The sequence below is a fragment of the Delftia lacustris genome (genome assembly GCF_040267515.1).
Taxonomy (GTDB): Bacteria; Pseudomonadota; Gammaproteobacteria; order Burkholderiales; family Burkholderiaceae_C; genus Comamonas; species Comamonas tsuruhatensis.
On the sequence record NZ_CP141274.1, the window covers coordinates 5032501 to 5144408 of the forward strand.

Consider the following 111908-nt stretch of genomic DNA (forward strand, 5'->3'; position numbering starts at 1 on the left):
TGGATGATCACATCGACTTCGATGTTGGCGTCGGCCACCGGGCCCAGGATGCCGTAGGCGATGCCAGGGGTGTCGGGCACGCCGAGAACGGAGATCTTGGCTTCGCCGCGGTTGAATGCGATGCCGGATACGACGGCCTTTTCCATTTTTTCGTCTTCCTCAAAAGTAATCAGCGTGCCGGAGGTGGACTCTTCCTCCAGGTCGATGTCCCAGGGCGTGAAGCTGGAGAGCACACGCATGGGCACCTTGTACTTGCCGGCAAATTCCACGGAGCGGATTTGCAGCACCTTGGAGCCGAGGCTGGCCATCTCCAGCATTTCCTCGAAGCTCACGGTGTTCAGGCGCTTGGCAGCCTGCACCACGCGCGGGTCGGTGGTGTAGACGCCGTCCACGTCGGTGTAGATCAGGCATTCGGCCGCCTTCAGCGCCGCAGCCACGGCCACGGCCGAGGTGTCGGAGCCGCCACGGCCGAGCGTGGTGACGTGACCGTTGGGATCAATGCCCTGGAAGCCGGTGATGATGACCACGCGGCCAGCGTCGAGTTCGGCGCGAACGCGCTTGTCATCGATGGACTCGATGCGCGCCTTGGTGAAGCTGCTGTCCGTGCGCACGGGAACCTGCCAGCCCGAGAAGCTGATGGCTTCCAGGCCTTCGGCCTGCAGCGCAATGGCCAGCAGTGCCGACGACGCCTGCTCGCCCGTGGAGGCGAGCATGTCGAGTTCACGGTAGTACGCCGTTTTGGCCGAGCTGGGAGCCAGCTCGCTGGCCAGGCCCAGCAGACGGTTGGTTTCGCCACTCATGGCGCTGGGGACGACCACCATCTGGTGACCGGCCCTAGCCCACTTGGCCACGCGCTTGGCAACGTTGCGGATGCGCTCTGTCGAGCCCATCGAGGTGCCGCCGTATTTATGAACGATCAGTGCCATTGGATATCAGGGTGACGAAACTGCTAGGCACGGCGCTGTACGACAGGGGGTGCTTGTGCAAGCCAGGTGCTCAAGAGGACTGCGCATGTAGCGAAATGTCCGTCCAGACCCGTCTTGCGCAAGCCATTTGGTTTTGGCGCGCCGCCGGTTTTCGTGCAAAGTTGGACCAAAACCTGTCAATTGTACCAATCGAGCACTGACCCCAGGCGCCGCACAAAACCCCTGCCCATCTTGAGATGGATGCGGTGGCCTCGCGTACGGCAAACGCCGACCTGCGCGAGCAGTTGATCGAGCTGCGCGGCGCTCGGGGTGGTGGCATGCACGCTGCGCAGCCAGTGGCGCAGCACATTGGCCTGGCGCGCCGGGCTCAGCGCCTGCAATGCAGCGATGCGGGGCGGGTTGCCCACCGCACCCAGGTCGGCCTGGGCCATCTCCTGCAGGAGCTCGGCCGCTTCGGCGCAATGCCGGCTGCTGCGCGCAAAGGTGGCGCGAAACTGGGGGAAGGCCTGGTGCAACGCCGGCAGCAACTGGGCGCGGATGCGATTGCGGGTGTAGCGGGCATCGGCATTGGAAGGGTCTTCCACCCACTCCTGGCCGCGCGCAGCAAGCCAGTCCCGCAATACCTGGCCAGGCAGATCAAGCAGCGGTCGATACCACGCAAGTCCCGCCCTGCTCCACTGCGCCGGCATGGCGGCCAGCCCCGCAACGCCGGCGCCGCGCGACAGTGCCAGCAGCAGCGTCTCGACCTGGTCGTCGGCATGCTGCGCCAGGGCCAGGCTGCGAACGGCAGGCATGGGCACACCGCCCTGCGCAGGCCAGGGCTCGTTGGCCGCCTTGATCAACGTGGCGTAGCGCAACTGACGCGCCGCATCCTCAGGGCTTTGGCCCGGCGCGTGGCGCGCATCCACGCGGCAGATCTTCAAGGGGACGGCATGCTGCGCACAGGTTTTTTCACACTGGAGCACAAAGGCATCGGCGGCCGACTGCAAACCGTGGTGCACATGGATGGCGACGACCTGGCCCGGCCAGCGCTCGGCGCAGGCCAGCAGCAACGCAGTGGAGTCCGCTCCGCCGCTGAAGGCAACGGCCAGCGGCAGCGGTGGCGCAAAGCGCTGGATGGCAGCACCCAAGGCGGCGCCTGACGCGACGTCTGACGCGGCGTCTGATGAGGTGTCCGGCAGGTTCTGCGGCAGGTCGGTGATCGGCATTTCCACAGGCTTGGATCAGGTATGGCAGGACTCAGGCCGAGTCCCGGCGCAAAAAGAAAACGGCTCCCAGGGGGAGCCGTTCAGTGTGCCAGAGCGTGGCGCCGGCCTTCAGCGATTGTCTGCCTTGGTATCGGCGAAACGGCCGTAGCTTTGCAGGCGCTCGTAGCGGCGGTCCTGCAGTTCCTTGGGCTTGAGGTCGGCCAGCTGGCGGTAGGCATCGCCCAGCGCACGCTTGAGGAAGGCGGCCATTTGCTTGGGGTCGCGGTGGGCGCCGCCCACGGGCTCGTTGACGATCTTGTCCACCAGGCCCAGGGCCTTGAGGCGGTGGGCCGTGATGCCCATGGCATCGGCCGCGTCCTGGGCCTTTTCGCCGGTCTTCCAGAGGATGGAGGCGCAGCCTTCCGGGCTGATCACGGAGTAGACGGCGTATTGCAGCATCAGCACCTGGTCGGCAACGGCAATGGCCAGTGCGCCGCCCGAGCCGCCTTCACCGATGACGGTGGTGATGATGGGGGTCTGCAGCTGTGCCATTTCGTAGATGTTGCGGCCGATGGCTTCGGACTGGCCGCGCTCCTCGGCCTCGATGCCGGGGAAAGCGCCGGGCGTGTCCACGAAGGTGAAGACCGGCAGGCCGAACTTCTCGGCCGTCTTCATGAGACGCAGGGCCTTGCGGTAGCCCTCGGGGCGCGTCATGCCGAAGTTGCGCAGCGTGCGCTCCTTGGTGTCGCGGCCCTTCTGGTGGCCGATGACCATGCAGGACATGCCATTGAAGCGCGCCAGCCCGCCCACGATGGACTGGTCGTCGGCAAAGTGCCGGTCGCCGTGCATCTCGATGAAGTCGGTGAAGCAGTCGCGCACATAGTCCAGCGTGTAGGGACGCTCGGTATGGCGCGCGATCTTGGTGATCTGCCAGGGCGAGAGGTCGCTGTAGATGTCCTTGGTCAGCTGCAGGCTCTTTTTGCTGAGCTGCTCAATCTCTTCCGAGATATCGACTGCGCTTTCGGTCTGCACGTAGCGCAGTTCCTCGATTTTGGATTCGAGCTCGGCGATGGGCTGCTCAAAATCCAGAAAGTTCTTTTTCGCCAACTTGTTTCTCCTTGTCCCAGCCAGGCACGGTGCATGCGTTCCGGCCGGAAAACGGGGGTTGATCGGGTGTGATCGGTTTGTCTTCAGGCGGCAGGCTGCGTCTCGAGCGAGCGCCAAATATACCAAGTCGCCACGGTGCACCACGGCTTCCAGGCCTCGGCAACCTCGCGCGCCTCGCTGCGGCTGACGGGGTCGCCTGAAAAATAGTTCTGGCTGATGCCCGAGATCAGGCCTGCATCGTCCAGCGGCAGCACATTGGGCCGCTGCAGGTAGAAGATGAGGAACATCTCGGCCGTCCACCGGCCCACGCCGCGGATGGACATGAGCTCGGCCACGATGGCTTCGTCGCTCATGCCCTGCCAGTCGTCCTGGTGCAGGCGGTGCTCGGTGAAATGCATGGCCAGGTCCACCAGGTAGTCCACCTTGCGGGCGGACAGGCCCACGGCGCGCATGTCGTCCACCTTGAGCTTGAGCACCAGGTCAGGCGCCATCCGCGCAGGCAGGCGTGCGAACTTGTTCCACAGCGTCTGCGCGGCCTTCATCGAGATCTGCTGGCCCACGATGGAGCGCGCCAGCGTGGCAAAGGCATCACCACCGGGCTGCAGGGCCAGGTGGGCAAAGCGCGGGATCAGGCGCTTCATCACGCGGTCGCGCCGCACGAGCTGGCGGCAGGCCTCAGCCCAGTAGGCAGGCGCGCCTTCGGGCGGCGCGGGCAGCGATATCTTGGCCTTGGGCGTGGCGGCAGCGGCCGCTGCGGCGGCAGGCGGCGAGCCTGCGCGCGCGCCCAGCGTCACCACCGGCAGCGGGGCCGGTTGCTGTTCGGGCACGGGCAGATCGGCCACCAGCGGCAACTGCTCGAAATCCATGGTGTCCAGGGGTTTGGCGGAGGCCATCAAAGCACCTCCCCGCACCTGGCGCGGCACATCTGGCAAGGCATACGGATCAGCCCTTGGCGGCTGCCTCCCAGGTCGTGCCTGCAGGGGAGTCCTTGAGCACGATGCCCTGCTCCAGCAGGGCCTTGCGGATGCGGTCGGCCTCGGCCCAGTCCTTGGCCGCCTTGGCAGCTGCGCGTGCGGCAATCTGCGCCTCGATGGCGGCGGCATCCACATCTGCCGCTCCTGCCTGCAGGAAGGCCTGGGGGTCGCCCTGCAGCAAGCCCAGGCATCCGGCCAGGGCCTTGAGCAGGCCCGCCGTCTCGGCGCTCTTGCTGCGATTGACTTCTGCAGCCAGCTCGAACAGCACGGCCACGGCCTCGGGCGTGCCGAAGTCCTCGTCCATGGCAGCCTTGAAGCGCGCGGCAGCGGGATGATTCCAGTCGATGGCGACCTCGGCGGGGGCCACCAGGCTCAGCGCCGTGTACAGGCGCTTGAGCGCGCCGCGCGCATCGTTCAGATGCACGTCGCTGTAGTTCAGCGGGCTGCGGTAGTGGCTGCGCACGACGAAGAAGCGAACGGTCTCTGCGTCGTACTCCTTGAGCACGTCGCGGATGGTGAAGAAGTTGCCCAGCGACTTGGACATCTTCTCGTTGTCCACGTTGATGAAGCCGTTGTGCATCCAGACCTGCGAGAAAGGCTTGCCGGTCGCGCCTTCGCTCTGGGCAATCTCGTTTTCGTGGTGCGGGAACTGCAGATCGGCACCGCCACCGTGGATGTCGAAGCTCTCGCCCAGCATCTCGCAGCCCATGGCCGAGCACTCGATGTGCCAGCCCGGCCGGCCCGCGCCCCAGGGGCTGGCCCACTTGACCTCGTCGGGCTCGCTGGGCTTGGCGCTTTTCCACAGCACGAAGTCCAGCGGGTCCTGCTTGCCGTCCTGCACGGCCACGCGTTCGCCGGCCTGCAATTCGTCCAGCGACTTGCCCGACAGCTTGCCGTAGCCGGGGAACTTGCGCACGGCAAAGTTCACGTCGCCATCGCTGCCCTGGTAGGCCAGGCCCTTGTCCTGCAGGCGGCCGATCATGGACAGCATCTGCGGCACGTATTCGGTGGCGCGCGGCTCATGCGTGGGGCGTTCGATGCCCAGGGCGTCGGCGTCCTGGTGCAGCGCGTCGATCATGCGGTCGGTCAGCGAACGAATGGTCTCGCCGTTCTCCACGGCACGACGGATGATCTTGTCGTCGATATCGGTGATGTTGCGCACATAGGTCACGCGATTTCCGCTGGCCCGAAGCCAGCGCTGCACCACGTCGAAAGCGACCATGGAGCGCGCGTGTCCCAGGTGGCACAGGTCGTACACGGTCATGCCGCACACATACATGCGCACATGGCCCGGTTCGATTGGCGAAAACGCTTCCAATGCACGCGACAGCGTGTTGTAGATACGCAAACTCATGGATGTTCATCAGGGGAGAAAGGGCCGCTGCAGGGGGCGCGTCCCACGCGCCGCCGGACCCTTGGCGCCGATGCAGGCATGCTCAGCAGGGAGCAGGAGCGGCAGGCGCAGAGCCCGTGTGACCCAGCACACCCCTCAGCTACAATTCACAGCAGTATAAGCCCGCGCCGCGGGGCGTTTCCCCGAGGCCCCGAAAGCACCTACATGCCTCTACGCAACTCGTTTCGCTCCGCCCTGCGCCTCGCGGCACTGGCGGCCCTGCTCGCAACAGGCCACGCCCACGCCGACGACTATACGGAAGTGAACCAGTTGCTGCGCAACGGCAAAAGCACCCAGGCCCTGGCACGCGCCGAAGCCTATCTTGCCAAGAACGCACGCGACCCCCAGATGCGCTTTCTCAAGGCCGTGGCCCTGACCGACAGCGGCAAGACCGACGAGGCCATCGCCGCGCTGAACCAGCTCATCGAGGACTACCCCGAGCTGCCCGAGCCCTACAACAACCTGGCCGTCATCTACGCAGGCCAGAACCAGCTCGACAAGGCCCGCTCCGCCCTGGAGTCGGCCGTGCGCAACAACCCCAACTACGGCGTTGCCTACGAGAATCTGGGCGACATCCACGCCCGCCTGGCCTACGAGGCCTACGGCAAGGCACAAGGCCTGGACGGCCGTGCTGCCAGCGTGCGGCCCAAGCTCAAGCTGCTGCGCGAATTGCTGGCTCCAGTCACCGGCACCAAATAGAAGACACGGCCCGCACGCGCACCCCGGCGCCCAGGCACGGCGGTCTGCGCGCCATTTGGGTCTTGCCACGCCTGCGCGCACGCGCAGGAACCTGCCCCGGTTTTCCCACTCCATCCCCCAGCCCTTTGGCTTTCTCAGGAGATTTGCATGACCACACGCCGCATTGCGTCGCTTTCCCTGGCCGGCATGGCCCTGGCCGCTTCCCTTTGCACCGCCCTGCCCGCCATGGCGCAGAACGCCACACCCAAGGTGCAGCTCAAGACCAGCATGGGCGACATCGTGCTGGAGCTGAACGAGGCCAAGGCCCCCAAGACCGTGGCCAACTTCATGCAGTACGTGCGCGACAAGCACTATGACGGCACGGTGTTCCACCGCGTGATGGACGGCTTCATGATCCAGGGCGGCGGCATGGATGCCAGCCTCAAGGAAAAGCCCACGCGCGCGCCGATTCCGCTGGAAGCGGACAACGGCCTCAAGAATGACCGGGGCACCATCGCCATGGCGCGCACGGGCAATCCCAACTCGGCCACCTCGCAGTTCTTCATCAACGTGGTGAACAACGACATGCTCAACGCACCCAAGCCTGACGGACACGGCTACGCCGTCTTCGGCCGCGTGGTCCAGGGCATGGATGTGGTGGACAAAATCCGCACGGTGGCCACGGGCAACCAGGGCATGCACCAGAATGTACCCACCAAGCCGGTGACCATCCTCTCGGCCACCGAAGTCAAGTAAACCGCGCGCCGCGCCCAGCGTGGCACGCCCCTGCCCTCCACCCAACAAGGAATCGCCATGAGCAATCCCCAAGTCGAACTCCACATCGCCGACCACGGCGTCATCACCCTCGAACTCGACGCCGCCAAGGCCCCCAAGAGCACCGAGAACTTCCTGGCCTATGTGAACAAGGGCCACTACGACAACACCATCTTCCATCGCATCATCGATGGCTTCATGATCCAGGGCGGCGGCTTCGAGCCCGGCATGAAGCAAAAGGGCACCGATGCGCCCATCGAGAACGAGGCCAAGAACGGCCTGAAGAACGACAAGTACACCATCGCCATGGCCCGTACCGGCGACCCGCACTCGGCCACCGCCCAGTTCTTCATCAACGTGGCCGACAACGGCTTCCTGAACCACACCTCGCCCAGCGCCCAGGGCTGGGGCTATGCCGTGTTCGGCAAGGTGGTCAAGGGCACCGAGATCGTGGACAAGCTGCGCGGCGTGAAGACCGGCCGCAACGGCGGCCACCAGGACGTGCCCAAGGATGACGTGATCATCGAAAAGGCCGTGGCCCTGTAATCAGGCGCCCTTCCGACAAGGCGGCTGCCCCCTTGGCGTGCAGCCGCCCTGTTGTCCATGCTCATGGCCCGCCCCTGGCCGTGCCCATGGACAACAGCCCTGCTCCAGAGCCCTCCCAAGCCTTCATGCAGCGCCCTTGCCGGGCGCGCACCCGCCCATGGCCCAGACTGCCGCACCTCGCCCTCCCTGCGTGCCGCCCATTGCGGCCGAATGGACACTGCCCGCGGCCTGGCGCACGCTGGACTTCATCTCCGACCTGCACCTGCAGGCCTGCGAGCCCGCCACCGTGCAGGCCTTTCGCCGCTACCTGCACGCCACGCAGGCCGATGCCGTCTTTCTGCTCGGTGACCTGTTCGAAGTCTGGGTGGGCGACGACGCCTTGCTGGAGCCCGGCAGTTTCGAGGCCGATTGCGCCGCCACCCTGCGCGAGGCCGCCGCCCGCAGGCCGCTGTTCTTCATGCAGGGCAACCGCGACTTCCTGACCGGAGCGCAGTTCGATGCGCTGTGCGGCACGACCACGCTGGCCGACCCCACCGTACTCGACTGCGGCGACCAGCGCATCCTGCTCAGCCATGGCGATGCCCTGTGCCTGGACGATACGGACTACCAGCGCTTTCGCGCCATGGCGCGCTCCGCCGCGTGGCAGGCGGCCTTCCTGGCGCAGCCGCTGCCGCTGCGCCGCGAGCAGGCACGCGGCATCCGGCAGGAGAGCGAATCGCGCAAACGTGAATCGGCCGGAGCGGACGCAGCCGCCCCCTCCGCCAGCCACACCGCCGCCATGCCCACCTATGCCGACCTGGATGCCGAGGCCACGCGCAGCTGGCTGCGCGCCGCACGCGCCGCCACCCTGGTCCACGGCCACACGCACCGCCCGGCCGACCATGAACTGGGCGATGGCCTGCGGCGTGTGGTGCTCAGCGACTGGGATTTGGCAGCCGCCGTGCCGCGCGCCGAAGTGCTGCGCTGGGAGCAGGGCCAGGGCCTGCGGCGCCTGCCGCTGTCCGAAGTACTTGAACAGGCGCCCCAACGATGAGCCTCTGGCGACAACTGGGCCACTGGGTCCGGCGGCTGGGCCGCCGCGCACGCTCCGCCGTCTCGCCGGTGCCCGAGATACCAGCGCCGCTGTGGCTGTCCACGCTGGCCGCCTACCCCTTTCTTTCCTCGCTGACGCTGGAGGAGCAATCGAAGCTGCGCGCACTGGCCGCCGTCTTCCTGCAGCGCAAGCGCTTCCACGGCGCGCACGGCCTGCAAGTGAGCGACGCCATGGCGCTGGAGATTGCCGCCCAGGCCTGCCTGCCACTGCTGCACTGGGGCGAGCCGCAGGGCGCGCTGTCCTGGTATGACGACTTTGTCGGCATCGTGGTGCACCCGGGCGATGCCGTGGCACGGCGCCAGAGCATGGACGAGGCCGGCGTCATCCACGACTACGACGAAGTGATCATGGGCGAGGCCATGCATGGCGGCCCCGTCATGCTGAGCTGGCAGGCCATCGGCGCAGGCCGCGGGCCGCATGCCAGCCACCACGGTCACGGCGGCCAGGCCGCCAACGTGGTGATCCATGAATTCGCCCACAAGATCGACATGCGCAACGGCGGCGCCGATGGCTGCCCGCCCCTGCCGCCCGGTTTCATGGGCAGCGGCTCCGCGCGCCAGGCCCGCGAGATATGGCAGGCCGCCTGGGCGCCGGCCTACGACGCCTTCCGTGAGCAGATCACCATCGCCGAACGCTTTGGCGGCGAATGGCCCTGGCTGGACGGCTATGGCGCCACGGCGCCCGCCGAATTCTTCGCCGTGGCCTGCGAAGCCTTCTTCGTGGACCGCGCCCGCTTTGCCCTGGAATTCCCCACGCTGGAGCCGCTGCTGGCTGCGCTCTTCAAGCCGGCCACCCGTCACCCCTGATCGGAGCAAACCTCCTTCAGGGCCTGGGCAAACAGGCGCTGCTCCTCGTACTGGCCGCCCGCCTTGCGCTCGAACAGGGTGATGGGTGGCAGGGTCCAGCCGAAACGGTGGCGCACGATGCCCACGCCCGCGATGCGCACCAGTTCCTCGGCAATGTCGGCCGGCACGATGGACACGGCCCGCTCATTGGCCGCCACCAGCTCGCCGATCACCTTGGCCGAGAGCGTTTCCACAAACGGCGGCGGCGGCTCCACGCCCGCGCGCAGAAAAAAGTCGGTGATCTGCTCGCGCATGGGCGTGCGGCGCTGGCCCAGCACCCAGTCAAGCCCCGTGAGTTCGGCCCACTGCAGAGGCCGGCGCCCCAGCCGCGTGGCCAGGCTGCGGTGGGCGATCAGGCGAGGCTCCTGCTCATAAAGCACGCTGTGCCGTATGCCGCTCATGTCCAGCACGGCCGAGGCGCGGCCAATCACGCAGTCCAGCTCATGTGCGCGCAACTTTTGCAGCAGGCGGTCGCTGGTGTCCTCATGCAGCGTGACCGTGATGCGCCGGCCTTGCGGCCGCGTCCTGCCGATGGCATCGGCCAGCATGCGCGCAGGCAGGAAGGGGATGACACCCACCTGCAGGTGCGCCGCACGCTGCTGCCCCACGGCCTCGATGTCGTGGGCCCAATGGTCCAGGTCGGCCAGCATGCCCCGGGCGCGCGCCAGCACCAGCGCGCCCAGCTCCGTAGGCTCCATGCCGCGCGCAGAACGCAGGAACAGCGGCGCGCCGAACAATGACTCCAGCTCGGCCAGGGCCTGGGTCACGGCGGGCTGGCTGGTGGCCATGCGCTCGGCCACGCGGGTCAGCGTGCCCAGCTCGCTGATGGAGCGCAGCAGCAGCAAATGCTTCATCTTCAGGCGCGTGGCCATGCGGTGGGCCAGTTGGGCAGCGGTCGATGCAGTGGGGTGTTGCGGCATGGCTTCAGGCGTGGCGCGTCATAAGCAAAACCATATTGAATAATAAAAACAAACGAATTTCTGCTTATGCATGCGTTCCAGAATTCCGGCGTCTTGCACACCCAGAACGAAAGGACCAGGCAGACCATGGATGGCATGTTTTTCATAATCGCGCTGGGCGCGGCGGCGGCCGGATTCGTGCAGGGCCTGTCGGGCTTTGCCTTCGGCATGGTGGCCATGTCGTTCTGGGCCTGGGTGCTGGAGCCGCGCGATGCAGCCGTGCTCACCGTCTTCGGCTCGCTGCTGGGCCAGGTGCTGTCGGCCATCACCGTGCGGCGCGGGTTTGCGCTGGCAAAGCTGCTGCCCTTCATCCTGGGCGGTCTTGTCGGCATTCCCCTGGGTGTCTTGCTGCTGCCGCACCTGGACATGGCCTGGTTCAAGGCCTTGCTGGGCGGCATGCTGGTGCTGTGGTGCCCGGTGATGCTGCTGTCGGCCCGCCTGCCCAGGCTGGCGCGCGGCGGCAGTGTGGCAGACGGCGCCGTGGGCCTGGCGGGCGGCGTGATGGGCGGACTGGGCGGCTTCACGGGCACGCTGCCCACGCTGTGGTGCACGCTGCGCGGCTACCCCAAGGATGAGCAGCGCTCGGTCATCCAGAACTTCAACCTGTCCATGCTGGCCGTGACCATGGCCACCTACCTGGGCACCGGCATGGTCGCGCGCAGCATGCTGCCGCTGTTCGCCATCGTGGCGCCGGCCATGCTCATTCCATCGCTGCTGGGCTCCAGGCTCTATATCGGCATCAGCGAGATGCGTTTCCGGCAGATCGTGCTGGGCCTGCTGTGCCTGTCCGGCGTGGCGCTGCTGGCCTCCTCGGTGCCGGTGCTGCTGCAGCGCGCGGGCTGAGCGCGCCGAACGCGCTGCCGGGAAGGCCTGGAACCAAGCCTGCGGGCTGCAGCAGATGACCAGGCAACGGCAGCAACACGTGCAGGGGCTGGGCAATGAACTGGCCGCCGCCAAGAAGGATCTGCAGCGCGCGCAAGACTGGGCACTGCCTTCGAAAAAAGGCGGGGCAGGAATCGCTCCCTGCTCCGCCTTCAGGCGCCCGCCGCGTGGCGGGAACGCCTTCTTCTCCCTCGATGGCGCATCAGTACCGCGCGTCGGCCGGCTTCTTGTCCTTGGGCCAGTCCTTGTGCTTGTTGGCAAAGTCCGGGCGCGGCTGGTGGCTGAAGTACTCGGCCACGTCCACGGCCTCCTGGTCGCTGAGGCCGCCCTGGCCCAGCGGGAAGTTGCCATGGAAGGCGATGGGCATGTTGCGCTTGACGAAGGCCGCTGCCGTATAGGTGCGCGCCATGCCTGCACCGATGTTGAAGGACTGGTCACCCCACAGCGGCGGATAGACCCACTGGCCCTTGGCATTTTTCACGCCTTCGCCCTCGCCGCCATGGCAGACCGCGCACTGGGCCGCATAGATCTTCTTGCCGTTGTCCACGTTGGGCACGATGGACTGGCTGATCTTGCCCACGCCCCGGCCTTCGACCTTGTCCTCGGGCTTGGTTTCGCGGCGCATCCAGTCGAAGTAGGCGACCATGGCCTTGATCTCGTCGGACTCCAGCGGCAGAGGCTTGCCGTTCATGGAGCGCAGGAAGCAGCCATTGATGCGGTCCTCCAGCGTGATGACGCGGCCCGCGCGCGGCGCATAGCCGGGGAAGAAGGCCGAGACACCGATGTAGGGCGAACCATCGGCCACCGTGCCCGCGTTCAGGTGGCAGCTGGCGCAGTTCAGCGCGTTGCCCACATTCCTGGGCAGCAGGTCGCGCGTCTCAATGTTCAGGCGGGCGCCGTAGACCAGTTGCTTCGCATTGGATTCGTCCAGCATGGCGGCCAGGCGCGGCGTCTCGAAGGGGCGTGCGCTTTCGCCCTTGGCATCGAGCTGCTTGCGCATGGATTGCACCTCCCTGGCATGGATCTCGCGCGCATCGGCACGGCCCCAGCTCCTGCGGGCGAAGTTGAGGATGTCGGCGATCTCCGCATCCTTGAGCTGTGCGAAGGCCGGCATGGTCAGCGGCCGTGCATGGCTTTGCGTGACCGGCGCCTTCCAGCCCGCCAGCATCAGATGGATCAGCGTGGACGGGTCCTGCGACTGCAGCGAAAAATTGCCGGCCAGTGGCGGGAACACGTCCTTCACGCCGCCGCCATCGGCACGGTGGCAGTCGGCGCAGAACTGCAGATAGCCCAGGCCGCCCCGGCTGGCGTAGAGATCGGCAGGCACGTCGGAAGACACTGCCGACGTGGCGGACGGCGCATGCCCGGAGGCCTGCGGCGCCGGATGCGGGGCGATGACCGGCCCCGGCCCTTGGGCCACCTGCATGGGCAGGTCGTTCTTGCCTGCGGGCAGCGACTTCAGATAGATGCCGATGGCCAACAGGTCCTCGTCACTCATGTACTGGGTGCTGTGCTGGACCACATCGACCATGTTGCCGGAGACCGTGCCGTGGCTGTTGCGCCCGGTCTTGAGCAGTTGGGCGGTCTCCTCGGGTGTCCACAGGTCGCGCAGGCTCAGTGCGCGCCAGTTCTCCACGGTCTCGCCGGCCAGGAAGTACTCGCCCTTGCGGCCCTCGCCGGTCATGGTCTTTTCCTGGAAGCCCACGCCGCGCGGCGTATGGCAGGCGCCGCAGTGGCCCAGGCCCTGTACCAGGTAGGCGCCCCGGTTCCACTGGGCAGTTTGCTGCGGTTGGGGCTGGAAGGGCGCGTCATCCAGAAACACCCAGTTCCACAGCGCCAGGCCCCAGCGCTGGTTGAAGGGAAAGCCCAGGTCGGACTCCTTGTTGGCCGCCTTCACGGGCGCCACGCCCTGCAGCAGATAGGCGTACAGGGCCTGCATGTCCTCGGCCGTCATCTTGGCGTAGGAGGGATAGGGCATGGCCGGGTACATGTTGCGGCCATCGGCTGCCACGCCCTTGCGCATGGCGCGGTCGAACTGCTCGAAGCTGTATTTGCCCATGCCCGTATCGGCGTCGGGCGAGATATTGGTGGAATAGATCTTGCCGAATGGCGTCTCCAGCGCCAGGCCACCGCCCATGGGCTGTGTTTTATTTCCGGTATGGCAGGCCACGCAATCACCGAGTCGCGCGATATAACGGCCACGGTCTACCAGGGTTCTTTGCTCGGCGGTCAGGTCCGCCGCATAGTCGGCGGGCAGGTCATCGATGATCTGCGGCATTTGCGCATGATCCACCTCGGGCGCCGGCGCCGAGATGGCGAGCTGCCATGCGGCAGCCGACAGCACGGCCACGCACAGCAGGCCTTGCTTGAGCGAGAGTTTCATCGTCTTCTATCCCGTGAAATAAATTATTATTGAAAGAGAAAATCGGATATTGACGAGATATTCCACCCAACGCATGCAACCATTGCAGCAAATATCAATCTCTTTGCGCAATATCTTCTTATATATACAAATTCTAGTGGAATCACCCTATTTTTTGATGCAAGCCGACGAAAAAGATAAGCCACTTGCGCATTTAACGCGGGCTTAATCCATCCACAGGAAAAGTGGCGGCGCAAATGGGGGCGCAGCCATGCAAAGCGGCCCCGCGAAGGGGCCGCCATGTGTACATCCCGGGGATGCCGGGTGCGTGGAAAGGCTCGGCTCAACCTGGCTGGATCATCCGGCGCGCAGCCTGCGCCACGCTGTGTGCATCCACCCCAAAGTAGCCGCGCAGCGCCGCACGCGTGTCGCTGCGGCCGAAGCCGTCCGTGCCCAGCGTGAGGAAACGGCGGCCTGCGGGCAGGAAGGCGCGCACGGTCTCGGGCACCGCGCGCACATAGTCGGTGGCGGCAATCACCGGGCCCTGCGTACCGTGCAGCAGCTGCGCGATCCAGGGCTGGCCAGGTGCCTCGCCCGCCAGCATGCGCTGCTCGCAGGCCACGCCATCGCGCGCCAGCTCGCTCCAGCTGGTCACGCTGACCACGGTGGCGGCCATGCCCTCGCTGGCCAATTGCTCGGCGGCCTTGAGCACTTCGGTGAGGATGGCGCCCGATCCCAGCAAGGTGACATGCTGCGTGGCACGGTCCGCATCGCCAAAACGGCTGAACACATAGGCGCCGCGCAGCACGCCTTCGGCAGCGCCTGCGGGCAGGTCGGGCTGGGCATAGTTCTCGTTCATCAGCGTGACGTAGTAGAAGACATCGCGCTGCTCGACCAGCATCTCGCGCATGCCGGCGTCCAGGATCACGGCGAGTTCGCCGGCATGCGCAGGGTCCCAGGCCTTGCAGTTGGGAATGGTGGCCGCCACCAGATGGCTGGAGCCGTCCTGGTGCTGCAGGCCTTCTCCGCCCAGCGTGGTGCGGCCCGAGGTGGCGCCCAGCAAAAAGCCGCGCGCCCGCTGGTCGGCCGCCGCCCAGATGGCGTCGCCCACGCGCTGGAAGCCGAACATGGAGTAGTAGATGTAGAACGGAAGCATGGCCAGGCCGTGCACGCTGTAGCTGGTGGCCGCCGCCGTCCAGCTGGCGACGGCACCGGCCTCGCTGATGCCCTCCTCCAGGATCTGGCCGTCCAGCGCCTCGCGGTAGGACAGCACCGAGCCGATGTCCTCGGGCGCGTAGCGCTGGCCCAGGCTGCTGTAGATGCCCACCTGCTTGAACAGGTTGGCCATGCCGAAGGTGCGCGCCTCGTCGGCCACGATGGGCACGATGCGCGGACCCAGCTGCGCATCCTTGAGCAGGCCGCCCAGCATGCGCACAAAGGCCATGGTGGTGCTCATTTCCTTGCCGGCAGGCGCCAGCGCGAACTGGGCGTATTGCTCCAGCGCTGGAACGGGCACGCGGTCGCACACCGTTTCGCGGCGCGGCAGTGCGCCGCCCAGGGCCGTTCGGCGCTCGCGCAGGTACTGCATCTCGGCACTGTCATCGGCAGGCTTGTGGAAGGCCAGGCCCTTGGCCTGCTCGTCACTGAGCGGCAGGTTGAAGCGGTTGCGGAACTCGATCAGGTCGGTCTCGTCCAGCTTCTTCTGGCTGTGCGTGGTCATCTTGCCCTGCCCGGCCGAGCCCATGCCGTAGCCCTTCTTGGTATGGGCCAGGATCACCGTGGGCTGGCCGCGATGGGCGGCAGCCGCTGCATAGGCCGCATGGATCTTCACCAGATCATGGCCGCCGCGCTTCAAGCGGTCGATCTGCTCGTCCGTCAGGCCCTGGGCCAGGGCGGCGAGCTCGGGGTTCTGTCCAAAGAAATGCTCGCGGTTGTAGCGGCCGTCCTTGGCGGCGAACGTCTGCATCTGCCCGTCCACCGTGCCGCCCAGCGTGCGTGCCAGGGTGCCGGTGATGTCGCGAGCCAACAGCCCGTCCCAGTCGCTGCCCCACAGCAGCTTGACCACGTTCCAGCCCGCGCCGGCGAACAGCCGCTCCAGCTCATCGACGATGCGGCCGTTGCCGCGCACCGGGCCGTCCAGGCGCTGCAGATTGCAGTTGACCACCCACACCAGGTTGTCCAGCCCCTCGCGCGCGGCCAGCGTCAGGGCGCTCATGCTTTCGGGCTCGTCCATCTCGCCGTCGCCGAACACGCCCCAGACCTTGCGCTCCTGGCAGTCCAGCAGGCGGCGGTGCGTGAGATAGCGCATGAAGCGCGCGTGGTAGATGCTGCTGATGGGGCCTATGCCCATGGAGCCCGTCGGGAACTGCCAGAAGTCGGGCATCAGCCAGGGATGGGGATAGCTGGACAGGCCTTGCGCGCCAGCGGCCGGCGCGCTGATCTCCTGGCGATAGTGCTGCAGGTCCTGCTCGCTCAGCCGCCCTTCCAGGAAGGCGCGCGCATACACGCCGGGGGCGCTGTGCGGCTGGAAGAACACCAGGTCGCCCCGGTGCTGGCCCGGCGCCAGCCCCTCCCGGGCATGGAAGAAATGGTTGAACCCGGTCTCGAACAGGTCGGCCGCGCTGGCGTAGCTGGCGATGTGCCCGCCCAGCTCGCCATAGGCCTGGTTGGCGCGCACCACCATGGCCAGCGCATTCCAGCGCATGATGGACGCCAGCCGCTCCTCCATGGCCAGGTCGCCCGGAAACACCGGCTGCTGCTGCGCGGCCACGGTGTTCACATAGGGCGTATTCAGGTCGGGCTGCCAGCCCAGGCGCTGCTCGCGCGCCATGCGCGCCAGCTCTTCGAGCACGAAGCGCGCGCGCTGCGGCCCCTCGGCGGCGACCAGGGCCGCGAAGGCCTCCCGCCATTCGGTGGTTTCCTGGGGATCGGTATCGATATCGGCCAGCGTGGCCAGCGGCGTGGGTGCGTTCATGCCCGCCACTTTAGGACTGGCGGACCGGCATGAGCAGCCGTTCATGGATAAGGGAAACGCCATATTCCAGCATTTCATGCCGGCATCTACATAAAATCCGGCACATGAAACTGGACACCATCGACTTGCGCATTCTGGCCGAGTTGCAAACGGACGGCTCGCTTTCCAACGTGGAACTGGCGCGCCGCGTGCATCTGTCACCCTCGCCCTGCCTGGCGCGCGTCAAGGCACTGGAGAAGGCCGGCGTGATCGCGCGCTATGTGGCGCTGGCCAATGCGTCGGCGCTGGGGCTGGGGCTGAATGTGTTCATCAACATCAGCCTCAAGTCGCAGGCCAAGGAATCGCTGGCCGACTTCGAGCGCCGCATTGCCGAGCACGACGAGGTCATGGAGTGCTACCTGATGAGCGGCGACGCCGACTACCTGATCCGCGTGGCCCTGGCCGACATCGGCGCGCTGGAGCGCTTCATCGTGGAGCAGCTCACGCCGATTCCGGGCATAGAGAAGATCCGCTCCAGCTTCACGCTCAAGCAGGTGCGGTACAAGACCGCCCTGCCCCTGCCGGCCGCAGGCTGAGGCGGATGGAGACTGGCCTCAGCCCGCAGGCTTGGCCATCTCGCCGGTGGCGATGCGGCGGCGCAGTTCGCCCAGCACGGCCTTGAGGCGGCGCTCGTTGTCCAGCCCCACGCGCACCAGCATCTTCTGGCCGCTGGACAGGGCCTGCAGCTCCGGGTCGGCGTATTCGTAGCGCACCCAGGGCTGGACGGAGGGCACCTCGCCCTCCACTTTGGTCAGCCTGACCTGCACCGGACCCGCGGGCTCGGGCGCGGCGCGCAGATGGTCTATGACGGCAATGAGACGATCGTTGAAATAGCGGCTGGGATAGCCCAGGTCTTCATAGGCGGTCTGGAACAGGGGATACAGCCGGGCATAGAGCTTGACGGCCCCGTCCATGGGAATGGACTCGGCGAAGGCCACGAAGGCCTTGTAGCGTGCGGCGTTGGCGGGGGAGATGGCCTGTGCCTCCCCGGTCTCCGCCGCGCCCTCCACCGTGAAACGCTGCGGCGCGGGGTGCACGGGCCAAAGCCGTGCAGGGGCCTGGGAGCGGGTCAGGTTGTCCACGGTGGCCACGGCGCGGCGCACAAAGCCGTCCATCTGCAGAAAGCTGCCTGCCTTGTCACGACCCAGCAGGCCGTTGAGGGCCTGGGCGACATGGGCGTCGGAGTCCTGCAGCGCGGGCAGGCCGGGCGCGGGTGGCTCCAGCGCATCGACAGGGTTCTGGGGCTCGGTCAGCTCGGGCGCGGGGACGGGTTCAGGCTCGGCAGGCTGGGCGGGCGCCTCTGCCACTTCGGGCGGCGCCTCGGGCACGTCGGCGGGACGCCACCAGTACCACCAGGCTGCGCCCCCCACGGCGGCAGCCGCCAGTACCGCTGCGGCGATGCCGAAAGCCGATGGGCCGGAGGATCTGGCGCGGGGGCGGAAGTCTTGGGGGTCGCGTTCTGGCATGGATGGGTCCTTTGGCTTGGGCAGGGGCTGGCAGCACAGTTGCCGCAGGACGTGCGACAGCAAAGCACAACCGGGGTTCCCGGGCTTTCCTGACACCAGCCCCTGACTGGCGTTTATAAGCCGCCCCGCTGCCCGCGCAGGCCCTTGTGCGCGCCAGGCAACAAGGCGTTACCCGGCTTACGCGGCCAGCCTGCGCACAAGAAGGGGGCGGTGCAGCAGGCTCAGCCCTGCGTGCCCAGATCCTGGAGCCAGGCCATGGCGGCCTGCAGCTCGTCGGGGCGGATCTCATGCATGCTCGGGTATTCGTGGTAGCTCAGTTGCAGCGGCAGGCGCTGCACGTGGCTGCGAATGGCGTGGGCGCTGGTCAGCGGAATGACGTTGTCGTAGGTGCCGTGGCTGACCCAGAGCGACTTGCCGTCGAAGGCCGCGTCAGGGGCCTGGTGCGGCAAGGCCTCGGGCAGCAGGCGGCTGTGCCAGCACATGGCGGCGCGCAGCAGCGCGGGCTGGGTCAGCAGCAGGCTGAGCGCCATGATGCCGCCCTGGCTGAAGCCGCCCGCCACGGTACGCTGGGCAGGAATGCCCAGCCGCGCGCCGGCCTGCTGCACGGTCTGGGCCACCAGGGCGCGGCTGTGCTCTTCCTGCGATGCGTGGATGTGGCGCGTGCCGTTGGCATCCACCGTGAACTGGAACCAGGCATGGGCACTGGGCCCCATGGAAAACGGGGCACGCAGGCTGAGCACGTGGAACTGCGGCGGCACGAACGATGCGAGGCCGAATAGGTCCTGTTCATTGCTGCCAACGCCATGCATGAGCACCAGCAGCCAGGGCTGCTGCCCCGGTGCGGGTTGTGCGGGGCGCTCCAGCGCCAGCAGGGGCAGGTCGATCATCACGGACTCCTTGGTTTTTAAGCGATTTCCGGGACCGGGGTGGTCCCGGGCAACGCGCCATTGTGGCGCCTCGCCAAGTCCGCGGGGGCAGGAGGTTATGCCGCCTGCGCGTCCTCGAAGGCCATCGCATCCATGGCCAGGATGGAGTACATGACTTCGCGGCTCAGATACCGAGGCCGCGCCGTGGCGCCGGCCGCGCCCAGGGCGAAGTACAGCGGCATGAAGTGCTCTTCGCTGGGATGGGCGCGCCGGGCCGAGGGAGCGCGTGCGCGGTAGTCCAGCAGCGCGGACAGGTCCTGCGCCTGCAGGCGCGACTCGATCCAGCGGCTGAAATCCTGCACGTAGGGCGAGGAGGCGCTGGAGCCGCCGACGGCATGGTCGTCCTGCAGGCCATCCTGGCTGCGCAGGGCCTGCACGGCGTCGTCCACCCGCACCGTGGCCTCGCCCGTGCCGCCCCGGAATTCGCCCAGGTTGTGCGTCATGCTGCCGGAGCCGACGATGAGCACGCCCTCATCGCGCAGCGCCGCCAGGGCCGCGCCCAGCGCATGGGTTTCGGCCGGCCCGGCCGAGGCGGGAAGGGACAGCTGGACCACGGGCAGGTCGGCATCGGGCAGCAAATGCATCAGCGGCACCCAGGCGCCGTGGTCGAAGGGCCGCTGCGCGTTGGCGCTGGCGGCAATGCCTGCGGCCTGCAGGCGGTCCATGACTTCCTGCGCCAGCTGGGGCGCGCCGGGGGCCGGGTACTGCAGTTCGTAGAGCGCGGGCGGGAAGCCGCCGAAGTCGTGCCAGGTGGAGGGCGAGGCTCCGGTCATGACTTCCACGCCATGCGACATCCAGTGCGGCGACATGATGACCACGCCGCGCAGCGGGCCGTGGGCCTGGCGCAGCGCCCTGCCCCATTGCGCGAGCACGGGGCCGGTTTCGCCCGGCTCCAGCGCGAACATGGGCGAGCCGTGGGAGACATAGAGCACGGGCAGCCGAGTGCCGGCCGAAGCGGCTATGGAGGAGGCGCCGGAATCGAGGGAAGCGTGGAAATCTTGCATTCCCCTAATGTAGGGACGCAAGCGGGCCGCGCCAAGCCGCCAAAGGCGGCACACATTGTTGCGCTGGCCGGCTCAATCGTCGCGCGGGCGGCCCCGCAGGGCCTTGGTGGCGCTGTGCCGGCTCTTGCTGTCCAGGCGCCGCCGCTGCGATCCCAGCGTGGGCCGGGTGGCGCGGCGAAGAATGGGTTCGGGATAGGCGGCGGCCACCAGCGCGTTGAGCCGCTGCAGCGCGGCGCGCAGGTTCTGCTCCTGCGTGCGGTATTGCTGGGCCTTGATGACGACCACGCCCTCGTTGGTGATGCGGCCGTCGCGCAGGGCCAGCAGGCGCTGCTGCACGGCCTCGGGCAGGCGCGAGGCGCGCACGTCGAAGCGCAGGTGCACGGCGCTGGAGACCTTGTTCACGTTCTGGCCGCCCGCGCCCTGGGCGCGCATGGCGGTCCACTGCACCTCGTGCAGCTCGATGGGGCGCATGCGCTCAGGCATCCAGCGCAGCGGCCAATGCCGCCACAAAGGCATCGGGACGCTCATGCATGACCCAGTGGCCCGCGCCAGGCACCAGGGCCAGCCCCCGGAAGTCGCGCGCATGGCGTGCAAAGGCCTGGGCCAGTTCCTGCATCATCGGGCCCGGATAGAGCGCGTCGTGCTCGCCATAGATGGCCCATACGGGGCCGTCCACGGCCTGCAGGGCGCGGGCCAGCACATCGGTGTGCGAGAGGCGGCGGCGCGGAAGGCGGTCGCGCTCCACATTGAGCACATGCAGGGCCAGCGTGTCCTCGTCGATGAGGCTGGCGTCATGCAGCATCAGCGCCTGCAGGTTGTAGCGGTGGGCCACGGCCTGCGCCCCGGGCGTGGCCAGGTGGCGCCAGCCCTTGAGCCGCACGGCCAAGCCCTTGCCCACGCCCATGCCGGGCGCCCCGGCCAGCACCAGGCGCCGGGCCAGCGTGCCGTCGGCAGCCGCCAGCATGCCGGCCGTCATGCCGCCAAAAGAGAAGCCGACCAGATCGCACAGCGGGGCGGCGGGCGCTGCGCCATCGGCCAGCAGTTGCCGCAGGCCCTGGCGCAGCGGCTCGACCAGGGTGTCGGCATCCTGGCCGCCCGGTACCCCATCGGAATCGCCAAAGCCCGGCAGGTCCGGTATCCACAGCTGGCGGCCCTGGGCCAGCAGAGCGTCCATGCAGCGCAGCCAGTGCGTCCAGCTGCCGCTGCCGCCGTGCAGCATGACCACCGGCAGCACGCCCGCGCGCGCCTCGCCCCAGACATGCCAGACCATGTGGCCGTCTTCGGGCCGCGCGGCAGACAGCGGCGTGGTCAGGCGCCGCGCACGGGCGCGCAGGCGCTCTATGGCGACAGGCGTGTTCACCACTGGGCCACGGCGTCGATGGCCAGGCCGTAGCCGGCCACACCAAAGCCGCACATCACGGCGCGCGCCGCAGCCGACAGGTAGGAGTGGTGGCGGAAGCTCTCGCGCGCATGCACGTTGCTGATGTGCAGCTCCACCAGCGGCACGCCCGTGCCCTTGACGGCATCCAGCAGGGCCACGCTGGTGTGGGTGTAGGCGGCGGCGTTGAAGATCAGGCCGGCCAGGCGGCCTTCGGCGTGCACGCGGCCGGCCTCGTGGATCCAGTCCACCAGCTCGCCTTCATGGTTGCTCTGGCGGAACTCCAGGGCCAGACCGTAGCGCGCACAGGCGGCTTCGCACAGCGCACGCACATCGGCCAGGGTCTGGGAGCCATAGATGGCGGGTTCACGCAGGCCCAGCAGGTTCAGGTTCGGGCCATTGAGGACATAGACGGTTTTCACGGCGGGGACACTCCAGGTTTCCAACGGGCTGGATTATGCGGGCCATCCCGGGCCCGGCCGCAACGCTGGCACCACGGAAAAAGCCGCCCCGGAGGGCGGCACAAGTCAATCCAGCCCGGTCCGGCTCAACGGCGCCAGTGACCGTGACCATGGCCATGGCCATGACCATGGCGGTATCCGCCACGGTAGCCGCCGCGATAGCCGTATCCATAGCCGGGAACGACCACGACGGGCGGCGCACGGTAGACGGCGCGCGGCGCGTAGTAGACCGGAGGCGGGGGAGCGTAGTAGATGGGCTGGGGCGGCGCCACATAGACGGGGGCAGGCGCGACATAGACGGGCGGGCCATACATGCCCGGCGAATTCAGGCTGATGGACCAGTGCACATCGCCCCGGGCCTGGGCGGCGCCCGAAGCCACCAGGGCGGCCAATGCGAGGCCGGCTGCTGCTGCTCTTGCAACCCACGGGGAAGCTGTCGTTGTCATGGTGTCTCTCCTCGAAGTTGGACAGGCGTGGCAGGCATTGCCGCTGGTACCGCCTTCCCGCACTTTGGCACAGGGGGACGGCATACGCCCTGCATTCTCAACGCGCGAGAGGGGTCTACGGATGGCAGGCTTTTATACAAGTTTGTTTCCAAATGCCTCAACCCTTGGCTGGCGCGGCTGTCCGAAAGCCGTCCGGAGCGGGTCGGCAGGCGCGCGCCTACAATGCTGCGATGAGCTCTGCTGACGCCTCCCCCATCTCCAAAGATCCGGTCAAACCGAGTAACTTTCTGCGCCAAATCATCGAGGCCGACCTGGCCAACGGTACCTACGCCCAGCGCCGCTGGGGTGGAAGCCCCGGTGATGGCGACCACCACAACCAGGGCCAGGTGGACGTGGCGAAGATCCGCACACGCTTCCCGCCCGAGCCCAACGGCTACCTGCACGTGGGCCACGCCAAGGCCATCTGCCTGAACTTCGGCCTGGCGCGCGACTACCAAGGCGCCTGCCACCTGCGTTTCGACGACACCAATCCCGAGAAGGAAGACCAGGAGTACGTGGACAGCATCATCGATGCCGTCCATTGGCTGGGCTTCGGCTGGAAGGAAGCCGACGGTCACGAGAACCTGTACTTCGCCAGCAACTACTTCGACTTCATGTACCGCGCGGCCGAGTACCTGATCGAGCAGGGCCTGGCCTATGTGGACGAGCAAAGCGCCGACGACATGAAGGCCAACCGCGGCGATTTCTCGCGCCCCGGCGTGGACAGCCCGTTCCGCAGCCGCACGGTGGCCGAGAACCTGGCGCGCTTTCGCGAAATGCGCGACGGCAAGCTGCCCGATGGCGCTGCCGTGCTGCGCGCAAAGATCGACATGGCATCGCCCAACATCAATCTGCGCGATCCCGCCATCTACCGCGTGCGCCATGCCGAGCACCACAACACCGGCAACCAGTGGTGCATCTACCCGATGTACACCTTCGCCCATCCCATCGAGGACGCGCTGGAGCACATCACCCACAGCATCTGCACGCTGGAGTTCGAGGACCAGCGCCCGTTCTACGACTGGCTGCTGGACCACTTGCGCGCAGGCGGCCTGATCGCCGCGCCGCAGCCGCGCCAGTACGAGTTCTCGCGCCTGCACCTGACCTATGTGATCACCAGCAAGCGCAAGCTCAAGCACCTGGTGGACAACGGCATCGTCAGCGGCTGGGACGATCCGCGCATGCCCACCATCGTCGGCCTGCGCCGCCGTGGCTACACGCCGCAGAGCATCCAGGCCTTCTGCGAGCGCATCGGCGTGACCAAGGACTACGCCTGGATCGACTACTCCACGCTGGAAGGCTGCCTGCGCGAAGACCTGGAGAACCAGGCCCATCGCGGCATGGTGGCCCTGGACCCGCTGAAGCTGGAACTGACCAACTGGGCCGAGGTCTTCGGCAGCGCCGACCACCTGGAAGCCTGCGAGCTGCCCGCCCTGCCCCACGCCGCCGAAGGCCAGCAGGTGCCGGTGCGCCGCTTCACGCTGGGCCGCGAGGTGTGGATCGAGCGCGAGGACTTCGCCGAAGTGCCGCCCAAGGGCTACAAGCGCCTGTTCCCGGGCAACAAGGTTCGCCTGAAGGGCGGCTACGTGATCGAGTGCACCGGCTGCGAGAAGGATGCCGAGGGCAACGTCACCAAGGTGCTGGCCACCGTGGTGCCCGACACCAAGAGCGGCACGCCGGGCGCCGACAGCGTCAAGGTCAAGGCCGCCATCACCTGGGTGGGCGCGGCCGACGGCGTGCAGGCCGAAGTGCGCCTGTACGACCGCCTGTTCACCGACCCGCAGCCCGATGCGGGCGGCAAGGACTTCCTGGCCCTGCTCAACCCGGACAGCCTCAAGGTCGTGACGGCCTACGTGGAGCCGTCGCTGGCCCAGGCACAGCCTGACGACAAGTTCCAGTTCGAGCGCTTCGGCTACTTCGTGGCCGACCGCAAGGACCACGCACCGGGCAAGCCCGTGTTCAACCGCGCAACGGGTCTCAAGGACTCCTGGGGCAAGTAGGCGCACGGCCCGCTGGCGGGCACCTGCACCGCTCCCCCGAAGATGGCCCACCATCCTGCTTTGCAGGGGTGGGCCATCGCACATCGGCGCTTTTGCAGTGACCATGGCCTCAGCACAATTCCAGGCCATGAACCAAGCCTTGCCACAGGCGGCTTCCGCCGCCAAGTTCGACACCTCCCGCGCGGCCGAGTACGAGACGCAAAGCCGCATCGCCCTGGCCGGCTACGACGCCTGCCACGAGCTGGCGGCCTGCCTGCTGGCAGCCAGCCTGGATGCCGGGCCGAAGTCCGTGCTGATTGGCGGCGCCGGTGGCACGGGCCAGGAAATCCTGGCCACGGCGCGGCTCAGGCCGCAGTGGACATTCACGGCCGCCGACCCTTCGGCCCCCATGCTGGACCAGACCATGGACCGCATCGCAGCCGCCGGCCTGTCGGCCCAGGTGCGTGCAGCACCCTGTGCGGTGGAAGACCTGCCCGCCGGCACGGTGTTCGACGCGGCCACGCTGATCGGCGTGCTGCACCACATTCCTGACGATGCGGACAAGCTCAGGCTGCTGCAGGCCCTGTCGGCCAGGCTGGCGCCGGGTGCGCCCTTCATCCTGGCCTGCAATCGCCATCGCTACGACAGCGAGCCGCTGTTTCTCGAAGCCTGGGCCATGCGCTGGCGCATGGCAGGCGCGGACGAGGCCGCCGTCCATGCGAAACTCGGCAAGATCCGGCAGGGCGCGGTTCCACCCGCCTCGGAAGAGGCAGTGGAGCAGATGCTGGCCCAGGCCGGCTTCGTTCAGGCCAAGCGCTTTTTCTCCAGCCTGTTCTGGTGTGCGTGGATTGCCGCCAAGGCCTGATCGTCCCGAGCCGATCGTTCTTTCTCCGCCTTCCTTTCTTTGATTTGCCTTTCAGCATGAACTTCTCCGCACGCCTTCAGCAACTGCCCACCGTCACCCACCTCGCCGCGCTGCAGCTGGCCGATGCCCAGGGCCAGGTCGTGGCCACCATCGAGAACAAGCCCGGCCAGACCGGCTCCCTGGCCGTGTACCACGCGCTGGCCGCCCTCTACGGCGGCAGCATCACGCCGGCCGCCGCCGAACTGGGCCTGGAGTGGTATGCCGAGCACACGCAGGACGCCATCGCCTTCCCCGGCAAGCACCCCAACATCGACCGCCTGCTGGCCTGGTCCAAGGGCGCCGAGAGCTACCAGGCCCGCCTGCTCGCGGCTTGATCGCAGCCTGATTCCGCCTGGGTAAACACCGCGTCACAGAAGTTGCGCGGACTGGGGGCATCGGCTGACACGCCGGTGTCAACGCAGCGTGCACTTTGGCGTTCAAATGACATGTGCCTTGCCGCTTCGGCGCGCAAGGCGTTCCTGCCCAGGAGAACGCAATGCCGCAATCCGCCGTGCCCAGAGCACGCACCATGGCCCCCTCAGCTTCCCACGCCGGCGCCCTGCGCCTGAGCGTGCTGGGCCTGGCCGCCGCCCTGGCGCTGAGCGCCTGCAACGAATCCCAGGACAAGCCCCCGCAGGCCGCCAGCGCGCCGCTGCCGCCTGCCACCGAAAGCGCCCAGCCCGTCGCCACGCCCGTGGCCTATGTGCCGCCGTCGGCCGAGACGCTCTACCAGATGGTGGCGCCCATTGCGCTGTACCCCGACAAGCTTGTGGCCCAGGTGCTGGCCGCCTCCACCTATCCCGACCAGGTCGGCGCCGCCGAGGTCTGGCTGGGGCAGAACCCGGGCCTCAAGCCCCAGGAACTGCAGGACGCCGTCAACGGCCAGGACTGGGACCCGTCGGTCAAGTCCCTGGCCCAGTTTCCCAACGTGCTGGCGCAGCTGTCTTCCAACATTCCCTGGACCACGGCCCTGGGCAGGGCCTACTACAACGATCCGGCCGACGTGATGAACGCCATCCAGGTGATGCGCCAGCGCGCCTACAAGGCCGGTACGCTCAAGGACTCCAGCCGGCTCAAGGTGGCCGTGGCCGCGGCCGATGCCCCGCCGCGCGATCCCCAGCCAGCGCCCCAGGACATGGGCGAGCCCCTGTCGTCCATGCTGCCGGTGCCGGTGATCGATGCGCCCTCGCAGTTCATCGAGATCACTCCCGCCCAGCCCGACACCGTCTATGTGCCGCAGTACGACCCGGGTGTGGTGTATGGCGAGCCGCTGCCGGTGTATGGCGGCTACCGCCCCATCGTGGCGCCGCAGCCCGTCTACGTGGGCAGTTCGGCCGCGCCCGTGGTGGCGGGGCTGATCGGCTTTGGCGCAGGCGTGATCCTCGCCGAGTCCGTGGACCGTCGCCCCTGGGGCTGGAACTCCTGGGGCATGCGCTGGGGCGAGCCCGGCTACCGCTGGCACCGCAACGAGCCGCCGCCACCGCCCTCGCGCCGGCCAGCCGTGATCTACAACAACAACACCTATGTGACACGCTCGACCACGGTGGTGCAGAACATCCGCAACACGCAGATCAACAACGGTGGCAACGTCACCCACATCGCGAACAACCCGCACGTCGAGCCCCGCCCTGCCGGCAACCCGCCCAACCCGCCACAGGGCGGCGATCCGCGCCCGGGCGGCATGGCCGCGGCGGCCCTGGCCGGCGCCGCCGGCATGGCAGGCGCGGCCGCCGCCGCGCATGGCGGCATGCCGCAGCGGCTGGGCCTGAGGCCACCGCAGGGCGGCCCGCCGGCGTCTTCCCAAGGCATGCTGCCGCCCGGCGCCACGCAAGGATCTGCCCGGCATGACGGCGCCGATCGCGGCCGCCCGGGCCTGCGGCCCGATGACCGGCCGCAGGCAGCGTTGCAGCCCAGGATGAACCCGGTGCCGGCCTCGCAGCCGGGCCAGTTCGGCAAGTGGCCGCAGGCTCCGCATTCGACCCAGGCTGCAGGGGTGCAGCGCCCGCCAGCCGCCCTGCCCGCTGCCGCCATGCCGGGCGAGCGGGGCCGCGATTCCCGCGTGCCTTCGTGGTCGTCTGCCGCCGCGCAGCAGGGCACGCGGCAGCAGGACCGGCAGGACCGCGACCGTTCCATGGCCGATGCCGCGCGCATGCGCCAGCAGCAGCAACAGCAGATGGAGATGCAGACCGCCCGCCTGCGTGGCGAGGAGCAGTCGCGGCAGCAACAGCAACAGCAACAACGGCAGCAACAACAGGCCCAGCGCCAGGCACAGATGCAGATGCAGATGCAGGCCAGGGACCAGGCCCGCGAACAGGCGCAGATGCAGGCCCGCCAGCAGCAGTTGCAGCAACAACAGCAACAGCAACAAGCCCGTGCGCAGGAACAGATGCAGGCCAGAATGCAGGCCCAACAACAGGCGCAGCAGCAAGCGCAACGACAGGCCCAAATGCAGGAGCGTCAGGCGCAGCAGCAACGCATGCAGCTCCAGCAGGCACAGCAGGCCCAGGCGCGCGCCCAGCAGCAGCAGGCCCGCGCGCAGCAGGAGCAGCGCCAACAGCAGCAGCGCATGGCCAACGCATCCCGCCCGCAGGAACGGCGCGGCGGACGTGACGAACGCCGGGACCGCTGAACGGCCCGGCAGAGGTTTGGCTTGGCGCACGCTTGGCGGACAATGGGGCGATCGATAACGGCCCCATGCCGGCGCCAAGCCCGCCGCTTCATCCATGCAGATACCGACGACGAATCCCCGCTCCCGCCGACTGTTCGTGCAATCCCTGTGCGCCTCGGGCGCGGGCCTGATCCTTCCCTCCTGGGCCGCCAAGGCCGCAGCGCCCTCCAGCGAATCCCCCTGGCCCCATGACAGCCGCGTGCCCGGCGGCGTGGCCCGCCTGTCGCTGGGGCCCGCATCCCAGCGGCCCCAGGTACTGGCCGGCGACGTGCCCGTGCTGGTGGTGGGCGACATGATCGAATGGACGGCCGTGGTCGGCATTGCGCTGTCGGCCGCACCTGGCACCCACAGCGTGACCGTGAAGGGCGAAGGCGCAGCGCGCTCCCTGGCCTACGAGGTGCGTGACAAGAAGTACACCGAGCAGCGCCTGAAGGTCTCGCCCAAGACCGTGGACCTGTCGCCCGAGGACGATGCGCGCTACCAGCGTGAGCGCGCCCACCAGCAGACCATCATGGCGCTGTTCACCGAGCCGCCCGCACGCCCCGGCGACCTGCGCATGCGCCAGCCCGTGCCGGGCCGGCGCAGCAGCAGCTTCGGCCTGCGCCGCGTGTTCAACGGCCAGCCGCGCAATCCGCACAGCGGCATGGACATCGCGGCAGCCACCGGCACCAACGTCGTCGCGCCGCTGCCGGGCAAGGTGGTGGACGTGGGCGACTATTTCTTCAACGGCGGCACCGTGTGGCTGGACCACGGCGGCGGCCTGCTGAGCATGTACTGCCACCTGAGCAGCGTGCAGTGCAAGCTGGGCGATCAGCTGGACACGGGAGAGGCCTTCTGCAAGGTCGGCGCCACGGGCCGCGTCACCGGCCCGCACCTGCACTGGGGCGTGATGCTCAACCGCAGCATGGTGGACCCGGCGCTGTTCCTGGCGGCGTGAACGGGGCTGTGGCGCCCGCCGGCGTCAGTGGTCGGCCGAGGGAATCGTGTTCTGCGGCGCCACCGGCGTGGGCACGGCGATGGAGTCGCGGTCCTGCGCCAGGTAGCGCGAGACCAGCTCGAAGAAGCTGTCGTAGAAGCCGCTCTTGGCAATCGTCTCGCTGCCCACCTTGACCATGGAGTCGCTGCCCGAGGAGAACGGCAGCGACACGGACCCCAGCGCACCCACGCCCAGGCTGGCCGAGTTGGCGCTCTTCTTCAGGGTATAGCGGTCCTGCAGCGCCGTGACAAAGCCGATGCTGACCTGGCCGTCGGCGGTCTCCGGCACGCAGACCACGCGGATGTTCATCTGCAGGTTCAGCTCCGGGTCGGGCTGGAAGCTCTTGCTGCCTTCTATGAGTTCGGCCGTGCGCGCCATGGCGATGTAGCCCTGGCTCAGCAGCGCGCGGCGCGCGGCCTCGCAGGTCTGGGCCGGCGAGGCATCGAACATGCGCGAGAAGGTCTCGGTGGAGCCGAAGCTCTCCTGCACCGGCACATGCTGGGGAATCGTCGAGCCGCAGCCCGCCAGCACCATGATGACGGCCAAAGCCCCTGCGCAGCGCATGCCACGCACCCTGTTTGCTGCACTCCAACGTCGATACACGAACCTGCTCCTTGCTCCGGTGCTGCTGCCTGCGGATGGCATGGCGGCTGGCCGCCTATTCTCACCCGAGCGCAATGCAATGGCCGGCAACTTTGCAGCAATCGGTTTTTCCGTCTGCATTAAATAGATGCAAACGAATGTGAATAGCGCCCCGTTCTGACAAGCGCCGCCGCGCATCTGCGTTATGGTGCCCCGGTTCGGCCAGGGCCGGTGCGGCTCATGCCGCACCCGGGCTGCCCAAGCCTGCCGCCGCTGCGCCTGTACCTGTACCCATCAACCAAGGAACTCAACATGAAGCCAAGCTGGACCTGGTGCCTGCCCGTGATCGTCACCATGGGGCTCGGCGCCTGCAGCCATATCGACAAGGGCGGCAACGCCGAAGACGGCGCCAAGCCCCAGGTGTCGGCTCCTGCCGGCCCGCCCGGTGACGCCCAATCGCTGACCGCCTACCACTGGAGTCTTCGCCAGGCCTTCACGCCCCAGGGCACCGAGGACCAGAGCTGGTTCCTGACGGCCGCCTCGCGCAAGCGGCCCCTGCAACTGGAGTTCGCCGACCAGCGCCTGGCCGTCAAGAACCTGTGCAACGTGGTGACCACGGGCTACCGCACCGAAGGCAACCGCATCGCCACCCAGCGCGCCGCCAGCACGCTGATGGCCTGCGATGACGACCAATTGATGGCGCTGGAGCAAAAGGTGGCCCGCATCCTGCCCACGGCCAAGCAATGGTCCGTGCAACTGGGCGAAGGCAAGCTGCCTGCGCGCCTGACGCTCACCTTCATCGACGGCACGCGCTGGCAGCTCGACGGCTCGCCCACGGCCCAGACCCAGTACGGCAGCGCAGGCGAACGCATCTTCCTGGAAGTGGCGCCCCAGCGCACGGCCTGCAACCACCCGCTGATCAAGGACTTCCAGTGCCTGCGCGTGCGCGAGATCCGCTACGGCGACAACGGCGTGAAGACCTCCACCGGCGAGTGGGAGAACTTCTACAGCGAGATCGAGGGCTACAAGCACGAGCCCGGCATCCGCAACGTGCTGCGCATCCAGCGCTACAAGCGCCAGAACGTGCCGGCCGACGCATCGGCCTACGCCTATGTGCTGGACATGGTGGTCGAGAGCGAGCGCGTGGGCCGCTGAGCGCGCCTGCTGCCCCACAGCCCTGAAGGCCTGCACTGCGCAGGCCTTTTTTGTGGGCTGCGCCTCACAGCACCGGACTGAGCATCGCCAGCAGGTTGTTCCAGATGCGCCGGCCCCAGGGCCAGGCGTGGACCTGGGCGGCGGTGATGCGGTCGGACTGGCGGATGTAGTCGGCCTGGCGCCGGCGGATGGCCTGGGTCACGGCCTCGTCCTGCAGCAGCACATTGTTCTCGAAGTTCAGGTCGAAGCTGCGCAGGTCCAGGTTGGTGGAGCCCAGCAAAGCCACCTGCCCGTCCACGCACAGGGTCTTGGCATGCAGCAGGCCGGGGCGGAATTCATGGAGCATGACGCCGGCACGCAGCAGGTAGCGGTAGGTGCTGCGGCTGGCCGCGCCCACGATCCACGAATCGTTGCGCGCGGGCAGGATGAGACTGACCTGCACGCCGCGCCAGGCGGCGGCGCACAGGGCCTCGAGCACCGTGGCGTCGGGAATGAAGTAAGGGGTGGAGATCACGACCTCGTGCCGTGCGCTGGCCAGCAGCGTGGACACGAGCTGCGAGGTGGAGCGGGGCCGCTCGGCCGGGCCTTCGGCAATGACGACGGCGGCAAAGCCGCCTGCAGGCCTGTCGGGCAGACCGTTTGCGGACCGGACAGCCAACGGCATGGGAGGAACCTGGGCGACGCTGCGTGCCTGCGCCCAGTCGCTGGCGAACACCTGCTGCATCTGCGCCACCACGGGACCCTGCATGCGCAGCATGACATCGACCCAGGGCGCATAGCGGGCCTTGACGGCAAAGGCTTCATCCGCGCAGTTCTGGCTGCCGCAGTAGGTGATGCGCTGGTCGATCACGGTGATCTTGCGGTGGTTGCGCAGGTCCAGGCGGCTGGTGAACATCACGCGGATCGGATGGCTGGTGGGCAGGGCCACGGCCAGCTGCACGCCCGCCTGGGCCATCTGCTGCCAGAGGTCGGTGCGCAGCAGCGCGCGCGAGCCCAGGCCGTCCACCATGGCGCGGCAGACCACGCCACGCCGTGCCGCGCGCACCAGCGCCTGGGCCACGGCCGTGCCCGTGTGATCAGCCAGCCAGATGTAGTACAGCACGTTGATTTCATGCTGGGCGGCGTCCATGTCGGCCAGCATGCGGGCGCGGGCCTCGGCGCCATCGGCCATGAGCTGCGCGGTGTGGCCCGGCTGCGCGGCAAAGCGGTTGATGGAGGCCGCATAGCCGAAGGCAGCCTGCCACTGCGGGGCGATGCCCGCTATCGGCACGGCGGCGCCGTGGTCCATGGCAGCGCCTGCGGCGAAGTCCTGCACCTTGCGGTACCGGGCCCGGCCGCGGCGGCGCAGCGTGACTTCGCCAAACAGGTAGTACAGCGCGCAACTGACGTAGGGCAGCAGCACGATGACGGTGAGCCAGCCCATGCGAACGTCGGGGCGCACATCGTCACGCAAAAGGATGCGCAGGCCGAAACCCGCGATGAGCAGCAGATGCAATGCGATAAGCAGCCAGGTCATGCGGCCAGCATAGCGGCGGCATTGCGGACCTGTTTCTCAGGCGCGCAATGTTTCACGGGGGCACGGGCCTTGATCTGCGGCGGGCGGCTACCCCCCCGGCCATGGATACAGGAACAGAATTCCACGAAAAACCTGAATCATGATGAAAGTACACGCACACATCCCACGAAATTTTTCCGTTGGATGAAGAAAATGACGATGGCGTGACGGTTATGCCCAGCGACTGTGGGCCTGCCTGTGGACAAGCTTCGGGACAACCCGTGTTTGCGGCGCCAGCCTTGGCTTTGCCGGTGGCGCTCAAAAAACAGGCATGTTGCGCCGCCGCCGCAATGTTTCACGCAGCACCGGCAGGGTTCTCAGCGAAAGCGGAAACGGCCTTCGACGAACATGGAGGACCGGTGGCCGCCCTCGCTGGCCGGATCGGCAAAGGACCAGAAGGCCTGCACCGTTCCCTGCGCCGTGTCTATGACCTGGCTGACGGTGAAACCGGTTTTCTCGATCCAGTTGAGGAAGTGCAGGCTGTCGCTGACCTGCAGGTAGCTGAGCCGTTCGCAGCCGTCGGACACATGGCCCAGGGAATCGACCACATGCCAGACCATCTGGCCCTGCGGCGTGTACCGCACATCAGCCTTGCTATCGGGGAAATCGATGACCGCTTCGCGCCCGATCAAGGTGCCGGCGTATTGCATGGACAACATGGACATGGTGTGTTGCTCCTCTGATGCGGGGTTCTGGCCTGACCCGTGATGGCATGTTCACGCGCCGCGTCCCCGCTGTTTGTGGGAGCAGGCCGCATGCCTTCGTCGGCAGCATGGCGCAGGCGGTTCGGCCTGCAGGGCGGCGGCATTTCGCAGATACTGCGCGTGCTCTGCCACGGACTTCCGATCTTGCCCTCCTCCCCGCTTCCCCCCTCTTCGGCCGACAGCCCCGCCGCCGGCCTGCGCAACAGCGCCTTCGTCCCTTTCGTCATAGCGCGCATGCTGTCCATGTTCGCCCAGCAGATGCAGGCCGTGGTCGTCGCCTGGCAGGTCTACGACCTGACGCGCGACCCCATGTCCCTGGCCTATGTGGGACTGGCCCAGTTCCTGCCCATGCTGGCGCTGCTGATTCCGGCAGGCGACCTCAGCGACCGCATGAGCCGCAAGCGCCTGCTGTCGGGCAGCTGGGCCGTGGCGGCGCTGTGCTCCCTGCTGCTGCTGTGGCTGTCCTGGCACGAGGGCGCTGCCGCGCACGATGTGCACTGGATCTACGCCGTGCTGGTGCTGTTCGGCTGCAGCCGCGCCTTCACGGGGCCGGCCCTGCAAAGCCTGCTGCCGCAGATCGTGCCGCGCGAGCAACTGGCCCAGGCGCTGGCCACCAACAGCATGCTGATGCGCACGGCCGCCATCGCGGCGCCCGTGCTGGGCGGCCTGCTCTACGCCTGGGGCGGCGCTGTGCTGACCTATGCGGTCTGCGGCGTGTCCCTGGTGCTGGCCGTGCTGCTGCTGGGCACAGTGCCCGTGCGCTATGCCGAAGCCATGGCGCCGGCCGGCGGCTCGCTGTGGCTGCGCTTTGGCGAAGGCATCCACTTCATCCGCACGCGCCCCATCATCCTGGGCACGATTTCGCTGGACCTGTTCGCCGTGCTGCTGGGCGGCGTGGTGGCCCTGCTGCCCGTGTACGCGCACGAGGTGCTCAAGGTTGGGCCCGAAGGCCTGGGCCTGCTGCGCTCGTCCATGACCGTGGGCGAGGTGGCCATGGGCCTGTGGCTGTCGGCCCGCCCCATACAGCGCCATGTGGGCCGCGTGATGTTCGCCGCCGTGGCCATCTTCGGCGTGGCCAATCTGGTGTTTGCGCTGTCGCACTGGTTCTGGCTGTCCATGGCGGCGCTGATGCTGGCGGGTGCGGCCGACATGGTGAGCGTGTACATCCGCTCGGCCCTGGTGCAGTTTTCCACGCCCGACTCCATGCGCGGGCGCGTGAACGCGGTGAACATGCTGTTCATCGGCTCGTCCAACGAACTGGGCGAGTTCCGTGCCGGCACCAGCGCCGCCTGGCTGGGCGCGGTGCCCGCTGCCGTGGTGGGCAGCCTGTGCACGCTGGGCGTGGTCGGCAGCTGGATGACCCTGTTCAAGCCGCTGCGCGACGTGGACCGGCTGGAAGACGCGGCCCGCGTGGGCCAGGGCTAAAGCAGCTCGGCCCGCAGCTGCTGCGCAGTTTTGGGCGACAGCAGGCCGGGCGCGACGTCAAAGACGGTCCTGCAGCCCGTCTGCCCCGATTGCTGCAGCCGGTGCACGGCGCGCGCATAGGCCACGAGCACGCTGGCCGTGAACTCCGGGTTGCTGTCCAGCTGCAGCCGGTATTCGATGGAATGGCGCAGCCCATCGGAGCTGCTGCCGCTGCGGATGACGAAGCCGCCATGCGGCATGGCCGCATGGTCACGGGCCAGCTCCTGCGCGCTGATGAAGTGCACCGTGGTGTCGTACTCGTCGAAGTAATGCGGCATGCCGGTGATGGCCTGGCGCACGCCGTCGGCATCGGCCCCATGCTCCAGCACCACAAAGCACTCGCGCCGGTGCCGCTCGCGCGCAGACAGTTCGGGCCGCACGCCGCTGCGCACGCGCTGCACGGCCTCGTCCACGGGAATGGTGTACTGCACGCCGCCGGCCACGCCGGGAATGCGGCGGATGGCGTCGGAGTGACCCTGGCTCAGGCCCTTGCCCCAGAAGGTGTAGGTGGCGCCATCGGGCAGCAGGGCCTCGCCCATGAGGCGCTGCAGGGAGAACATGCCCGGGTCCCAGCCGGCCGAGATCAGCGCCGTGGTGCCCGCCGCGCGGGCCGCCGCGTCGACCAGCTCGAAATGCCCGGGAATGCGCGCATGCGTGTCAAAGCTGTCCACCAGGCTGAAATGCGCGGCCAGCGCGGGGGACTGCTGCGGCAGGTCGTCCTTGGAGCCGCCGCACAGCACCAGCACGTCGATGCCTGCGCGATGGGCCAGCAGGCTGTCCATGCCGTGCACGGGCGTGCCGGGCTGCAGCGGACGCAGCTGCGCCGGATCGCGGCGGGTGTAGATGCCGGCCAGCACCATGTCGGGGTTGCGGGCAATGGCCGCCTCCACGCCACGGCCCAGGTTGCCGTGGCCGACGATGGCGATGCGGATGGGAGCGGTGCTGCGATGGTCCATGCGGTGCGGTGCCTTTGCGATGAGGTTCAAAAACTGCGGCTCGAAAATGAGGTCCATGCGCCAGCGCAGAACCAGGCGCGATCTTGCATCGCCAAGGAGCCGCCAGTCGTGCACTGCCGGGCAGCACTGCGTTGCCCTGCGCGGGGGTACTGAGCGGCGATATTGGGCAGGGGCATTGGGAGAGGGTCGTGGGCCGTGGTGGACAGCAGCGCCTACACTCACGCCCTCATGTCCCAGCCCTCATCCCCCATCGCCCAGCCGCTGCCCTCGGAGCGCGGCGACGCACCGCTGCACATCCTCTGGCGCGACGAGCACCTGGTGGCGGTCTACAAGCCCGCAGGCTGGCTGGTGCACCGCACGGGACTGGACGCGCACGAGACGCGCTTCGTGCTGCAGACCCTGCGCGACCAGCTGGGCTGCCATGTGCACCCTGCGCACCGGCTGGACAAGGGCACCTGCGGCGTGCTGGTGATGGCCCTGCATGCCCAGGCCGCGCAGCGGCTGGGCCAGGCGTTTGCCGGGCAGCAAGTGCGCAAGCAATACCTGGCGCTGGTGCGCGGCTGGCTGCCCGATGCGGTGGAGGTGGACCATGCCCTCCGACCCGACGATGCGCCCGAGGACGCGCCAGCCCAGCCCGCACGGACTTCGCTGCGCTGCCTGGCGCGCCTGGAATGGCCCGAGGCCTTTGATCCGCGCCATGCGGCCACGCGGATTTCGCTGGTCCAGGCGCTGCCTGCCACGGGCCGGCGCCACCAGATACGCCGCCATCTCAAGCATGTGGCCCATCCCATCATTGGCGACGCCACGCACGGCAAGGGGCCGCTGAACCGCTGGTGGGCCGAGCGCCTGGGCCTGCAGCGGCTGTGGCTGCATGCCCATGCGCTGGAGCTGGCGCACCCGATGACGGGCGAGCCGCTGCGCTTGGAGGCCGACTGGAGCCGGCTGGGCCATGTGCCCGATGTGCAGCAATGGCGCGCGCTGTGCGCCCTGCCCGGCTGGCAGGCCTGTGCGGGCCTGCCGGCGACGGCCGGGCTGGATCAGGCAGCTTCGGCAGGCGCGCCCGTTTCAGGCTGCTCCATCAGCGGCGCGGCCACGTAGGCGTAGTCGGCCGAGGCATCGGCCTTGAGCACGCCCGACAGCAGCTCCACCAGGCGCTCGTTGCCCATCTTGAAGCCGCAGGCCTGGGCATGGCCGCCGCCGCCGAAGCTTTCGGCCAGCGCAATGCAGTTGAACTCCGAGCGCGATCGCAGCCCGACCTTCACCCCCTTGGTGCTGGCATGCCACATCAGCGCGAAGCTGCCGCTCTGGCGCGCCAGCAGGTCGCCGACCTGGCTGTGGAACATGCCGGGGCAGTTGACCATCAGGCCCTGCATGCCGTTGAAGACCAGGGGCTGGGCGGACTCGGAAATGTCGGCGCACAGCTTCTGGAATTTCTCGTCCATGGCGCCGCCGCGTGCCATGAAGGCAGCTTCCTGCTCGGGCGTGAAGGCCGCGATCTCGGCCCAGCGCTCGAAGCTGCGCGGCTCCATGTCCAGCGCCGCGAGAAAGCCCGCGCTCTCGGCGAACTCCCACTTCCAGATGTCGCGGTCCTCGATGAAGCGGATCAGGCCCGGCACGGGCTTGTCGGCCTGGAAGAACTCCCAGGCCAGGCGCGCGCCGGACTTGTTCATGTCGAAGTGCACGACGCCGCAGCGGCACTGGTAGCCGGTGAGCTTTTCGGCAGCGCTCTTGTGGTGGTCCAGCACCACGAGCTTGGACACGCGCGACTCGATCTCGGCCATCAGCTCGGGCTCGAAGGCGAAGTCCAGCACGTAGACCGCGCGGCCGGCCAGCTCGCCCAGGTCGTCGGCCGTCTGGATCTCGCCATGGTCCAGCCCGCGGAATTCGGCCTGCCCGCCGTAGAACAGCCAGGCCGCCAGCGCCGCGCCATAGCCGTCCGGGCAGCGGCGGCCGTGGTACAGGATCAGGGGCTGGGGATCGTCATGCTCGGGACGCACGAACAATTGCAGGGGCAGGATGGTGTTTTTCATGATGGGGGCGATTGTCGGTCCTGGCGCCATTCCCCTGCATCTGCGCCAACTCCCGGGCCAGGGCATTGCGCGGGCAGCTATCAAAGAACGTAGCGCAAAGCCTCGGCAGCACAAGGCCTATCGGCGCGGCAGACGGCATAGGCAAACCCCAGGACCTATCATGTCCGCCTTGTCATTGAATTGCTGCGACCGCCTGCGGACCCGCTTGGCGTGCAGGCCGTCGCGGCCCCTGTATGCGATCCACACCCGACATCACCCCCCATCTCGGCTCCCTGCTGAAGTTCCGCCACGACCTGCATGCCCACCCCGAGCTGCGCTACGAGGAGCACCGCACCGGCGACAAGGTGGCGGCCTATCTCCAGGCGCTGGGGCTGCAGGTGCATCGCGGGCTGGGCAGGACCGGCGTGGTGGCAAGCATCCACGGCCGGGGGCGCAGCGCCGCCAACCCGGGCCGCAGCCTCGGCATCCGTGCCGACATGGATGCGCTGCCGGTGACGGAACTCAATGCCTTCGGCCACGCCAGCCGGAACCCGGGCTGCATGCATGCCTGCGGCCATGACGGCCATACCACCATGCTGCTGGGTGCGGCCACGCTGCTGGCGCAGCAGCCCGATTTCGATGGCACGGTGCACCTGATCTTCCAGCCCGCCGAGGAAGGCGGCGCAGGCGCCAAGGCCATGATGGACGATGGCCTGTTCGAGCGATTCCCCTGCGAGGCCGTGTTCGCGCTGCACAACTGGCCTGCCCTGCCTGCCGGCGAAATGGCGGTGCGCGTGGGGCCCATCATGGCGTCCACGCTGCGTTTCGAGATCCGCGTGCACGGCAAGGGCGGCCACGCTGCCATGCCCCACACCACGCTGGACCCGATTCCCGTGGCCTGCGCCATCGTCGGCCAGCTGCAGACCCTGGTGTCGCGCAGCACCGATCCGCTGGACAGCGCCGTGCTCACCGTGGGCAAAATCACCAGCGGCACGGTGGAAAACATCATTCCCGACGAGGCCAGCATCTTCGGCACGGTGCGCGCCCTCAGGACCGAGACGCAGCAGATGTTCATCGAAGGCATGCAGCGCATCAGCGAGCATGTGGCGGCCGCCCATCTGTGCCGCGCCGAGTTCATCCTCAAGCCCGGCTACCCCAACACCACCAACCACGCGCACGAGGCCCGCTTCATGGCCGATGTGATGCGCGAGGCGGTGGGCGAGGACCGCACCCACGCCGACATCCTGCCGGCCATGACGGCCGAGGACTTCGGCTTCATGCTCGAGGCCGTGCCCGGCGCCTATGGCTGGATAGGCAACGGTCCCGCCACGGGCCAGCCCGGCGTGGGCCTGCACAATCCCGGCTACGACTTCAACGACGACAACCTGGGACGTGGCGCACGCTTTTGGGATCTGCTGGCGCGCCGCTGGCTGGAGCAGCCCGCCAACCAGGCCAGGGACTGAGACAGGCCGCGCCAGGGCCGCGACCCTGGCGTGCCTACGGCCTCAGACGCCGGCCGCCCCCACTTGAAGATCCACCCACTCGGCGGCAGGCAGCGGCCGGCCGTAGTGGTAGCCCTGGAACAGCACATCCTGGTTCCAGGCGCGCAGGGTGCCGGCCTGCTCCTCGGTCTCCACGCCTTCGGCCACCACGCGCAGGTGCAGGCGACGGGCCATGAGCAAAATGGCTTCGACCATGGCGGCATTGCCGGGCGAGGCATGGCAGTCCTGCACAAAAGACTTGTCGATCTTGAGTTCACGGAACGGCAGCCGCTGCAGATAGGCCAGCGATGAATAGCCGGTGCCGAAGTCGTCCAGCCCCATCTCCACGCCCAGCAGCTGCAGCTCGGTCATGCGCTCGCGCGCCTCGTCCACGTCGCGCATGACCACGCTTTCCGTGACCTCCAGCGTCAGCCGGCGCGGGTCGGCGCCGGTGGTGGCCAGGATGCGCTTGAGCTTGTTCACCACATCGGGCTGGCGGAACTGCCGCCAGCTGACGTTGACCGACAGCCGCCAGCCGTGCTGCACGAATTCGGGCCGCACCAGCATGCGGCAGGCCTGCTCCAGCATCCAGTCTCCCAGCTGCACGATCAGGTCCGACTCCTCTGCCACGGCAATGAAGTCGCCGGGCTCGACCATGCCCAGGCGCGGATGGTTCCAGCGCACCAGCACCTCGGCGCCCACGCAGCGCCCCATGCGGTCCACCTGGGACTGCAGGTAGGGCTGCAGCTCGCCGGCAGGGATGGCGCGGCGCAGGTCTTTTTCGATGCGAAAGCGCTTGCCCACGGCCTCGGCCATGTCGGGCTGGAAGATGACGACCTGGCCCAGACCGGCCTGCTTGGCCTGGTGCAGGGCCACGCCGGCGCGGCGCAGCACGTCATGGCCGCCGCTGTCGGTGCGCGAGGCGGCAAAGCTGGCCGCGCCGATGCTGCAGCTGGCCTGCACTTCCTCGCCGGTTTCCTCCAGCCACAGCGGCCGCTCCAGCGCGTCCTGCAGCACCTGGGCCAGGGCGCGCATGTGCTGGTCGACCTCGGCGGCCTCGTGGCCTGCCTTCTCCAGCAGCACGGCGAATTCGTCGGCGCCCATGCGGGCCAGCAGCACGCCGTCGGGCAGGGCATCGGCCAGGCGCAGCGCCAGCGCGCCCAGCAGCGCGTCGCCGCGCACCGTGCCGCGCACATCGTTGAAGGCCGTGAAGCGGTCCATGTCCAGCAGCAGCAGGCCGTGGCGCGGCTCGCCCCCCTTGCCGCCCTCGCGGAACTCGCGCGCCAGCGCGCGCAGCCGCTGGGTCAGCGACAGGCGGTTGGGCAGGCCGGTGAGCGCATCGAAATGCGCCAGCGCATGGATCTGGCGCTCCGCGCGCATGCGCTCGGACAGGTCCTGCTTGAGTTCCACGTAGTTGACGATGCTGCCGTCCGAGGCCCGTATCGGCGCCACGAGCACGGCCTCGGGCAGGTCCTCGCCCTGGCGCGTGCGGTTGGTCATCTGGCCACGCCACAGCGCGCCCCGGCCCAGCTGGTGCAGCGCCTCTTCCCAGGCCGGAGCATCCAGCCCCATGGTGGAGTAGCGGTGCGTGGGCTGGCCCAGGACTTCGTTGCGCGCAAAGCCCGTGCGCTGCAAAAAGGCCTCGTTCACATAGACGATGTTCTGGTGCACGTCGGTGATGACGATGCTCTCGGGGTTCTGCTCCACGGCGCGGTAGAACTTGCGCAGATCGTCCTGGTGCTGCTCCAGCGCGCCCAGTGTGTCCTGCAGCTCCTGGGCGCGGCGGATCAGGCTGCGCCGCGCCATCAGCGTGACCGTGCCCGTCAGCCCCAGCATGCCCACGAAGTAGAGCATGGAGAACACGGGCGAGGTCTCGCGCTGGCCGATCCAGTCAACGCCTTCCCGGCCCGCCACCCAGAAACCGGCCATGGTCAGCACGGACAGGACCAGCATGACCAGCGTGGTGCGCACGCCCAGCACCCAGGCGCACATGACCAGCAGGGCAGGAAAGGCCAGCACCGAGCCGCTTTGCACGCCGCCCGTGGCGGCCACCACGGTCACGGCCGCCGTCCAGGTGCCCCAGACAAGCACATTGGAGGCCAGCCGCCAGTGCCGGCGCCAGCCCAGCAGCACGGCACCGAAGCTCACGCCTGCGGCAACCAGGTTCAGCCGCACGCTGAGCCAGGGAACGGGGTCCTGCATCAGCAGCGCCATGGCCAGCATCACGGTGAGGCTGGTGATCCATATGCTGCCCACCAGGACCACCCTGCGCAGGGACAAATGGGTTTCCGCCTCGACTCGATGACGCCGCATGAAAAAGCCCCAACAGAGAAAGAACACTCAACATGCTAGCGGTCGGCGCCGCCTGCGGCTGTGGTGGTTGTGCCACCGCCCCGGTCGGACGCGCTCTTGCACCAAACAGGGTATGCGGGCGCCGGTTCAGGGCGCGCTTTTGCGCTCGCGCGGCGGCCGCTTGCGCGCCTTGACGGCGTCCTTGCGCGCCTGGCGCTCGGCATCGCGTTGCTGGCCCACGGCCAGCCATTGCGCGTACTCCTCGGGAGTCTCCAGCGTGATGCGGCCCAGGACCGCTGCGCGGAAATCCGTGAGCACCAGCTCGGCCGCCTTTTGCACATTGACACGTCCGCCGCCCATCATGGCGCCGCGGCGCCGGCCGATGGCGTCCAGCAGCTCGTCGTCGTGCAGGGCGGCGATGCGTTCGTTGTCCAGGCCCAGCTTGTAGCGCGCCTCCAGCATGTCCGCGTAGTTCTTCTGCAGATAGCCCAGCAGCTCCAGCGCCACCAGTTCCTCGTCATAGGCGTTGCGGCCGACGGCGCCGCTGGCGGCCAGGTTGTAGCCGCTTTGCTCGACGATGATGCGCGGCCACAGCATGCCGGGCGTGTCCCAGAGGTAGAAGTCGTCGGCCAGCACGATGCGCTGCTCCAGCTTGGTGATGCCGGCCTCGTCCCCCGTTTTGGCCTGCCGCTTGCCGCTCATGGAGTTGATCAGCGTGGACTTGCCCACGTTGGGGATGCCGCAGATCAGCACGCGCATGGGCTTGGCCATGCCGCCACGGTTCGGCGCCAGCAGCTTGCAGGCCTCGATCAGCCGGCGCGTGGGCGCGGGCTCGGAGGCGTCCAGCGCAATGGCGCGCGTGTCGCTCTGGGCGTTGTACCAGTCCAGCCACAGCGGCGTGCGCGCGGCATCGGCCAGGTCCTGCTTGTTGAGCACCTGCAGGCGCGGCTTGTGGCCCGTCAGCTCCTGCAGCAGCGGGTTGCTGCTCGACCCCGGCAGGCGCGCATCCAGCACTTCGATGACCACATCGATTTCCTTGACGCGCTCGGTGATCACCTTGCGCGTGAGATTCATGTGACCGGGGAACCACTGTATGGCCATGGGATTACTTTCTGGGAAACGGGGGGACTGGCAGGGGCGCAAGGATAATTCATGGCTTGCGCAGACAGGATGCAACAACGCGCGGCGCCCCGGCGCAACCCGCAGACTTCCATTTTTCTTGCGCAAGCCGCAATTGTCCCCCGCTTTTACGCCCAGCCTCACTGCCCATGTCCTTGCCCGATACCCCCTCGTCCCGCTCCGCCTCGCGCAAGGCAGACATCGAACTGCTGATCAAGGGCGTGACCTGCGCCGTGATCGGGCTGGTGATTCTGCTGGCGCCACAGTTCATGGCGCCCGGGGGCATCGTGCAGATGATGGCCCAGTCGTACCTGGTCGGCTGGTTCGCCCTGCTGCTGGGCACGGCCTTCATCGTGCTGTTTGCGGTGCGCCGCCGCAAGGCGCGGCGCTGAGCATGGTGCAGGGGCCGCTGGAGCAGGCGCTGTCGCAGATCCAGCTGTGGCAGCAGCGCGCCCAGGCCGCAGGCATTGCACTGCGCCCTGCGCCGCCCCAGCCCACGAGCTGCTGCGGCCGCGGCTGCAACGGCTGCGTCTGGGAGGGTTTCTACGACGCCGTGCTGTTCTGGTGCGAGGACGCAGGCCAGGCGCTGGGCGCCGGGCGGGGTTGAAGCGCGCTCAGCGCAGGTTCTCCGGCGCCATGTAGCGCAGGCGCCATTCCTCGAACGACAGCGTGTCCGCGGCCTCGATGTCGCGCTGCTCCTGCACGGACTGCGCCGACCATTGCTCGAAGCGCTGCTGCTGCGCCTGGCTCCAGGGCAGGGCCAGCAGCGAGTCGCGGGCCTGCTCGGACCGGGCCAGCGTGAAGTTCGCAAAGCTGTTGCCGTATGCGCCCGTCAGCTCGCCCAGCACATGGGCCGACGGCGTGCGCTCGGGGTGCTCCAGGCGCTCCAGCGCCTGGGCCAGGGCGGCGCTGTAGTCCTGCGTGCCGTGGGTGCTGTCCAGCGCCTGGGCGTAGGGTCGGCACTGGTCCAGCACTTCATGGGCCCAGTCGCGCAGCGGCACTTCTCGGCCGGCGCGCACCAGTTGCAGGCCCGGCTCGCGGCCGCGCTCGGCCGTCAGGTGCTGGTTGTGCTTGAGTTCCGCGATCTCGTCCGGCGTATCCGGCGGGCTGTCGGCGTTCAGGCAGTGCAGCAGGAACACGTCCAGCATGCGCATGGTGGGCGCGGCAATGCCCACGTCCTCGAAGGGATCGAGGTCCATCAGGCGCACTTCCACATACTCCACGCCGCGCTCGCGCAGCGCGTGCAGCGGGCGCTCGCCGCGGCTGACGGTGCGCTTGGGGCGGATGGTGCCGTAGAACTCGTTTTCGATCTGCAGCAGGCCCGTGCCCAGCTGGTTGTAGTCGCCGCCCGGGTTGCGCACTCCCAGCATCTCGTAGGCGGGATAGGGCTGGGTCAGCGCGTCGTACAGCGAATTCGCATAGCCTTCCAGGCCGTTGTAGCTGACGTTGATGCTGGCCTGCGCATCGCTCTGATAGCCCAGGCGCCCCATGCGCAGCGAGGTGGCGTGGGGCAGGTACAGCGCCTGGCCCGTATTGCCCAGCGGCTGCAGCCGGTGCTCGCGCCCCTCGACGAAACAGGGACACAGCGCGGGCGACGCGCCATACAGGTACAGCAGCACGAAGGCATGGCGCCGGAAATTGCGGATGAGCGAGAAATACTGGTCGCTGGTCACGCCGGGCAGCGACCAGTTGTAGTGGATGCCCGAAATCGTCTGCATGCGCCGGCCGTAGCGGTGGCCCAGCCCCATGCGGTACACGCTCTTGGAGCGGCCCGAGTGCGAGGAGCCGTAGCGCGCCAGCGGAATCGTCTCGTCCGTGGGCAGTTGGCAGGGCATGCTGGACGACCACAGCATCTCGCCACCCGCATCGCGCAGGCTGCGCAGCACGAACTGGTGGATCTGCACCAGCTCGTCCAGGCATTCCTGCACGCCCAGCCGCGCGCCGGTGATCAGCTCGATCTGCGATTCGCTGTAGTCGGTGGTGATGTGCGGATGCGTGAGCGCCGAGCCCAGCGCCAGGGGATGCGGCGTCAGTGCCAGGCTGCCGGAAGGCAGCACGCGCAGGCCCTCCTTTTCTATGCCACGGCGTATGCCCTTGAGCCGCTCAGGACCGGGAACCGCCATGGATGCCTGCGATGTTTTCATTCTTGTTTACCGATTCGTTGATGGGCATCGGCCCACACGGAAACCACCAGGATTCCCGGCGGACCCGACCCGGACGCCGAATGATAGAGAAACGGCAGGAAACGCGATGGCGCCTGTCCGCTTAACCACGCGTTTTGGCCTGTTGCCCCGCATGGGATCGCCGCGAGCGAAAGGAATATGTCAGAGTTTCGCCCTCCCGGCCGGCGCTGCCTTGATACCGGGCAAGGGACGGCCGGCCAGCGGCGAAACCTCTGGCCGGCCCCTGGTCATCGACGGGCTGCAGCCATGGCCTTGCCCACTTCCAGCGTGCCCTGGGCGGCGCCGCTGGCGGGCACCTGTTCGCCGCTGCGGTCCAGCACCTGGGCCAGCTGTGCGGCCAGCTGTTCCGGCACCTGCTCGCCCTGGCCCAGGTAAACGCCTTCGGTCAGCGTGATGAAGGCGGCCTCGAAGCCGCCCGCGCCTGCGCACAGCGTGGTGCGTGTGGGCGCACTTTCGTGGGCCAGCACCAGCATGGCGGGCACCACGGCCTCGGGCTTGAGGGCGGCCAGCACGGCCTCGGGCATCAGGCCTTCCGTCATGCGGGTGGCCGCCGTGGGCGCCAGCGCATTCACATGGATGCCGTGCTTGGCGCCTTCGATGGCCAGGGTCTGCATGAGGCCGACCTGGGCCAGCTTGGCCGCGCCGTAGTTGGCCTGGCCGAAGTTGCCGTACAGGCCCGTGGAAGACGTGGTCATCACGATGCGCCCGTAGTTCTGCGCCTGCATGTGCGGCCACACGGCCTTGCAGCAATGCGCGGCGCCCATCAGGTGCACTTCCACCACCAGGCGGAAGTCGTCCATGCCCATCTTGGCAAAGCTCTTGTCGCGCAGGATGCCGGCGTTGTTGACCAGGATGTCCACGCGGCCCCAGGCATCGACGGCCTGCTGCACCATGGCCTGCACGGCCTCGAAATCGGTGACCGATGCGCCGTTGGCCAGCGCCTGGCCGCCTGCCGCGCGGATCTCGTCCACCACGGCCTGGGCCGCCGTGGCCGAACCGCCGCTGCCATCGACCGCGCCGCCCAGATCATTGACCAGCACCTTGGCGCCGCGCGCCGCCAGCGCCAGCGCATGCAGGCGCCCCAGGCCGCCGCCGGCCCCCGTCACGATGGCCACGCGGCCTTCAAACTCAATCGCCATGGAGATGCTCCCTTTGTGTCGTTGGATGCCGGTTGCGCCCTCCGGATGGCAGGGCACCGGCCACCCAGCAATGTAGACGGACGCCGGCCGCATTCCGGTTGCCGAAGCGACTGCGGCAGGCCCGCCGGCCTTGTCCCCATCATTTCGTGACAAGCCTGTGGAAAACCATGTGCAGGCTCGGGACTGGCTGGTTAAGTAATTGTTTTGATTAGATTTTTTCGTTTTGCCTATTTTTTAATCAAATCCACAAGTCGTGTGCCCGACTTATCCCGCCTCACCCTGAACAATCTTGTGAACAACTTTCACAGCGGGCGGGATAAGGCACGCAAGTCATTGATTCAAAAGAGAAACAGGAGGATCGCTTAAAAAATAGGCAGAAGACCCCGGATTTTCGGGCCACGTCCCGCTTATCCACCGCGCAACCCGCATGTACGCATTTACCCCCATTCGTACTGGACAAGCATGTGGACAAGCCGCCAAAAATGCCGAATTCGCAACATAAGTCATTGATTTGACAAACAAGCCAGCCAATTGCTCAAAAAACAGGCAAACCTGTGCGTCGCAGCCGGACGCGTTCAAACGCCTTGCGACCCGCTCCCCTCACAGGCCTCATCACGCGCATGCGCTGCAAGCGCCCCGCAGACGGCACCGGCAACCAGGGGAAAGACATAGACGCCGAGGGATTTGGGAAACGGCGTGCCGGAGGTCGCTGAAAAGCATGCAGCCAGCGCGGCGACACCGCTCACCGCACCCAGCACGGCGCCGAACTCCCTGGTGCTCAGTACCTTGAGCAGGCCCCTGAGAGGCCAGCCGACCACATAGATCATCCCCGCCAAAGCGGCAGGAACAGCACCTATGCCGTAGCCGAACACGACGAGCAGCCAGTTCACCGGCAGGACCGGCGCACCGTCCGCGCCCACAAGCATCACGGTCAGCACGCCCACACCGGGACCGACCAGCAGGAAAACGAGCACAGGCAGGAGGTAGGGCTTGATATGCATGGCGCCAAGCCTAGCGCACCGCTGACCGCTGCCCGGGAGACCCACCTCAACCCGGCCCCTGGTGCCAGACATTGCCTGATATAGGCCCGATACAGAGCCCGATACAGGGTACAAACACCCTTCGCCCCACAGAATTGCAGCCCCCCCTTGATAACCATGAGCCAGGATTCCCCCGCCTCCTCCCCTTTTCCCCGCCCTTCTTCACGGCCCGCCTCACGCCCAGCGGTCTGCAGGTCGATGCCTGGGCCGACCAGCCGCTGTTGCACTCGCTGGAGCAGGGCGGCGTGGACTGGCCCAGTTCCTGCCGCAACGGCACCTGCCGCACCTGCATCGGGCAGCTGGTGTCGGGCAGCGTGCGCTACGAGATCGAATGGCCGGGCGTGACGCGCGAGGAGCGGGCCGAGGGCTGCGTGCTGCCCTGCATCGCCTATCCCGAAGGCGATGTGGTGCTGCAGGACCCCGGCCCCTGAATCCGGCCAAAGCCCGCGCCGCCTGCGGCCGATGGCCGCTGGAATAGAATGTGCGCTTTCGCAAGGTCATTCCGGGTCATGCCGATTGCCGACAGCGGCTGCGCCGCGCCACACGTTCTTTGGAAGCCCACTTCTGACGCCTGCCAGGCCGAGGAAGCCGGCGCGTGTGCCGCGCCCCGTCCGCACGACCCGGCTCCTCCAGAAGGCACTCCATGAACAACTCCACGTCCCCCGTGCCCATCTCGCCGGTGGAAGACATCATTGCCGACATGCGCGCGGGCCGCATGGTCATCCTCGTCGATGAGGAAGACCGCGAGAACGAAGGCGATCTGGTGCTGGCCGCCGACCATGTCACCCCCGAGGCGATCAACTTCATGGCGCGCTTCGGCCGCGGCCTGATCTGCCTGACGCTCACGCGCGAGCGCTGCGAATACCTGAAGCTGCCGCCCATGGCCGCGCGCAACGGCACCGTGTACAGCACGGCCTTCACCGTATCCATCGAAGCGGCCGAGGGCGTGACCACCGGCATCTCCGCCGCCGACCGCGCCCGTACCGTGCAGGCCGCCGTGGCCAAGGACTCCAAGCCCACGGACCTGGTCCAGCCGGGCCACATCTTCCCGCTGCAGGCCGTCGACGGCGGCGTGCTCATGCGCGCCGGTCACACCGAGGCCGGCTGCGACTTCGCCGCCCTGGCAGGCTGCAGCCCCGCCGCCGTGATCTGCGAGATCATGAAGGACGACGGCACCATGGCCCGCCTGCCCGACCTGCAGCTGTTCGCGGCCGAGCACGGCCTGAAGATCGGCACCATTGCCGACCTGATCCAGTACCGCAGCCGCAACGAAACTCTGCTCAGCAAGGTCGGCGAGCGCCCGCTGCAGACGGCACATGGCGAGTTCATCGCCCATGCCTTCCGCGACCTGCCCAGCCAGTCCGTGCACCTGGCACTGGTCAAGGGCCAGTGGGATGCCGACACGCCCGTGCCCGTGCGCGTGCATGAGCCGCTGTCCGTGCTGGACGCGCTGGAGACCGGCCGCACCCTGCATTCCTGGAGCCTGGACACCAGCCTCGAATACATCGCCCGCCAGGGCCACGGCGTGGCCGTGCTGCTCAACTGCGGCGAAAGCGGCGACCAGCTGCTGGCCCAGTTCGACGGCAGCGCACGCGCCGCCCAGGCGCCCGAGCGCGGCCGCATGGACCTGCGCACCTATGGCGTGGGCGCGCAGATCCTGCGCGAGTGCGGCGTGCAGCGCATGCAGCTCATGGGCCAGCCGCGCCGCCTGCCCAGCATGGCCGGCTACGGCCTCGAAATCAGCGGCTACATCCCCAAGGAATAAGAAATGTTGAACGCAGAAAAGGGCCAGGCCCTGAATCTTGATGGTGCGCAACTGCGCATTGGCATCGTGCAGGCCCGCTTCAATGAAAGCATCACCAACAGCCTGACCCAGGCCTGCCGCGAAGAGCTGGTGGCCCTGGGCGTGCAGGCCGGAAACATCGACCACGTCACCGTGCCCGGCGCCCTCGAAGTGCCCGTGGCGCTGCAGGCGATGGCCGAGTCCGACCGCTACGACGCCCTGGTGGCGCTGGGCTGCATCATCCGTGGGGAGACATACCACTTCGAGCTGGTGGCCAACGAATCGGGCGCGGGTGTCACGCGCCTGGCCCTGGACTACCAGCTGCCGATCGCCAACGCGATCATCACCACCGAGAACACCGAGCAGGCCATTGCACGCCAGACCGAAAAGGGACGCGACGCGGCCCGGGTCGCCGTGGAAATGGCCAACCTGCTCCAAACCATTGACCGACCATGAGCGACGAACACTCCACACCGGCCTCCGCACGCCCCCCCCGCCAGAGCCGCACCGGCCTGACCAGCACCGGCGCGCGCAAGGCCGCCTCCAAGTCCAACCGCAGCCGCGCGCGTGAATTCGCGCTGCAGGCCCTGTACCAGCACCTGGTGGGCGGCAACGACGTGGAGGCCATCGACCGCTTCACGCGCGACCTGTCGGGCTTTCACAAGGCCGACTCGGTGCACTACGACGCGCTGCTGCGCGGCTGCATCAACTCCCAGGTGGACCTGGACGCACTGATCGCCCCCAAGCTGGACCGCACCATGGCCGAGATCTCGCCCATCGAGCACGCCAGCATGTGGATAGGCGTCTATGAATTCCAGCACTGCATGGACGTGCCCTGGCGCGTGGTGCTCAACGAGTGCATCGAGCTGGCCAAGGAATTCGGCGGCACCGACGGCCACAAGTACGTGAACGCCGTGCTCAACGGCCTGGCGCCCACGCTGCGCGCCGATGAGGTGGCACACGACCGCGCCGCAAAGAGCAGCGCAGCGCCTGCTGCGCCGGCCGCGCCTGCGGCCGACGACGCGGCCGGCCAGGCCGGCTGAAGCGCGTCCTGCCACGCGCCTGCATCCACCGGGGCACAGGCCCCGCCGCATCCGTCCGTCCCTGGCCCGCCCGCGCCTGCCGGGCGCGGGCGCCTCTTTCAGGATTTCACCCGTCATGAAGTTTTCGACCCGCGCCGACCGCATTGAGCCCTTTTACGTGATGGAGATCGCCAAGGCGGCGCAGGAGATGGCGCGCGGCTGCGCGGACAGCGACACGCCGATGATCTTCCTGAACATCGGCGAGCCCGACTTCACCGCGCCCCCGCTGGTGCAGGAGGCTGCGGCCCGTGCCGTGCAGGACGGCGCCACGCAGTACACGCCGGCCCTGGGCCTGCCCCAGCTGCGCGAGCGCATCAGCCACTGGTATGCGCAGCGCTTCGGCGTGGATGTGCCGGCGCGGCGCATCGTGGTCACGGCCGGCGCCTCGGCCGCGCTGCAGCTGGCCTGCCTGGCGACCATCGACGCGGGCGACGAAATCCTCATGCCCGACCCCAGCTATCCCTGCAACCGCCACTTCGTGAGCGCAGCCGAAGGCCGGGCCGTGATGGTGCCGACCACGGCAGCCGAGCGCTACCAGCTGAGCGCCGACAAGGTCGAGGCCGCCTGGAACGCGCACACGCGCGGCGTGCTGCTGGCCTCACCCTCCAACCCCACCGGCACCTCGATTGCGCCGGCCGAGCTGCGCCGCATCCTTGACGTGGTGCGCGCCAGGGGCGGGCTGACCATCATCGACGAGATCTACCTGGGCCTTTCGTACGATGCGGCTTTCGGCCAGACCGCGCTGGCGCTGGGCGAGGACGTGATCAGCATCAACAGCTTCAGCAAGTACTTCAACATGACGGGCTGGCGCCTGGGCTGGATGGTGGTGCCCGAGGCCATGGTGCCCGTGGTCGAGCGCGTGGCGCAGAACCTCTTCATCTGCGCCAGCACCGTCTCGCAGCGCGCCGCCCTGGCCTGCTTCGAGCCCGAGTCCATTGCCGAGTACGAACGCCGCCGCGCCGAATTCAAGGCCCGGCGCGACTTCTTCATCCCCGCTCTCGAGGCCCTGGGCCTGCCCGTGCCCGTGCAGCCCGACGGCGCCTTCTACGCCTGGGCCGACTGCCGTGCCGCTGCCGCCAAGCTCGGCGTCCAGGGCAGTTGGGACTTTGCCTACGCCGTCATGGAGCGCGCCCACCTGGCCATCACGCCGGGCCGCGACTTCGGCACGTGCGAGACCGCCGACTTCGTGCGCTTTTCGACGGCCAACTCCATGGAACAGCTGCAGGAGGCCGTGCGCCGCCTGCAGCGCCTGCTGGCCTGAGGCCCGCCGCACATGGCCTTCGAATTTCCCATCCGCGTCTACTGGGAGGACACCGATGCCGGAGGCATCGTGTTCTACGCCAACTACCTCAAGTTCTTCGAGCGCGCCCGCACCGAGTGGCTGCGCGCCCTGGGCATAGGCCAGCAGCAGCTGCGGGAACAAACGGGCGGCATGTTTGTCGTAACCCAGGCCCAGCTGCAATACCTGCGGGCGGCCCGGCTGGATGACCAACTCCTTGTTACCGCCGAGCTGCAAAGCAGTGGCCGCGCTTCGCTGACAATACGCCAGCAGGCGCTGCTGGCATCCGCCGGCGATGGCAATGCGCCGCCGCCCCTGTTGTGCGAAGGCACGATCCGCATTGGATGGGTGGATGGCTCGACCATGCGCCCCGCAAGAATTCCGAACCGCATCCTGGAGCAACTCTCATGAACTCCCATGACATGTCCATACTCAGCCTCGTGCTGCAGGCCAGCTGGGTCGTGCAGCTGGTCATGCTGATCCTTGTGGGCGCCTCGGTGGCCAGCTGGGCCACCATCTTCCGCAAGTCGCAGACCTTGAAGCGCGTGCGCACGCTCAACGACGGCTTCGAGCAGGACTTCTGGTCGGGCACCAGCCTCAACGACCTCTATGCCTCGGCGGCCCACCACGCCAAGCAGGGCGGCCCCATGGAACGCATCTTCGCCAGCGGCATGCGCGAGTACCAAAAGCTGCGCGAGCGCCGCATCGCCGATGTGAACCAATTGATGGACGGCACGCGCCGCGCCATGCGCGCCAGCTTCCAGCGCGAGATGGACGAGGTCGAATCGGGCCTGTCCTTCCTGGGCACCGTGGGCTCGGTCTCTCCCTACGTGGGCCTGTTCGGCACCGTCTGGGGCGTGATGCACGCCTTCACCGGCTTTGCCAACATGGAGCAGATCACGCTGGCCACCGTGGCCCCCGGCATTGCCGAGGCGCTGGTGGCCACGGCCATGGGCCTGTTCGCCGCCATCCCGGCCGTCACGGCCTACAACCGCTACGCCCACCAGATCGACCGCGTGGCCAGCCAGCAGGAAACCTTCATCGAAGAGTTCTCCAACATCCTGCAGCGCAACGTGGGTGCGACCGGCTCCAGCACCCCGTCCGGCCATTGAAGTCGCGCACAGTTTGCAAGGAGTGAGCACATGCCCGCAGTAGCCTCGCGCGGCGGCCGCAGCCGCCGCACCGTCAACGAGATCAACATGGTGCCCTTCATCGACGTGATGCTGGTGCTGCTCATCATCTTCATGGTGACAGCGCCCATGCTCACGCCGGGCTCCATCAACGTGCCCAGTGCCGGCAAGGCCGCGCGCACGCCCCCGAAGCGCGCCGACGTGATGATCGACAAGGACGGCGGCATCCGCATCAAGGCCGGCAGCACCGACAAGACCGTCACGATCCAGGAACTGGGCGCGGTCGCCAGGAGCTGGCAGGACCAGCAAAGCGACGACAGCGCCGTGCTGATCTCGGCCGACAAGAAGCTGCCCTTCGAGACCGTGATGGCCGCCATGTCGGCCCTGCAATCGGCCGGCGTCAAGCGCGTGGCCTTCGGCGTCAAGTCCTCCCAGTAAGCAGCGCCGCCCGCCTTCGACTCCATGCCCAACCTGCAAGACCACGACCAGTTCGCACCGCCGCGCACGCGCGGCCGCACCCGTTCGTGGGCCATGGCCGTGGCCGCGCACGGGCTGCTCGTGGCCGCCATGCTGTGGACCGTGCGCCCCCCGAAGCAGGCCGACGAGCCCATGGTCGAGGCCGAGTTCTGGTCCACGGCCGCGCCGGCCCCTGCCCTGCCCGTGCCCGCGCCTCCCCCGCCACCTGCGCCCGAGCCCGTTCCCCAGCCGCCACCGCCGCCGCCCGCGCCCGTGATTGCACCGCCCCCACCTCCCAAGCCGCAGGCCGTGGACGACGACCGCGAGGCCGAGATCGCGCTGGAGAAGAAGCGCAAGATCGAGCAGCAAAAGAAGGAGCGCGCCGAACAGGCCGCCCGCGAGCAGCGCGAAAAGGAACGCCAGGAGCGCCTGGACAAGGAAAAGGCCGAGAAGGCGGCCAAGGACAAGGCCGAGCGCGAGAAGGCGGAAAAAGCCGAGAAGGACCGCCGCGACAAGCTCGAGCAGCAGAAAAAGGACAAGGCCGAGCAGGACCGCAAGGAACGCCTGGAGCAGCAAAAGAAGGACAAGGCCGAAAAGGAAAAGGCGGACAAGGAAAAAGCTGCCAAGGACAAGGCCGAGCGCGAGAAAGCCGAGAAGGCGGAGAAAGAAAAGGCCGAAAAGGCCGCCAAGGCAGAAGCCGAGAAGAAGGCCGCCGAGGACAAGCGCAAGAAGGAACAGGCCGCCAAGGAAGCGCGCGAGGCCAAGGAAGCCGAGGCACGCCGCCTGGAGAACATCCGCCGCATGCAGGGCCTGGCCGGCAGCGGCGGCTCGGCCGGCGAAGGCGCCGGTGGCAGCAAGAGCGGCGGCTCGGGCAGCTCCGCCGGAGGCCCCTCGGCCGGCTATGGCGCCAAGGTGGCCGCGCGCGTCAAGCCCAACATCGTCTACCCGGACGCCATCAGCGGCAACCCGCGGGCCGAGGTGCGCGTGCGCACCGCACCCGATGGCACCATCACCGGCGCCACCATCGCCAAGTCCAGCGGCAACAAGGCCTGGGACGACGCCGTCATCCGCGCGCTGCAAAAGACCGAGACGCTGCCGCGCGACATCGATGGCCGCGTGCCTTCGGACCTGGTCATCGGATTCCGCCCGCAGGACTGAACGGGCACAGGCCCTTCATCAAAAAGCCCCGCCGGTACCTGCCTGCGGGGCTTTTTCCATCTTGCTTTGTATGCAATCCGCCACGCGCCTGCGACTTCGCTTGCGGCACCGGCCGCTTGTCCCTAGCATCCCCGTCTTTGCCGCATTCGCGGCACCCGTCCACCATCGCAAAGGAGAGAACCCATGTCCCATTCGACACGTCCCTTTGCAGTCGTGCACGCTTGAAGCCCTAGCGCCTCCAGGCCACGCTGCAGACCTGATTCCCGGCCCCGCAAGAGGCCCGGCTTTCGGCTGCGCGTGCGCTTTTCCTGATGCCTGTCCATCGAGCTTGCGGCGACTGCCCATTGCGCATTCCGCATCTGCCGGAATGTGCCCCAAGCACTCGATCGAAAGCCATTCATGGGCAATTCCATAGTATTCCGTGGCGCAAACGCGGCACCCGCAATCACTCAAGCCAGAGACACCGAGGAAGGGCCGCCCCGCACCGAGGGTGTCGTCTCCCCCCGCGAAGCGAGAGGGGGGAAGGCGCGCAGCGACTCAGGGGGGCCGGACATCCATCTTCAGGTGTTCGCCAACCGCGGCGTCTGGATTGAAGACGCCGCCATCCAACAACTTCAAACGACGGCCCGCAACCTGGCCGGCATGCGCGCAGCCGTGGGCCTGCCCGACCTGCACCCGGGCCGGGGCTATCCGGTAGGGGCGGCCTTCTTTTCCGTGGGCCGCTTCTACCCTGCCCTGGTCGGCGGCGACATCGGCTGCGGCATGTCGCTGTACAGCACGGAGCTGGCGGCGCACAAGACCTCGGCCCCCAAGCTGGAAAAGGCGGTGGGCAACATCGACGGCCCCCTGCCCCAGGAACTGCTGGACGCCGTGGACATGCAGCAGCTGGAGCACATCGCCCAGGCCAGCGGCGTGGCCGACCTGGCGTATCTGCAGGACAGCCTGGGCACCATTGGCGGCGGCAACCACTTTGCCGAACTGCAGGTGGTGGACACGCTGTACGAGGACGGCGCGCTCGACAGGAAACGCGTGCACCTCATGGTGCACAGCGGCTCGCGCGGGCTGGGCGGCGCCATCCTGCGCGCCCATGTGGAGGCCTTCAGCCACGACGGCCTGGCCGCCAGCAGCGATGACGCCACGCAGTACCTGCGCCAGCACGCGGCCGCCATCGCCTTCGCCCAACTGAACCGCGCCAGCATTGCGGCACGCCTGCTGCGCGCCCTGCGCACGCGCGGCCAGGCCCTGCTGGACATCACCCACAACCACGTGATCGCCCACCACTGGCGCGGAGAAGACGGCTTTTTGCACCGCAAGGGCGCCACGCCGGCCGACCAGGGTCTGGTGGTGATCCCGGGTTCGCGCGGCGACTACAGCTACCTTGTGCGGCCCGTGGCCGGGCGTGACGAGGCACTGCACTCGCTGGCGCACGGCGCGGGCCGCAAGTGGGCACGCACCGATTGCATGGGCCGCCTACGCCCGCGCTTCACGCTGGACGAACTGCTGCGCACAAAATTCGGCAGCGCCGTGGTCTGCGCCGACCGCGAACTGGTCTACGAGGAGGCCCCCCAGGCCTACAAGGACGTGGACTCCGTCGTCGCCAGCCTGCAGGAAGCCGGCCTGGTGCAGCTGGTGGCGCGGCTGCGCCCCCTGCTGACCTACAAGAAGGGAGCCATGCAATGCTGCTGATCCAGCTGACCGCATCCCACGGCCCCGCCGAGTGCGAGCATGCCGTGCGCCTGACCCTGCGCGAGCTGCTGCGCGACTGCGCCGCCAGCGGCATCACCGTGGACGTGCTGGAAGAAACGCCCACGCCGGCCGGCTACAAGTCCGTGCTGCTGCGCTGCGAGGGCGACACCGGCCTGCTCCACGGCACGCTGGGCGCCTGGCTGGGCACCATCCAGTGGGTCTTCGACAGTCCCCTGCGGCCCCATCACCCGCGCAGGAACTGGTTTGTTGCCGTGCAGAAGTGCGAGCCGCCCCGGCAATTGCCGGCAGACGGCGAAATCGTCTTCCAGGCCTGCAAGGCCTCGGGCAAGGGCGGCCAGCATGTCAACACCACGGACTCCGCCGTCCATGCCCTGCATGTGCCCAGCGGGATCTCGGTGAAGGTCATGAGCGAGCGTAGCCAGCACGCCAACAAGCGGCTGGCGCGCGAGCTGCTGGCCCTGAAGCTGGCGCGCCTCAACGCGCAGGGCGAGGGCCAGGCCCGGCGCACGCGCAGCCAGCAGCACTGGGAGGTGGAGCGCGGCAGCCCCGTGAAGGTGTTCCGCGCCTGAACGCCCGGGGCTAGCCCCGGGCGCACATGTAGATGCCCAGGGCCAGCAGGCCCAGCATCAGCACGCGCTTGAAGACCTGGGGCGACAGCGACTGGCGCAGCCGCTCGCCCCAGGCCATGCCGGCCAGGGCGGGCAGCAGCATCAGCGCGGAAACCAGGGCTGTGGCACCCCACCCCGTCCAGGACGAAGCGGCATGGCCCGGCCCCTGCGCCAGCGCCATGCCCGCGCCCAGCGCCAGCGTGGACACCGTGAAGCACAGGCCCATGGCCTGCATCAGCGCCTGCCGGCCCAGCGCCAGCGATTGCAAAAAGGCCACGGCCGGCACCACGAACACGCCGGTCAGCGCCGTGATCCCGCCCGTCAGCAGACCACACAACAGGCCCAGCCAGGCCTGATGCCTCTGCGGCAACTGCAGGCCCGGCCCCCACAGGCCCCACAGGCCCCACAGGGCATACACAACCAGGGCCACGCCCAGCGCCGTGCGCGCCACGGCGGCCTCGCCCACCGGGCCCCACCACAGCATGCCGCCCACCGTGCCCGCGACAATGCCCAGCTGCATCCAGCCCAGGCGCCGCAGCAGCGGCCGCAGCGATGGCAGGGGCCGCATCTGCACCACATTGGTCACCAGGGACGGCAGCAGCAGCCAGGCCGCCGCCTGCCCGGCCGGCATGAACAGCGCCAGCAGCGCCATGGACACCGTGGGCAGGCCCAGGCCCACCACCCCCTTGACGACACCGGCCAGCCCGAACACGGCCACCGCCGCCGCCAGCACCCACCACGCATCCCACATCACGGCCACCCTGCACTTTCCACCGACTTGGCTCAGGCCCTTCCTGAACCTCATGGCGCCATGCTCGTGCACCAACAAAGGGATCACAATCGGGAATCTTCAAACCAAGGCTCAGGCATGGCCTGATCCTTCAGCACCACAGGCCATGCGATTCGACCTCACCGACCTGCAGCTGTTCGTCCATATCCTCGACTGCGGCACGCTCACTGCGGCGGCCGGGCGCTCGCACATGACCCTGGCCTCGGCCAGCGAGCGCGTGCGCGGCATGGAGGCGCAACTGGGTTGCGCCCTGCTCGCGCGCCAGGCGCGCGGCGTGCGGCCCACGGCGGCCGGCCACACGCTGGGCCAGCATGCGCGCAGCGTGCTGGCCCAGATGCAGCGCCTGCGCGGCGACATGGCCGAATACGGCGCGGGGCTGGCCGGCCATGTGCGCGTCTGCGGCAACACCTCGGCCGTGGGCGAGCACCTGCCCCTGGCCGTGGCGGGCTTTCTGCGCAGCCACCCGCGCGTGGCGCTGGAGCTGCAGGAATGCGGCAGCGCCGAAGTGCTGGACCGGCTGCGCCAGGGCCTGTGCGACATCGGCGTGGCCAGCGATGCGCAGGACACCACCGGCCTGCAGGCCACGCCCTGGCGCCCCGACCCGCTGGTGGCCGTGCTGCCGCGCGGCCACCGCCTGGCCCGGCGCACGCGCCTGGCCTTGCAGGAGCTGCTGGCCGAAGACTGGGTGGGCCTGCCGCACGATGCCGCCCTGCAGATGCTGGTGCGCCAGCAGGCCGCCTTGCTGGGGGGGCCGTCGGAAGGGCAGTTGCGCTGGCGCGCCCAGCTGCAGCACCTGGACAGCATCTGCCAGCTGGTGGGCCAGGGCGTGGGCGTGGCCGTCATGCCGGCGGCAGCCGCGCAGCGCCTGGCCCCGGCCAGCGGCGCCCGCGCCGTGCCCTTGAGCGATGCCTGGGCCCGGCGCCAGCTGCTGCTGTGCACCGTCCGGGAAGACCAGTTGCCCGCCCATGCCAGGCAGTTGCTGGAGCATCTGCAAGGGCTTGGCTCGCCTGAGCCTTAGCGAACCATGTTGGAAAGCGCTATGCAGGACAATACGGGGATCATGACCCTCAAAGCCCCCGAACTGCTGCTGCCGGCCGGCTCGCTCGACAAGATGCGCGCGGCCTACGACTTTGGCGCCGACGCCATCTACGCCGGGCAACCCCGCTACAGCCTGCGCGCACGCAACAACGAATTCCGCCTCGAACAGATCGCCCAGGGCATCTCCGAGGCGCATGCGCGGGGCAAGAAATTCTTCGTCACCAGCAACCTGATCGCCCACAACGACAAGGTGCGCACCTATATCCGCGACATCGAGCCCGTGATCGAGTGCAAGCCCGACGCGCTGATCATGGCCGACCCCGGCCTGATCATGATGGTCAAGGAAAAGTGGCCCGAGACCGAGGTCCATCTCTCGGTGCAGGCCAACACCACCAACTGGGCCACGGTGAAGTTCTGGCAGAAGGCCGGCGTCTCGCGCATCATCCTGTCGCGCGAGCTGTCGCTGGACGAGATCGAGAAGATCCGCCAGGAATGCCCGGACATGGAGATCGAGGTCTTCGTGCACGGCGCGCTGTGCATCGCCTACTCGGGCCGCTGCCTGCTGTCGGGCTACTTCAACCGGCGCGATCCCAACCAGGGCACCTGCACCAATGCCTGCCGCTGGGACTACAAGACGCATGACGCGGCCGTTGATCCCAATACCGGCGAGGCCCTGGCCCAGACCATGGAGCAGGACTTCAGCTTCGAGAAGGCCCGCGAGGAGGCCGACAGCCAGTTCACCAGCACCTGCGGCGACGGCGCGCGCCACCCCAAGGCCGAGCAAGTCTACCTGCTGGAGGAAAAGGGCCGCCCCGGCGAGCTGATGCCCATCATGGAAGACGAGCACGGCACCTACATCATGAACTCCAAGGACCTGCGCGCCGTGGAGCATGTGGAGCGCCTGGTGAAGATCGGCGTGGACTCGCTCAAGATCGAGGGCCGCACCAAGAGCCTGTACTACGTGGCCCGCACGGCCCAGGTCTACCGCCGCGCCATCGACGATGCCGTGGCCGGCCGCCCCTTCAACCCCCACCTGATCACCGAGCTCGAAGGCCTGGCCAACCGGGGCTACACGGGCGGCCTGCTGGAGCGCCGTCCCTCGCAGGACTACCAGAACTACGAGACCGGCCACTCGGTGCTGCAGCGCAGCCACTTCGTGGGCGAAGTGCGCAGCTATGCCGACGGCATGGCGGAGGTGGAGACCAAGAACCGCTTCTCGGTGGGCGACACGCTGGAGATCATCCACCCCCAGGGCAACCGCCAGGTGCTGCTGGAGAAGATGTTCAACCTCGACGGCGAGCCCGTGCAGGTGGCCCAGGGCAACCCGGTGCGCGTGCGCATCCCCCTGGAAGGCCCGGCTGAAGGCGCGCTGATCTCGCGCCTGCTCTGAGGGCGGGCTTCGCCCCTGCTTCCAGTTTTTCTTCTTGGCGGCCGTCCAGGTCCATTGCCGCAATGGCCTGGAGCGGGCGCCTTTTTCTTTCATTCCTCATTTCTGCACTGCCATGGACATCGTCGTCAACGAAGAACTCAAGGCCTACATCGACCCGCTGACCCCCGATGAACTCGACGCGCTGGAGCGCAGCATCCTGGCCGAGGGCTGCCGCGATGCGCTCGTGCTCTGGAACGACCTGCTCATTGACGGCCACAACCGCTACGCCATCTGCCAAAAGCACGGCCTGCCCTTCAACACCCTCCAGGCCACGCAGTTCAAGAACATGGACGACGTGCACCTGTGGATGATCGACCAGCACCTGGGCCGCCGCAGCGTGTCCGACTTCCAGCGCGGCGTGCTGGCGCTGCGCAAGCGCGAGATCATTGCGGCCCGCCGCTCGGCCGCTGCCGCCGCCGTGATGGCGGCCAAGGCCGAGGCGCCGGCCCAGCCCGAAGGCGAAGCGCCCTGGGAAGGCGAGACCGACCCCGTGGTCGCCGCCGCCCTGGCCAGCGTGGCCAAGGTGCCCGATGAGGCCCTGGACACGCGCGAGGCCCTGGCCCGCGTGGCCCGCCTGTCCAGCAGCCAGGTCAAGCTGATCGAGACCATCCAGCAAAAGGCCGCGCCCGAAGTGGTGGCCGCCGTGCGCTCGGGCGACATCTCGCTGAGCACCGCCGCCGTGGTCGCCAGCCTGCCCGTGGATGAGCAGCAGGCCGTGGCCGCCGCCGGCGCCGACGAACTCAAGCAGGCCGCCAAGCGCGTGCGCGATGCGAAGAAAAAGCCCAAGGCCGCCAAGCCCGAAGCCGACGCTGCCGACGGCGAAGGTGCGGCCGTGACCGCCTCGCCCGAGGAACTGCAGCAGCGCGTGAACGAACTTGAAGCCGAGAACGAGCGCCTGCGCCAGCAGATCAAGGCCTTGCAGGAACTGCTGGCCGAACAGGGCTGATCCCCGGGCCGCGACCTCCCCAGGCATGACGCGCTACCAGGAACTGGCCGACGATATCGAGGCCTCCATCGCCGCAGGCGTGCTGCGCGCGGGCGACAAGCTGCCCTCCGTGCGTCACACCAGCGAGCGGCGCGGCGTCAGCGCCTCCACGGTGTTCCAGGCCTACTACCTGCTGGAGGCACGCGGCCTGGTGCGCGCGCGCGAGCGCTCGGGCTACTTCGTCGCGGCGCGGCCGCACAGCGCCCCGCCCGAGCCCACGCAGCTGTCGGCCCCCCCGGGCGAGCGCTTTGCCGTGGTCGATGTGAGCGAGCGGGTGTTCGAGGTTCTGGAATCGTCCATGGACCGCGATGTCGTGCCGCTGGGCTCGGCCTTTCCCTCGCCGCGCCTGTTCCCGCTGCAGCGCCTGGGCCAGGCCCTGGCCCGCGCCGCGCGCCAGGCCGATCCGCGCAGCGCCCTCGATGACCTCACGCCCGGCAGCATGGCATTGCGACGCCAGATCGCGCGGCGCTACCTGGCCGACGGTCTGGCACTGTCACCGTCCGACCTGGTCATCACCAATGGCGCGCTGGAGGCACTGAACCTGTGTCTGGCCGCCGTCACGCGGCCCGGTGGCGCCGTGGTCATCGAATCGCCCTGCTTCTATGGCGCGCTGCAGGCTCTGGAGCGCATGGGGCTGTCCGCCATAGAGGTGCCCACGCATCCCGGCGAAGGCATGGACCTGGCCGCGCTGGAGACCGCCGTGCAGCGTCACCGGCCCCAGGCCATCTGGTTGATGACCAGCTTCCAGAATCCGCTGGGCAGCCTGATGCCCGAGGCGCGCAAGAAGGCCCTGGTGGAACTGGCCACGCGCCACCAGTTGCCGCTGATCGAGGACGATGTCTACGGCGAGCTGTACTTTGGCGAACACCGCCCGCCACCGGCCAAGGCCTTCGACACCGAGGGCTGGGTGCTGCACTGCGCCTCTTTCTCCAAGTGCCTGGCGCCCGGCTGGCGCGTGGGCTGGACCGCTCCGGGCCGCTTCACGCGCGCCGTGGCGCGGCAAAAGCTCACCACCACGCTGGCCACCAATGCCCCCAGCCAGCAGGCGCTGGCCGACTACCTGGAAAGCGGTGGCGTGGACCGTCACCTGCGCCGCCTGCGCCAGAGCCTGGCCCTGCAGCGGGACCACATGGCATCGGCCATTGCCCGCCACTTTCCGCAAGGCACGCGGGCCACGCGGCCCGAGGGCGGCTACTTCATGTGGATAGAGCTGCCGCCGTACTGCGATGCGCTGGCCCTGCACCGCGCAGCGCTGGCGCGCGGCATCAGCGTGGCGCCGGGGCCGATCTTCTCGGCCTCGCAGGCCTTCGGCCATTGCCTGCGGCTGAACTACGGCCATGACTGGAGCGACGAGACCGGGCAGGCCCTGGCCACGCTGGGCGAGCTGGCCCGCGCAATGCAGTCCCTTCCCGCAGCAAAAGCAGCAGGGTAAGCGCCCGCTGCGCTGGAGGCACCTGCTGCGCTGTAGCGCCCGGGCAACGCGACCCCGCGCAGCTGCTGCCAGCCTGGTGCCGGCTGGATGATTCTCATTTAGACTCGCGCACCGAACCGGCATTGCCGCCATGCATGCTGACCGGTCCTTGTCTCCTGCTTCCGCCTCGCCCGCCGCCACGCGTCCTGCAGCCTGCCAGCCGACCCTTCAGCGCTGCACCATTCCCAGAGGCACAAAGGAAGTTTTCCATGGTTTCCAGCAATCACTGCGCCACGCTCACACGCTGCGCGGCCGCTGTCGCCGCCGCCCTGCTGTCGCTGCAGGCGTCGGCACAGGCACCATCCACCACCACCACCACCACCACCACCACCGCACCCGAGGCCGGCCTGTCCACCATCACCGTCACGGGCAACTGGCTGGACAACCCCACCGAGGAAAAGGTGCTGGACCATGCCGGCGCGCGCACCATCGTCGAACGGGCGCGCATCGAGGAAACCGGCTCCTCCAGCCTGCGCGACGTGCTGCGCCTGGTGCCCGGCGTGCAGGTGCAGGACAGCAACGGCACGGGCGGCAGCGATGTGTCGCTGAACATCGGCGTGCGCGGCCTGACGGCACGCCTGTCGCCGCGCTCGTATGTGCTGATGGACGGCGTGCCCGTCTCCTACGCGCCCTACGGCCAGCCCCAGCTGTCGCTGGCGCCCGTGTCGCTGGGCAACCTGGAGTCGGTGGACGTGATCCGCGGCGCGGGCTCGGTGCGCTACGGCCCCCAGAACGTGGGCGGCATCATCAACTTCGTCACGCGCGCCATTCCCAAGACCTTCGCGGCCGAGGCCTCGGTAGGCACCGAGATCTACAGCCACGGCGGCAATGCCAAGACCACGCCCAGCCTGTTCGTGGGCGGCACCAACGAATCCGGCCTGGGCCTGGCACTGCTGTACTCGGGCACGCATGGCGACGGATGGCGCGCAGGCAATGACAAGACCGATATCGACGACATCCTGCTCAAGGGCGCCTACCGCATCTCGGCCCAGGACGACATCGCCGTCTCGCTGCACCACTTCGAGGGCTCGGGCCGCATGCCCGGCGGCCTGACCACGGCGCAGTACGCGGCCGACCCGTTCCAGTCCACGCGCTCCTACGACAGCTTCGACGGCCGCCGCACCGATGCCTCGTTCAAGTACAACCACAAGGACGGGCGCAACAACTTCGAGGTGCTGGGCTACTACGTGGACTCGTTCCGCGGCAGCCACATCGAGCAGGACAACGCCAACCAGCGCCGCCTGACGGCCGCGCCGCGCAGCTACCACTACTTCGGCATCGAGCCGCGCTACTCGCGCCTGTTCGAGACCGGCTCCGTGGTGCAGGAAGTCAGCGTGGGCTACCGCTACCTCAAGGAAAGCAGTTCCGAGGTCGCGCTGCGCACCGCCTACTACAACCCCGCCACCATGGCCAACGCCATGGCCCTGCCGATCACGCCCTACCAGACCAGCCAGGGCGGCACCACGGCCCATGCCTTCTACATCGATGACCGCATCGACATCGGCAACTGGACCATCACCCCCGGCGTGCGCTACGAACGCATCAACTCGTTCAACAACGTCAGCAACCTGGGCGCCGACGGCAGCACCGTCACCAGCCAGCTGTTCCCCAAGGCCGAGGCACGCGAGCTCCTGCCCACGCTGTCCGTGCTCTACCGCATGAATGCGCAGTGGTCGCTGTTCGCCAACGCGGGCAAGTCCTTCGGACCGCAGCAGTATGCGCAGCTGGCCCAGACCGAGCGCGGCCTGCATCCCGAATCGGCCAAGACCTATGAGGTGGGCACGCACTACAACAGCCCGGCGCTGAACGCCGAGCTGACGCTGTTCAACATCGACTTCGACAAGGAACTGCTGCTGACCCGCGTGGGCGTGGACGGCATCTGGACCGACCTGGGCGCCACGCGCCACCGCGGCATCGAGTCCTTGCTGCGCTACGACCTGGGCCAGTGGAATGCCGCGCTCAAGGGGCTGACGGCGGGTGTGTCCTATACCTATACCGAGGCCGTCTCGCGCGCCGGCGATTTCGCGGGGCGCGACCTGCCGCTGTACTCGCGCCACACGGGCCAGCTGTGGGCGCGCTATGCGCTGGGGCAGTGGACGCTGAATGCGGACCTGGCCGCGCAATCGAAGCAGCGCTCTCCGGGGTCGGGCACGCAGTATGTGACGCAGGAAGATGCTGCGGGGCGGCTGGGCGATATTCCCGGGTTTGCGACCGTGGGCCTGCGTGCGGGCTATGACTTTGGCAAGTCGCTGGGCAATCTGCGGGTGGCCGTGGGGGTCAAGAATCTGTTTGATCGCAGGTACTACACGCGGTCTACGGACAACAACGGGGGCAAGTATGTGGGGATGCCTCGGACGTTGTATGTGCAGGGGACGTTGCCGTTCTGAGGCTGCTATTGCAGGGGCCTGAACTTTTTGGTCCCTGCCGGGTGGTATTTTTCTGAGGCCGGGTCTCGGCCCGGCGGCCGACTGACCTTTCTTGATTCGCCAAGAAAGGTCAGATCAAAGCAGGCGACCCGAATGTCCGCGACCCTCCGCTTCGCTGCGGGCAACCTGCGCTGACATACGGGGAGTGGGGGGTGGGCATGGAGCGGGCCGTCGCTTCGCTCGGCCCATTTTGTTCTTTTTAGCCCTCTGCTGTGAATCCCACGCGCTTGACGATGGGGCCCCATTTGGCGAGTTCGGACTGCAGCAGCGCGGCCAGTTCGGCGGGGGTGGAGGATTGGGCGTCCAGGCCGAAGGTGGCCAGGCTGTCCACCACGTCGGGCGTGGCAAGGGCCTTGCGCATGTGGCCGTTCAGGCGCTGCACGGTCTCGGCGGGGGTCTTGGCGGGCACGAAGAAGGCGAACCATTCGCTGTGCGCCATGTCCTTGTAGCCCTGCTCCACCAGCGTGGGGACCTGGGGGGCGAAGCGGCTGCGCTTGGCGCCGCTGACGCCCAGGATGCGCATCTTGCCGCCGGCCAGGTGCTGCAGCATGTCGCCCACGGGGCCGCAGACGGCGGAGACGTTGCCGCCCAGCATGTCCAGCAGCGCCGGCTGGGTGCCGCGGTAGCCGGCGTGCTTGAAGTCCACGCCGGCATGCTGGCCCAGCAGGGCGCCGATGAAGTGCGGCGTGGAGCCGGGAGCGGGCGAGCCGAAGTTGGCGCCTGCGGGGTTGGCCTTGGCCCAGGCGAAGAATTCGGGCACGGTGGTCACGCTGGCGGGCACGGCGGGGCCGACGGCAAAGCCGAAGTCGAAGATGCAGCCCACGGTGACTGGCGCCAGGTCGGCCACCGGGTCATAGGGCAGCTTCTTGTAGATGTGCGGGTAGATGGACAGCATGGACGTGGGCGTCTGCAGCAAGGTGGCGCCGTCTGCGGGCCGGCCCTTGACGTAGCTGATGGCGATCTGCCCGCCCGCGCCGGTGCGGTTTTCCACCACGGCGGTCTTGGCATAGCCCGACAGCTTGGTGCCCACGCGGCGGCAGATGGCGTCCGAGGTGCCTCCGGCCGCGAAGCCGGTGATGATGTTCAGGGTCTCGATGGGGCCCTGGGCCTGCGCCCAGGCCTGCTGGCCCAGGCTGGCCAGCAGCGCACCCGCTCCAGCGGTGCCCAGCCATTGGCGGCGGTCAATGTTCATGCGTATGTCTCCGGTTGAAATTGAAACTCTGAAAAAAAACAGTGGGGGAACAGCGGGGGAAATGCGTGCCAGCCCGGCGGCTTCAACTGTCGTCGCGCAGCCAGACCACCTGGCCCGAATGCGTGACCGCTCCCTGGTGGGCCGGGCGCACGGTGAGCGCGTATTTTTCCAGCACGCCGCCCAGCGGCGGCATCTGGCGGCGCGCGGCGGCTGATTGTTCCAGACGTGTGGCCAGTTCGGCCTCGCCGATTTCCACCGTGATGCTGCGCGCATCGGCGCGGGCGTCGATGGCGATGAGGTCGCCGTCGCGCAGCGCGGCAATGGGGCCGTTGTCGGCGGCCTCGGGGCCTGCGTAGCCGATGCACAGGCCGCGCGTGGCACCAGAGAAGCGTCCATCGGTCAGCAGGGCCACCTTGTCGCCCATGCCCTGGCCATACAGCAGCGCGGTGATGCCCAGCATCTCGCGCATGCCGGGGCTGCCGCGCGGGCCTTCGTTGCGGATGACGATGACATCGCCGGCCGCGTACTGCATGGCCTGCACGGCGGCCTGGGCCTGTTCCTCGGACTCGAAGACGCGCGCGGGGCCCCGGTGCACCAGGGTCTTGAGGCCGGCCGTCTTCAGCAACGCGCCATCGGGGCAGAGGTTGCCCTTGAGCACGGTCAGGCCACCGTCGCGCGTGATGGGGTTGCCGGGCGTGCGCACCACCTCGCCATCGGGCGGCGCGGCATCGGCCAGTTCTTCGGCCAGGGTGCGGCCCGTGAAGGTGAGCGCATCGCCGTGGACAAAGCCCTGCTCCATCAGCGTGCGCAGGATCACGCCGGCACCGCCGATGTAGTACACGTCGCGCGCCAGGAAGCGCCCGCCGGGGCGCAGGTCGGCGATCAGCGGCGTGCGCGCGAAGATCTCGGCCACGTCGTCCAGGTGGAAGCGGATGCCGGCCTCGTGCGCGATGGCCGGCAGGTGCAGGGCGGCATTGGTCGATCCGCCCGTGGCGCTGACCACGGCGCAGGCATTCTCCAGCGCCCGGCGCGTGATGATGTCGCGCGGCAGCGGGCCGCCGCCTTCGGCGCTGGCCCACACGGCCTGCATGAGCTGGCGCGCGGCGCGGCGCATCAGCGGTGCGCGCTCGCTGAACACGGCGGGCACCATGCTGGAGCCGATGGGCGCCAGGCCCAGCGCCTCGCTCACCATGCCCATGGTGTTGGCCGTGAACTGGCCAGCGCAGGCGCCGGCCGTGGGCAGGCAGGCGCGGCTCATGGCCTCCAGGTCCTGCGCCGTGGCGGTGCCGGCCAGCACCTGGCCGATGGTCTCGTAGGTATCGACCACGTTCAGGTCGCGCCCGTGCACGCCGGGCGCCTGCCCCGGCAGGGCCGAGCCGCCATGCACGAAGACGCTGGGCACATTGCAGCGCACCATGCCCATCATCAGGCCCGGCAGGTTCTTGTCGCAGGCGCCGATGGCGAAGATGCCATCCCACTGGTGGCCGCGCACCGAAGCCTCCACGCTGTCGGCGATCAGCTCGCGCGAGACCAGCGAAAACCGCATGCCTGAATGCGCCATGGTCAGCCCGTCGCTGACCGACACCACCGGGCATTCATGCGGCGTACCGCCCCCGGCATAGATGCCGGTCTTGGCATGCTGGGCCTGGTCGCGCAGGTTGAGGTTGCAGGGGCTCATCTCCCCGCCCGTGTGGAACACGCCGATGTGCGGGCGCTCCACGTCTTCGTCGTCCTGGCCCAGGGCATGCAGGAAGCTGCGCGTGGTGGCACGGATGGTGCCGGAGCGGATCAGGGCGGAGCGAAAGGGCGTGGGCGTGGCCGCTGCCGGGCTGCTGCCAGTGGTGCTGGTTGTGGTGGTGGAGGCGGCCAGCGATGCGGAGGCGCTGGACTCGGAAAAGACGTTGTCGGGGGAGGCAGGTTTCTTGTTCATACGCGGGACGGAAAACAGCCGCCCACCATAGCGGGGTCTGCGGATTTCCCTATGAGCATTTACACCAGATCGTGTCGCCCGGGAGTCGCCCGCATACCACCCTTGTGTCGCCCCGGCTTAGAGGATGGCCTGAAGGCCTTTGTCGGCGATGACGTTGAGCAGCTTGAGCGCCGGTCCGGCGGGACGGGTTTCGCCCTGCTCCCATTTGCGCACCGTGGAAGCCGTGGTGTGCAAATGCAGCGCAAACACCGGTTGGCTGAACTTCAAAGTCTCGCGCAGCTGTTTGATGTCGGCCGCCTCGAACTCCCGCACCGGGGGAGGACAGATCGCGTCGAACTCGCGCATCGTCACCTTGTCGATGGCGCCCGCTTCGTACAGCGCAGCCAGATCGCCGCGCAGGGATTCAATGATCTTGCTCACAATGCACCTCCAACAAAACGCCTGACTGCAAGGCCGCCGACAAGGCCTGGGTGGACAGGTCCAGAAACAGCTTGCCTGCAAACCTCAAAGCCCTCTGTTCTTCCTGTGTGATGTTCGCCTTGTCGTTCTTGGTGAAACCATGCAGGAAGAAGTATCGGTTGCCGATTCGTGCCGACAACAGCGTTCGATAACCCCCACTCTTGCCCGCGCCTGGACGCGCCACCCGCTTCTTGTAGAGAAAGCCCCCCAGGTCCGCGTCGATCAGCCCTCTTTCCATCTCCCTGACCGCCTTGCACAGCGCGGTATCGGGCAGTTTCTCGCTCGCCTGCCATCGGGAAAAGTCCTTGCGTTTGAGAACGCGCGCCATGCCAGCCTCCCAACTATACCCGTTACGGGTATGTATTTCACCTTCATACATATCACCACAGGGTAGAGCCTGCGAATTTGAAGTGCTGCCTCGTGCCTGCCTCATTCAAGCCCCTGTCGTTTCTCCTTGGCCTGACTGCCAGCCCGCTTGTCCGCCTTGTCGGGAAGACACGATAAAAAAAGGCCCCGGAACAAACTTCCGGGGCCTCAAAACCGATGCCAGCCCGCGCTGCAGCGGACCAGGCATCGTGCACAACAACTGCGCTGTACTCCTGAATCAATCCATCCAACGGGCCCTTCAGCGCGGCACCAGGAACGTGCTGTGCGCCTGCTTGGAAAGCGCCGGGTCCCCTACCGCCGTGGCCGTGATCTCCACGCCGTGCGAGCCAGGGCCGGCCGCGCCATAGGGCGCCTGCAGCCGCACCACGACCCAGCGGTCCTGGGCCGCGCCCACGTCCACCTCGGTCTCCGAAGCCACGCGCAGGCCTTCGATGCCCGAGGCCGACAGCACATAGCGCTGGTCCTGCTCCGTGGCATTGCCGATCTGCACGCGGTAGATGTTCTCGATCTTGCCGCCGGCCACGATGCGCGACAGCGTGCCCCGGTCGCGCACCACGTCCACCTTCAGCGGCGTGCGCAGCGCCAGGCTGGCCACCATGGCCGTGGAGATGGCCACCAGCGCCGTGCCGTAGATGAGCACGCGCGGGCGGAAGATGCGGCGCACCAGCTCGCTCTGGCGCCAGCCCCGGGCCACGCCGTTCTGCGTGGACAGGCGGATCAGCCCGCGCGGGTAGTGCATGCGGTCCATGACGCTGTTGCAGGCGTCGATGCACAGGCCGCAGCCGATGCATTCGTACTGCAGGCCGTCGCGTATGTCGATGCCAACCGGGCAGACCTGCACGCACAGCGTGCAGTCGATGCAGTCGCCCAGGCCCTGGGCCCGGTAGTCCACGCCCTTGTGGCGCGGGCCGCGCGATTCCCCGCGTGCGGCGTCGTAGGTGACGACCAGGGTGTCCTTGTCGAACATGGCGCTCTGGAAGCGCGCATAGGGGCACATGTGCTTGCAGACCTGCTCGCGCAGGAAGCCCGCGTTGCCGTAGGTGGCCAGCGCATAGAACAGCACCCAGAAGATCTGCCACGCGCCGGTCAGCGCCAGCACCTCGGGCAGCAGGCTGCGGATGGGCACGAAGTAGCCCACGAAGGTCAGCCCCGTCCACAGCGCAATCAGCAGCCACAGCGCATGCTTGCCGCCACGCCGCGCGATCTTCTCCGGACCCCAGCCGCTGGCATCCAGGCGCAGGCGTGCGCTGCGGTCGCCCTCCAGCCGGCGCTCCACCCACATGAACAGCTCGGTGTAGACCGTCTGCGGGCAGGAAAATCCGCACCACAGCCTCCCCGCCACCGTGGTGAACAGGAACAGCGCCAGTGCCGAGACGATGAGCAGCACGGCCAGGTAGATGAAATCCTGCGGATACAGCAGCCAGCCGAAGATGTAGAAGCGCCGCTGCTCCAGGTCGAACAGCAGGGCCTGCCGGCCGTGGATCTGCAGCCAGGGTATGCCGTAGAAGAACAGCTGCGTGAGCCAGACCATGGCCCAGCGCCAGTTGGCGAAGCGCCCCGAGATGGAGCGCGGCTGGATCTTGCGGCGTGACTCGAACAGCGGGGAATCCGCGCTGGCGTCGGCGATGGGAATCACCTTGCGCTGCGCGGGCCGCGGCCGGGGGGCTGCGGCGGTTTCATCGGGAAGCGGTTTCGGTCGTTCTGACATGCGGGGCCTTCGCCCCGGCCGGTGCGCCCTTGATGCGGGCTTGTCATGAATTGCCGGGGACTGCCTGGACTATGCCCAGCGCCCTGCTCCGCGGGTAGCAGCAGATGCGGTGAATTCGACCGTATCAGATGGAGCTTCAGGCCTGGGGAGCACGAAGACGCGGCACCGCCAGCCGCAACCCCCACGCCACCAGGCACAGCCCCAGCAGCGACGTCAGCGTGCCGATGCGCACATCGGCCTGGAGCACGCCCCAGCGGCTGAAGATCTCCGTCCAGTCATGGTCGCCGCCGCCCACCAGCGGCAGGACCTGGGCGCGCGCGTCCTTCATGTAGCGGGCCACGTTCATCAGGTTCTCGCCCAGCCACATCAGCGAGGCGATCCAGCCCGTGCGCTGGCCCTGCCTGCGGAAATGGCGCATGAACAGGGCGGGGAACAGCAACTGGAACAGCGTGCCGCCGTAGACCGAGAGATGCTGCGAGAACAGGGCCACCAGCGGGTGCCCGGCCTCGTGCAGCGCGAGGTTGGCGTTGTCCAGCAGCATCAGCCAGCGGTCCTCGCTGAAGAAGTGGCCCCAGATGATCCAGGCGCCGAAAGCCGTCAGCGCGATGGCGGCAGGGCGTGTGACCGGCGTCCATTCGACCGGGTCGTCGAAATCCTCGAGGTCAGCGCCGCGCTTCATGGCGCCAGCAACGCCGTTGCGTTCAAAGGGCATGCCAGCGGCTTGGCGGGGTACATGCGAGGTCGGCAAAAAGGGGCAGGCGCAGGATGCATGGCGGCAGTGTTCCGGAGAGTGGGAGGAAGATAGCAGGTTGCACCGGCACCGGGCTGCCGCGTTGCAATCCATCCCGGACAGGTTCTGGCAAAGTCGGGCATCCGCATCTTCAAGCCAAGGAACATCCACACCATGAACCTGCGCCCCTTATTGCATGAGCTTGTCCGCCAGCATGGCCTGGACCGCAAGGCCGCCGTGCAGCTGTTTGCACTGGCGGGATTCGAGCAGGAGCCGGCCGCCCTCAGAACCCGCCTGTGGCCCGTGGTGGCCTTGCTGGGCGCGGCGCTGGGCGGGCTGGGCATCGTGCTGTGGATTGCCGCCAATTGGGAGAGCATGGGCCGCATGCAGCGCTTTGCCCTGCTGCAGGGCTTCGTGCTCGTGATGTGTCTTGGCGCGGCATGGCGCGCGGCAGCGCGCGTGCCGCTGTCCGTGCTGGCGTTGCTGGGCACGGGTGCGCTGTTCGCCTTTTTCGGGCAGACCTACCAGACGGGAGCGGACCCCTGGCAGCTGTTTGCGCTGTGGGCAGCGCTGACCCTGCCGCTGGCCCTGGCGGCGCGCAGCGATGGCGTCTGGGTGCCCTGGGTGGTGGTTGCCATGACGGGCATCGCGCTGTGGGCGCAGGCCCATACGCCGCAGTTCTGGGAGGTGGAGTCGCGCGACCTGGGCGTGCATGCCGTGGCCCTGGGCGCCGCCCTTGCCGTCACCGCGGTCATGGCACCGGCCCTGCGGCGCTTCACGGGCGCGGGGCTGTGGGCCTTGCGCGGCGCGGGCGCACTGGCGCTGGCGATGATCACCTCCACCGCCATCAGCGGGCTGTTCCACAGCACGGTGGCGCCGCAGTACCCGCTGGGGCTGGTGCTGCTGGCAGGCGCGGCGGCGCTGGCGGGCCTGCGCAGGCATTTCGACATCTTCCTGCTCAGCGGTGCGGCGCTGGGCCTGAACGTGCTGCTGGTGTGCGGCCTGGTCTATCTGCTGCTGGAAAAACTGGGGGCGGACTTCACGGGCATGCTGCTGCTCGTCGGCCTGGGCGCCGCGTGCCTGCTGGCGGCCACGGTCAGCCTGGTGCTTCGAATGTCACGCAACGCGGAAGGAGGCCTTCAATGAGCCACGAACACGACACCCTGCTGCGCCAGGCCGTGGACCAGGGCATCCTGCCGCCTGCCGCCTTGCAGGACCGCCGCCCTGCCGCCAACGACCGCCATTGGGCGGTGGTGCTGCTCACGGCGCTGGGCGCCTGGCTGGCCCTTCTTCCCTTGCTGATTCTGTTTGCGTTTGCCCTGTCCGACTGGATAGAGCGCGGCGCCGGCACCTATGTGATCGGCGCCATGATGCTGGCCGCAGCGGTGGCCGTGCTGCGCGCCGAGGAGCTGCCCGTCTTCCTGGAGCAGCTGGCCCTGCCTGCCATGCTGACCGGCGCCGGCCTGCTGGGCTTTGGCCTGGCGCGCGACCTGTCGGGGCAGGCTGCGGGCGCGATAGGCCTGGCCATTGCGCTGGCCTGCACGGCCGCCATTCCAAGGCCCTGGCTGCGCGTGCTGCTGGGCGCCGCCTGCGCGCTGCTGTTTTGCACCATGCTCTGGCCGGACAACGATCCATCCACCCTGTACGCAGGCCTGCCGACCTGGGTCATCGTGCATGCGGCGCTGCTGCTCTGGATGCTGCTGCTGGCAGCCCAGTGGCGCGCGCTGGGGCAGTCTGCGGCACAGACCCGCATGGCGGCGGCGCTGGAGCCCTTTGCCACGGGCTGGCTGCTGGCGGTGCTGGCTGGCCTGGCCTTTCTGTCCGGCAGGAGCTTCATGGTGGCCGGCGTGCTGGGCGGCGGCCTGGCGGGCGAGCTGGCGCAGGAAGCCGCCCCGAACATCTCCATGGGCGTTCTGACGCAGGCCGGCTCGGCCGTGCTGGCCCTGGCAGCCGCCTGGTTCGCCCAGCGCGCATGGCCCACGCTGCGGCAGCCGCGCGCCGCCGTGGCTGCCGTGGTGCTGGCCGTGCTGAGTGCCTTCCTGCCCTGGCTGGGCGCCTGCCTGCTGGCGCTGGCGGTGACCGGCACCAGCGCCCGCTGGCGGCAGGCCGCAGCGGCCGCCCTGGCTGCGGCCTGGATCGTGGGCAGCTTCTACTACCAGCTGGCCTGGCCACTGGCCACCAAGGCCCTGGTGCTGGCCGGCTGCGGCGCCTTGCTGGGCCTGCTGGCCTGGGCAGGGCCGCGCGCCGCAGTCCTGCCGGGCAGCGCGGAGACCGCCGCCGCATCGGGCGCGGCGCCCCTGCAGCGCTGGGCGCCGTGGCTGGTGGTGCTGACGGCGGCCTGCACGCTGGCGGTGGCCAATATCGGCATTGCGCAGAAGGAGCGCACCATCGCCCAGGGCCGCAAGGTGTTCGTGGAATTGGCGCCGGTGGACCCGCGCTCCCTGATGCAGGGCGACTACATGCGCCTGAACTTCCGCCTGCCTTCCGAAGACAGGGACGTGGAGAAAGAGAACCTGCGCAGCGGACGCCTCTACGCTATCGGCAAGCTCGATGAGCAGGGCGTGGTGCAGTGGCTGCGCACCGGCACGGCCAGCGAGCCGCTGGCGCCCGGCGAGCAGCGCTTTGAACTCACCCCGCGCGGCGGCCGGTGGACGCTGGTGACCGATGCCTGGTACTTCCGCGAAGGCGATGGCCAGCGCTGGGAGCAGGCCCGCTACGGCGAGTTCCGCGTGGAGCCCGACGGGCGTGCGCTGCTGGTGGGCATGGCCGATGCACAACTGCGCCCCATCGTGCCCTGAGCGCACCAGGCAACTCACTCGAAGCGGTCGCCCTCGGCCAGCGGCGCATGCCGGTAGCTGGCCGGCGTGCGGCTGAGCTTGACGGGCGCGCCCAAGCCCCGGTAGCCGCCCTCCATCTCCACCACCATCTCGCGGTGCAGGGTATGCGGGTGGTTGAGCGCCGCGTCCACGCCTAGTACGGGTGCGGCGGGCACGCCGATGGCCATCAGCGCATCGGCCAGCGCGGGGCCGTCGCAGGACTGCAGGGCCTGCTCCAGCAGCGGCTTGAGCGCATCGCGGTGGTGGGAACGCTGGCCGGCCGTGGCAAAGCGCTCGTCGGCCACCAGTTGCGGGCATCCCAGGTGCTCGCACAGCAGGCGGAACTGGCGGTCGTTGCCCACGGCCAGGAAGACCGGCGTGGTGCCCGTGGCAAAGCTGTCGTAGGGATAGATGTTGGGATGGGCGTTGCCCGAGCGCCCCGGCGTCCTGCCGCTCATGAACCAGTTGCCCGCATGCGGATGCAGCAGCGAGATGCCGCTGTCGTACAGCGAGACATCGACCAGCTGGCCCAGGCCGCTGCGCTGGCGCTCCTGCAGCGCCAGCAGCACGCCGATGACGCCGTTCATGCCCGTGACCATGTCCACCACGGGCAGGCCCACGCGCAGCGGATCGCCGCCGGCCTCGCCGTTGACGCTCATCAGCCCCGTCATGGCCTGGATGGCCGCGTCATAGCCGGGCCAGGCGCCCAGCGGGCCATCGGCACCGAAGCCGCTGACGCGGCACCAGATGAGGCGAGGAAAGCGCTCGCGCAGCTGCTCCCAGCCAATGCCCCATTTCTCCATGGTGCCAATCTTGAAGTTCTCCACCACCACGTCGGCCTGCTCCATCAGCGCCAGCACGGCCTGCTGCCCTTCAGACTGCGACAGGTCCAGGAACTGCAGCCGCTTGTTGCGGTTCAGGCCCCGGTAGTAGGAGGACACACCGTCCTGGAACGGCGGCCCCCAGGCGCGCGTATCGTCACCCTGCGGCGGCTCCACCTTGAGCACGTCGGCGCCGTGGTCGCCCAGGATCTGGCCGCACAGCGGGCCACCAAGAATGCGGGAGAGGTCGAGGACACGGATGCCCTGGAGCGCTCCCGCGCGTTGATTTGTGTTCATGGGGATACTCTCGTCAGTCGAGCTTCGCGCCGGAGGCATCGACCACGGCCTTCCACTTGGTCACTTCCTGCGCGATGAAGGTCGACAGCCCCGCTGGCGACAGATCCGATGCCGGCTCCAGCCCCTGGTCGGCAAAGGTCTTGCGGATGCGCTCGCTGCTCAGGGCCTTGCGGAAGGCCGCGTTCAGCGTCTCGATGCGGTCGGCCGGGGTGCCGGCCGGTGCCACCACGCCGAAGAACACGCTCACGTCGTAGCCGGGCAGGCCCTGCTCGGCGATGGTGGGGATGTCGGGCATGGCCTGGGAGCGCTTTTCCGTGGCCACGCCAATGGCCTTGAACTTGCCGGCCTTGATGTAGGGCATGGCGGTGAGGATGTCGGTGAAGGTCATGTTCACCTGCCCCGCCAGCAGGTCGTTGAGCGCCGGGCCCGTGCCCTTGTAGGGGATGTGCTGCAGCGAGGTGCCGGCCATCTTGTTGAACAGCACGCCGGCCAGGTGCGAGGAGGCGCCGTTGCCCGAGGACGCATAGTCCAGGCTGCCCGGCTTGGCCTTGTCCTGCGCGATCAGCTCCTGCACGGTGGTGGCCTTGGTGGCCGGATTGACCACCAGCACGTTGGGCAGGTGGCCCACGCGGATGATGGGCGCGAAGCTGGTCTGCGGGTCGTAGTTGATCTTGCGGTACAGGTGCTTGTTGATGGCCAACGGCCCCGAGGTGCCGAACATGATGGTGTAGCCGTCCGGCCTGGCGCGGGCCACGAAGTCGGCGCCGATGTTGCCGCCCGCACCGGCCTTGTTCTCCACGATCACGCTCTGGCCCAGCGTCTCGGTCAGCGATATCGCCAGCGTGCGGGCCATGGCGTCCGTGGGCCCGCCGGGCGGGAAGGGAACGACGAAGCTGATGGGCCGCTCGGGAAAGCGCTCGGCCAGTGCGGCGGCCGGCAGAGCGGCGGTGGCGGCGAGCGCACAGGCCCACAGGAATCGGCGTTTCTGGAAGGACGGCTTCTGGTCAGTGCAAGGCATGGTGTTTGTCTCCGGTACTTGTGCGGTCATCCCTGTGGACGGGATGTGTGTTCTGGTTCGGTGCGCTCGATGGGCTCAGCGTGTCCAGCCTTCGGGCAGGTCGCCTGCCGCCAGCGGGTCGCGCGGCAGCACGCGGTGCAGCAGCACCAGCTGGGCCCAGCGCATGCGCTCGGCGCTGCCGGTGCAAGAGGCCTCCCAGGCCATGGCCGTGGCCGTGAAGCAGTGGTACAGGCCCGAGGCGGCGGCGCGCGCCAGGCGGTCACCGCCCTCCTCGGCCGCGCGCAGGGCCAGGGCCGCAGCCTTGTCCATGCTGGCCGACAGCGCGGCCTTGAAGTCCGTGGCCGCCTCGGTCTGGGCCAGCAACTGGGCCGCGTGGTCGCGCAGCACGGGCAGCGAGCCTTCGCGCTTGATGGCGCGGATCACGTCCAGCGCCACGATGTTGCTGGTGCCTTCCCAGATCGATCCCAGGTGGGAGTCGCGCACCAGGCGCGGGTCGCTCCACTCCTCGATGTAGCCGCATCCGCCGCGCACTTCCATGGCATCGCCCGTGACCTTGCGCGCGTCGCGGCAGGCGCGGAACTTGATCATGGGCGTGAGGATGCGCAGCAGCGCGTAGGCGCCGTCTTCGCCTGCGTCCGAACGCTGCAGCGCCTGGGCCGTCTGCAGCACCATGGTGCGGGCCTGCTCGGAGTAGATGCGCAGCTTGTCGAGCTGGCGCTGCATCAGCGGCATGTCCTGCAGGGCCTTGCCGAAGGCGCGGCGCTCGCGCGCCACGTACTCGGCCTCGGCCACGGCACGGCGCATCAGCCCGGCCGAGCGCACGCCGTTGGACAGGCGCGAGTTGTTCACCATGTCGGCCATCTGCACGAAGCCCCGGCCCTGCTCGCCCACCAGGTAGGCGACGGCGCCGTCGAGCACGATCTCGCCGCTGGCCATGGAGCGCGTGCCCAGCTTGTGCTTGAGCCGCACGATGCGGTAATGGTTGGCCGAGCCATCGTCCAGCCGGCGCGGCAGCAGGAACAGCGAGATGCCCTTCATGCCCGCCGGCGCGCCTTCCACGCGCGCCAGCACCATGGCGAAGTCGGCATCGGGGTTGGAGCAGAACCACTTGTCGCCGGACAGGCGCCAGCTGCCGTCGGCGGCCGGGCGTGCCAGCGTCTGGGTGTTGGAGATGTCCGAGCCGGCCGCCTGCTCGGTCATGAACATGGCGCCCTGGGCCTGGTCCTCGAAGCGCAGCTGCGTCATGCGCGGCCAGTACTTTTCGACCAGGGCCGGCTCGCCGTACTTGCGCAGCGTGCGCGCCAGCGAGTCCGTCATGGACAGCGGGCAGCACAGGCCGAACTCGGCCTGCACGAACAGATAGGTCAGTGCGTACTTGGCCAGCGGCGGCAGCTTGCCATCCCAGCCCAGCACGCCCGTGCGGTGCGACATGACGGCCAGGCCGAACTCGCCGTAGGCCACGCGCTCCATCTGCACATAGGCCGGGTGCTTGACGATGCGCTGCGCATCGCGCCCCGTGCGGTCGCGGTGCTCCAGCTCGGGCGGATTGCGGTCGGCGGTCAGCGCCCATTCATCGATCTCGCGGCCGGCCAGCGCGCCCATGCGCTCCAGATGGGGCTGCAGGTGCGCGTTCACCTCGGGCGGCAGGTACAGCGCCAGCAGGGGCTGCAACTGCGAATCGGTGGTGTACAGGTTGCTGCCGTGGCGGTCGGGCACGGCCTGGAAAGCCTGGGCGGGGGAAGACTGCATGGCGGCCAGCGCCTGCGGTTCGGGGTTCATGGTCTGTCTCCTGTGCGGGAACCTGGCCCGGGCGCATGGGCTCCGGGTCTTGGGGATGCCCCCATTCTTGGAAACAGTCCTATTCGAGTCAAATATCGATAACGTATTGATCAATAGTCAAACCGGATAGAACGCCATGGAGCTGAGACAACTGAGGTACTTTCTGGTGCTGGCCGAGGAGCTGCACTTCAGCCGCGCAGCCCAGCGCCTGTCCATCTCCCAGCCGCCGCTGAGCGTGGCCATCCGCCAGCTGGAGGAGGAGTTGGGCGCCCAGCTGTTCGAGCGCACCAGCAAGGAGGTGCGGCTCACGGCCGCCGGCAAGCACCTGCGCGTGCAGGCCCAGGACATCATGGAACAGGCCCAGCGCGTGCGCCAGGACATGCGCGCCATCGCCGACGGCGTGCAGGGCCGCATCCGGCTGGGCTTTGTGGGTTCGGCCATCTACCGCGGGCTGCCCGAGGCGCTGGAGAGCTTTCGCACCCGGCACCCGCTGGTGCGCATCGACATGCTGGAGCTCAACAGCGCAGAGCAGATCGCCTCCCTGCAGCAGGAGCGGCTGGACCTGGGCCTGCTGCACGCCACGCGCCCCGCACCAGGCCTGCAATCACACACCCTGGTGAGCGAGCCGTTCATGGCCTGCCTGCCGGACAGCCACGCGCTGGCCGGACTGCGCAAGCTGCAGGTGCGCCAACTGGCGGGCGAACGCATGGTGCTGTTCTCGCGCCAGGTTTCGCCCGACTACCACCAGCAGATATGGCAGATCTGCCAGAGCGAAGGCTTCACGCCCGACCTGCACCATGAGGTGAGGCACTGGCTGTCCGTGCTGTCCCTGGTTTCGCTGCGTCAGGGCGTGTCCCTGGTGCCGGCCTGCCTGCAGCGCGTGGGCTTCCCGGGGCTGGCCTTCGTGCCCATCCAGGGCCGGCACCCGCAGTCGCAGATGCAGGCCATGTGGCATCCGGGCCATGTGCAGCCCCTGGTCGAATCGCTGCTGGCCCATCTGCGCGACAGCGTGGGCAGGCTGGGACAGCAGCCCTAAACGCCACACCCTTGCTCAGTTCACTCTGTCCAAAACTGGCGTGACCCAGAAGCGAGGGACACCGAGCAAGGGCCGCCCCGCTGCCAGGATGTCGTCCCCCTTCCAGGGGGAAGCCGCATAGCGGCTCAGGGGGTTTCCAACTTCATTCCAGGAGCTGCCTGAGAACGTACGGCAGGATGCCGCCGTGCTTGTAATAGTCCACCTCGATGGGCGTGTCGATGCGCAGCTTGACCACCACGGTCTGCTTGCTGCCATCGGCACGCGTGATCACCAGCTGGGCCTCGCTTTGCGGTGCCAGGTCGGCGGCGGGAATCACTTCCACGAACTCCTCGCCCGTCAGGCCCAGGGTCTGCCAGCTGTCCGTGCCCAGGAACTGCAGCGGCAGCACGCCCATGCCCACCAGGTTGGAACGGTGGATGCGCTCGAAGCTGCGCGCCACCACGGCCTTGATGCCCAGCAGCTGCGTGCCCTTGGCGGCCCAGTCGCGGCTCGATCCCGTGCCGTATTCCTCGCCCGCGAAGATCACGCTGGCGCGGCCCTCGGACTGGTACTTCATGGCCGCGTCGTAGATGGGCATCTTGGTGACCTGGCCCGTGCCGTCGCGGTACAGCGTCAGGCCGCCCTCCTCGCGCGAGCCATCGGCCTGCGCGGGAATCATCAGGTTCTTGATGCGCACGTTGGCAAAGGTGCCGCGCATCATCACCTCATGGTTGCCGCGCCGCGAGCCGTAGCTGTTGAAGTCGGCCTTTTGCACGCCGTGGGCCAGCAGCCACTGGCCTGCGGGCGAGCTTTCCTTGATGGAGCCGGCCGGCGAGATGTGGTCGGTGGTGATGGAGTCGCCGAACAGCGCCATCACGCGCGCGCCGTGCACCACGTAGGGGTTGGAGCCCTCGGCGCCGGCAGCACCGGCGGCAGGCGCGTCCAGCTGGAGCCGGAAATCATCGAAGAACGGCGGCTCGGCAATGTAGGTGCTCTCGGGCCAGGTATAGGTGGCGCCCGTCACGCCGTGGATCTTTTCCCAGAGCTTGCCGGGCTCGGAGCGCACCTTCTCGTAGTTCTCGCGGAAGGCCTTGCCGTTCATGGCGTACTTCATCAGCGCGTGGATCTCTTCGCTGGTCGGCCAGATGTCGCCCAGGTAGATGTCACGGCCGTTCTTGCCCTGGCCCACGGGCTCGGTCATCAGGTCGCGGCGCACCGTGCCGGCAATGGCATAGGCCACGACCAGGGGCGGGCTGGCCAGGAAGTTGGCCTTGATGTTGGGGTGGATGCGCGCCTCGAAGTTGCGGTTGCCCGACAGCACGGCCGCGCAGACCAGGTCGTTGCTGGTGATGGCCTCGTTGAGCTCCGGCGTGAGGTCGCCCGCGTTGCCGATGCAGGTGGTGCAGCCGTAGCCGGCCAGCGCAAAGCCCAGCTTTTCCAGGTAGGGCAGCAGGCCGGCTTCGGTCAAATACTCGGTCACCACGCGCGAGCCCGGCGCCAGAGAGGTCTTGATGTGCGGCTGCACCGTGAGCCCGGCCTTCACCGCCTTCTTGGCCAGCAGGCCGGCGGCCAGCATCACGCTGGGGTTGGAGGTGTTGGTGCAGCTGGTGATGGCGGCAATCAGCACGTCGCCGTTGGCGATGCTCAGGCGCTTGGGCGGCGTGGGGGCATCGACCGGCGCCTCGCTGTGGGCGGCCTCCAGCTTGGGCTTGTTGGCCTCCATCTCGGCCATCGAGCGCTGCGCGCCGGGCGGATGGGCCGGCGTCTCGGGCGCCACCTCGCCCTCGCCGCCACCGCCTACGGGAAAGCTCCGGCCCAGCCGTTCGATCGGCTGGTTGAACCCGTTGTGCGCCGCAGGGGCACTGAACAGCTCATCGAACTTGGACGACACATTGCCCAGCTCGATGCGGTCCTGCGGGCGCTTGGGTCCGGCCAGGCTGGGCGCCACCGTACCCAGGTCCAGGCGCACCACATGCGAGTAGTCGATCTCGCCGGCGGCCGGCACGCCGAACAGTTCCTGTGCGCGGAAATAGCCCTCGAAGGCCTCGATCTCGGCCTTGCTGCGGCCCGTGCCCTTGAAGTAGTCGATGGTCTTTTCATCGACGGGGAAAAAGCCCATGGTGGCGCCGTACTCGGGCGCCATGTTGCCGATGGTGGCGCGGTCGGGCAGCGCCAGGGTGCGCGTGCCTTCGCCGAAGAACTCCACGAACTTGCCCACCACCTTCTCGCGGCGCAGGATCTCGGTCACCGACAGCACCAGGTCGGTGGCCGTCACGCCCTCGCGCAGCTGGCCCGACAGCTCGAAGCCCACCACATCGGGCGTGAGGAAGTACACGGGCTGGCCCAGCATGGCCGCCTCGGCCTCGATGCCGCCCACGCCCCAGCCCACCACGCCGATGCCGTTGATCATGGTCGTGTGGCTGTCCGTGCCCACCAGGGTGTCGGGGTAGTGCACGCCGTCCTTGGTCTTGTGCACGCCGCGCGCCAAGTACTCCAGGTTCACCTGGTGGACGATGCCGAAGCCCGGCGGCACCACGCCGAAGGTGTCGAAGGCCTGCATGCCCCACTTCATGAACTGGTAGCGCTCCTTGTTGCGCTGGAACTCCAGCTTCATGTTCAGGTCCAGCGCCTTCTTGGTGCCGAAGTAGTCCACCATGATGGAGTGGTCCACCACCAGGTCCACGGGCACCAGCGGCTCGATGGACTTGGGCTTCTTGCCCAGCCTGGCGGCCGTGCTGCGCATGGCGGCCAGGTCGGCCAGCAGCGGCACGCCCGTGAAATCCTGCAGCACCACGCGCGATACCACGAAGGGGATCTCGTCCACCCGCTCGGCCTGGGGCTTCCAGTTCGCCAGCTGCTCCACATGCTCGCGCGTCACCTTGTTGCCATCGCAGTTGCGCAGCACGGACTCCAGCACGATGCGCAGCGACACGGGCAATCGCCGGACCTGTGGATATTGCCTTGCCAGTTCAGGCAGGGAAAAGAACTTGCCCTTCTTGCCCCCCGCCGCAGCAAAGGACTTGAGGGTGTTTTCATATTCGTGGCGCATCGTGAGACTCCTGGATGAAACTCTGGGAAGGCACATGCGCGCCGCCTTTTCCGGGCTGCTGGGCATGCACCAAGACTCTGATTTCCATTGTGCCCAGAAGTGCCCGCGGATGCTGTGATCCATTGGCGATAGTCACACGCGGACAACGCTGTCCGCGCGGCAAAAGCGGCAGGCTTTCACAGGGCTGTCATCGAACCGGCCAGCGAAGCCCTGCTGCGCCACAACCCCGCGCACTGCAGATCGCCCAGCGCCACGCCGATGGCCGCCTGGCCCAGCACCCATGCCCAGCCTGCGGGCGCAGGCTCCAGCGCGCCGCTGTACAGCACAACCCCGCAGGCCAGGGCCCAGCCGAAGTTGCCGAACACGGCAAGCGCCACCAGCCCCCGGCTGCGCGGCATGCGGCACGCGCCCCAGCCAGCCACGCAGGCCCAGGCCAGCAAGAAGCACCCCGTGCCCAGCAGCAGCGCCTGCGGCAACCCCGTGACAACGGCCAGCGGCTGCGCAAAGGCCAGTTGCACCGCACCCGCGGCAACGCAGCAGATGGCGTCGGCCCACAGGGTGCGGGGCAGGAAACGGGCATGGGAAAACGTCGGCATCAGCACTCCTTGTGGATTGCCGGGCATGCACCTCGCAAGCCGGCCCCGCCGATGCTCCGCCGCCACCGCCCCCCGAGTCCATGACCTGCCAGGTCATGCCAGCCCCGCTGGAGCAACTCCAGTCGCTATGCCACAATCCGCTCCAGCCCCCTGTCACGGGGCCGGTGCTTGAAAACACCTTTTCCAAGACTAGCGGTGCAGCCTCCCCGTCAGCGAGGCTTTGTCACGTCTGAATCCTGTATTCGTGGGCGCTTGCCCACGTCTGTGCGATTTCGGGCGGGATGGGGCTCACCGCAAGGCTGCCCGCACGACTAGTCTCGTGTTTTCAACATCCCGCCCACCTGCCTGCGCTTGAAAACGCAACCCGGTGGTCTCAAGCCTCGACTAGGAGCACGGAAGCATGCGCAACGTTTGCCTTTCCACGGCCTCTCTCAACCTTGCACGGAGAGCCGAGCCATGACCCCCAGACCCCCACCAAGCGCCGAGCATTTCACCCAGGTCGTGACCGAGGTGGACCGCCTGGTGCAGCAAGGCTGTGCCGAGATCTCGGCACTCTCCCGCATGGCCCTGCTGTGGCTGGAAACGCCCGAGACCAGCAACCGCCTGGAGGTGCTCGCCAGCGCCCTGCGCACCATCCGCAACAGCGCCGACATGCTGGCCAGCGAAACCAGCGGCGAAGTCGTCGCCGTGGGCTGCTCCCACCACGTCAAAAGCAGCGCAGCCCCCTGAACCCGGCCGAGCGCAGCAAAGGCCCGCACCAGCCCCCCCCGTATGCCAGCGCCTGCGTCGGGCCGCCTTCTTTGATCTGACCTTTCTTGGCGAATCAAGAAAGGGCCGTCGGCTGCCGGGCCGAGACCCGGCCTCGAAAAACAACGGCCCGGCAGGGTCAAAACAAGCCCGCTGTAGTCATGACATGGCAACACGCGCACCGCCAGCCACATCGCGCGTGCGCCGCAACCCAGTCCACTGCAACTCAGCCAACACCACAACCACCACCGCCTGAGCCAACACCCACGCCACCCCCCAGGCAGACAACCCCAACCCACCAAACGCCAACAGCGCAACACAGCCCGCAGCCCACCCCAAATTCCCCACAACCACCAGCCCGATCAACCGCCGCGGCACAGGCGAGCGCGCCGCCATCCACGCAGCCAGCAGCGCATAGCCCAGCAAAAACCAGCCTGTGGACTGCAGCAGCGCCAGAGGCAACCCCGTCACATCCGACAGCGGCTGCCCCGCCACCAGTTGCAAGGCGCCCGAGGCGGCGCAGGAAGCAGCATCGGCCCACATCACGCGGGGCAGGAAACGGGGGGAAGCGAACATCGACATGGCGAACTCCTTGAGAGCAACAGGCACACACCGTGCATGCCATGGACTGCATGGTCCGCCGCAGGCTGCACAGGGTCGATAACCTCGCAGGTCATGGCCGCCACGCCGGCCCCGCCGCTACGATGCGGACCATGACCTCCACCGCCCATCCACCGTCCGCGCGCTCGCCCTTCGGCGACCATCTGCGCCACTGGCGCCAGCACCGCCGCCTGAGCCAGCAGGGCCTGGCACTGGAGGCCGAGATCTCCACGCGCCACCTGAGCTATGTGGAAACCGGCCGCGCCCAGCCCAGCCGCGAGATGGTGCTGCGCCTGGTGGAGCGCCTGGGCGTGCCGCTGCGCGAGCGCAACGCGCTGCTGGTGGCCGCAGGCTATGCGCCCATGTACCAGGCCCGGCCGCTGGACCACCCGGATCTGGCCGCCGCGCGCCAGGCCGTGGACCTGGTGCTCAAGGGCCACGAACCCAATCCCGCCCTGGCCGTGGACCGTCACTGGAACCTGGTGGCCGCCAACGCCATCGTGCCGCTGCTGCTGGCCGGCGTGGCGCCCTGGCTGCTGGAGCCGCCCGTCAATGTGCTGCGCCTGAGCCTGCACCCCGAAGGCCTGGGCCCGCGCCTGGCCAATGCAGCCCATTGGCGCGCGCATCTGCTGCACCGCCTGCAGCAGCAGATTGCCGCCACGTCGGATGCGCAGTTGCAGGCGCTGCACGACGAGATTGCCGCCTACCCGTTCAAGGAAGATGAAGCGGACTCACCACATGGCGCAGCACCTGCCAGCCACATCGCCGTGCCCTTCGCGCTGGACACCGACCATGGCCGGCTGAACTTCATCAGCACCATCACCATCTTCGGCACGCCGGTGGATGTGACGCTGCAGGAGCTGGCCGTGGAGTCGTTCTTTCCGGCGGATGCGCAGACGCAGGAGGTGCTGGGGCGGTTGAGGCAGGCTGCGTAAACCGGAAAGTACAGAGCCAGAAAGCAGCAAAGCCCGCCGAAGCGGGCTTTGCTCATGGAGCCGGATCAGGCCGGACTCAGGCGCTCACGCCCTTGGCCACATCCGCGTACTCTTCGATCTGGTCGAAGTTCATGTAGCGGTAGACGCTGGACTTGTCGGCATCGATCACGCCCATTTCCTTGAGGTATTCCTCCTTGGTGGGCAGCTTGCCCAGGCGCGATGCGATGGCGGCCAGCTCGGCCGAGCCCAGGAACACGTTGGTGTTCTTGCCCAGGCGGTTGGGGAAGTTGCGGGTCGAGGTGGAGATCACCGTCGCGCCTTCGCGGACCTGGGCCTGGTTGCCCATGCACAGCGAGCAGCCCGGCATTTCGGTGCGGGCACCGGCCGTGCCGAAGGCAGCGTAGTGGCCTTCCTTGATCAGCTCGTTCTGGTCCATCTTGGTGGGCGGAGCCACCCACAGCTTGACGGGGATGTCGCGCTGGCCGCCCAGCAGCTTGGCTGCTGCGCGGAAGTGGCCGATGTTGGTCATGCACGAACCGATGAAGGCTTCATCGATCTTGGTGCCGGCCACTTCGGACAGGAACTTGGCGTCATCGGGATCGTTGGGGCAGCAGACGATGGGTTCCTTGATGTCGGCCAGGTCGATCTCGAACACGGCAGCGTATTCGGCGTCCTTGTCGGCTTCGAGCAGGTCGGGCTTGGCCAGCCAGGCTTCGACCTTCTCGATGCGGCGCTGCAGCGTCTTGGCGTCGGCGTAGCCGTCGGCGATCATGTTCTTCATCAGAACGATGTTCGAGGTCAGGTACTCCTTGATCGGCTCGGGGTTGAGCTTGATCGTGCAGCCGGCAGCCGAGCGCTCGGCCGAGGCGTCGGACAGCTCGAAGGCCTGTTCCACCTTGAGGTCGGGCAGGCCTTCGATTTCCAGGATGCGGCCCGAGAAGATGTTCTTCTTGCCGGCCTTGGCCACGGTCAGCGCGCCTGCCTTGATGGCGTACAGGGGAATGGCATGCACCAGGTCACGCAGGGTGACGCCGGGCTGCATTTCGCCCTTGAAGCGCACGAGCACGGACTCGGGCATGTCCAGGGGCATCACGCCCGTGGCGGCGCCGAAGGCCACCAGGCCGGAACCTGCAGGGAAGGAGATGCCGATGGGGAAGCGCGTGTGCGAGTCGCCGCCCGTGCCCACGGTGTCGGGCAGCAGCAGGCGGTTGAGCCAGGAGTGGATCACGCCGTCACCGGGACGCAGGGCCACGCCGCCGCGGTTGCTGATGAAGGCGGGCAGCTCGCGGTGGGTCTTGACGTCCACGGGCTTGGGGTAGGCGGCCGTGTGGCAGAAGGACTGCATGACCATGTCGGCCGAGAAGCCCAGGCAGGCCAGGTCCTTGAGCTCGTCGCGGGTCATGGGGCCGGTGGTGTCCTGCGAACCCACGGTGGTCATGCGCGGCTCGCAGTAGGTACCGGGGCGCACGCCCTGGCCTTCCGGCAGGCCGACGGCGCGGCCGACCATCTTCTGGGCCAGCGTGAAGCCGGCGTTCGAAGCAGCGGGCGCCTGGGGCAGGCGGAACACGGTGGAGGCAGACAGGCCCAGGAATTCGCGGGCCTTGGCGGTCAGCGAACGGCCGATGATCAGGTTGATGCGGCCGCCGGCGCGCACTTCGTCGAACAGCACGTCGCTCTTGAGCTGGAACTCGGCGACGGTCTCGCCGTTCTTGACCAGCTTGCCGTCATAGGGCAGCACGTCGATGACGTCGCCCATCTCCAGCTTGGAGACGTCCACTTCGATGGGCAGCGAGCCGGAGTCTTCCTGCGTGTTGAAGAAGATGGGGGCGATCTTGCCGCCCAGGGTCACGCCGCCGAAGCGCTTGTTGGGCACGAAGGGGATGTCCTGGCCCGTGGCCCAGACGATGGAGTTGGTGGCCGACTTGCGCGAGGAGCCGGTGCCGACCACGTCGCCCACGTAGGCGACCAGGTGGCCCTTCTTCTTGAGGTCGTCGATGAACTGCATCGGGCCGCGCTTGCCGTCTTCCTCGGGCTTGAAGGCCGCGTCGGGACGGGTGTTCTTGAGCATGGCCAGGTAGTGCAGCGGGATGTCCGGACGGCTCCAGGCATCGGGTGCGGGCGACAGGTCGTCGGTGTTGGTCTCGCCGGGCACCTTGAAGACGGTGACGGTGATCTTCTTGTCCACTTCGGGGCGCGAGGTGAACCACTCGGCGTCAGCCCAGCTCTGCATGACTTCCTGGGCCTTGGCGTTGCCGGCCTTGGCCTTGGTGGCCACGTCGTTGAAGAAGTCGAACATCAGCAGCGTCTTCTTCAGCGCGTCGGCAGCGACGCCGGCGACTTCGGCATCGTCCAGCAGCTCGATCAGGGGGTGCACGTTGTAGCCGCCCACCATGGTGCCCAGCAGCTCGGTGGCCTTGGCCTTGGAGATGAGAGCCACCTGGATGTCACCGTGGGCCACGGCCGCCAGGAAGCTGGCCTTTACCTTGGCGGCATCGTCCACGCCCGGAGGAACGCGGTGCGTGAGCAGGTCGAGCAGGAAGGCGTCCTCGCCAGCGGGCGGGTTCTTGATCAGCTCGATCAGTTCGGCAACCTGCTTGGCATCCAGCGGCAGCGGGGGGATACCGAGCGCGGCGCGTTCGGCCACGTGGTCACGGTAGGCTTTCAACATGATTCTCTCTCCATGGTTTTCTAAAGTGGGGCTGCTTGCGGGACGCTCAGGTCCGGGCCTGGATTACTGGCCGGCGGGCTTGGGTGCTTCCAGCAGGCTGGGAGGCGGGTTCTTCTTGATGGCCTCGGCCACCTGAAGCTGGTCAGGGCTCATGCATTCGTCGGCCAGGCGCTGGCCGACCTTCTGGTTCATGAGCATGGACTTGTTGGCGATCTGCAGCCAGACGGCGCCGGCATGCTTGTCTTCCAGGCGCACGGTGCCGGTCGAGGTCTTGACGGGCGCCATGTGGTACTTGAAGCCCTTGCCGTCGATGTTGAAGTAGCCGGGGTTGGACTGGTCGGCCGTCACATTGACGAAGGCGCCCAGCTCGCAGGGAATGCGGCCGGTGTGCACGCGCTCCGAGATGGCCAGGTCTTCGGCGGACAGCGGCTGCTGGGCAGCAGCTGCCACGGCCGCCGCACCGCCGACTGCGGCAGCGCCGGCAGCGGCCTTGGCCGCGGTGGCCTTCTTGGCGGGAGCCTTCTTGACCGCAGGCTTGGCGGCGGCCTTGGCCGGAGCCTTCTTGGCAGGTTCGGCGGCGCTGGCGCCCAGGCCCATGGCCAGCAAGGGGGCTGCGATCAGGATGGAGGCGATAGCTGTCTTCATACGTTGGGCTCCTGCAAATTCCCGGTGTGGGCTAAGCAAGTGATTCTGATGCAAACCAGGGCTGCACCTGCGGGGGCAGCGCCTGGCCGGTCTGGTGGGCACGTGTGAGCAACTGCCAGAAATAGCGGTAGCTCGCCCGGTCATGTAATACACCATCCACGCTGACGGGCGCCCAGTCGGCGGCCTCCGCGGCGGTAAGTATTTGTGCGGCCTGCGCCACTTCGTCGGCCTGGGGCGCGAAGGCGGCGAGGATGGGACGGATCTGGTCCGGGTGGATGCTCCACATGCGGGTATAGCCGAGCCGCCGTGACGCCTGTGTGGCAGCGGCCTGCAGCGCCTGTGGATTCCTGAACTCGGTGACCACGCAGTGCGAAGGCACCTTGCCGTGCGCGTGGCAGGCAGCTGCGATCTCCAGCTTGGCACGCACGACCAGCGGATGGTCGAACTGGCCGGCCGAGCCCATGGCCGAGGCGGGAATCGCGCCGCCATGGGCCGAGACGAAGTCCATCAGGCCGAAGGAAATGCTCTGCACGCGCGGGTGTGCGGCGATGTCGAAGGCACGGTGCACGGCGGCGGGCGACTCGATGAGCACATGCAGCGGCAGTTCGCGGCAGCCCAGTCGGCCCAGATGCCGCTCGGCCAGCAGCACGTCGTCCACGCTTTCCACCTTGGGCAGCATGAGGTGGCACAGGCGGTCGCCGGCTTCGCCGACGATGATGTCCAGGTCCTGCGCGAAGCTGGCGTGGTCCACGGCATGCACGCGCGCAGCCACGCGGGCACCGGGCGTGGCATCACGCACCAGCGAGGCCACCAGGCGCGCATGGGCGGCCTCCTGGCCCACGGGGGCGCCGTCCTCGCAGTCCAGCGTGACGTCGAACACGCAGGTGCCGAACTCGGCCATCATCTCGGCCTGCAGCTGCAGGCTCTTGCGCATGCGCACTTCCACGCCGCTGTAGTGGTCGCAGACGGGCAGGTGCAGGGCACCGCCCTGCGCATCGAGCAGCACCTGGGCCGGGTGTGCGCGAGAGGGTGTGGACGTGGCGGCGGTCATGGCTTGCGCTGGGCGACGATGAACAGGCGGGGGAAGGCCAGCAGGCGCCGGCCGTCGGCGCGCACGCCGTAGGCGGCGTCCACGCGGTTTTCGTATTCGGTGAGGAAGTCGGCCTGCAGGGCTTCGGGCAGGCCTTCGACGAAGGGCTTGAGGCCGGTGCCGCGCAGCCACTGGACGATGGCGCCGGCCGAGTCCATGGGATGCTGGTAGACGGTGTGCCAGACATCGACGGCGCCGGCCTCGACGCCGGCCTGCTCCTGCGGTCCGGCCAGCAGGTCGTAGTAGCTGCGGATGGGCAGGATGTCGGCCCGCACCTTGGCGGCATCGCCGATGTAGGCGGCAAACTTGGGCAGGCTGGCGATCTCGCGCATCACGCGGTGCGTGGCTTCCTGCCGGTTGTCGGGCATCTGTATCGCCAGCACGCCCCCTGGCGCCAGTTGGGCGAACAGGCGGGGTATCAGCGTTTCATGCTCCCCCACCCACTGGAGGGAGGCATTGGCATAAATCAGGTCGGGAGCGCTCTCGCCGGGGGCGGGCGTCCAGGAAGCAATGTCGGCCAGCGCGAAGCGGGCCTCAGGCAGATGCTGGCGCGCGGTGGCCAGCATCGCCTGGGAGTTGTCTATGCCGGTGATCGTGGCACCGGCATAGCGCTGTGCAAGCAGCTCGGTGGAATTGCCCGGCCCGCATCCCAGGTCCACCACATGGCGGGCCTGGGCCAAGGGCACACGCGCCAGCAGCTCGGCTGCGGGGCGCGTACGCTCATTGGCGAAACGCAGGTAAAGCGCGGGATTCCAGTCGAGCATGGCTTGCCGGCGGCTTACAGCAGGTGCTTGACGCCGTCCTGTTCGCCTTGCAGCTCGGCCAGGGTCTTGTCGATGCACTCTTGCGAGAAGGCGTCGATTTCCAGGCCTTCGACGATCTTGTACTCGCCGTTCTCGGTGGTGACCGGGAAGCCGAAGACGATGCCGGCGGGGATGCCGTATTCGCCGTTGGAGGGCACGCCCATGGTGACCCATTCGCCGCCCGAGCCCAGGGCCCAGTCGCGCATGTGGTCGATGGCGGCGTTGGCAGCCGAGGCAGCCGAGGACAGGCCGCGCGCTGCAATGATGGCGGCGCCACGCTTGCCGACGGTGGGCAGGAACACGTCCTTGTTCCAGGCCTGGTCGTTGATCTTGGCCTTGACGCTTTCACCGTTGACGGTGGCGAAGCGGTAGTCGGCGTACATCGTGGGCGAGTGGTTGCCCCAGACGGTCAGCTTGCGGATGTCGCCGACCTTGAAACCGGCCTTGGCAGCCAGCTGCGATGCAGCGCGGTTGTGGTCCAGGCGCAGCATGGCGGTGAAGTTCTTGGCCGGCAGGTCCGGAGCCGACTTCATGGCGATGTAGGCGTTGGTGTTGGCAGGGTTGCCGACGACCAGCACCTTCACGTTGCGCGAGGCCACGGCGTTCAGCGCCTTGCCCTGGGCCGTGAAGATCTGTGCGTTGGCAGCCAGCAGGTCGGCACGTTCCATGCCGGGGCCGCGGGGACGCGCGCCGACCAGCAAGGCGTAGTCGGTGTCCTTGAAGGCTTGCAGGGGGTCGGAGTGGGCTTCGATGCCGGCCAGCAGGGGGAAGGCGCAGTCTTCGAGTTCCATGATCACGCCCTTGAGCGCGTTCTGGGCCTTCTCGTCGGGAATCTCCAGCAGTTGCAGAATGACGGGCTGGTCCTTACCCAGCATTTCGCCGGAGGCGATGCGAAACAGCAGGGCGTAACCAATTTGACCGGCGGCACCGGTGACGGCGACACGAACGGGCTTCTTGCTCATGATGAAACTCCAGGGATGGGGAAAAAATCAGGTGTTATCGGCGCCAGGTCGCACCAGCGTCAGAAACCAGCAGCCCGTGCTCCGCAAACAACGCGAAAGTGTACTCCCGATTTCGGAGCCCGGTCAATTTGTCTTATGTCTTATATAAGATATGATCGACGTCTGTTTCCAAGTCTTTCATCTGCGTTGCCGGGAGCCTCCCCACCCCGAACTTTCCCATGCCAGCCCTGCCTCCCCTCGCCTCTGAAACCGCCGCTGCCACCATCGGCGCGGGCGCATCGACCCCGGCCTTCAGCCCGCTGTACCAGCAGATCAAGGGACTGATACTGCAAAGCCTTGAAGCAGGCGAATGGCGGCCCGGCGAGCTGATCCCCAGCGAGATGGAGCTGGCGGCGCGCTTTCGCGTGAGCCAGGGCACGGTGCGCAAGGCCATCGACGAGTTGGCCGCGGAGAACCTGGTGATGCGCCGCCAGGGCAAGGGCACCTTCGTGGCCACCCACGCGGCCCAGCATGTGCAGTACCGCTTCCTCAAGCTGCAGCCCGACGCCGGCGACCAGCAGGGCGAGGGCCGTGCCGAGCGCCGCATCATCGACTGCCGGCGCCTGCGCGCATCGGCCGACGTGGCGCGCGGCCTGGCGCTGCGCAGCGGCGATGCCGTGATGCACGTGCGCCGCGTGCTGTCGTTCTCCGCAATCCCGACCATTTTGGAAGACATCTGGCTGCCGGGCCACGCCTTCAAGGGCCTGACCGCCGAGCAGATGTCCGCCTACCAGGGCCCCACCTACGCCATGTTCGAGCTGGACTACGGTGTGCGCATGGTGCGCGCCGACGAAAAGATCCGCGCCGTCCTGCCCGAGGCCGAACAGGCCCTGCTGCTGGACGTGCCCAGCACCACGCCCCTGCTGAGCGTGGAGCGCACCGCTTACACATACAACGATGTTCCCATGGAGTTACGCCGTGGCCTGTACCGCACCGACACCCATCACTACCGCAACGCGTTGAGCTGAACGATCCGTTCCCCAGAGAAGCGGGCGAAAATACGCAATTCCCAGCAAAGCTGTTTTTATTGCATTGCAATAGAATTTTGCATCGCCGCCCCTGAGCGATTACGAAGCAGTTACATCCACGAAAGTACCCTGCCATGACTGAGCAAGCCAAAAAGCGGCCAGAGTTCCGCAACATCAACTTCTTCAAGGACCTCCCCACCTACCGGTTGCCGCCGGCCGGCATCGTGTCCATCCTGCACCGCATCAGCGGCCTGCTGATGTTCATCCTGCTGCCTTTCATCCTGTGGATGATGGACATGTCGCTGACCTCGGAGATCTCCTTCGACGGCTTCACCTCGGTTTTCGCGGGTCCCTTCGGATGGTTCCTCAAGCTCGTGTGCCTGGCATTGATCTGGGCCTACCTGCACCACTTCTGCGCCGGCCTGCGCCACCTGTTCATGGACGTGAACCACCATGCGGTCAACAAGCAGTTCGGCAAGACCTCCGCCCTGGTGGTGCTGGTGCTGAGCGTGGGCCTGACCCTGATCCTGGGCGCCAAGCTGTTCGGCCTGTACTGATAGACGATCTCTCCCTCACGATAAGGAAAAAGAACCATGTCCGTGAATTACGGCTCCAAGCGCACCGTGGTCGGTGCGCACTACGGCATCCGCGACTGGATGGTGCAGCGCGTCACCGGCGTGCTGATGGCACTGTTCACCATCGTGCTGCTGGCCAAGCTGATCTTCAGCACCGGCTCCGTCGGCTATGACCTGTGGGCCGGCATCTTTGCCCCGCAGTGGATGAAGTTCCTGACCTTCGCCGTGATCGTCTCGCTGGCCTGGCACGTCTGGGTCGGCGTGCGCGACATCTGGATGGACTACGTCAAGCCCGTGGGCCTGCGCCTGGTGCTGAACGTTTTCACCCTGGTCTGGCTGGTCGGCTGCGCCGGCTGGGGCATCCAGATCCTGTGGCGTATCTGATAGAGACGCGGTCTCCACGATTGAAGGTTAAGAATGAGCTACTCCAAAGCAAACATCACCAAGCGCAAGTTTGACGTCGTCATCGTCGGCGCTGGCGGCTCCGGCCTGCGTGCCGCGCTGGAACTGTCGCGCGCCGGCCTGTCCGTGGCCTCGCTGTCCAAGGTCTTCCCCACGCGCTCGCACACCGTGGCCGCGCAAGGCGGCGTGTCCGCTTCGCTGGGCAACATGAGCGAAGACAACTGGCACTACCACTTCTACGACACCATCAAGGGCTCCGACTGGCTCGGCGACCAGGATGCGATCGAGTTCATGTGCCGCGAAGCGCCCAACGTCGTGATCGAGCTGGAACACTTCGGCATGCCGTTCGACCGCAACCCCGACGGCACCATCTACCAGCGCCCCTTCGGCGGCCACACGGCCAACTACGGTGAAAAGCCCGTGCAGCGCGCCTGCGCCGCGGCCGACCGTACCGGCCACGCCATGCTGCACACGCTGTACCAGCAGAACGTCAAGTCCAAGACCAACTTCTTCGTGGAGTGGATGGCGCTGGACCTGATCCGCAACACCCAGGGCGACGTGGTCGGCGTGACCGCCATCGAACTGGAAACCGGCGACCTGTACGAGCTGCACGCCAAGGCCGTGCTGCTGGCCACGGGTGGCGCTGGCCGCATCTTCCAGGCATCGACCAATGCCTTCATCAACACCGGCGACGGCCTGGGCATGGCTGCACGCGCAGGCATCCCGCTGCAGGACATGGAGTTCTGGCAGTTCCACCCCACCGGCGTGGCCGGCGCGGGCGTGCTGCTGACCGAAGGCTGCCGCGGCGAAGGCGCCATCCTGCTCAACAGCGAAGGCGAACGCTTCATGGAGCGCTACGCTCCCACGCTGAAGGATCTGGCACCGCGTGACTTCGTGTCCCGCTCCATGGACCAGGAAATCAAGGAAGGCCGTGGCTGCGGTCCCAACAAGGACTACATCCTGATGAAGCTGGACCACCTGGGTGCAGACACCATCCGCAAGCGCCTGCCTTCGGTGGAGGAGATCGGCCACAACTTCGCCAACGTGGACATCACCAAGGAACCGATTCCCGTGGTGCCCACCATCCACTACCAGATGGGCGGCATTCCCACCAACATCAACGGCCAGGTCGTGGTGTGGGACGGCCAGCAGAACAACGTGGTCAATGGCCTGTATGCCGTGGGCGAATGCTCGTGCGTGTCGGTGCACGGCGCCAACCGCCTGGGCACGAACTCGCTGCTGGACCTGCTGGTCTTCGGCAAGTCGGCCGGCAAGCACATCGTGCAGTTCGTCAACGGCTTCGGCGACCACAAGCCCGTGCCGGCCGATGGCTCGGAGCGCACGCTCACGCGCCTGAACCAGCTCGACGACTCCAAGGAAGGCACCTACGCCCAGGACCTGGCTGGCGACATCCGCGCCACGATGCAGCAGCATGCCGGCGTGTTCCGCACGCAAAAGAGCATGGACGAAGGCGAAGTCAAGATCAACGCCATCCGCGAACGCGTGGGCTCCGTGACCCTCAAGGACAAGTCCAAGGTCTGGAACACCGCCCGCATGGAAGCGCTGGAAGTGGACAACCTGATCGAAGTGGCCCAGGCCACCATGATCTCGGCCGCTGCCCGCCACGAATGCCGCGGCGCCCACACCGTGTACGACTACGAGCATCCTGCCGACCACGCCGAGTTCCCGCTGGGCCGCAATGACAAGGAATGGCTCAAGCACACCCTGTGGTACAGCGCCACCAACAGCCTGGACTACAAGCCCGTGAACCTGAAGCCCCTCACGGTGGACAGCGTGCCGCCCAAGGTCCGCACGTTCTAATCCAGCAGCCCACGAGAGAACAGACAAATGAAGCGCACTTTCAAGATCTACCGCTACGACCCGGACAAGGATGCCAAGCCCTACATGCAGACCGTCGAGGTCGAGCTGGACGGCCACGAGCGCATGCTGCTGGACGCCCTGGTCAAGCTCAAGGAGATGGACCCCTCCATCTCGTTCCGCCGCTCCTGCCGCGAAGGCGTGTGCGGCTCGGACGCGATGAACATCAATGGCAAGAACGGCCTGGCCTGCCTGACGAACATGAAGACCCTGCAGGGCGACATCGTTCTCAAGCCCCTGCCCGGCCTGCCCGTGATCCGCGACCTGATCGTGGACATGACGCAGTTCTTCAAGCAGTACCACTCGATCAAGCCGTACCTGCAGAACGACAGCTTCGCGTCTCCCACCAAGGAACGCCTGCAGTCGCCTGAAGAGCGCGAAGAGCTCAACGGCCTGTACGAGTGCATTCTGTGCGCCAGCTGCTCCACCAGCTGCCCCAGCTTCTGGTGGAACCCCGACAAGTTCGTGGGCCCGGCCGGCCTGCTGCAGGCCTACCGCTTCATCGCGGACAGCCGCGACGAGGCCACGGGTGACCGCCTTGACAACCTGGAAGATCCGTACCGCCTCTTCCGTTGCCACACCATCATGAACTGCGTGGACGTGTGCCCCAAGCACCTGAACCCCACGCAGGCCATTGGCAAGATCAAGGAACTGATGGTCCGCCGGGCCATCTGATGACCATGACGAATACTCTGCTCGACGAACGCGAGCGAGACCTGCTGCGCTGGCGCTGCCGGCGCGGCCTGGTCGAGAACGACCTGTTCATCGCGCAGTTCTTCGCCACCTACGGAGACCAGCTCACGCGGAGACACGCGAGCGGTCTGTCTGCCTTGATGGACCTGGCAGACAACGACCTGATGGACCTCTTCTTGCGCCGCAAGGAGCCTGAAGGTGAACTCGATACCCAAGAAATCAGGGAAGTTCTGGAACTGGTGCGCAAGCGCAAGCCCGGTTCTCTCCCGCTAGTAGGCTAGGCAATCTAGAGAAGGAAGTTTGGAAATGAAACTCGCAGACAACAAAGCAACGCTGTCTTTCAGCAACGGCGCCCCCAGCGTCGAGCTGCCCGTCTACCAGGGCAACGTCGGTCCCGACGTGGTGGACATCCGCAAGCTGTACGCGCAGACCGGCATGTTCACCTATGACCCGGGCTTCCTCTCTACCGCCTCGTGCCAGTCCGCCATCACCTACATCGATGGCGACAAGGGCGAGCTGCTGTACCGCGGCTACCCCATCGAGCAGCTGGCCAAGAACTGCGACTACCTCGAGACCTGCTACCTGCTGCTGTACGGCGAGCTGCCCAACGAGTCGCAGAAGGCCGACTTCGTCGAGCGCGTGACCAAGCACACCATGGTCAACGAGCAGATGCAGTTCTTCCTGCGTGGTTTCCGCCGTGACGCCCACCCCATGGCCGTCCTGACGGGTCTGGTCGGCGGCATGTCGGCCTTCTACCACGACAACATGGACATCAACAACGCCGAGCACCGCGACATCGCCGCGATCCGCCTGATCGCCAAGATGCCCACGCTGGTCTCCATGGCCTACAAGTACGGCATCGGTGCGCCGTACATGTACCCCAAGAACGACCTGAGCTACGCCGGCAACTTCATGCGCATGATGTTCGGCAACCCCTGCGAGGAGTTCAAGGTGAACCCCGTGGTCGAGCGCGCGCTGGACCGCATCTTCATCCTGCACGCAGACCACGAGCAAAACGCCTCCACCTCCACCGTGCGCCTGTGCGGCTCGTCGGGCACCAACCCCTTCGCCGCCATCTCGGCCGGCGTGGCCTGCCTGTGGGGCCCTGCCCACGGCGGCGCCAACGAAGCCTGCCTGAACATGCTGGAATACCTGCAGGCCAACGGCGGCGTTGCCAAGGTCGGCGAGTTCATGGAACAGGTCAAGGACAAGAACAGCGGCGTCAAGCTGATGGGCTTCGGCCACCGTGTCTACAAGAACTACGACCCCCGCGCCAAGCTCATGCAGGAAACCTGCAATGAAGTGCTGGCCGAACTGGGCCTGGAAAAGGACCCCCTGTTCGCCCTGGCCAAGGAAGTCGAGAAGATCGCCCTGGAAGACGACTACTTCGTGCAGCGCAAGCTCTACCCGAACGTGGACTTCTACTCCGGCATCGTGCAGCGCGCCATCGGCGTGCCCGTGAACCTGTTCACCGGCATCTTCGCCCTGGCCCGCACCGTGGGCTGGATCGCCCAGCTCAACGAGCAGATGGCCGACCCCGAGTACAAGATCGGCCGTCCCCGCCAGCTGTTCACGGGCTCCGTGTCCCGCGACGTCAAGCCGATCGGCCAGCGCTGATCGCAGGTCCGGGCCTCAGCGGCCCGGCACCCAAAAGCCCCATGCCTTTGCATGGGGCTTTTTTCATGGGCGAGTCCACCGTTCCAGAAGGCCGCACCAGTCCTAGGAACACCATTCTGACTATCGTGGCATGGATCTCGATTGATCACATCTACCCTAAGGTGACCGTTGACCCTCCCTGAAACGGGATGGAGGCGCAGCGCAATGCCCGCTGCCGTTCAACGCAACCCCGGGACTCACATGCTTGTCGAAATCACCAAGGACGGAATGCTCATCCATGCGCGCGTCAAGAATGCGCGCAGCCCCGCCATCGAGAGAGGAAAGCGGACCGCCGCCATCACCGGCATCGTCGTGCACCAGACCGATGCCAACACGGCCCAGTCTTCGCTTAACAGCTACAAAAACCCGAAGGCCAATGCGGCACACTTTCTTATCGACAAGGACGGAACCATCTACCAGACTGCGGCCATCTACCAGCGCACCAACCATGTGGGGCCGCTGAAGGCAAGATGCCTGCTTGTGGGGAAATGCAGGGCCAAGGACTATGAAGGACTGAAGGCAAAAGGGGTACACCGCATCGAGATGATGAAGGCTCCTGGTGAACGCTATCCGAGCAATATGGAGGCCATAGGTATCGAGATGGTCGGCCGAGCGGAGTTGCCGAAGGGGTTCAAACCTTCCTCCAACGAAGCGGATTTGCCCCCCGAGAGATTGCGAGGAGAGCGCGGCCTCTATCCCGCCCCGACCCAAGCTCAGAACCGGTCACTGACATGGCTTGTTGAAGCACTGCAGGACTCCATGCAACTGTCGCCCGGTGAAGTCTTCAAACATCCCGAGGTAAGTTGGAAAAATCTGACCGAAGCAGAAGGTGCAAACTGGAACCTTCCTACGAACACACCATGAAGTACCACCAATTTTTTTGGGCACTAACTTCAGCGATGGTCATGGCCTCAACGATTCATGCTGCTGACGCCCGGTATTCTGCAAAGAACATCCAGAAAATCAATATCTTCGTCCCCTCATCAAGCAACCCCGCTTGGGAGGATAAAAAATGGCTCGATTGCGACGATGTGATCCTGACCGAGGAGGATGTGCGATATGCATTGCAGCATATACGCCGAATTTCGGAAAAAGCCTATTTCAGCGAAGAAAACATGGATAGATCCGGATGCTCCGGAGGTGCGTCCGTCACGTTCAAGAGCGGAAAGATCATCGTCATGGATATCGAGCCAACAGGGCGAATCAGAATCTTCGAGGCGAACAGGAAGCTTGAACCCCTTGGAGTACCCTCACGCTACTACGACTGCGCTCCTTGCAACAAACGCAAGATGAACCTGCTGCAAGACGCCTTGGACCGCGCCACGGAAAGGCGGCTCAAGGAGCTGAAGAGGCAGGGCCGGCTCCCGCCTTGAGTCACGATCTGGTCTTCTCTTGCGCGCCGGTTTTGGCAATGGCTCTGACGCTTTACTCAACGCTTCATGCGGCCGAAGCCAGATAGCCGCTCAGGCATGTGCCACCGGCCCGGCTGCAACGGCTGGCGGCCTGGTGAACAGCCTGCTGGTCGGCAGCGCCGCCTGGCCTGAGCGCCCGGGCCAAGCCCCCTGCTTCACGCAGCGGCGCGGTTTCGCCGACAATGCCCCCCCGGCCCTCGTGGCCGGGCCTTTCTTGCGCCGGGGTTCCGGCCCCAGCCACTCCCTGCACACCATGAACTTTGCCTCCCTCGGCCTGAGCCCGGCGCTGGTCTCCAGCCTCCAAGACCTGGGCCTGGTCGATCCCACGCCCATACAGACCCAGTCCATCGCCCCCGTGCTTGCGGGCCGCGACCTCTGGGCCTGTGCTCCCACGGGCTCGGGCAAGACGGCCGCCTACCTGCTGCCGCTGCTGCAGCGCTGGATGGATGGCGGCAAGGCCCAAGGTGCCCAGGGCGGCTTTGTGCGAACCCTGACCACGCTGATCGTGGTACCCACGCGCGAGCTGGCCCAGCAGGTGGGCGAGACGCTGTCCGACTTGGGCCGCACGCTCAGGCAGCCGCCGCGCATCGGCGTGGTCTATGGCGGCGTGTCCATCAACCCGCAGATGATGATGCTGCGCGGCAGTGCCGACTTCCTGGTGGCAACGCCGGGCCGCCTGCTGGACCTGGTGGAGCACAACGCCGTGCGCCTGTCCGCCGTGCGCCACCTGGTGCTGGACGAGGCCGACCGCCTGCTGGACCTGGGCTTCCAGGAAGAGCTGCAGCGCGTGCTGGCCCTGCTGCCGAAGCAGCGCCAGACCCTGCTGTTCTCGGCCACCTATCCCGATGCCGTGCAATCGCTGGCCACGGGCCTGCTGCACGATCCCGTTCAGGCCCGCGTCGATGCCGCCGAAGGCCAGGATGCCGCCAGCCCGCAAAGCATCACCCAGCGCGCCATTGCCGTGGACCGCGCACGCCGCACGCAATTGCTGCGCCAGCTGGTGCAGGGCGACACCGCTGCGGGCACCGACCCTGTCACGCTCGAACGTGCCCTGGTCTTCGTGGCCACGCGCCACACGGCCGAACTGGTGGCGGAAAAGCTCTACAAGGCCGGCATCTTCGCCACGGCCTTCCATGGCGACCTGAGCCAGGGCGCACGCAAGGAAGCGCTGGCCGACTTCAAAGCCAAGCGCTGGCAGGTGATGATCACCACCGACCTGGCGGCGCGCGGCATCGATATCACCCAGTTGCCCCTGGTCGTCAACTACGACCTGCCGCGCTCGGCCACCGACTATGTGCACCGCATCGGCCGCACGGGCCGCGCGGGCGAGGACGGCACGGCCATCAGCTTCGTGACGCCGGCCGACCAGGCGCACTGGGCGCTGATCTGCAAGCGCAACCAGCTGGACCTTGAACTGGAGCAGTTGCCGGGCTTCGAGCCCACCGAGCCCGCGCCGCCGCCCCCGGTGGCGCAGGACGGCAATGGCGGCATCAAGGGCCGCCGCCCCAGCAAGAAGGACAAGCTGCGCGCCGCGGCCGCCGAAGCAGCCAAGACCGCAAAAAAGAACTGAGCGTTTCCGGTTCAGCCCGCGCCGCCGCGCCCGCCAAAGCGATCCCGGTACGCCACCGGGGTAATGCCCAGGTGGCGCACGAACAGGTGGCGCAGCGCCTGCTCCGAGCCCAGGCCCACGCGCGCGGCCACGGTCTTGAGCGGCAGATGGGCCTGGCTTTCCAGCAGTTGCTTGGCCGCCTCCAGCCGCGCGCTCTCCACAAAGGCCGTGGGGCTTTGCCCGGTTTCCTGCTGGAACACGCGGCGCAGGTGCCGCTCGCTCATGTGCGCCTGCTCGGCCATCTGCGCAAGGGTCAGAGGCTCGGCCAGATGGGTCATCACCCACTGCTGCACGGCCTGCACGCCGCCGTGCTGCGCGGCCTGGGCCGCCAGCGGCACGCTGAACTGCGACTGCCCGCCGGGACGTTTGAGGTACATGACCAGGTCGCGCGCCACCTCCAGCGCCAGCGCGTGGCCGAAATCCTCTTCCACCACGGCCAGGGCCAGGTCGATGCCGGCCGTCACGCCGGCCGAGGTCCACAGCTGGCGGCTGCCTTCGCCATCGCGGATCTCCTCGCGCAGGTAGATGGCATCGGCATCGACCTGCACGCGCGGATGGCGCTGGGCCAGTTGCGCCGTCACGCTCCAGTGCGTGGCCGCGCGCCGGCCGTCCAGCAAGCCCGCCTCGGCCAGGAAGAAGCTGCCCGAGCACAGCGCGATCAGCCGCTGCACGCGTGGCGCCACGCGGCCCAGCCAGGCGACCAGCTCGGCCGAGCCGCCCAGCACCTGCTCGATATGGCGCGAGCCCACGACGACCACGGTGCAGCCCATGCCTGCAGCCTCCAGCCCGGCCAGCGTGTGGGTGGCCTCCAGCGACATCAGCGTGTCCGAGCGCACGGGCCCTTGCCGCTGCGAGACCACGCGCACCTCGTAGCCGTCGCTCTGGCCGCGCGCGCGCAGGTGCACGTTGGCATAGTCGAACACCGACATGGGTCCTATGGCCTCCAGCGCCTTGAAGCCGGGGTAGACGACAAGATCGATGCGGTGGGCGCTGGCGTGGCGGTGGTCCATGGGAAACGGCGGGCTCGGAGGCGGTCAGGGTGGAAAGAATGGGGCGGACTATACGAAAAGACGCAAGCACCCACGGCCTGCAGGCCCGGCCGACGCCGGCCACCCCCCTCAGATTCGGACATATCACCTGGGGCTGCGGCCATGATGCGGCCGGTCCGCGCGGCCATGGCCTACATTCAAGGCTTCGCGGAGCGCGCGCACTGCCGCTCCTGAGCCACCCCGACAGAAAGACACGCCCATGAAATCCAAAGCCGCCGTCGCCTTCAAGGCTGGAGAACCCCTGCAGATCGTCGAGATCGACGTGGCCCCCCCGAAGAAGGGCGAGGTCCTGATCAAGATCACCCACACCGGCGTCTGCCACACCGACGCGTTCACGCTGTCGGGCGACGACCCGGAAGGCATCTTCCCCGCCGTGCTCGGCCATGAAGGCGCGGGCATCGTCGTCGAGGTCGGCGAAGGCGTGACCAGCGTCAAGCCCGGCGACCACGTGATCCCGCTGTACACCGCCGAATGCGGCGAATGCCTGTTCTGCAAGAGCGGCAAGACCAACCTGTGCGTTTCCGTGCGCGCCACCCAGGGCAAGGGCGTGATGCCCGACGGCACCACGCGCTTTTCGTACAACGGCGAGCCCATCTACCACTACATGGGCTGCTCCACCTTCAGCGAATACACCGTGGTCGCCGAAGTCTCGCTGGCCAAGATCCACCCCGATGCCAACCCCGAGCAGGTCTGCCTGCTGGGCTGCGGCGTGACCACGGGCCTGGGTGCCGTCAAGAACACCGCCAAGGTCCAGGAAGGCGACACCGTGGCCGTGTTCGGCCTGGGCGGCATCGGCCTGGCCGTGATCCAGGGCGCCAAGCTGGCCAAGGCCGGCCGCATCATCGCCGTGGACACCAACCCCTCCAAGTTCGACCTGGCCCGCACCTTCGGCGCCACCGACTGCGTGAATCCCAAGGATTTCGACAAGCCCATCCAGCAGGTCATCGTCGAGATGACGGGCTGGGGCGTGGACCACAGCTTCGAGTGCATCGGCAACGTCAACGTGATGCGTGCCGCTCTGGAATGCGCGCACCGCGGCTGGGGCCAGTCGGTCATCATCGGCGTGGCTGGCGCGGGCCAGGAAATCTCCACACGCCCCTTCCAGCTGGTGACGGGCCGCAAGTGGCTGGGCACGGCCTTCGGCGGCGTCAAGGGCCGCAGCGAGCTGCCCGGCATGGTCGAGCAGGCCATGAGCGGCGAGATCCAGCTGGCCCCCTTCGTCACGCACACCATGGGCCTGCCGGAGATCAACGAGGCTTTTGACCTGATGCACGAAGGCAAGTCCATCCGCTCCGTCGTCGTGTACTGAAGCTCCCCCTGAGGCGCTGCGCGCCCTCCCCCGTTGCACGGCGCCTCTCTACTCGCTACGCGAGGGAGGAGGACGGCGCCCTCGCCTGGGCAGCGCCAGTTTCATGGGCCGTTGACCGTGTATAGCGTATCAACTCCCATCTTTGAATGCTGCACGCACCGCTTGCCAAGGTGCTCGTAGCATTTTTCTTTTTTGAGGAACACCATGTCCGCACTGCCGCCCCTGGAACTCAAGAACGCCCATGCCTGCTTCGGCGGCGCACAGCGTTTCTACGAGCATTTCTCCGCCGAGATCGGCCTGAACATGAAGTTCTCGGTCTTCCTGCCGCCCAAGGCCGTGGCCGGCGAGAAGGTGCCCGCCGTGCTCTATCTGGCCGGGCTGACCTGCACCGAAGAGACCTTCATGACCAAGGCCGGCGCCCAGCGCTTGGCCGCCGAGCTGGGCATTGCGCTGATCGCGCCCGACACCAGCCCGCGCGGCGCAGGGCTGCCCGGCGAGGCCGATGCCTGGGACTTCGGCGTGGGCGCGGGCTTCTACCTGGACGCCACCACCAGGCCCTGGGCGCTGCACTGGCGCATGGAAAGCTATCTGCTGGGCGAGCTGCTGCCGCTGATCGCCGCACGCCTGCCTATTGACGCGCAGCGGCTGGGCATCTTCGGCCACTCCATGGGCGGCCACGGCGCGCTCACGCTGGCGCTGCGCCATCCGGGCCGCTTCAAGAGCCTGTCGGCCTTCGCGCCCATCGCCAACCCCGTCAACTGCCCCTGGGGCCAGAAAGCCTTCTCAGGCTATCTGGGCGATGACCGCAAGGCCTGGGAAGCCCATGACGCCAGCTGCCTGATGGCCGCCCAGACCCAGGCGCCCTACCCGGCCGGCATCCTCGTGGACCAGGGCCTGGCCGACAAGTTCCTGATCGAAAAGCAGCTGCTGCCCGAAGCCTTCGAGGCCGCCTGCGCCCAGGCCGGCCAGCCGCTGACGCTGCGCCGCCACGGCGGCTACGACCACGGCTACTACTTCATCCAGAGCTTCATTGATGACCATCTGCGCCATCATGCAGAGCAGTTGAGTACCCCCTGAGGCGCTTCGCGCCTTCCCCCTCTCTCGCTTCGCGGGAGGGGGACGACGCCATCGCCGCGAGGCGGCTCTTGCTCGGCGTCCCTGTTTTTTGGTCGCGCCAGTTTCAAAGATTAGGCGCAAGGCAAAAAATAGAACGGGCTCATCTCATCCAGGCATGCGCCCCGCGCGCATGTCCTGCGCAATACGCTCCAGAACCTGCGGCAGCTCCTTCACGCTGGCGATCACGTGGTGGGCGCCGGCTACGCGCAGCTTGGCTTCGGCGCGGGCCACGCGCTCGCGCACTTCTTCGGCGGGGGCGGCGGCCAGTTCGGCGGGGGAGTAGCCGACTTCGTTGCCGGACAGGGTCAGGCCCACGGTCCACATGCCGGCGTTGCGGCCTTCCTCGATGCCGGGCACGGTGTCGTCCACCTTCACGCAGGCACGCACGTCGCCGATGCCCAGCGCCAGCACATTGGCCAGCGCCATGAAGGGGCCGGGGCGGCCGCCTGCGGCCATTTCATCGCCGGCCACCACATGGTCGGGAGCCAGGCCGTTGGCCGCTGCCTGGGGCAGCAGCTGGTTCAGGACTTCACGCGGATAGCCCGAGCACGAGCCCACCTTCAGGCCCTGCGCGCGCAGCCAGCCCAGCAATTCAGGCGCGCCTTCGATGGGTGCCGAGAACTCGCCCACCTTGGCGATCTGCATGGGCATGAAGCGGGCGTAGATGGCATCCACGTCGGCGTCGCCAGGCTGCTGGCCGAAGGCCTTGTGCCATTGCGCGCGGATGCCCTCGTCCTGCAGCAGCTCGTGGATGTGCTGCCACTTGGACAGGCCCATGGGGCCGCGTGCCTGGGCCAGGGTGATGGTGATGCCGAAGCTGGCAAAAGCCTCGACAAAGATCTGCGTGGGTGCCAGCGAGCCGAAATCGACCAGGGTGCCGGCCCAGTCGAAGATGACGGCCTGCAGCGGCGACAGATCGGCGGCGGCGGCGGTGGAGGCGGTGGTGTGGTTCATGGTGCTTTTTGACTAGGAAAGAGGTTCAAACAGAAGAGGGCCGCACGCGCCTGTTCATTCCAGCGTGCGGATGAAATTGCGCCCGCGCGGGCCGGATGCGGCCGACTGCAGCAGCTGCTGCCACTCATCCCCAGGCACGCCGTAGTGGGCGGGATCGGTGGCCACGCCCAGGCCTTCGAGGAAGTTGCGCAGGCGCTGCACGGCCAACTCGCCCGTGGCGGCATCGAAGATGGACAGCAGGGCCGCGTCGGCCTCGTCGTCGGCGCCCAGGGCCATCTCCAGCACCAGCGGCAGGCTGAACGAGCAGGCAATGCCATGGGCCACGCCATGGCGCAGCGTGATGTCGTAGGACAGCGAATGCGCCAGCGCCGTGCGGGTGTTGGAGAAGGCCAGGCCGGCCATCAGGGCGGCCTCGGCCATGCGGCTTCGCAGCGGCAGGCTGCCCAGGTCCTGCATCAGCGCGGGCAGCGTGGCCAGGGTGCGGCGCGCGGCGCCCACGGCCAAGGTGGTGGAGACGGGATTGCGGTGCCGATTCCAGATGGACTCCAGCGCATGCGACAGTGCATCCAGCCCCGAGGCCAGCGTGGCGCCGGCCGGCAGGCTTTGCATGAGCTGCGCGTCGATGATGGCGGCCTCGGGCCAGGTCCAGTGCTGGTGCAGCGAGTGCTTGCGGCCAGCGGCCTGGTCCCAGATCGTGGCCCAGGGCGTGACCTCGCTGCCCGTGCCGGCCGTGGTGGGAATGGCGATCAGCGCCTTGTGGCCTGCGGCCGTCAGGGCCAGCCCCTGCTCCAGGGCCTGCAGCAGTTCGCCGAAACGCCGCGTGGGCGTGGCGCACATCAGCGCCTTGGCCGAGTCGATGGCGCTGCCGCCGCCCAGGGCCACGATGCACGGGACCTCGGCGTATTCGCGGTGCACGCGGTCATACAGCGGGGCCAGCCACTGCACATCGGGATTGGGCGCAATGCCGTCCACCACGCCGCGCAGCTGGCTGCCCAGCCGTTGGCGCAGCTGCTGCACCAGGCCCAGGGATTCGGCCTCGGGAAACGTCACCAGCAGGCAGTCGCGCCCGGCCAGCAGCTCGGGCAGGCGGTCCAGGCGGCCGGGGCCGGCATGGATGGCAACGGGGTTGTGATAGGTCCACACAAATCGGTCCTTTGAATGAAACAGGGGCGCCGAAAAAAGCGCTACCCTCAATGGCGGGTGCCCTGCTGGATGCGGCTGCGCAGCCAGTGGGAGACGAGATCGGCAGCGATCACCATCACGGTGATGACCACGATGCAGGTGGCCGTCTCCTGGTAGCGGAACAGCTTGAGGCTGCCGACCAGCTCGAACCCCAGCCCGCCCGCGCCCACCATGCCCAGCACCGTGGCCGAGCGCAGGTTGACCTCGAAGCGGTAGAGCACGACCGCGATCCAGGCCGTGATGGCCTGCGGTATCACACCGAAGACGATGAGCTGCAATTGCGTGGCGCCTGCGCTGCGCAGGGCCTGCAGCGGGCCGTCGTCGATCTCTTCGATGCTCTCGGCGAAGAACTTGCCCAGCATGCCCATGCCATGCAGGGCCAGGGCCAGCACGCCGGGAAACGGCCCCAGGCCCACGGCCGAGACAAAGACCAGCGCCAGGATCAGCTCGTTGATGCTGCGCACCACGTTCAGGAACTGACGCGTGATGCGCCGCAGCCAGTGCCAGCCATGCAGGTTGCTGGCCGCGATGAAGGACAGCGGCAGCGCCAGCACCACGGACAGCAGCGTGCCCCAGATGGCGATCTGCACCGTCTCCAGCGCGGGCGCCATCAGGCGCGGCAGCATGCTCCAGTCCGGCGGCACGGAGCGCGCCACGAAGTCTGCGATCTGGGGCATGCCTGCCGCCAGTTCGCCCCAGCTCATCTGCGCGCCGCCCGCGCTCCAGTGCAGCACCCAGGCGATGGCCAGGGCCGCAGCCGCATAGCCTGTCCAGCCCAGGGTGCCGTGGGGGCGCGGCGCGGTCCATTGCCAGCGGTCGCGCGGCTCGGGGCTCCAGGAATTGGCGCTGGTCATCACAGTCCTCCTGCGGGCGCGCTGGCCCGCATCCACGAGGCAGGCACCGGCGCCTGCGCATGCAGGCCGGCAGGCCCTATGGCCGCCGTGCCCGGAGGTGTGTCCGGCTCTGCGCCCTGCCCTGCTCCTTGCCCTGCGCCTTGCCCTGCAGTGGGCTGCGCATGGTAGATGGCCTGCAGCGCGGCCTCGTCCAGCGCCTGCGGCGATCCGTCAAAGACCATGCGGCCCTGGGCCAGGCCCAGCACACGGTCGCCGAACTCCCGCGCGTAGTCCACCTGGTGCAGGTTGCAGACCACGGCAATGCCCAGCTCGCGCGTGGCATCACGCAGGTACTGCAGCACGCTGCGCGCGGTCTTGGGGTCCAGGCTGGCCACGGGCTCGTCGGCCAGGATGACCTGGGGCTGCTGGGCCAGCGCGCGGGCAATGCCCACGCGCTGCATCTGCCCGCCCGACAGCGCCTCGGTGCGCTCCAGCGCCTTGTGGGCCAGGCCCACGCGCTCCAGGCACTGGTCGGCCAGGCGGATATCGCTTTCGCGGAACAGCTGCAGCACCGAGGCCAGGGTGCCGGTCTGGCCCAGGCGCCCGGTCAGCACGTTCTTGCGCACCGACAGGCGCGGCACCAGGTTGTGGTGCTGGAAGACCATGGCCACGTGGCGAGCCAGCTCGCGCCGGCTGTGCCTGCCGCCGCCCAGCATCAGGTCCATGCCGCCCACCTCCAGCGTGCCGCTGTCGGCGCGGGCCAGGCCGTTCATGCAGCGCAGCAGCGTGGACTTGCCGGCCCCCGACAGGCCCAGCATGACGACAAACTCGCCGGGCTGCACATCCAGGTCGATGCCATGCAGCACGTGGTTGCTGCCATAGCTCTTGCGCAATTGGCGGATGCGGATCATTTCATGCTCCCGAGGTCGAGCTTGAGCGCCTTGGCCGTCTGGCGTACCACGTCGTAGGCCTTGTCATCCGTGGCCGCGAAGCCGTCGAGCACGCCCTGGTCACCCCAGGGCAGGTCCTTGACCTCGGCCAGGGCCGCAGCCACCTTCTGCTTGGTGCCGGCGTCCAGGTTCTTGCGCCATGTCATGGGCGACTCGGGGATGGGCTGGGAGCGCCAGACGATCTGGAAGTCCTCGCGCTTGACCAGGCCCTTGTTCACGGCGGAGTCGAAGATGCGGTCGGCCACGGCCGCCGCATCCACCTTGCCGTTGGCCACGGCCATGATGCTGGCGTCGTGCGAGCCCGAGAAGATCACGCGCGAAAAGCCCTTGTCCGCATCGAAGCCCTCGGCGATCAACCCCGCCTTGGGAAACAGGTGGCCCGACGCCGAGGTCGGGTCCACAAAGGCAAAGCTACGGCCCTTGAGATCGGCCACGCTGGCCGGGCCCTTGTCCTTGCGGGAGATCACCATGCTGTGGTACGCGCTCTTGCCCGTCTTCTTGGTCACGGCCACGGCAAAGGCCTCGGCGCCTGCCACCTGGTTGGCCAGCACGTACGAGAACGGGCCGAGGAAGGCGATGTCGATCTTGTTGGAGCGCAGCGCCTCGATCACGCCGTTGTAGTCATTGGCCACGAAGGGCCGCACCTTCATGCCGGTGCGGGTGGCCAGCTGGTCCATGACCTGCTGGCTGGCACGGATCATGGCCTGCGCGTCCTCCGAGGGGATCAGGCCCACGCGCAGCTCGGCGCTCTGGGCAAAGGCGGCAGTGGTAGCGGTGGAGGCGGTGGCGGCCAGGGCCAGCACGGCGCCGGCATGGCGCAGCCAGGTCTTGCGGTTCATCTTCATGGGAGCGTTCCTTTGCATCAGGTCAGGCACATCGGCGGATCGGTGGATCCGTGAATCGCCGGTCAAATCGCCAGGCGGGTGGGTATGGCTGAATGCTAGGAGCGACATATTTCTGCCATGTGAAAGTTTCAGAATCGGTTTTGACAGCATCCATAGACAAAACCTTGAGATACCGACTTTCGTGAGCAACGCCCGCTACCGCGCCTTCATCGCCGTCGCCCACCATGGCAGCCTCAGCGCCGCCGCCCGCGCACTGGGCGTGAGCCAGCCCACCATCTCCACCCAGATCGCCACGCTGGAGCGCCAAAGCCAAATCGAGCTGTTCCACCGCCGCGGCTACCGCATGACGCTCACGGGCGCAGGCGCCAGACTGCTGCCCATGGCGCAGAAAATCATGGCGCTGGAGGCCGAGGCCGAGTTCTTCCTGCGCGACTCGGGGCAGTTGCACCAGGGCGAGCTCAAGATCGGCGCCGTGGGGCCCTTCCATGTGATCGAAATGGTGGCCGCCTACCGCGCACGGCACCCGGGCATGCAGCTGTCCATCCGCATGGGCAACTCGCAGCAGGTGCTGGCGGACCTGGAACGCTACGACACCGACGTGGCCGTGCTCGCCGGCCTCTACGACCGCCCGGAGCTGCTGGCACGCGAGTACGCGCGCCACGCCATCGTGCTGTTCGCCCATGTGGCCCATCCCTTCGCGCGGCGCAGCGAAATCGCGCTGTCCGAACTGCAGGGCCAGCCTTTGCTGCTGCGCGAGCACGGCTCGACCACGCGCACCGCGCTGGAATCGGTGCTGCAGGCCGCCGGGGTGCAGCCGCGCACCGAGCTGGAGATCGGCAGCCGCGAAGCCATACGCGAAGCCGTGGCGCGCGGCCTGGGACTGGGCGCCGTGTCCGAAGCCGAATTCATCCCCGACCCGCGCTTTCGCCCGCTGCGCATCGCGGGCGACCCGGCCAGCACCACCACCTATGTCTATTGCATGCGCGAGCGCAGCGACAGCCTGCTGGTGAGGTCGTTCATGGACGCGTCACAGTGATCAGCCGATGCCGCAGACGCTGCGCAGCTCGCCACCCGCCGTCAGTCCAGGGCCGGCGCATCGACGATCGGATTGCGGAGAATGCCGATGCGCTCCACCTCCACCTCGCAGACATCGCCCGCCTTCATCCAGACCTGGGGGCTGCGCGCCAGACCGACGCCCGAGGGCGTGCCCGTGATGATGATGTCGCCAGGCTGCAGCGCCATGCCCTGCGAGCAGGCCGCGACCAGGGTGGCCACATCGAAGATCATGTCGCGCGTATTCGCGTCCTGCAGCACCTGGCCATTGAGCCGGCACTGGATGCGCAGGCCGGCCGCGCCCGGCGGCAGTTCGTCGGCGGTGACGAACTCGGGTCCGAAACCGCCGCTGCGGTCGAAGTTCTTACCCCACAGCCACTGGGCGGAGCGAACCTGGTAGTCGCGCACCGACCCATCGTTGAACAGCGAGTAGCCGGCCACATGCTCCAGCGCCCGGGCCTTGTCGATATAGCGCCCGGCCTTGCCGATCACCGCCACCAGCTCGGCCTCGTAGTCGAACTGGGTGGACACAGGCGGGCGCTCCAGCGCCTGCCCATGCGCCACCCACGAGGAGGCATAGCGCTGGAAGATGACAGGATGCCGGGGCAGCTCGAAATGGCTCTCGGCGGCATGGTCCACGTAGTTGAGCCCTATGGCGAAAGCCTTGGACGGGTTGAGCACGGGTGGCAGGATCTCCAGCCCCTGCAGGGGCAGGCGCTCGCTGGCCGTGGCGACCGCCTGTTGCGCGGCCCGCAGGCCGTGCGGCCCCTGCGCAAGCAATTTGTCCAGTGTGGCGGGCAGACCCAGGGCCGTGATGTCCACCAGCTCCTGGCCGGACCGCACGCCCAGGGCCGGCCGGCCCTGGGCATTCCTGAAGGCAATGATTCGCATGGAAATACTCCGTTGAAAGCGTCAAGCGCAAGGCTCGTGGTTGGTAATGAAATCCTCAGGAAGCGCCGGTCCCCAGACATACAGCGCATCCTCCGGTGAGTGGTCGGCAGCTGGCCACAGGCTGCCCGCCGGCACGAAATCTATGTCGAACGAGTATTCGGCATAGCTTCCCCAGGGGTCGCGCACATAGTGGAAATAGTTGGAGCCCAGCACATGGCGCCCCAGGCCCCAGCCCTTGTCGTAGCCGGCCCCGCGCATCTGCTCGGCGCCGCAGCCGACCTCGTCGATGCTGGCCACGTCCCAACTGCTGTGGTGCAGGCCTGGCGCATGCGATCGGGCGAAGGCCACGAGATGGTGGTCGCTGCCATGGACCCCGTGCAGGAAGGCGATGCCCTCGCCCGAGCGGTCCGACAGCCTCAGGCCCAGCACCTGCTCGCAAAACCGGACCATGCGCGAGACATCGGGCGTGAAGAACAGCACATGGGACAGATGCCGGGGCCGGACCTGCTCCACCCGGCTGCGCGCGGGCGCCGCGCCGCGACCCGGCTGCGGCGCCATGGCGGGCACCGGCCTGCACTTGGCGCCGGGCGACACCTTGGGGGCAACCACGAGCTGCACCAGTACGCCATCGGGATTGCGCAGCCACAGCCCCTCGCCGTCCGACAGCGCATGCGGGGCTGCCGCGATGCCCTGCGCAGCGATGCGCTCGCGCATGGCCTCGGCATCACCGTCGAAGATGCCAAAGCGCACATATTCCAGCTTCTTGGCCCGCCCCGAGGCGTATACGCTCGCCCAGCAGTGATGCGAACCGAAGGTATGCAGATCCAGACGGCCATCGGCCGGCCGCACGTCCAGGCCGAAGTGCCGGTAGAAATGCAATGCCTCGCCCAGATCGGGCACGGAGAAGACGAAGCGGTCCACCGAATGCACGGCGGCCAAAGGCGGTGTGAGGGTCATGGCTGCTGCGCGCCTGGCGCCGTGGGTCATTCGGGGCGGATGCCGATGTCGTGCATCACCTTGGTGAAGGTCTGGATCTGCCGGGCCAGCTCGCGCTGGTGCTCGGCCGGCGAGCTGCCGATGGGCTCGAAGCCCTTGTCGCTCAGGCTGCTGGCCACGCTCGGATCGCGCAGCGCATCGCGCAGCAGCGTATTGATCCTTTCCACCACCGCCTTGGGCGTGCCGGCCGGCGCATAGGCGGCGAACCAGGGGCGCATGTTCAGCACCGGATCGGTGTAGCCCAGCTCCTTGAAGGTGGGCACCGTGGGCATCAGGGCCAGGCGCCTGTCTCCGTTGACCGCGTAGGCCTTCATCGCACCCTTGTCGGTCTGGGCCTTGGCCACGAGCACGCTGGCCATGGCGAACGACAGGTTGCCACCCAGCAGATCCTGCACCACGGGCGACTCGCCCTTGTAGGGAACGGTGACCACGGCGAACCGGTCGATGCGCCCCAGGGTGGCAATGGCGATGTGCGAATAGGTGCCGTTGCCCCAGGTTCCGAAGGAGACACCGCCCTTGTCGGCCCGCGCATAGGCGACGAACTGTGCGAGGCTGCTCGGCGGCATGGCCGCATTGCCCACCAGGATGGCCGCTGCCGAGGCGATCAGGCCCACGGGCTGGAAGTCGCGCACGGGATCGTAGGGCAGCGATTTGAACAGGCCCAGGTTGTTCACATGGGACTCCATGTTGGTGATCAGCACCGAATAGCCATCGGGGGCCGAACCCCTGACGTTCTCGGCCGCAAGAATGCCCGATGCGCCGGGCCGGTTGTCAACGATGACCTGCGCACGGCTCTGGCGCGTGATTTCAGCGCCCAGCACGCGCGCCACATAGTCCAGCGCGCCGCCCGCGGCAAAGGGCACGACAAAGCGTATGGGCTTGGACGGGTATGGCACATGGGACTGGGCCTGGACCTGCCCTGCCGCGCACAGCAGCGCACTCGCGACCAGCAGGGCACGGCGAAAAGGTTTCTCGTGAAAATCGGGGGTCATCTCTGTCTCCTTGGTTGTCATGGCTTGCGCGGAACGGAACGCAAGGCCCGATCGGGTGAAACCCGTGGCGCCTTGCTGCCCAGGCAATCCGCGAAGGCCTGGCAGATGCTGTCGCTGGCCCTTCGCGCCGCTTGCGAGACCTGGAAAAAGCCCAGGAACGGATGGAACATGTCGCCAAAGCACAGCCGTTGCACGGGCACGCCGGCCTCGGCCAGGCGGCTGGCGTAGGCGCTGCCTTCTCCGAACAAGGGG

106 protein-coding genes (2 of these 106 only partly in view) are annotated in these 111908 nt (G+C 67.7%); 53 read left to right on the plus strand and 53 right to left on the minus strand.

All coding sequences use genetic code 11. The features are described 5' to 3' along the window. From U6958_RS24555 to cysS, 5 genes are all read right to left on the minus strand, one after another. Positions 1-926 carry the 5' portion of an aspartate kinase gene (locus U6958_RS24555; protein ID WP_016450530.1) on the minus strand. It extends 340 nt beyond the left edge of the window, so the window shows 926 of its 1266 coding nt (coding positions 1-926); the start codon lies at positions 924-926; its stop codon lies off the left edge, out of view. A 176-nt stretch (positions 927-1102) separates the two neighbouring features. Further along, positions 1103-2134, minus strand: a complete 1032-nt coding sequence (tilS, locus tag U6958_RS24560; RefSeq protein ID WP_074923123.1) for a tRNA lysidine(34) synthetase TilS — start codon at positions 2132-2134, stop codon at positions 1103-1105. Between the two features lie 108 nt (positions 2135-2242). Next, on the minus strand, positions 2243-3220 hold the full coding sequence (locus U6958_RS24565) for an acetyl-CoA carboxylase carboxyltransferase subunit alpha (protein ID WP_016450532.1): 978 nt from the start codon (positions 3218-3220) through the stop codon (positions 2243-2245). A gap of 83 nt (positions 3221-3303) precedes the next feature. Next, positions 3304-4113: a DNA-3-methyladenine glycosylase gene (locus tag U6958_RS24570; protein ID WP_016450533.1), complete on the minus strand. Its 810-nt coding sequence runs from the start codon at positions 4111-4113 to the stop codon at positions 3304-3306. Positions 4114-4162: 49 nt separating this feature from the next. Next, positions 4163-5548 (minus strand): cysteine--tRNA ligase, encoded by a 1386-nt coding sequence (gene cysS / locus U6958_RS24575; protein ID WP_026062450.1) that lies wholly within the window; start codon positions 5546-5548, stop codon positions 4163-4165. Between the two features lie 204 nt (positions 5549-5752). Between cysS and U6958_RS24580 the strand changes: the two genes are divergently transcribed. The 5 genes from U6958_RS24580 (at position 5753) to U6958_RS24600 (ending at position 9484) form a co-directional block, all read left to right on the plus strand. Then, the gene (locus U6958_RS24580) at positions 5753-6286 is read left to right on the plus strand and encodes a tetratricopeptide repeat protein (protein WP_016450535.1); all 534 of its coding nucleotides are present in this window, start codon (positions 5753-5755) and stop codon (positions 6284-6286) included. Positions 6287-6433: 147 nt separating this feature from the next. Then, positions 6434-7021, plus strand: a complete 588-nt coding sequence (locus U6958_RS24585; protein WP_016450536.1) for a peptidylprolyl isomerase — start codon at positions 6434-6436, stop codon at positions 7019-7021. Positions 7022-7078: 57 nt separating this feature from the next. Beyond that, a complete protein-coding gene (locus tag U6958_RS24590) occupies positions 7079-7585 on the plus strand; it encodes a peptidylprolyl isomerase (RefSeq protein ID WP_016450537.1) in 507 nt (168 codons plus the stop codon). Positions 7586-7742: 157 nt separating this feature from the next. Further along, complete coding sequence (locus U6958_RS24595) at positions 7743-8618, plus strand: UDP-2,3-diacylglucosamine diphosphatase (protein WP_016450538.1); 876 nt, start codon at positions 7743-7745, stop codon at positions 8616-8618. Next, positions 8615-9484: a zinc-dependent peptidase gene (locus U6958_RS24600; RefSeq protein WP_016450539.1), complete on the plus strand. Its 870-nt coding sequence runs from the start codon at positions 8615-8617 to the stop codon at positions 9482-9484. Before U6958_RS24595 ends, U6958_RS24600 begins: the two co-directional genes overlap by 4 nt. Here the strand turns inward: U6958_RS24600 and U6958_RS24605 are convergent. Further along, on the minus strand, positions 9475-10443 hold the full coding sequence (locus U6958_RS24605; protein ID WP_016450540.1) for a LysR family transcriptional regulator: 969 nt from the start codon (positions 10441-10443) through the stop codon (positions 9475-9477). The two genes, U6958_RS24600 and U6958_RS24605, sit on opposite strands and share 10 nt — an antisense overlap. 66 nt (positions 10444-10509) lie before the next feature. On the opposite strand from U6958_RS24605, the gene U6958_RS24610 reads away from it, so the two are divergent. After that, a complete protein-coding gene (locus U6958_RS24610; RefSeq protein ID WP_016450541.1) occupies positions 10510-11325 on the plus strand; it encodes a sulfite exporter TauE/SafE family protein in 816 nt (271 codons plus the stop codon). 241 nt (positions 11326-11566) lie between these two features. Here U6958_RS24610 and U6958_RS24615 read toward each other — a convergent pair whose 3' ends face one another. Further along, positions 11567-13747 carry a c-type cytochrome gene (locus U6958_RS24615; protein WP_016450542.1) on the minus strand — a complete coding sequence of 727 codons (2181 nt, stop codon included), beginning with the start codon at positions 13745-13747 and terminating at the stop codon, positions 11567-11569. A 322-nt stretch (positions 13748-14069) separates the two neighbouring features. After that, positions 14070-16700, minus strand: coding sequence for an alpha-ketoglutarate dehydrogenase (gene mdeB / locus U6958_RS24620; RefSeq protein WP_074923131.1), 2631 nt, complete (start codon positions 16698-16700; stop codon positions 14070-14072). Positions 16701-16804: 104 nt separating this feature from the next. On the opposite strand from mdeB, the gene U6958_RS24625 reads away from it, so the two are divergent. Further along, entirely contained in the window at positions 16805-17275 is a 471-nt protein-coding gene (locus tag U6958_RS24625) for an Lrp/AsnC family transcriptional regulator (protein ID WP_012204416.1), read from the plus strand. Between the two features lie 18 nt (positions 17276-17293). Here U6958_RS24625 and U6958_RS24630 read toward each other — a convergent pair whose 3' ends face one another. The 7 genes from U6958_RS24630 to U6958_RS24660 form a co-directional block, all read right to left on the minus strand. Next, positions 17294-18205 (minus strand): DUF3014 domain-containing protein, encoded by a 912-nt coding sequence (locus tag U6958_RS24630; protein ID WP_016450544.1) that lies wholly within the window; start codon positions 18203-18205, stop codon positions 17294-17296. 221 nt (positions 18206-18426) lie between these two features. Then, positions 18427-19092 carry an alpha/beta hydrolase gene (locus U6958_RS24635; RefSeq protein WP_016450545.1) on the minus strand — a complete coding sequence of 222 codons (666 nt, stop codon included), beginning with the start codon at positions 19090-19092 and terminating at the stop codon, positions 18427-18429. Positions 19093-19187: 95 nt separating this feature from the next. Next, on the minus strand, positions 19188-20135 hold the full coding sequence (locus U6958_RS24640) for a dioxygenase (RefSeq protein ID WP_074923122.1): 948 nt from the start codon (positions 20133-20135) through the stop codon (positions 19188-19190). 72 nt (positions 20136-20207) lie between these two features. After that, positions 20208-20618: an alternative ribosome rescue aminoacyl-tRNA hydrolase ArfB gene (gene arfB / locus U6958_RS24645; protein WP_016450547.1), complete on the minus strand. Its 411-nt coding sequence runs from the start codon at positions 20616-20618 to the stop codon at positions 20208-20210. Beyond that, entirely contained in the window at positions 20611-21495 is an 885-nt protein-coding gene (locus U6958_RS24650) for an alpha/beta fold hydrolase (RefSeq protein ID WP_016450548.1), read from the minus strand. Before U6958_RS24650 ends, arfB begins: the two co-directional genes overlap by 8 nt. Continuing rightward, positions 21492-21935, minus strand: coding sequence for a type II 3-dehydroquinate dehydratase (gene aroQ / locus U6958_RS24655; RefSeq protein ID WP_016450549.1), 444 nt, complete (start codon positions 21933-21935; stop codon positions 21492-21494). Before aroQ ends, U6958_RS24650 begins: the two co-directional genes overlap by 4 nt. Before the next feature lie 125 nt (positions 21936-22060). Continuing rightward, positions 22061-22420: a hypothetical protein gene (locus U6958_RS24660; RefSeq protein ID WP_016450550.1), complete on the minus strand. Its 360-nt coding sequence runs from the start codon at positions 22418-22420 to the stop codon at positions 22061-22063. A 230-nt stretch (positions 22421-22650) separates the two neighbouring features. Here U6958_RS24660 and U6958_RS24665 point away from each other — a divergent pair, with 230 nt between their 5' ends. The 5 genes from U6958_RS24665 to U6958_RS24685 all read left to right on the plus strand — a co-directional run bounded on the left by U6958_RS24665 (position 22651) and on the right by U6958_RS24685 (position 28947). Continuing rightward, positions 22651-24459 carry a glutamine--tRNA ligase/YqeY domain fusion protein gene (locus U6958_RS24665; protein ID WP_016450551.1) on the plus strand — a complete coding sequence of 603 codons (1809 nt, stop codon included), beginning with the start codon at positions 22651-22653 and terminating at the stop codon, positions 24457-24459. Between the two features lie 127 nt (positions 24460-24586). Then, a complete protein-coding gene (locus U6958_RS24670; protein ID WP_047325724.1) occupies positions 24587-25303 on the plus strand; it encodes a class I SAM-dependent methyltransferase in 717 nt (238 codons plus the stop codon). Between the two features lie 56 nt (positions 25304-25359). Beyond that, on the plus strand, positions 25360-25677 hold the full coding sequence (locus U6958_RS24675; protein WP_016453887.1) for a DUF2322 family protein: 318 nt from the start codon (positions 25360-25362) through the stop codon (positions 25675-25677). 161 nt (positions 25678-25838) lie between these two features. Further along, positions 25839-27971: a DUF3300 domain-containing protein gene (locus U6958_RS24680; protein ID WP_074923121.1), complete on the plus strand. Its 2133-nt coding sequence runs from the start codon at positions 25839-25841 to the stop codon at positions 27969-27971. A gap of 94 nt (positions 27972-28065) precedes the next feature. Next, entirely contained in the window at positions 28066-28947 is an 882-nt protein-coding gene (locus tag U6958_RS24685) for a peptidoglycan DD-metalloendopeptidase family protein (RefSeq protein ID WP_016450475.1), read from the plus strand. A gap of 24 nt (positions 28948-28971) precedes the next feature. Here the strand turns inward: U6958_RS24685 and U6958_RS24690 are convergent, their stop codons facing one another. Next, positions 28972-29550, minus strand: a complete 579-nt coding sequence (locus tag U6958_RS24690; RefSeq protein WP_016450474.1) for a DUF2242 domain-containing protein — start codon at positions 29548-29550, stop codon at positions 28972-28974. Here U6958_RS24690 and U6958_RS24695 point away from each other — a divergent pair. After that, on the plus strand, positions 29549-29716 hold the full coding sequence (locus U6958_RS24695; protein ID WP_167368422.1) for a hypothetical protein: 168 nt from the start codon (positions 29549-29551) through the stop codon (positions 29714-29716). The genes U6958_RS24690 and U6958_RS24695 overlap by 2 nt on opposite strands. A 164-nt stretch (positions 29717-29880) precedes the next feature. Next, complete coding sequence (locus tag U6958_RS24700; protein WP_074923120.1) at positions 29881-30723, plus strand: META and DUF4377 domain-containing protein; 843 nt, start codon at positions 29881-29883, stop codon at positions 30721-30723. A 64-nt stretch (positions 30724-30787) separates the two neighbouring features. On the opposite strand, the gene cls is transcribed toward U6958_RS24700, so the two are convergent. Beyond that, the gene (gene cls, locus U6958_RS24705; protein ID WP_074923119.1) at positions 30788-32239 is read right to left on the minus strand and encodes a cardiolipin synthase; all 1452 of its coding nucleotides are present in this window, start codon (positions 32237-32239) and stop codon (positions 30788-30790) included. Between the two features lie 356 nt (positions 32240-32595). Then, the gene (locus tag U6958_RS24710; RefSeq protein ID WP_012204400.1) at positions 32596-32943 is read right to left on the minus strand and encodes a MoaF-related domain-containing protein; all 348 of its coding nucleotides are present in this window, start codon (positions 32941-32943) and stop codon (positions 32596-32598) included. 90 nt (positions 32944-33033) lie between these two features. Between U6958_RS24710 and U6958_RS24715 the strand changes: the two genes are divergently transcribed. After that, positions 33034-34407, plus strand: a complete 1374-nt coding sequence (locus tag U6958_RS24715; protein WP_074923118.1) for an MFS transporter — start codon at positions 33034-33036, stop codon at positions 34405-34407. Here U6958_RS24715 and U6958_RS24720 read toward each other — a convergent pair. Then, the gene (locus U6958_RS24720) at positions 34404-35402 is read right to left on the minus strand and encodes a diaminopimelate dehydrogenase (protein ID WP_074923130.1); all 999 of its coding nucleotides are present in this window, start codon (positions 35400-35402) and stop codon (positions 34404-34406) included. The two genes, U6958_RS24715 and U6958_RS24720, sit on opposite strands and share 4 nt — an antisense overlap. Positions 35403-35630: 228 nt before the next feature. Between U6958_RS24720 and U6958_RS24725 the strand changes: the two genes are divergently transcribed. Then, entirely contained in the window at positions 35631-36500 is an 870-nt protein-coding gene (locus U6958_RS24725; RefSeq protein ID WP_244160518.1) for a pseudouridine synthase, read from the plus strand. Here U6958_RS24725 and U6958_RS24730 read toward each other — a convergent pair. Further along, on the minus strand, positions 36440-37432 hold the full coding sequence (locus tag U6958_RS24730; RefSeq protein ID WP_016453896.1) for a DHH family phosphoesterase: 993 nt from the start codon (positions 37430-37432) through the stop codon (positions 36440-36442). The genes U6958_RS24725 and U6958_RS24730 overlap by 61 nt on opposite strands. A gap of 233 nt (positions 37433-37665) precedes the next feature. Between U6958_RS24730 and U6958_RS24735 the strand changes: the two genes are divergently transcribed. After that, entirely contained in the window at positions 37666-38874 is a 1209-nt protein-coding gene (locus U6958_RS24735; RefSeq protein ID WP_034367124.1) for a M20 aminoacylase family protein, read from the plus strand. Between the two features lie 42 nt (positions 38875-38916). On the opposite strand, the gene U6958_RS24740 is transcribed toward U6958_RS24735, so the two are convergent. Next, positions 38917-41205, minus strand: a complete 2289-nt coding sequence (locus U6958_RS24740) for a bifunctional diguanylate cyclase/phosphodiesterase (protein ID WP_026062425.1) — start codon at positions 41203-41205, stop codon at positions 38917-38919. A gap of 126 nt (positions 41206-41331) precedes the next feature. Continuing rightward, positions 41332-42285 (minus strand): ribosome biogenesis GTPase YlqF, encoded by a 954-nt coding sequence (gene ylqF, locus U6958_RS24745; protein WP_016453899.1) that lies wholly within the window; start codon positions 42283-42285, stop codon positions 41332-41334. 167 nt (positions 42286-42452) lie between these two features. On the opposite strand from ylqF, the gene U6958_RS24750 reads away from it, so the two are divergent. Beyond that, positions 42453-42695 carry a hypothetical protein gene (locus U6958_RS24750; protein WP_074923116.1) on the plus strand — a complete coding sequence of 81 codons (243 nt, stop codon included), beginning with the start codon at positions 42453-42455 and terminating at the stop codon, positions 42693-42695. Positions 42696-42697: 2 nt separating this feature from the next. Next, positions 42698-42910 (plus strand): oxidoreductase-like domain-containing protein, encoded by a 213-nt coding sequence (locus U6958_RS24755; protein WP_016450464.1) that lies wholly within the window; start codon positions 42698-42700, stop codon positions 42908-42910. Positions 42911-42917: 7 nt separating this feature from the next. Here U6958_RS24755 and gshA read toward each other — a convergent pair whose 3' ends face one another. From gshA to U6958_RS24770, 3 genes are all read right to left on the minus strand, one after another. Beyond that, the gene (gene gshA / locus U6958_RS24760; RefSeq protein WP_034348046.1) at positions 42918-44447 is read right to left on the minus strand and encodes a glutamate--cysteine ligase; all 1530 of its coding nucleotides are present in this window, start codon (positions 44445-44447) and stop codon (positions 42918-42920) included. A gap of 266 nt (positions 44448-44713) precedes the next feature. Beyond that, positions 44714-45625, minus strand: coding sequence for an SDR family NAD(P)-dependent oxidoreductase (locus U6958_RS24765; RefSeq protein ID WP_016453901.1), 912 nt, complete (start codon positions 45623-45625; stop codon positions 44714-44716). A gap of 575 nt (positions 45626-46200) precedes the next feature. Continuing rightward, positions 46201-46626 carry a hypothetical protein gene (locus U6958_RS24770; RefSeq protein ID WP_074923129.1) on the minus strand — a complete coding sequence of 142 codons (426 nt, stop codon included), beginning with the start codon at positions 46624-46626 and terminating at the stop codon, positions 46201-46203. 134 nt (positions 46627-46760) lie between these two features. On the opposite strand from U6958_RS24770, the gene U6958_RS24775 reads away from it, so the two are divergent. From U6958_RS24775 to prfH, 11 genes are all read left to right on the plus strand, one after another. Beyond that, a complete protein-coding gene (locus tag U6958_RS24775; RefSeq protein ID WP_350337289.1) occupies positions 46761-47096 on the plus strand; it encodes a 2Fe-2S iron-sulfur cluster binding domain-containing protein in 336 nt (111 codons plus the stop codon). Between the two features lie 212 nt (positions 47097-47308). Beyond that, the gene (gene ribBA / locus U6958_RS24780) at positions 47309-48430 is read left to right on the plus strand and encodes a bifunctional 3,4-dihydroxy-2-butanone-4-phosphate synthase/GTP cyclohydrolase II (RefSeq protein WP_016450459.1); all 1122 of its coding nucleotides are present in this window, start codon (positions 47309-47311) and stop codon (positions 48428-48430) included. 3 nt (positions 48431-48433) lie between these two features. Further along, a complete protein-coding gene (ribH, locus tag U6958_RS24785; RefSeq protein WP_074923115.1) occupies positions 48434-48904 on the plus strand; it encodes a 6,7-dimethyl-8-ribityllumazine synthase in 471 nt (156 codons plus the stop codon). Further along, positions 48901-49491: a transcription antitermination factor NusB gene (nusB, locus tag U6958_RS24790; protein WP_016453904.1), complete on the plus strand. Its 591-nt coding sequence runs from the start codon at positions 48901-48903 to the stop codon at positions 49489-49491. Before ribH ends, nusB begins: the two co-directional genes overlap by 4 nt. A 115-nt stretch (positions 49492-49606) precedes the next feature. Beyond that, entirely contained in the window at positions 49607-50791 is a 1185-nt protein-coding gene (locus tag U6958_RS24795; protein WP_074923114.1) for a pyridoxal phosphate-dependent aminotransferase, read from the plus strand. A 12-nt stretch (positions 50792-50803) separates the two neighbouring features. Further along, positions 50804-51220, plus strand: a complete 417-nt coding sequence (gene ybgC, locus U6958_RS24800; RefSeq protein ID WP_016450455.1) for a tol-pal system-associated acyl-CoA thioesterase — start codon at positions 50804-50806, stop codon at positions 51218-51220. After that, positions 51217-51921 (plus strand): protein TolQ, encoded by a 705-nt coding sequence (gene tolQ / locus U6958_RS24805; RefSeq protein ID WP_016450454.1) that lies wholly within the window; start codon positions 51217-51219, stop codon positions 51919-51921. The genes ybgC and tolQ overlap by 4 nt, the downstream gene beginning before the upstream one ends. 30 nt (positions 51922-51951) lie before the next feature. Next, complete coding sequence (locus U6958_RS24810; protein ID WP_016453907.1) at positions 51952-52377, plus strand: biopolymer transporter ExbD; 426 nt, start codon at positions 51952-51954, stop codon at positions 52375-52377. A 24-nt stretch (positions 52378-52401) separates the two neighbouring features. Then, positions 52402-53553, plus strand: coding sequence for a cell envelope integrity protein TolA (gene tolA / locus U6958_RS24815; protein WP_016453908.1), 1152 nt, complete (start codon positions 52402-52404; stop codon positions 53551-53553). Positions 53554-53952: 399 nt separating this feature from the next. Beyond that, complete coding sequence (locus U6958_RS24820; protein ID WP_083393641.1) at positions 53953-55239, plus strand: RNA ligase RtcB family protein; 1287 nt, start codon at positions 53953-53955, stop codon at positions 55237-55239. Continuing rightward, complete coding sequence (gene prfH / locus U6958_RS24825) at positions 55230-55829, plus strand: peptide chain release factor H (RefSeq protein ID WP_074923113.1); 600 nt, start codon at positions 55230-55232, stop codon at positions 55827-55829. Before U6958_RS24820 ends, prfH begins: the two co-directional genes overlap by 10 nt. 10 nt (positions 55830-55839) lie before the next feature. Here the strand turns inward: prfH and U6958_RS24830 are convergent, their stop codons facing one another. Continuing rightward, on the minus strand, positions 55840-56619 hold the full coding sequence (locus tag U6958_RS24830) for a sulfite exporter TauE/SafE family protein (RefSeq protein ID WP_074923127.1): 780 nt from the start codon (positions 56617-56619) through the stop codon (positions 55840-55842). A 145-nt stretch (positions 56620-56764) separates the two neighbouring features. Here U6958_RS24830 and U6958_RS24835 point away from each other — a divergent pair, with 145 nt between their 5' ends. The 5 genes from U6958_RS24835 to U6958_RS24855 all read left to right on the plus strand — a co-directional run bounded on the left by U6958_RS24835 (position 56765) and on the right by U6958_RS24855 (position 63968). Continuing rightward, the gene (locus tag U6958_RS24835; protein WP_016450448.1) at positions 56765-57676 is read left to right on the plus strand and encodes a LysR family transcriptional regulator; all 912 of its coding nucleotides are present in this window, start codon (positions 56765-56767) and stop codon (positions 57674-57676) included. Positions 57677-57697: 21 nt separating this feature from the next. Next, on the plus strand, positions 57698-59086 hold the full coding sequence (gene yegQ, locus U6958_RS24840) for a tRNA 5-hydroxyuridine modification protein YegQ (protein WP_016453913.1): 1389 nt from the start codon (positions 57698-57700) through the stop codon (positions 59084-59086). Positions 59087-59198: 112 nt separating this feature from the next. Beyond that, complete coding sequence (locus U6958_RS24845) at positions 59199-60071, plus strand: plasmid replication/partition related protein (RefSeq protein ID WP_074923126.1); 873 nt, start codon at positions 59199-59201, stop codon at positions 60069-60071. A 25-nt stretch (positions 60072-60096) separates the two neighbouring features. After that, the gene (locus U6958_RS24850; protein ID WP_016450445.1) at positions 60097-61542 is read left to right on the plus strand and encodes a PLP-dependent aminotransferase family protein; all 1446 of its coding nucleotides are present in this window, start codon (positions 60097-60099) and stop codon (positions 61540-61542) included. A gap of 248 nt (positions 61543-61790) precedes the next feature. Then, positions 61791-63968: a TonB-dependent siderophore receptor gene (locus U6958_RS24855; protein ID WP_074923112.1), complete on the plus strand. Its 2178-nt coding sequence runs from the start codon at positions 61791-61793 to the stop codon at positions 63966-63968. A 238-nt stretch (positions 63969-64206) separates the two neighbouring features. Here the strand turns inward: U6958_RS24855 and U6958_RS24860 are convergent, their stop codons facing one another. The 6 genes from U6958_RS24860 to U6958_RS24885 form a co-directional block, all read right to left on the minus strand. Beyond that, complete coding sequence (locus U6958_RS24860) at positions 64207-65199, minus strand: Bug family tripartite tricarboxylate transporter substrate binding protein (RefSeq protein ID WP_012204371.1); 993 nt, start codon at positions 65197-65199, stop codon at positions 64207-64209. Between the two features lie 82 nt (positions 65200-65281). Continuing rightward, positions 65282-67129 carry a dihydroxy-acid dehydratase gene (locus U6958_RS24865; RefSeq protein WP_074923111.1) on the minus strand — a complete coding sequence of 616 codons (1848 nt, stop codon included), beginning with the start codon at positions 67127-67129 and terminating at the stop codon, positions 65282-65284. A 117-nt stretch (positions 67130-67246) separates the two neighbouring features. Further along, complete coding sequence (locus U6958_RS24870) at positions 67247-67549, minus strand: DNA-binding transcriptional regulator (protein WP_016450218.1); 303 nt, start codon at positions 67547-67549, stop codon at positions 67247-67249. Further along, entirely contained in the window at positions 67533-67916 is a 384-nt protein-coding gene (locus tag U6958_RS24875) for a type II toxin-antitoxin system RelE/ParE family toxin (protein ID WP_047218629.1), read from the minus strand. The genes U6958_RS24870 and U6958_RS24875 overlap by 17 nt, the downstream gene beginning before the upstream one ends. A gap of 297 nt (positions 67917-68213) precedes the next feature. Then, a complete protein-coding gene (gene ccoG, locus U6958_RS24880) occupies positions 68214-69683 on the minus strand; it encodes a cytochrome c oxidase accessory protein CcoG (protein ID WP_074923110.1) in 1470 nt (489 codons plus the stop codon). A gap of 136 nt (positions 69684-69819) precedes the next feature. Further along, entirely contained in the window at positions 69820-70395 is a 576-nt protein-coding gene (locus U6958_RS24885) for a hypothetical protein (protein ID WP_074923109.1), read from the minus strand. Between the two features lie 192 nt (positions 70396-70587). Between U6958_RS24885 and U6958_RS24890 the strand changes: the two genes are divergently transcribed. After that, a complete protein-coding gene (locus U6958_RS24890; protein ID WP_016453918.1) occupies positions 70588-71559 on the plus strand; it encodes a DUF2157 domain-containing protein in 972 nt (323 codons plus the stop codon). Further along, on the plus strand, positions 71556-73211 hold the full coding sequence (locus U6958_RS24895; protein ID WP_074923108.1) for a GDYXXLXY domain-containing protein: 1656 nt from the start codon (positions 71556-71558) through the stop codon (positions 73209-73211). Before U6958_RS24890 ends, U6958_RS24895 begins: the two co-directional genes overlap by 4 nt. A gap of 14 nt (positions 73212-73225) precedes the next feature. Here the strand turns inward: U6958_RS24895 and U6958_RS24900 are convergent, their stop codons facing one another. The 3 genes from U6958_RS24900 to U6958_RS24910 form a co-directional block, all read right to left on the minus strand. Next, positions 73226-74347: a CaiB/BaiF CoA-transferase family protein gene (locus U6958_RS24900; protein ID WP_074923107.1), complete on the minus strand. Its 1122-nt coding sequence runs from the start codon at positions 74345-74347 to the stop codon at positions 73226-73228. Positions 74348-74360: 13 nt separating this feature from the next. Further along, positions 74361-75365 carry a tripartite tricarboxylate transporter substrate binding protein gene (locus tag U6958_RS24905; RefSeq protein WP_012204364.1) on the minus strand — a complete coding sequence of 335 codons (1005 nt, stop codon included), beginning with the start codon at positions 75363-75365 and terminating at the stop codon, positions 74361-74363. Positions 75366-75440: 75 nt separating this feature from the next. After that, positions 75441-77144, minus strand: a complete 1704-nt coding sequence (locus tag U6958_RS24910; RefSeq protein WP_074923106.1) for an acyl-CoA dehydrogenase family protein — start codon at positions 77142-77144, stop codon at positions 75441-75443. 136 nt (positions 77145-77280) lie between these two features. On the opposite strand from U6958_RS24910, the gene U6958_RS24915 reads away from it, so the two are divergent. Next, positions 77281-78180 carry a LysR family transcriptional regulator gene (locus U6958_RS24915; protein WP_074923105.1) on the plus strand — a complete coding sequence of 300 codons (900 nt, stop codon included), beginning with the start codon at positions 77281-77283 and terminating at the stop codon, positions 78178-78180. A gap of 142 nt (positions 78181-78322) precedes the next feature. Here the strand turns inward: U6958_RS24915 and U6958_RS24920 are convergent, their stop codons facing one another. Both U6958_RS24920 and U6958_RS24925 read right to left on the minus strand, forming a co-directional pair. Further along, positions 78323-81208, minus strand: coding sequence for an aconitate hydratase (locus tag U6958_RS24920; protein WP_074923104.1), 2886 nt, complete (start codon positions 81206-81208; stop codon positions 78323-78325). A 176-nt stretch (positions 81209-81384) separates the two neighbouring features. After that, positions 81385-81804: a hypothetical protein gene (locus U6958_RS24925; RefSeq protein ID WP_074923103.1), complete on the minus strand. Its 420-nt coding sequence runs from the start codon at positions 81802-81804 to the stop codon at positions 81385-81387. Between the two features lie 456 nt (positions 81805-82260). Between U6958_RS24925 and U6958_RS24930 the strand changes: the two genes are divergently transcribed. Then, on the plus strand, positions 82261-82533 hold the full coding sequence (locus tag U6958_RS24930; protein ID WP_034368143.1) for a hypothetical protein: 273 nt from the start codon (positions 82261-82263) through the stop codon (positions 82531-82533). A gap of 177 nt (positions 82534-82710) precedes the next feature. On the opposite strand, the gene U6958_RS24935 is transcribed toward U6958_RS24930, so the two are convergent. Next, positions 82711-83133: a hypothetical protein gene (locus U6958_RS24935; RefSeq protein ID WP_074923102.1), complete on the minus strand. Its 423-nt coding sequence runs from the start codon at positions 83131-83133 to the stop codon at positions 82711-82713. A gap of 131 nt (positions 83134-83264) precedes the next feature. Between U6958_RS24935 and U6958_RS24940 the strand changes: the two genes are divergently transcribed. Continuing rightward, positions 83265-84086: a helix-turn-helix domain-containing protein gene (locus U6958_RS24940; RefSeq protein ID WP_074923101.1), complete on the plus strand. Its 822-nt coding sequence runs from the start codon at positions 83265-83267 to the stop codon at positions 84084-84086. Positions 84087-84162: 76 nt separating this feature from the next. Here the strand turns inward: U6958_RS24940 and acnB are convergent, their stop codons facing one another. The 5 genes from acnB to U6958_RS24965 all read right to left on the minus strand — a co-directional run bounded on the left by acnB (position 84163) and on the right by U6958_RS24965 (position 90254). Then, positions 84163-86754: a bifunctional aconitate hydratase 2/2-methylisocitrate dehydratase gene (gene acnB, locus U6958_RS24945; RefSeq protein ID WP_016450204.1), complete on the minus strand. Its 2592-nt coding sequence runs from the start codon at positions 86752-86754 to the stop codon at positions 84163-84165. Between the two features lie 63 nt (positions 86755-86817). Next, positions 86818-87399, minus strand: a complete 582-nt coding sequence (locus U6958_RS24950; RefSeq protein WP_016450203.1) for a hypothetical protein — start codon at positions 87397-87399, stop codon at positions 86818-86820. A gap of 31 nt (positions 87400-87430) precedes the next feature. Beyond that, on the minus strand, positions 87431-88450 hold the full coding sequence (locus U6958_RS24955; protein WP_074923100.1) for a CoA ester lyase: 1020 nt from the start codon (positions 88448-88450) through the stop codon (positions 87431-87433). Continuing rightward, positions 88447-89253 carry a trans-aconitate 2-methyltransferase gene (gene tam, locus U6958_RS24960; protein WP_013803434.1) on the minus strand — a complete coding sequence of 269 codons (807 nt, stop codon included), beginning with the start codon at positions 89251-89253 and terminating at the stop codon, positions 88447-88449. Before tam ends, U6958_RS24955 begins: the two co-directional genes overlap by 4 nt. A gap of 14 nt (positions 89254-89267) precedes the next feature. Further along, positions 89268-90254, minus strand: coding sequence for a malate dehydrogenase (locus tag U6958_RS24965; protein ID WP_012204349.1), 987 nt, complete (start codon positions 90252-90254; stop codon positions 89268-89270). Between the two features lie 218 nt (positions 90255-90472). Between U6958_RS24965 and U6958_RS24970 the strand changes: the two genes are divergently transcribed. The 10 genes from U6958_RS24970 (at position 90473) to U6958_RS25015 (ending at position 99447) form a co-directional block, all read left to right on the plus strand. Then, complete coding sequence (locus U6958_RS24970) at positions 90473-91261, plus strand: GntR family transcriptional regulator (protein WP_016450201.1); 789 nt, start codon at positions 90473-90475, stop codon at positions 91259-91261. A 134-nt stretch (positions 91262-91395) separates the two neighbouring features. Next, entirely contained in the window at positions 91396-91818 is a 423-nt protein-coding gene (sdhC, locus tag U6958_RS24975; RefSeq protein WP_016450200.1) for a succinate dehydrogenase, cytochrome b556 subunit, read from the plus strand. Between the two features lie 36 nt (positions 91819-91854). Beyond that, complete coding sequence (gene sdhD, locus U6958_RS24980; RefSeq protein WP_012204346.1) at positions 91855-92220, plus strand: succinate dehydrogenase, hydrophobic membrane anchor protein; 366 nt, start codon at positions 91855-91857, stop codon at positions 92218-92220. A gap of 33 nt (positions 92221-92253) precedes the next feature. Further along, positions 92254-94059 carry a succinate dehydrogenase flavoprotein subunit gene (gene sdhA, locus U6958_RS24985; protein WP_016450199.1) on the plus strand — a complete coding sequence of 602 codons (1806 nt, stop codon included), beginning with the start codon at positions 92254-92256 and terminating at the stop codon, positions 94057-94059. 27 nt (positions 94060-94086) lie between these two features. Continuing rightward, complete coding sequence (locus tag U6958_RS24990) at positions 94087-94791, plus strand: succinate dehydrogenase iron-sulfur subunit (RefSeq protein WP_012204344.1); 705 nt, start codon at positions 94087-94089, stop codon at positions 94789-94791. After that, the gene (locus U6958_RS24995; RefSeq protein ID WP_012204343.1) at positions 94791-95090 is read left to right on the plus strand and encodes a succinate dehydrogenase assembly factor 2; all 300 of its coding nucleotides are present in this window, start codon (positions 94791-94793) and stop codon (positions 95088-95090) included. The genes U6958_RS24990 and U6958_RS24995 overlap by 1 nt, the downstream gene beginning before the upstream one ends. A gap of 25 nt (positions 95091-95115) precedes the next feature. Beyond that, positions 95116-96426 carry a citrate synthase gene (locus U6958_RS25000; protein ID WP_016450198.1) on the plus strand — a complete coding sequence of 437 codons (1311 nt, stop codon included), beginning with the start codon at positions 95116-95118 and terminating at the stop codon, positions 96424-96426. A 240-nt stretch (positions 96427-96666) separates the two neighbouring features. Beyond that, the gene (locus U6958_RS25005; protein WP_244160517.1) at positions 96667-97329 is read left to right on the plus strand and encodes an N-acetylmuramoyl-L-alanine amidase; all 663 of its coding nucleotides are present in this window, start codon (positions 96667-96669) and stop codon (positions 97327-97329) included. Continuing rightward, on the plus strand, positions 97326-97838 hold the full coding sequence (locus U6958_RS25010; protein WP_047218613.1) for a hypothetical protein: 513 nt from the start codon (positions 97326-97328) through the stop codon (positions 97836-97838). Before U6958_RS25005 ends, U6958_RS25010 begins: the two co-directional genes overlap by 4 nt. Positions 97839-98130: 292 nt before the next feature. Further along, a complete protein-coding gene (locus U6958_RS25015; RefSeq protein ID WP_208607074.1) occupies positions 98131-99447 on the plus strand; it encodes a DEAD/DEAH box helicase in 1317 nt (438 codons plus the stop codon). Between the two features lie 11 nt (positions 99448-99458). Here U6958_RS25015 and U6958_RS25020 read toward each other — a convergent pair whose 3' ends face one another. Beyond that, complete coding sequence (locus tag U6958_RS25020) at positions 99459-100496, minus strand: GlxA family transcriptional regulator (RefSeq protein ID WP_016453932.1); 1038 nt, start codon at positions 100494-100496, stop codon at positions 99459-99461. Between the two features lie 238 nt (positions 100497-100734). Here U6958_RS25020 and U6958_RS25025 point away from each other — a divergent pair, with 238 nt between their 5' ends. Further along, positions 100735-101844: an S-(hydroxymethyl)glutathione dehydrogenase/class III alcohol dehydrogenase gene (locus U6958_RS25025; RefSeq protein WP_012204334.1), complete on the plus strand. Its 1110-nt coding sequence runs from the start codon at positions 100735-100737 to the stop codon at positions 101842-101844. Between the two features lie 204 nt (positions 101845-102048). After that, positions 102049-102921: an S-formylglutathione hydrolase gene (gene fghA / locus U6958_RS25030; RefSeq protein WP_046240405.1), complete on the plus strand. Its 873-nt coding sequence runs from the start codon at positions 102049-102051 to the stop codon at positions 102919-102921. 144 nt (positions 102922-103065) lie between these two features. Here the strand turns inward: fghA and phnX are convergent, their stop codons facing one another. The 5 genes from phnX to phnD are packed head-to-tail and all read right to left on the minus strand — an operon-like array spanning position 103066 to position 107724. After that, the gene (gene phnX, locus U6958_RS25035) at positions 103066-103914 is read right to left on the minus strand and encodes a phosphonoacetaldehyde hydrolase (RefSeq protein WP_074923098.1); all 849 of its coding nucleotides are present in this window, start codon (positions 103912-103914) and stop codon (positions 103066-103068) included. A gap of 54 nt (positions 103915-103968) precedes the next feature. Beyond that, positions 103969-105057 (minus strand): iron-containing alcohol dehydrogenase PsrA, encoded by a 1089-nt coding sequence (gene psrA, locus U6958_RS25040; RefSeq protein WP_074923097.1) that lies wholly within the window; start codon positions 105055-105057, stop codon positions 103969-103971. 47 nt (positions 105058-105104) lie between these two features. Then, entirely contained in the window at positions 105105-105950 is an 846-nt protein-coding gene (gene phnE / locus U6958_RS25045; protein ID WP_074923096.1) for a phosphonate ABC transporter, permease protein PhnE, read from the minus strand. Continuing rightward, positions 105950-106840, minus strand: a complete 891-nt coding sequence (gene phnC / locus U6958_RS25050) for a phosphonate ABC transporter ATP-binding protein (RefSeq protein ID WP_043823862.1) — start codon at positions 106838-106840, stop codon at positions 105950-105952. The genes phnE and phnC overlap by 1 nt, the downstream gene beginning before the upstream one ends. Next, positions 106837-107724 (minus strand): phosphonate ABC transporter substrate-binding protein, encoded by an 888-nt coding sequence (gene phnD / locus U6958_RS25055; RefSeq protein WP_074923095.1) that lies wholly within the window; start codon positions 107722-107724, stop codon positions 106837-106839. The genes phnC and phnD overlap by 4 nt, the downstream gene beginning before the upstream one ends. Before the next feature lie 181 nt (positions 107725-107905). Here phnD and U6958_RS25060 point away from each other — a divergent pair, with 181 nt between their 5' ends. Further along, positions 107906-108760: a LysR substrate-binding domain-containing protein gene (locus U6958_RS25060; protein WP_047473111.1), complete on the plus strand. Its 855-nt coding sequence runs from the start codon at positions 107906-107908 to the stop codon at positions 108758-108760. Between the two features lie 41 nt (positions 108761-108801). Here U6958_RS25060 and U6958_RS25065 read toward each other — a convergent pair whose 3' ends face one another. The 4 genes in view from U6958_RS25065 to U6958_RS25080 are tightly spaced (at most 26 nt apart) and all read right to left on the minus strand, a layout consistent with a single transcriptional unit that may run on beyond the window. After that, positions 108802-109668 (minus strand): fumarylacetoacetate hydrolase family protein, encoded by an 867-nt coding sequence (locus tag U6958_RS25065; protein WP_047325749.1) that lies wholly within the window; start codon positions 109666-109668, stop codon positions 108802-108804. A gap of 21 nt (positions 109669-109689) precedes the next feature. After that, positions 109690-110625: a VOC family protein gene (locus U6958_RS25070; protein WP_047325750.1), complete on the minus strand. Its 936-nt coding sequence runs from the start codon at positions 110623-110625 to the stop codon at positions 109690-109692. A gap of 26 nt (positions 110626-110651) precedes the next feature. Beyond that, entirely contained in the window at positions 110652-111656 is a 1005-nt protein-coding gene (locus U6958_RS25075; protein WP_047325751.1) for a tripartite tricarboxylate transporter substrate binding protein, read from the minus strand. Positions 111657-111673: 17 nt separating this feature from the next. Next, positions 111674-111908, minus strand: partial view of an alpha/beta hydrolase gene (locus U6958_RS25080; RefSeq protein ID WP_143044620.1) — the final stretch only. 773 nt of this gene lie beyond the right edge of the window; 235 of the gene's 1008 nt are visible here — the last part of the coding sequence; the start codon falls outside the window, past its right edge; it ends in the stop codon at positions 111674-111676.

Bases quoted from the DNA above. Each gene is read 5' to 3' on its own strand.
- tilS (WP_074923123.1), bottom strand. From the start codon at position 2,134: ATGCCGATCACCGACCTGCCGCAGAACCTGCCGGACACCTCATCAGAC.
- U6958_RS24570 (WP_016450533.1), bottom strand. From the start codon at position 4,113: ATGGCCTCCGCCAAACCCCTGGACACCATGGATTTCGAGCAGTTGCCG.
- cysS (WP_026062450.1), bottom strand. From the start codon at position 5,548: ATGAGTTTGCGTATCTACAACACGCTGTCGCGTGCATTGGAAGCGTTT.
- U6958_RS24580 (WP_016450535.1), top strand. From the start codon at position 5,753: ATGCCTCTACGCAACTCGTTTCGCTCCGCCCTGCGCCTCGCGGCACTG.
- U6958_RS24585 (WP_016450536.1), top strand. From the start codon at position 6,434: ATGACCACACGCCGCATTGCGTCGCTTTCCCTGGCCGGCATGGCCCTG.
- U6958_RS24590 (WP_016450537.1), top strand. From the start codon at position 7,079: ATGAGCAATCCCCAAGTCGAACTCCACATCGCCGACCACGGCGTCATC.
- U6958_RS24595 (WP_016450538.1), top strand. From the start codon at position 7,743: ATGGCCCAGACTGCCGCACCTCGCCCTCCCTGCGTGCCGCCCATTGCG.
- U6958_RS24600 (WP_016450539.1), top strand. From the start codon at position 8,615: ATGAGCCTCTGGCGACAACTGGGCCACTGGGTCCGGCGGCTGGGCCGC.
- U6958_RS24605 (WP_016450540.1), bottom strand. From the start codon at position 10,443: ATGCCGCAACACCCCACTGCATCGACCGCTGCCCAACTGGCCCACCGC.
- U6958_RS24610 (WP_016450541.1), top strand. From the start codon at position 10,510: ATGCATGCGTTCCAGAATTCCGGCGTCTTGCACACCCAGAACGAAAGG.
- U6958_RS24615 (WP_016450542.1), bottom strand. From the start codon at position 13,747: ATGAAACTCTCGCTCAAGCAAGGCCTGCTGTGCGTGGCCGTGCTGTCG.
- mdeB (WP_074923131.1), bottom strand. From the start codon at position 16,700: ATGAACGCACCCACGCCGCTGGCCACGCTGGCCGATATCGATACCGAT.
- U6958_RS24625 (WP_012204416.1), top strand. From the start codon at position 16,805: ATGAAACTGGACACCATCGACTTGCGCATTCTGGCCGAGTTGCAAACG.
- U6958_RS24630 (WP_016450544.1), bottom strand. From the start codon at position 18,205: ATGCCAGAACGCGACCCCCAAGACTTCCGCCCCCGCGCCAGATCCTCC.
- U6958_RS24635 (WP_016450545.1), bottom strand. From the start codon at position 19,092: ATGATCGACCTGCCCCTGCTGGCGCTGGAGCGCCCCGCACAACCCGCA.
- U6958_RS24640 (WP_074923122.1), bottom strand. From the start codon at position 20,135: ATGCAAGATTTCCACGCTTCCCTCGATTCCGGCGCCTCCTCCATAGCC.
- arfB (WP_016450547.1), bottom strand. From the start codon at position 20,618: ATGCCTGAGCGCATGCGCCCCATCGAGCTGCACGAGGTGCAGTGGACC.
- U6958_RS24660 (WP_016450550.1), bottom strand. From the start codon at position 22,420: ATGACAACGACAGCTTCCCCGTGGGTTGCAAGAGCAGCAGCAGCCGGC.
- U6958_RS24665 (WP_016450551.1), top strand. From the start codon at position 22,651: ATGAGCTCTGCTGACGCCTCCCCCATCTCCAAAGATCCGGTCAAACCG.
- U6958_RS24670 (WP_047325724.1), top strand. From the start codon at position 24,587: ATGAACCAAGCCTTGCCACAGGCGGCTTCCGCCGCCAAGTTCGACACC.
- U6958_RS24675 (WP_016453887.1), top strand. From the start codon at position 25,360: ATGAACTTCTCCGCACGCCTTCAGCAACTGCCCACCGTCACCCACCTC.
- U6958_RS24680 (WP_074923121.1), top strand. From the start codon at position 25,839: ATGCCGCAATCCGCCGTGCCCAGAGCACGCACCATGGCCCCCTCAGCT.
- U6958_RS24685 (WP_016450475.1), top strand. From the start codon at position 28,066: ATGCAGATACCGACGACGAATCCCCGCTCCCGCCGACTGTTCGTGCAA.
- U6958_RS24695 (WP_167368422.1), top strand. From the start codon at position 29,549: ATGCCACGCACCCTGTTTGCTGCACTCCAACGTCGATACACGAACCTG.
- U6958_RS24690 (WP_016450474.1), bottom strand. From the start codon at position 29,550: ATGCGCTGCGCAGGGGCTTTGGCCGTCATCATGGTGCTGGCGGGCTGC.
- U6958_RS24700 (WP_074923120.1), top strand. From the start codon at position 29,881: ATGAAGCCAAGCTGGACCTGGTGCCTGCCCGTGATCGTCACCATGGGG.
- cls (WP_074923119.1), bottom strand. From the start codon at position 32,239: ATGACCTGGCTGCTTATCGCATTGCATCTGCTGCTCATCGCGGGTTTC.
- U6958_RS24710 (WP_012204400.1), bottom strand. From the start codon at position 32,943: ATGTCCATGTTGTCCATGCAATACGCCGGCACCTTGATCGGGCGCGAA.
- U6958_RS24715 (WP_074923118.1), top strand. From the start codon at position 33,034: ATGCCTTCGTCGGCAGCATGGCGCAGGCGGTTCGGCCTGCAGGGCGGC.
- U6958_RS24720 (WP_074923130.1), bottom strand. From the start codon at position 35,402: ATGGACCATCGCAGCACCGCTCCCATCCGCATCGCCATCGTCGGCCAC.
- U6958_RS24725 (WP_244160518.1), top strand. From the start codon at position 35,631: ATGTCCCAGCCCTCATCCCCCATCGCCCAGCCGCTGCCCTCGGAGCGC.
- U6958_RS24730 (WP_016453896.1), bottom strand. From the start codon at position 37,432: ATGAAAAACACCATCCTGCCCCTGCAATTGTTCGTGCGTCCCGAGCAT.
- U6958_RS24735 (WP_034367124.1), top strand. From the start codon at position 37,666: ATGCGATCCACACCCGACATCACCCCCCATCTCGGCTCCCTGCTGAAG.
- U6958_RS24740 (WP_026062425.1), bottom strand. From the start codon at position 41,205: ATGCGGCGTCATCGAGTCGAGGCGGAAACCCATTTGTCCCTGCGCAGG.
- ylqF (WP_016453899.1), bottom strand. From the start codon at position 42,285: ATGGCCATACAGTGGTTCCCCGGTCACATGAATCTCACGCGCAAGGTG.
- U6958_RS24750 (WP_074923116.1), top strand. From the start codon at position 42,453: ATGTCCTTGCCCGATACCCCCTCGTCCCGCTCCGCCTCGCGCAAGGCA.
- U6958_RS24755 (WP_016450464.1), top strand. From the start codon at position 42,698: ATGGTGCAGGGGCCGCTGGAGCAGGCGCTGTCGCAGATCCAGCTGTGG.
- gshA (WP_034348046.1), bottom strand. From the start codon at position 44,447: ATGAAAACATCGCAGGCATCCATGGCGGTTCCCGGTCCTGAGCGGCTC.
- U6958_RS24765 (WP_016453901.1), bottom strand. From the start codon at position 45,625: ATGGCGATTGAGTTTGAAGGCCGCGTGGCCATCGTGACGGGGGCCGGC.
- U6958_RS24770 (WP_074923129.1), bottom strand. From the start codon at position 46,626: ATGCATATCAAGCCCTACCTCCTGCCTGTGCTCGTTTTCCTGCTGGTC.
- ribBA (WP_016450459.1), top strand. From the start codon at position 47,309: ATGAACAACTCCACGTCCCCCGTGCCCATCTCGCCGGTGGAAGACATC.
- ribH (WP_074923115.1), top strand. From the start codon at position 48,434: ATGTTGAACGCAGAAAAGGGCCAGGCCCTGAATCTTGATGGTGCGCAA.
- nusB (WP_016453904.1), top strand. From the start codon at position 48,901: ATGAGCGACGAACACTCCACACCGGCCTCCGCACGCCCCCCCCGCCAG.
- U6958_RS24795 (WP_074923114.1), top strand. From the start codon at position 49,607: ATGAAGTTTTCGACCCGCGCCGACCGCATTGAGCCCTTTTACGTGATG.
- ybgC (WP_016450455.1), top strand. From the start codon at position 50,804: ATGGCCTTCGAATTTCCCATCCGCGTCTACTGGGAGGACACCGATGCC.
- tolQ (WP_016450454.1), top strand. From the start codon at position 51,217: ATGAACTCCCATGACATGTCCATACTCAGCCTCGTGCTGCAGGCCAGC.
- U6958_RS24810 (WP_016453907.1), top strand. From the start codon at position 51,952: ATGCCCGCAGTAGCCTCGCGCGGCGGCCGCAGCCGCCGCACCGTCAAC.
- tolA (WP_016453908.1), top strand. From the start codon at position 52,402: ATGCCCAACCTGCAAGACCACGACCAGTTCGCACCGCCGCGCACGCGC.
- U6958_RS24820 (WP_083393641.1), top strand. From the start codon at position 53,953: ATGGGCAATTCCATAGTATTCCGTGGCGCAAACGCGGCACCCGCAATC.
- prfH (WP_074923113.1), top strand. From the start codon at position 55,230: ATGCTGCTGATCCAGCTGACCGCATCCCACGGCCCCGCCGAGTGCGAG.
- U6958_RS24830 (WP_074923127.1), bottom strand. From the start codon at position 56,619: ATGTGGGATGCGTGGTGGGTGCTGGCGGCGGCGGTGGCCGTGTTCGGG.
- U6958_RS24835 (WP_016450448.1), top strand. From the start codon at position 56,765: ATGCGATTCGACCTCACCGACCTGCAGCTGTTCGTCCATATCCTCGAC.
- yegQ (WP_016453913.1), top strand. From the start codon at position 57,698: ATGCAGGACAATACGGGGATCATGACCCTCAAAGCCCCCGAACTGCTG.
- U6958_RS24845 (WP_074923126.1), top strand. From the start codon at position 59,199: ATGGACATCGTCGTCAACGAAGAACTCAAGGCCTACATCGACCCGCTG.
- U6958_RS24850 (WP_016450445.1), top strand. From the start codon at position 60,097: ATGACGCGCTACCAGGAACTGGCCGACGATATCGAGGCCTCCATCGCC.
- U6958_RS24855 (WP_074923112.1), top strand. From the start codon at position 61,791: ATGGTTTCCAGCAATCACTGCGCCACGCTCACACGCTGCGCGGCCGCT.
- U6958_RS24860 (WP_012204371.1), bottom strand. From the start codon at position 65,199: ATGAACATTGACCGCCGCCAATGGCTGGGCACCGCTGGAGCGGGTGCG.
- U6958_RS24865 (WP_074923111.1), bottom strand. From the start codon at position 67,129: ATGAACAAGAAACCTGCCTCCCCCGACAACGTCTTTTCCGAGTCCAGC.
- U6958_RS24875 (WP_047218629.1), bottom strand. From the start codon at position 67,916: ATGGCGCGCGTTCTCAAACGCAAGGACTTTTCCCGATGGCAGGCGAGC.
- ccoG (WP_074923110.1), bottom strand. From the start codon at position 69,683: ATGTCAGAACGACCGAAACCGCTTCCCGATGAAACCGCCGCAGCCCCC.
- U6958_RS24885 (WP_074923109.1), bottom strand. From the start codon at position 70,395: ATGCCCTTTGAACGCAACGGCGTTGCTGGCGCCATGAAGCGCGGCGCT.
- U6958_RS24890 (WP_016453918.1), top strand. From the start codon at position 70,588: ATGAACCTGCGCCCCTTATTGCATGAGCTTGTCCGCCAGCATGGCCTG.
- U6958_RS24895 (WP_074923108.1), top strand. From the start codon at position 71,556: ATGAGCCACGAACACGACACCCTGCTGCGCCAGGCCGTGGACCAGGGC.
- U6958_RS24900 (WP_074923107.1), bottom strand. From the start codon at position 74,347: ATGAACACAAATCAACGCGCGGGAGCGCTCCAGGGCATCCGTGTCCTC.
- U6958_RS24905 (WP_012204364.1), bottom strand. From the start codon at position 75,365: ATGCCTTGCACTGACCAGAAGCCGTCCTTCCAGAAACGCCGATTCCTG.
- U6958_RS24910 (WP_074923106.1), bottom strand. From the start codon at position 77,144: ATGAACCCCGAACCGCAGGCGCTGGCCGCCATGCAGTCTTCCCCCGCC.
- U6958_RS24915 (WP_074923105.1), top strand. From the start codon at position 77,281: ATGGAGCTGAGACAACTGAGGTACTTTCTGGTGCTGGCCGAGGAGCTG.
- U6958_RS24920 (WP_074923104.1), bottom strand. From the start codon at position 81,208: ATGCGCCACGAATATGAAAACACCCTCAAGTCCTTTGCTGCGGCGGGG.
- U6958_RS24925 (WP_074923103.1), bottom strand. From the start codon at position 81,804: ATGCCGACGTTTTCCCATGCCCGTTTCCTGCCCCGCACCCTGTGGGCC.
- U6958_RS24930 (WP_034368143.1), top strand. From the start codon at position 82,261: ATGACCCCCAGACCCCCACCAAGCGCCGAGCATTTCACCCAGGTCGTG.
- U6958_RS24935 (WP_074923102.1), bottom strand. From the start codon at position 83,133: ATGTCGATGTTCGCTTCCCCCCGTTTCCTGCCCCGCGTGATGTGGGCC.
- U6958_RS24940 (WP_074923101.1), top strand. From the start codon at position 83,265: ATGACCTCCACCGCCCATCCACCGTCCGCGCGCTCGCCCTTCGGCGAC.
- acnB (WP_016450204.1), bottom strand. From the start codon at position 86,754: ATGTTGAAAGCCTACCGTGACCACGTGGCCGAACGCGCCGCGCTCGGT.
- U6958_RS24950 (WP_016450203.1), bottom strand. From the start codon at position 87,399: ATGAAGACAGCTATCGCCTCCATCCTGATCGCAGCCCCCTTGCTGGCC.
- U6958_RS24955 (WP_074923100.1), bottom strand. From the start codon at position 88,450: ATGACCGCCGCCACGTCCACACCCTCTCGCGCACACCCGGCCCAGGTG.
- tam (WP_013803434.1), bottom strand. From the start codon at position 89,253: ATGCTCGACTGGAATCCCGCGCTTTACCTGCGTTTCGCCAATGAGCGT.
- U6958_RS24965 (WP_012204349.1), bottom strand. From the start codon at position 90,254: ATGAGCAAGAAGCCCGTTCGTGTCGCCGTCACCGGTGCCGCCGGTCAA.
- U6958_RS24970 (WP_016450201.1), top strand. From the start codon at position 90,473: ATGCCAGCCCTGCCTCCCCTCGCCTCTGAAACCGCCGCTGCCACCATC.
- sdhC (WP_016450200.1), top strand. From the start codon at position 91,396: ATGACTGAGCAAGCCAAAAAGCGGCCAGAGTTCCGCAACATCAACTTC.
- sdhD (WP_012204346.1), top strand. From the start codon at position 91,855: ATGTCCGTGAATTACGGCTCCAAGCGCACCGTGGTCGGTGCGCACTAC.
- sdhA (WP_016450199.1), top strand. From the start codon at position 92,254: ATGAGCTACTCCAAAGCAAACATCACCAAGCGCAAGTTTGACGTCGTC.
- U6958_RS24990 (WP_012204344.1), top strand. From the start codon at position 94,087: ATGAAGCGCACTTTCAAGATCTACCGCTACGACCCGGACAAGGATGCC.
- U6958_RS24995 (WP_012204343.1), top strand. From the start codon at position 94,791: ATGACCATGACGAATACTCTGCTCGACGAACGCGAGCGAGACCTGCTG.
- U6958_RS25000 (WP_016450198.1), top strand. From the start codon at position 95,116: ATGAAACTCGCAGACAACAAAGCAACGCTGTCTTTCAGCAACGGCGCC.
- U6958_RS25005 (WP_244160517.1), top strand. From the start codon at position 96,667: ATGCTTGTCGAAATCACCAAGGACGGAATGCTCATCCATGCGCGCGTC.
- U6958_RS25010 (WP_047218613.1), top strand. From the start codon at position 97,326: ATGAAGTACCACCAATTTTTTTGGGCACTAACTTCAGCGATGGTCATG.
- U6958_RS25015 (WP_208607074.1), top strand. From the start codon at position 98,131: ATGAACTTTGCCTCCCTCGGCCTGAGCCCGGCGCTGGTCTCCAGCCTC.
- U6958_RS25020 (WP_016453932.1), bottom strand. From the start codon at position 100,496: ATGGACCACCGCCACGCCAGCGCCCACCGCATCGATCTTGTCGTCTAC.
- U6958_RS25025 (WP_012204334.1), top strand. From the start codon at position 100,735: ATGAAATCCAAAGCCGCCGTCGCCTTCAAGGCTGGAGAACCCCTGCAG.
- fghA (WP_046240405.1), top strand. From the start codon at position 102,049: ATGTCCGCACTGCCGCCCCTGGAACTCAAGAACGCCCATGCCTGCTTC.
- phnX (WP_074923098.1), bottom strand. From the start codon at position 103,914: ATGAACCACACCACCGCCTCCACCGCCGCCGCCGCCGATCTGTCGCCG.
- phnE (WP_074923096.1), bottom strand. From the start codon at position 105,950: ATGACCAGCGCCAATTCCTGGAGCCCCGAGCCGCGCGACCGCTGGCAA.
- phnC (WP_043823862.1), bottom strand. From the start codon at position 106,840: ATGATCCGCATCCGCCAATTGCGCAAGAGCTATGGCAGCAACCACGTG.
- phnD (WP_074923095.1), bottom strand. From the start codon at position 107,724: ATGAAGATGAACCGCAAGACCTGGCTGCGCCATGCCGGCGCCGTGCTG.
- U6958_RS25065 (WP_047325749.1), bottom strand. From the start codon at position 109,668: ATGCGAATCATTGCCTTCAGGAATGCCCAGGGCCGGCCGGCCCTGGGC.
- U6958_RS25070 (WP_047325750.1), bottom strand. From the start codon at position 110,625: ATGACCCTCACACCGCCTTTGGCCGCCGTGCATTCGGTGGACCGCTTC.
- U6958_RS25075 (WP_047325751.1), bottom strand. From the start codon at position 111,656: ATGACCCCCGATTTTCACGAGAAACCTTTTCGCCGTGCCCTGCTGGTC.